Source organism: Streptomyces sp. NPDC031418 (genome assembly GCF_055581605.1).
Window position 1 is genome coordinate 1 of sequence record NZ_JBVIJC010000028.1, and the last position, 111,655, is coordinate 111,655.

Here is a 111,655-nt window from a genome sequence, read left to right on the forward strand (position 1 = left end):
GGTGCCCGAAAGGATGTATCGGACATTTAGGACTACGGCCCCGGGTCGTAGGTGACCTGCGTCATGTGGGGTGCTTCACCGTCTCGCTCACGGCCCGCACGGAACCCGTCACCCTGCGGTCACCGTCTGGGACCCTCGAATGTGACCGCGGTCTCGAACGCGGCCCGCCGGGTGGCCCGGCGCAGCGCCCTCCCCCCACGGACCGAGCACCACGGTGAACACGACCGCGGCAAGGCCTGCACGACAGCCCTGCACCAACTGATCAAGTAGTCGGCCGCGGCCCAGCAGGCCCCCCTGCCCGGCCAGGGGGGATGAAGCCGTCGGTGCTGTCGTTGATGGCGACTGCGGACCATCAGCCCAGGTGCGCGGCCTGCTCCTCGTGACTCGCTCTGCTGCCACGGGGGAAGAGGCGGTTCTTCTTGGATTCGACGCCGCCGCAGCAGCGGCCGCGCTCCCGAAGGAGCACGGATCGCGCTTCGTCAGGTGTCCTGAGCGACTCGCGCACAGACACGTTCCGAGTGGCGGGCGCGGCGCCGTGCCCGCGGCTCCTCCAAGGTGCCTGTCGCCTCGACCACCAGACGGACGCAACACGAGAAGGCAGTGAGGAGTGCCGACGGCAGGAAAGCCCCGTCCCAGACGACGGTGCTCAGGACGAGGAGCGCCACCCCCCACACCGCAGCGGCGGCGGCTCCTGCCCGGCGGCGCATCGGAAACAGCAGCCATGGGACGACCGGAGCAACGAAGAACATGGCGAAACCTATGAGCAGTGCTGCGGCGGCCATGGTGGAAACCTCGCTCTTCTCTTACGCACGAAGGGGTCGGGCCCGCCCCGGTCGCGAGGGCCACCTTCATGTACGTCGCCGCACTGCGGCCACTGCGAACCCCACCGGCCGAAGTGCCGGAAGAAGTACACGAGCCGACCGGGTGCTGGATCCCCTCTATCGCCGACATGTGCGGTGGACGGGACGAAGCCGCTGCTACTTGGTCGTGTGCGTGGGGTAGACCTCGACGTCGGTGTAGGCGCCCTTGATCTGCCCCGCGCCCGCCGGCCACTTCAAGGTAACGGTGTGGGTCTCGTTCGGCGGCGTCACGAGGATGTCGGTCGGAGACGTGAGGCTCTTGCCGGTGGTGTCGATATCGTAGGCGAGGTCGAAGACAGCGGCGTCGCCGGGCTTCAGGATCGTGAGACGCGGCTGGGCGTGGCCGCGCTTGATGGGGCTCGAAGTGTGGTCGGCATCCTTGATGTCGACGCCCGCGAAGCCCGTCGCCGAGCAAGTGGTCGTCCCCCGGTTGGTCATGGTGATGTCGATCCTCCCGGAGGTCTTGTCGGGCGCGGCGTTCCTGGCAGCGATGGCCAGGTCTGCGGTCTTGCAGAAGGGGACTTTGCCGCCGGCCTCCTTCGCACCGCCCCCGGCGCCGGCCTCGGTGCCCTTGCCGGAGGCCGCCTGGCTGGAGCCGCCTTGTGCGTTGCTGGAGCCCGCCGTTGCCTTGCCAGCCGTCGAGCTGCCCGAGCCCGAACCGCCCTCGGCCTTCGAGTCGCTCTCCGACGACGAGGAGGCCGAGGAAGCCGAGGACCTCTTGGGCGACGAGTCCTTTCCGGAGCCGTCGCTGCCACAGGCGGTGAGCGAGAGGGCAGTGGCCACACCGATGGCGGCGAGAGCAGTGACGCGGGTGTACTTCACGGTGTTCCCCCAGGACTGGCACGGTTCATGCGGTCGAAGATATTTGTATCCCGCACCGAGTTACGAGCGGTCCACTGCGACGTCTTCGTTCTGTCACAGGCGTCGTGCACGGCGTCGCGGCGTCGGCGAGCTCCGGAACCCGGAAACCCTCACCGAATCCGAGCATCCCGAGCTCAAGGCCGTCCGGGCTCACTGCCCCGAACTCGACGCCCTGACCTGGCACGTCCGTTCCTTCGCGGCCATGGTCACCGGCCGCAAGGGCGAGCGCCTGAGGACTGGCTCCATGCCGTCCGTCAGGACGACCTACCCAGCCTCCACACGCTCGCCGCCGGCATCGACCGCGACCGCGACGCCGTCATCGCCGGACTCACGCTGCCCTGCAAGTCAGGCGTCGTCGAAGGTGATGTCAATCGGATCAAGATGCTCAAACGGCAGATGTTCGGCCGCGCGGGCTTTCCTCTGCTGCCGAAACGGGTTCTCCTCGCCTGACTTCCGGCGAGCTCATTCCGTACGTGTTCTACAGCGTGCGCCGGTAACGAACTTCGGTTACGGATACTCCGTCGTAGTCGTCAGCCTGGACAGCGCCGTCAGCCGCTGAAGCCGTCCGCATGAGCGTGCACGGCCTCGAGGAGCATACGGCCGATTCCGGACTCGACGAGTGAGGGCCAGCTGATGCGGCCGCCGGGACACCAGCTTCCGTCATAGCTCGTACAGTCAACATCTCGGCACCGTACGAGACTCGTGACCGCGACCGCCCGGCAATTACGACCGAGCAGCCGCAGCAAATACACAGAGTGGCCGCTGCACGGAAGCTGTGCCAGAACCCGAGTCGGGAGTGCTTCACCGCGCGGCGCAGCGCGCCCCGCCCACGAATCGAGCGCCACGGTCAGGACGGCCCTGCCAGGACCTGCGCGACAGGGCAGCACCAACTGATCCAGTAACCAGCAGCAGCCCAGCAGCCCCCCAGCTCGGCCGCCGCCTGCTATACGGACTGCCGTCCGCCCGGCCGGCACCAGGCCACCCCAGCAGGCAGGGAACCCACGCCGTCCCGCAGCACGCTGCCGGACGGCGAGCGGATCAGCAGCGCCCGCTGAGCCGCCCACCGAGGCTCCGCGCCGCTCCCGATCACCCCGGAGGCCTCCTCGTCGAGCCGACGGCGCCGGCCGCTGGCACGCAACTCGGCCAGCGTGGTTCGCTGCCGGCCGTTCCAGCCGACGTACTGCGCTCTGAAGAACCGGCTCATTCGACCTGGGCAACCTTGTAGGCGATCCCGCCTTCGATGAGGTAACCCACTCCGACGCAGACGATGTCGTTCAGCCATGCGTACTTCTGCGATCCGGTCTCGAAAAGCGGGTTGGTGCGGAAGTAGTACCGGGCCGGATCGATGTCGTACCTCTTGGCCGGATCGGCGATGTCGGCCCGCAATTCGGGCGGGGTGACCCAGCGGCCGCCGTAGCTCATGTACACCAGGGCGCCGTCGTGGGTGCGCAGGGTGAGGCGCACGTCCAGTGACAGCGTCCCGTCGGGGCGGAGCAGTGCCCAGTCGCCGCCGATCGGGAGCACGTCGCCGTGCAGGCGCGGTCCGTGGAAGGTGCCTCCCGTGTCGCCGAACAGGGTTCTGCGGCCGAGCGGGCCGGTGCCGAAGTCCAGTCGGGGGCTCAGGTCGATGACGAGGTCGAAGAGGTGGCACGTGGTGATCTCGCCGATGGTCTTCGTGCGGGGGTCGGGGGTCATGCGCTGCCTCCCAGCAGGGTGTGCCGGACCTGGTCGGTGGAGACGCCCGACTGGGCGCACAGCTCCGCGAGGTCGAGGAAGAACCGCTCGCCGGCGATCAGGCCGTCAGCGAAGGTGAACTGGAGGAACACCGGCAGTTCGGCGCGCCTGCCGTTGGGCGTCACGCCGAACCGGTCACCGGTCATGGTCATGCGTGCCGTGCCCCAGCAGGCCAGGGTGTCGTCGTTGCCGGCGTGCCCGTCGAGGGTGACCTCGTAGTCGGGAAAGGACGCGAAGAAGCGTGCCAGCGCCTTCTCGTTGTCGGGCAGGCCGCGGGCCTTGGTGCCGAAGGGTGGCGACTCCAGCAGTACGTCCTGGTGCAGGAGCCGGAGCGCCGCGGGCAGGTCCTGACGGCTCTTGGCGTGCGCCAACGCCTGGGCGAGCTCGAACATCTGATGGGTGTTCACGAAGAAAACGTACGGTCGTACGTACGTTTTTCGCAAGGGGGTGGCACAATGAGGCAGGTGAGCGAGGATGTGCAGGACGGGCGCCTGCTTCGAGGTCTGCGGTCGCGACGGACGATCGTGCGGCACGCCGTCGACACGGCGTCGTTGGAGGGGCTCGACGGGCTCAGCTTCGGTCGGCTCGCGACGGACCTGAACGTGGGCAAGAGCAGCGTCCAGACGCTCTTCTCCACGAAGGAGAAGCTCCAACTGGCCGTGATCGAGGCGGCACGCGAGGCCTTCGAGGAGGCCGTGATCCGCCCCGCGCTGACCCGACCCCAGGGCGCCGAGCGGCTGCGCGCCCTAGTCGAGCACTGGCTCGCCTACGCCGAGCAGCCGCTGTTCCCGGGCGGCTGCTTCTGGGCGGCGAACCTGCCCGAGTTCGACAGCCGGCCGGGCCCGGTGCGGGACATGCTGGCCGGCCAGCAACGGGCCTGGCGCGACCGCATCGCCGCCGAGCTGCGACACGCCATCGACGACGCGGGGACGAGTGCCGGCCTCGATGCCGACCTCACAGCGTTCCAGATCGACGCCGTCCTCACCGCCGCGAACACCGCGATGCGCCTGGGCGACGGCACTGCGGCCGCGAAGGTCCGCCGCGTCGTGGACAGCCTCCTCGCGCCGCTGACCGCGCCCGGCTGAGACTCGCGCCGCTGACCGCGCCCGGCCGAGAAGTGATCAATCATTCTTGAGATCGTCGGCGAGGCGGCGATGGCGAGCTGCTTCGGCCTCGATGGGACCGCCTGGTTCGATCTCCTCGCCGGCGAGGCGGGCGGCCACGAGCCGGATCATCACGTCCTTGCGCATCGCTTCGGCATGCGCGACGAACACCGCACTGTTGTGATCAACCCCTTCTTCGACCTCGCCGCCACCGCCATCACCCGTCATCACCGTCCGCCGACCACGGTGACGCGTACGTCGGCGGCCGCGGGAATCTCGGCCTGGAACAGGTGCGCGGTCACAGTCGGGGAGTGCTCGGCGGCGAACTTGGCCGCGGCTCGGAGTCGTTGGTCACGTCGGAACGGAGATCTTGCGGCCTTGGGCCTGCGTTGCGGCTTTCGCCGCGATGCAGATCGCATCGCGAGGAACGCCCTCGGAGGCACGAACAAGTTCGCCGAAGGCGGGATCGGACGAAACCCCGGCGCCGGCTTGGCGGGGTCAGGTGCCGGCGCTCAACGCGGGCTGCGCCGGCTCCGGTAGGCCGCGACGCTGGCCCGGTGTGCGCAGGTTCGGGTGCAGTACTGCTTCGAGCCGTTGCGCGAGAGGTCCACGAAAGTGGCCCGGCAGGTCGGCCCGGCACATACGCCGAGTCGATCGGGACCGAGTGTGGCGATCACAGAGGCAAGCGCGCTGAGCGTAGTTGCGGCAAGGTGCGCCGCGCAGTGGTCGGTGTCGGAGGTCACCTCGGTCCACCAGCGGTCGCCCTCGTGGCGCAGTACCGGGGTGGCGCGGCTGCGACGCAGACCAGCATTGATCAGAGCCGCAGCTTCGACCGCGTCCGTGTTGGCTCGTTCGAGCACCTGACGCACCGTCTCGCGCAACGCGCGGACTTCCGCCAGGTCGGAGTGGGTGAGATGCCGCGGACCGGTCCCTTGGTTCGCTGCCGAACTCAGCGGCTCGGCCGTGGGATGGGCGTCGAGGAAGTCCCGCAACTGCTCCACGGTCTCGAGCGCGTCCTCTCCCTTGACCGGCCTCAAGGTGTTGGCCAGGTCGACGGCCGTCTGGACCGCCCATGGACTGTGATACGCGTCCCGCATTTGACGTGTCTCCGCACTGCCTCGTAATGTTACACGCAAAGGAGCTTTAGCATGTCACAGCATACTCGGCAGGGGACGCCGCCGCAGACGATCCCGTCTGGAGGGGCCCCTGCACCGGAGCGATTCGACGCCCCGGACGGGCGTCGGCTGGGGCTGACTTTGGGGATGCTGGTGCTGCCGATGTACGTGGCACTGGGAGCGCCGTCGGTGGCCCTGCCGGCCATCGGCCGCGCACTCGCGGTGCCGTTCGGGGCCACCGCATGGATTCTCGCCGCCTGGTCCCTCACCTCCGCGCTCGCGATGCCGGTGGCGGGCCGGCTGATGGTCCGCTGGAGCCCCTTCCAGGTCCTCGTCGCCGGGGTGGTGACGCTCGCCGCGGGCTCCGCGCTCGCCGGAGCCGGGCCGACACTGTCCGTCGTGATCGTCGGCCGACTGATCGGCGGCGCCGGGGCGGGCGCGACCGTGATCGCCGTCTTTGCCGCGGCCACCGCCCTTCCCGGGCGGCAACGGATCCGCGCCCTGGGAATCATCGCGGCCGCCGGCGCGACGGCGTCGGGGTGCGGGACACTGTTGGGCGGAGCGGTGACCGCATGGCTCGGGTGGCGTGCCGTGCTCGCGATCCCGGCCCTCGCCCTACCCCTCCTGCCGGCCGCATTGCCGAGCAGGCGCGCGCTGGCGCGGAGCGGTAGCGGTAGCGGTAGCGGTAGCGGTAGCGGCGAGCGAAACGGCGCGACCGGGCGACTCGATGTCGTCGGCGCGGCCGTGCTGTCGGTACTCGCCGGCTCCTTGATCACGTTGCTGCAGGCACACTCGGTCGGCCTGCCCGCTCCGGTCACGCTCGTCGTGGCCGCCGCCGGGGTGCTCGCCGCCGTGGGACTGTGGTGGCGCGTGCGCAGCACGCCCGACGGGTTCGTGCCCCGACGGGTGATCGCATCCCGCGGCTTCCTGGCGGCCGGGCTCATCGGCGGGACCGTCTTCGCCGGCTACTACGGGGTGCTGTTCCGCGCCCCGTCCCTGATCGAGCAGGCCACGGGCGGCGGTCCCCTGGAAGCCGGCGTGCTCTTAATCCCGGCCGCCGCCTGCTCGGTGCTGGCCGGGCAGCTGGTCGGCACCTTGACCGACCGGTTCACCGGCTGGCAGGTGTCGGCCGGGCTTGCGGCACTCACCGTCATCGGCGTGCTCGTGGTCGCGGCCTTCACCGGGCCGATCCCGATCGTCCTCGGCACGGCCTTGGCCGTGTGCGGGTTCGCCGACGCCCAAGCCGTACTGGTGAGCCTCGCGCCGGACCTGGTCGCCGCGGACGACCGCGACACCGCACAGGGCCTGCTCAACTTCATGAACGCCCTGGGCGGCGGGATCGGTCCAGCCGCTGTCGCGGGTCTGTCCGGCATCGTGCCGGTGCCGGTGGCCCTCGCCGTGCTCTCGGCACTCCCCCTGTCCGGACTCGTCCTCAGCCTGACCCGGCGCCCCACCGCCGACCGCCGCCCCGCACCCGGTACGACGCGTGGGAGCCCGCGCTGACAGTCCACCTGCAACTGTTCCGGCAACGCCTCGACCAGCAAGGAGCCTTGCCATGCCCGCCGAGCCATTCGAGGTCAGCGTCACCGAAGCCGAGATCGCGGAACTGCGTGAACGACTGCGACGGACACGGTGGCCCGAGCGCGAGCCGGTGGACGACTGGTCACAGGGGCTGCCGCTGGCGTATGCACAGGAGCTGTGCCGCAGCTGGGCCGAGGACTACGACTTCGGGTTCGCCGAGCGGCTGAACGTTTTCCCGCAGTACCGCGACACCATCGACGGGCTGGGCATCCACTTCCTGCACGTCCGCTCGCCGGAGCCGGACGCCTTCCCGCTCGTGCTCACGCACGGGTGGCCGGGTTCGGTGCTCGAATTCCTGGAGGTCCTCGGCCCGCTGACCGACCCCCGCGCGCACGGCGGTGACCCGGCGGACGCGTTCCACGTGGTCGCGCCGTCGTTGCCCGGGTACGGCTGGAGTGACAAGCCGTCGACGACCGGGTGGGGCATCACTCGCATCGCGCGCGCCTGGGACACGTTGATGGTCTCGCTGGGTTACGAACGGTACGGCGCGCAGGGCGGTGACTGGGGTTCGGCGGTGTCCGGGGCGCTGGGCGAGGTGGCGCCCGAGCGGGTCGCCGGCGTCCACCTGAACCTGGGATCCGTGGCGGCGGGCACGTTCGACGACCCGACGCCCGCGGAGCTGGCGAATCTCGAGGCCGAGAAGGAGATGCAGCGCACCGGCCGGGGATACTCGGCGATCCAGGCGACCCGGCCGCAGACGCTCGGCTACGGCCTCACCGATTCCCCGGCCGGGCAGGCAGCCTGGATCGCCGAGATGTTCTGGGCGTGGACGGACAACGACGGCCATCCCGAGGACGCGTTGTCGCGGCAGACGATCCTCGACGAGATCTCGGTCTATTGGTTCACCGCGTCGGCCACGTCGTCGGCGCGCCTGTACTGGGAGAGCTTCGCCAACTTCCGGGACAAGGTGACCGCGCCATCCGGACTGTCGGTCTACCCGCGCGACATAACCCGCCCGTCGAGGCGGGAGGCCGAGCTGCGGTTCACCGACCTGCGCTGGTTCGAGGAGCTGCCGCACGGCGGCCACTTCGCCGCGCTGGAGCAGCCGGAGTCGCTGGTCAAGCAGGTGCGCGGATTCTTCCGTCTGTTCCGCTGACCGTCCGTCCCCCCTGGGAAGCCCGCGCCCGGGAGCTGCTCCTGTCCGTCCCCCGGCTCAACGGCAACACGACGACCGCGCACCGCGTTCCCCTGAATGACCGTGAAGCCCCAGCCGGTAGCCCGTGCCGCACCCGGAGCGGGAGATGCGCGACGAAGTACCCCACACCGCCCGCTTCACCCTCGTCCCCGCACTCCGCGAAGAACTCGCCAACCACCCCCTGACTGTAAGCACACCCGCTCCGAGTGCCGCCGAAAACACAGCCTGACGGATGGGGCTGCTCCAAGAGCCCGCGGATCGCGTGCGGCCGACAGGGGACCCAGCCCGGCGCCTGCCGTCGCAACGCGTCCAGCGCCGGCTGCCGAGTTCACTGGAGGGCACTACCCGCTGTTCACGACGGCACGTTCCCCGGCGCCCTTGCCCCCTGGTGTCGCTCGTCCTCACGGCCTTCGTCGTCGGCTGAAGGACGCCTGTGTCGGGCCGGGAGCCTGTGGTTCGGGCACATGGGAAGGGAGGGCGGCATCCCCCGGCGGTGGCCGGCCGGGGAGGGCTATTCGCCTGTCCACCTGTTGCCGTCATGCTCTAATCACCGGATGACGAAGATCGACTCAGAGCTGATACGACGCTGGGTGAACGGCTGGACCGTGGCCCGCTCCCTGCCCGAGGCCGAGCCGGTCGGGCCCGCCGGGGACGGCCTGCGGTCCGAGTGCGATCAACCCGGCCGCGAGGCCGAGGTCTTCGCACTCCGCGCGGACGAAAACCCTGAGTCCCTGGCACGGCTGGCAGCAGCCGTCGCCACCGCGAGCAAGACCACCTGGCTCACGGTACCCACGCTGCGCCCGGGCGCCGTCGAAGCCGCAGTCGGCACCGCCGGACTGGAGTTGCTGCACCGGTCGGAGTGGTTCATGACGACCGGTCTGGCCGAGCACCCGCAGCACGCGCCCGTCGCGCCGTACGAGCGCGAGGTCCGCGTGCAGGGACCAGTTACGGTCGTGACCCTCCACGACTCCTCCGGAGCGGTGGCGGCGCGCGGCACCATCGCCGTGGTCGGCGCCGATGCGATCGCCGATCGCATCGAGACGGACGCGGCGCACCGGCGACGAGGCCTGGGCCGCGCCATGATGAGCGCTCTGGCGGAAGCCGCCGTGGCCCAGGGCGCCCGTACCGGTCTGCTCATCGCCAGTGAGGAAGGCCAGCGCCTGTACTCCGCCCTCGGCTGGCGCCGCGAAGCCGACGTCCTGATCGCCCGGGGGCCGGTGGTGCCCTCCGACCGGTAGGAATGGCCACGCCGGCCGCCCTGTCCTTGTGCAGGGCACGTCGCGGCGGGCGATGCTTACGGTGCGTCTGCGGGGGCACACGAGTCACCGGAGAGAGGTGTGCTCCAATTCGGCTGGGGGTGCCACCTGTCGGGTGAGCGCTCACGGATATAGCGGGCCCTGGAAGTGGCCTGCCTGACGAGGGAGGGCGTCGCGGTGTTGCTGCCGGCGGAGAAGGAACTGCGTGCGGTATTGGCTCGATTCGCGGCGGCCCGCCTCAACCATGAACGGCAGCCCACCGGCTCCATGAGCCGGGAACTGGAAGATGCCTCCTACACCTTGTGCGTCATCACCGGCACCCGGTCCGTGGACCAGGCGCTCTTGGCGGCCGACGCCCTCCTGCAACAGCTGCGAGTGAACCGCTCTACGACCGCCACAACGCCCCAGGTCTTGGCCGCCTGACGCCACCCCCGGGGGTGCCCCGGCCGTCGACGCGCACAGGGGCTCCGGCCGGGATGAGACCGGCTTCGTGGACTTGGCCGAACTCGCCGGCGCCCACGGAGTCGAGGAGCTGAAACATCTCGCCGGCTGAACCACCGCCGCTATGCCGACACCGTGCGGATCCCGCTGCCGTCGTCGCCGCCCGGAGGAATGAAGGCGGCCTCGCGGGCGGCCGGGTCGCGGTGGTGCCCGAGGTACGCGCGGTCACCGTTGACACGTGTGTGACTTCGATCTTCTCGGGCAGCAGATCCTGTGCGGGGTGTTCACATTCGCCCCAGAGATCGCTTCAGCAAAACGTGTGGTCGTGGAAGAGGGTGGCAAGGTGGCCGAGACCGTACCCGACACAATGGGCGAAGCCGGGCCGGCAAGGTTGCAGAAGCCGGTGGAGTTGCCCGGGCAGGTCCGCGACGAGCTCGTGCACCGACTCCGACGGAACAAGCGGGCTTTCCACGCCGATGACGTGCAGGTCGTCGAGCCGGCACTGCTGCGGCGGGCGGTCGGCGCGTCGGCGCTCGGCAACTGCATGGAGTGGTTCGATTTCGGCGTCTACAGCTATCTGGCCGCGGTCATCGGCAAGGTCTTCTTCCCCGGCGCGTCCCCCAGCGCCCAGGTGATCTCGTCGTTCGCCACCTTCGCGGCGGCCTTCGTGGTCCGCCCGCTCGGGGGGCTTGTCTTCGGGCCACTCGGCGACCGCGTCGGCCGGCAGAAGGTGCTGGCCACCACCATGATCATGATGGCCGTGGGCACGTTCGCCATCGGTCTCATCCCCAGCTACGCGACGATCGGCATCGCCGCCCCGATCCTGCTCCTGCTGGCCCGAATGGTGCAGGGATTCTCCACCGGTGGGGAATACGGCGGGGCCACCACGTTCGTCGCCGAGTACTCACCGGACCGGCGCCGCGGCTTCCTCTCCAGCTGGCTCGACTTCGGCACCTTCGTCGGCTACGCACTCGGCTCCGCGCTCGTCACCACCCTGCATCTGCTGCTTACCGACCACCAGATGCTCACGTGGGGATGGCGTCTGCCGTTCCTGATCGCCGGGCCGCTCGGTGTGATCGGCCTGTACATGCGGCTCAAGCTGGAAGAATCGCCGGCGTTCCAGCAGCAACTGGACGGACACAAAAAGACCGTCGCCCAGCAGTCCGCGGGCAGCGAGTTCAGGACCATCGTCACGCGGCACTGGCGCCCACTGCTCGTCTGCATGGGTCTGGTGCTGCTCTACAACGTCACCAACTACATGGTCACCGGGTTCTTGCCGACGTACCAGACGGAGACCCTCCGCCGGTCCAGTGGCTCGGCCGACCTCCTCGTGCTGATCGGCATGGTGTGGATCGCTCTGCTGATCACCTTCGTCGGACGGCTCAGTGACCGGGTCGGACGGCGGCCCGTCTACGGGATCTCGTCGGCTGCCATGATCGTGCTCGCCGTACCGTCCTTCCAGCTGGTCAAGGCACACGGCATCTGGCTGCCGGTCCTCGGCGTACTGATCCTCTCCTCGTTGTTGGCCTGCTTCGCCGCACCGAGCGCGGCCACGCTGCCGGCGCTGTTCCCCACGGCCGTTCGCTATGCCGCGATGGGCATCGGTTTCAACATCGCGGTCGCGGCTTTCGGCGGTACCACGCCGCTGGTGACCGAAGCGCTGATCAGCGCCTCGGGGGACGACCTCATGCCCGCCTACTACCTCATACTGGCCGGTGTGATCGGCCTGGTCACCGTACGGTTTCTGCCGGAGACCGCACAGGTGCCGCTCAACGGGTCGCGGCCCATGGTCGGTTCGGGCAAGGAGCAACGCGAGCTGATCAGCGTGTCCAAGGTGCTGTACCGGGCGGCTGCGCCGCTTCCGGGGAACGGCGGACGCCCGACGTCGTCCACGCACTCGTCGCCGTCCTGATGGCGCACGTCGTGGGGGTGTGAGGGCGTCAGGGCGGGCGCATCGACTCGATCTGAACGATCTCGAGTCAGATCTGGTTCCGCACGGTGTCGTGGAGAGTGGCGGTCACCGGCACGTTCGGCGCCCCAGGCGCCGCCGCGCCGGCCAACGCCCGTCCCCCTTCGCGAACTTCAGCGCGCCTGCCTGCTTCCGAGCAGAGCGGGCATACGGCGGTGAGCCAGAGGACGACCTCCGGCGGAAGATTCCGCGAGATGTTGATCAGGGGGTACGGATGCCGACCGCTGTATCGGGGACACCTGCCGAGTTACCCGGAGAAAGACCTGAGCACCACCCCTGCGTCGCCAGGAGCGGCCACTCCGCAGTGCCGCACGGAATCGGCTGGTCCGCTGCATGGATCGGCGCACTGACCGCCTGTCAGGCGGCGTTGATGGTGGGCATCGGCCTGCTCATCACCGGACCCGCCCACGGTCTATGGCCTCTGACGGTCGAGGACAAGGTCAATGAGGCATTCGAACGGATGCGCACAGGCTCTTTCACCGCGCTGTCCTCGGTCGCGTCGAAGGCCGGCAACACCCCGACGGTGATCGCCGTGACTCTGTTGAGCTGCCTGGGCCTGATCCTGATCCCCAGGCTGCCGATGTGGCGGCAGACAGCCTTCCTCGCTGTCGCCGTGTCGTTGCAGTCGCTGGTCTTCCTGGTCATCACGGTGGCGGTCGACCGTCACCGTCCGGACGTGCACCGTCTCGACGGTTCGTTGCCCACCTCCAGTTACACCTCCGGTCACACGGGTGCGGCCACGGCGCTCTATGGCGGCCTGGCGGTGCTGGTGCTGTCCCGGTTGCACGGTCCTTGGCGGAGAGTCGTGGCCGGCCTGCTGTTCCTCATCCCCGTCGCGGTGGGCCTCGCCCGGCTGTACCGGGGCATGCACCACCCCACCGATGTCGTGGGCGGGCTCGTGAACGGCGGCCTGTCCCTGCTGATCGTCGGACGCGCCCTGCTCACGGACGGACTCGTCACTGCTCCGCCCGCCGCCTCCCCGCTCCCCGCCGTCTCCGACCGCGCGGGGCGGCCGCCCGGTCACGCCGCCGTGATCTTCAATCCCACCGTCACCGACCGGACCGCCCGTGACGCCCTGAGCCGGGTCCTGGAACGACACGGCTATGACGCACCGGTATTCATGGAGACCTCCGCCGACGACCCAGGGGGCGGCCAGACGGCCGACGCTGTCCGCCGAGGTGCCGTGCTCGTGGTGGTCTGCGGCGGCGACGGCACATTTCGGGCTGCTGCCGACGCCCTGGCGGGCAGCGAGGTCCCTGTCGTCCTGGTGCCCTGCGGGACCGGCAACCTCCTCGCCCGCAACCTCGGCCTGCCGCTGTCCCCCGCCGACGCCCTCGATGCCGCGCTGCCCGGTACGACGCGCCGCGTCGACCTCGGCCGCATCGAGGGCGACGGCCTGGCCGCCACCCACTTCGCCGCCATGTGCGGGGCCGGCCTCGACGCCGCGATGCTGGAGCGCGCCAATCACAGCACCCGCACCAAATCCGTGCTGGGCTGGCCCGCCTACGCCGTGGCGGTTCTCCGCGTGCTGCGCACCCCTCGGATGGGGGTGAGCATCCGCCTCGACGACGCGCCGGCCCTGCGCCGTACGGCTCGTATGGTGCTTCTCGGCAATATCAGCGCCGTACAGGGCGGTATGACGCTGCTGCCGGGTGCCCGCCCCGACGACGGACGGCTCAACCTGCTGATCCTGGACCCTCGAGGGGCGAGCGGCTGGATGCGCGCCATATGGACGCTGGTGCGAGGCAGAACCGTGGAACCACCGTCAGCCGCGGCCACGGTTCCCGCTCAGAACGGCCGCACGGACGGCGCATCCGTGGAGTTCTTCGCCTTCCGGCGTGCCGAGATCACCTTCGACGACGCTCAGCCCCGCGAACTCGACGGCGATCCCATCGCATGCGGCCGCCGCCTGACCGCAGAGGTCAGGCCGGGCGCCCTGACCATGCTGCTGCCGACGCGGGGGGAATGAATGGGTACCGCCACCAAGGTCCCGGAGACACGGGACATGAGCGGAGAAGAACTGTCCGCCGACGAGGCCTGGGCCGCACTGCGCCGTTACGGCGGCTGGTCGCTGTTGCGCGATGCCTTCCTACGCTTCCGCTACGCCGACGGCTTCACTCACGCCCGGGCTCTCGCCCTACAGACGGTACTCGCGGTGATCCCCCTGGTCATCGCCTTCGTCGGTCTGTCCACCACTCTCCACACCGAGAAGGCCGGCATGCTCGCCGAACTGACGATCCACCGAATGGCACAGGGTCCCAGCGCCGGCGTCGTCGACAACGCGCTCGACGGCAGTCGCCGCACGCCGGGCGCCGGCGCAGAGGTCGCCCTCTGGTTCGGCGCCGCGTTCTCCCTGGTCAACGTCACCACCGCCATGGCCCAGATCGAACGTGGCGCCAACCGGATCTACGGCAACGAACGCGATCGCGTCTTCCACCACAAGTACCTGCGCGGTCTGGTCATGTCCGTCAGCGCCGGTCTTCCGCTCGGCCTCGGGTTCGTCGCCCTGGTCGCCGGTGACGACCTGGCCTCGGCGGCGGTCACGGTCTACCACCTCGGCGGCAGCGCCCAGAAGGCCTGGGACATCCTGCGCTGGCCGTTCGGACTGCTGCTGGCGTTGATCTCCGCGAGCGCCGTCTTCCGCCGCTCCCCACGCCGCAGGCAGCCCGGCTACACCTGGCTCGCCTTCGGTGCGGCCGTGTACCTGGTGCTGTGGATGACACTGACCTGGCTGTTGAGCCTCTACCTCAACCTCAGCGGCTCCTTCGACACCGTCTACGGCCCACTGAGCGCCTTCATGTCGCTGCTGCTGTGGGCCTACCTGACCTCGATCGCCCTGTTCCTCGGACTGTCCTTCGCCGCCCAGCTGGAAGCGGCACGCGGTCGTCGTCCCGGCCCCGTCCAAGAAGATCCAGGAGTCTGAATGGGCACGCTGACCGCCCTACGGCAGCTCAGTGAACGTCGCCGACAGGCCGACCGTAGGTTCGGCGCACGGCTGCTGGCCTCCACAGCCGTCGCCGCTGCGGCCGCGGTTCCCTTCGCATTGATCCTCGTACTGGTCGAGGCGCAGTGGACACCCTTGCGGCGCATCGACATCGGCGCCGCACAACGCCTGCACGACATCGCCGTCCGCCACCCGTCCTGGACCGCCGTCCTGCACCTGCTGTCCGACCGGGTCTGGGACCCCGTCACTCTCCGCCTGGCCGTCGCGGCCCTGACCGCCTGGCTGCTGCACCGCAGGGCGTGGCGCCTGGCCGCCTGGGCGGCGGCGACCGCCGTGGCCGGCGGCCTGATCGGCGTGCTGGTCAAGGCGGTGGTGGAACGTGCCCGCCCGGCTCTGCGGGACCCGGTGGCGCACGCTCCGGGCTACTCCTTCCCCTCCGGCCACGCCCTGACGGCCACGACCTCCTTCGCCATCTTCATCCTGGTGCTCCTGCCCCTGGTACCGAAGGTCTGGCGGACTGCCTGCCGGGGCGTCGCCGTGTTCAGCGTGCTCGGCGTCGGCTTCACCAGAGTCGCCCTCGGTGTGCACTGGTTCAGCGACGTGCTGGGCGGCTGGCTTCTCGGCCTGGCCGTCGTCGCCGTCACCACCTGGGCCTTCGAAGCGTGGCGTATCGAGGCCGGTCTGGGGCACATCCCGGTGAGCGAGGGCCTGGAACCCGAACTCACAGAAGCCACGCCTGAGCCGGGTCGGTCACGCTGGTAGGACTCGGGCGGTCCGGATGCGCCGGTGCGGGGAAGACGTACTCGTCCAGCAGGACGCCGCTGGCAACGCAGCCGGTACGGCGACCAGAGCACCGATGATGCCCCGCACAGCACCGCCGACGAGCCCCGGGTACCTCGTGCCGCGCCATTCGCTGCCCGCGTAGCCGCTCTGATCACCCTCGGCCGTACAGGGCGCCATGCGCATGCTTACCGGGGAGGAGGGCAAAAGGGAACGCACGAGGCGGGGCTGCTCACCATCCGTGTTGGGGAGGGGCGTGACGTGCGTATCTGGCAGGAAAGCATCGAGGTAGGCCCGCGACCGGGACAGATGTCGCCCTTGGGCGCGACCTTCGACGGTGCCGGGACGAACTTCGCCGTGTTCTCCGAAGTAGCGGAGCGCGTGGAGCTGTGCCTCTTCGACGAGGACGGCGCCGAGGAGCGCATCGCGCTGAAGGAAGTGGACGGCTTCGTCCACCACGTCTACTTGCCGGACGTCGGCCCGGGCCGGCGCTACGGGTTCCGCGTCCACGGCCCGTACCGGCCCGAGTGGGGTCAGCGCTGCAACCCGAGCAAGCTGCTGCTGGACCCTTACGCCAGAGCGATCGAGGGCGGGGTCGAGTGGAACGAGGCGCTGTTCCCCTACCACTTCGACGATCCCGGCCGACGCAACAACCTCGACTCGGCGCCGTACGCGCCGAAGTCGGTGGTGGTGAACCCCTTCTTCGACTGGGGCAACGACCACCCACCGCACACCCCGTATCACGAGACCGTCATCTACGAGGCCCATGTGAAGGGCATGACGCGGACGCACCCGGCGATACCGGAGGCGATGCGCGGCACGTACGCCGCACTGGCGCACCCGGCCATGCTCGACTACTTCGTCAAGCTGGGTGTCACCGCGGTGGAGTTGATGCCGGTCCACCAGTTCGTCCAGGACCACGCACTGGTGGAGCGGGGACTGTCCAACTACTGGGGGTACAACACCATCGGCTTCTTCGCCCCGCACAACGCCTACTGCTCGTCCGGGCAGCGGGGCGAACAGGTGCAGGAGTTCCGCTCGATGGTCAAGGCCCTGCACGAAGCGGGGATCGAAGTCATCCTCGACGTCGTCTACAACCACACGGCCGAGGGCAACCACCTCGGGCCCGTTCTGTCCCTGCGGGGACTGGACAACGCGGCGTACTACCGCCTGTCCCCGGAGGATCCCCGCTTCTACTGGGACACCACCGGTACGGGCAACAGCCTGCGGATGAACCACCCGCACACCCTGCAACTGATCATGGATTCGCTTCGCTACTGGGTGACCGAGATGCACGTCGACGGCTTCCGCTTCGACCTGGCCGCCACCCTGGCCCGCCAGTTCCACGAGGTGGACCGGCTGTCGTCGTTCTTCGACCTCGTCCAGCAGGACCCGGTCATCTCCCGGGTGAAGCTCATCGCCGAGCCCTGGGACGTCGGCGACGGCGGCTATCAGGTCGGGAACTTCCCGCCGCTGTGGACCGAGTGGAACGGCAAGTACCGCGACACCGTACGCGACTTCTGGCGCGGCGAGGGCGGCACGCTCGGTGAATTCGCCTCCCGTCTCACCGGCTCCTCCGACCTGTATCAGAACGACGGCCGCCGGCCCTACGCCTCGGTCAACTTCGTCACCGCGCACGACGGCTTCACCCTGCGCGACCTCGTCTCGTACAACGGCAAGCACAACGAGGCCAACGGCGAGGGCAACCGCGACGGCGAGGACCACAACCGCTCGTGGAACTGCGGCACGGAAGGCCTCACCCACGATCGCGGCATTCTCGCCCTCCGCGCCCGCCAGCAGCGCAACCTCCTCGCCACCCTGCTGCTCTCCCAGGGCGTCCCCATGCTGCTGCACGGGGACGAACTCGGCCGCACCCAGCGCGGCAACAACAACGCCTACTGCCAGGACAACGAACTGACCTGGATCGACTGGGCACAGGTCACCGAAGGCAGCGAGCTGCTCGACTTCACCCGCAAACTGATCTCCCTGCGCCGCGAGCACCCGGTCTTCCGACGGCGACGGTTCTTCAGGGGACGGGCGGCCCAGCCATCCGGCGAGGCGGTGCAGGACATCACCTGGTTCACCCCTGCCGGGCGGGAGATGACCGACACCGACTGGGACACCGGCTTCGCCAGGTCCCTGATGGTCCATCTCAACGGCAGTGCCATCACGGAACCGGACCTGCGGGGCCTGCGGGTGGAGGACGACTCGTTCCTCCTCCTCTTCAACGCCCACAGCCAGGCTCTAGGCTTCACCGTTCCCGAGGAGCTCGATCCGTGGTGGGCAGTGGAGGTGGACACCGCCCTCCCGTACACCGAGTTCCGGCCACTGATCAAGGGCGGCAGCGAGGTAGAGGTCGAGGGCCGGTCCATGCTCGTCCTCCGAGCTCACCAGGAGGGTTGATCTCGACTCACGTGGACCCGCCAGGTTCATGAAGGGGCCGAGGCCGGTCTTGGGTTCGCAGCGGCCGAAGACCTTCGCGCGGTGGACGTCGTAGGCGGCCTGGTAGGCCAGCGCGCCGCTGCGGCCGTACTCGTGGTCGACGCGCATCGCCCGGGCCTGGCCCGGGGCCAGGGTCGGGTGGTAGCGGCAGCGGGCTTGGGTGGAGGTCCTTTCGTCGCTGGAGGTGACGTACTCGTCCTCGCCCAGGGGGTTCGCCGCCGAAGGTGCGGGCGTACAGGTCCAGCACGCGGGGTGCCCGCTGCCGGGCCTGATGCGGCGTCTTGTGACCATAAGCCGCCTTCTTTAGCCGTTCCTTTTGGGGCAGTGGGGCTGGCCTGTAGATGCCACCGACCGGTGGGTTCGGGGTCGGTGGCCTGCGGTGGTCGGTGAGGGCGTTTCAGGTTTCGGGATGGGCCAGACGGCCGAGCAGGGCTACCGCGTCGTCGACGGACACCGGTTGGAAGAACCGCGCGTCGGCGCTCTCAACAGCGGCGATCGCGCGTGGCGCCAGGTCGGCGCCGGTGTCGGTGACGCGCAGTCGTTTGGCGCGGGTGTCGGCCGGGTCGACTTCACGCTCGATGAGTCCTTTGTTTTCCAGGGTGCGTAGTACCTGGGAGGTCATCTTGACGTCGGTGCCGGCTTGGCGGGCGAGGGCCAGCTGGTTGGGATGCTCGCCCTGGGTGTTGAGCCACCAGGTGCAGGAGAGCAGCACGAACTGCACGTGCGTGAGATCGAACGGGGCCAGAGCTGCGGCGATGTCGCGCTGCCAGCGCAGGGTGGCGTGCCACAGCAGGAATCCGGGGCTGTCGCCGGGGCTGAGGGGCATCAGCGCAGCGCCAGCTCGGCCAGCGAGGCCATTGTCTCGGGCCAGTCGGCGGTGATGCCCGGGCCGATCTGCGGGCCGACCTCGTCGGCGCCGGTGCCGGTGATCTCCATCTGGTACGCCACGCGGATCCGGTCCTGGTCGATCCGGTCGATCCGGTGCATGGTGCGCAGCAGCAGGCCGTTGAAGCGCGCCTCGTCGACGAAGAGTTCGTCCTCGACCGCCTCGGCGATGCGCAGCAGTACCGGGTCGTCCCCGGGCGGCGTCATCGTGATCTGCGTGCCCGCCGCGAACGGGCCATCCATCTCGATCTTCTCGATCTCGGCGTTCCAGGTGCCCCAGTTCTCGACGTCGGCCCAGAGCCGCCAGATCGCCTCGGGGGTGGCGCTGGTCTCGATGCTGTGCTCGTACTCCCACATGGGTGGTCTCCTCGGCTAGATGATCTATCTGTAGATTATCTGCGCAGAGACTATCTGTCCAATGATGTACGGCGGAAGTGACCGTGGGGAACTCAGCAGCTCAGACCAGAGCCGGTCCCCTTCGCAGATCACTCCAGGGCCCAGGCAGCTGCCTGGGCCCTTCGCCGTACCGGCGCCCATGTCTGGTGGACCGCTGGGGACCACCGCCATTGGGGACAAGCCGCTCAGGCGCCGTGGTCGTCCTGAAGGAGACGGTCAGCCGGGAGGCTGTGGGTCGGCGACGCCGAGGCAGTGATCGCTTTCGACCGATGCAGGGTGGGTTTCGTCAGCTCCACGTTGAACTGCGCGCCGATCAGGAGGGCCAGGTTGGACAGCCACAGCCAGATGAGGAAGACCACCACGCCGGCCAGTGAGCCGTACAGACGGTGGTAGGTGCTCACGTGCGAGGCATAGAGGGTGAAGCCGAGGGACACGGTCAGCAGAAGCACGATCGCCAGACCACCACCCGGCGCCATTTTCCGCACCGGCCGCGAAGAAGCAGGACCCGACCGATAGAGCACCAGGACCAGGGCAACCGCCACCGCGGCCAAAACGGGCCAGCGCAGCGCGTCCCACGCGGTCTGAGGCACGGTGCCCAGATTGAACGCCCGGCCCAGGCGCCTGGCCAGGGTCCCGCTCACCAACAGCGCGAGAGTCGTGGTCAGCAGCAGGCTGATCAGTACGATCGCGGTGACGACGATGCGGGGAGCGGTGCGCCACACCGGCCGGTGCGCGTCGACGTGGTGGATCGCGTGCAGGGCCCTGCGGAAGACACTCAGATAGCTGCATCCCGACCACAACGCCCCCACGGCACCGAAGAAGACCAGCACCCATGCGGCGGACGACTGTTGGGCCATCTGCACAAGAGCGCTGCGCAGCAGCCCGCGGGATGTGGCCGGGACGGCCTGCGTCACCCGGTCGATCACCTTGGGGGTCGCCGTGGGCATGGCCAGTCCCAGAACCGAGAGGATCACCAGCAAGACGGGGAACAGCGCGAGGACGGCGTAGTAGGTCAGAGCGGCGGCCCAGTCGGTGACGTCGTCGTTCCAGACGGCCAGCGGTGTGCGGCACAGTGCCGCCCACCACCCCTGCTTTCGACCGTCAGCATCATCCATGATGGCCTACTTCCCACAGGAATGACCAGGCACTCTCACAGCCGCCGCGCCGTTCCGCTGCCGCGCGACCGCGCTGTCGAACCGTGGGCTGCGCGCGGAAGGCGGGCCGCAGCCGGATGAGGCCCTGGCCCGCCTTCGTCAGGAATGCGACTCAGTCCCTGAAGAGGTCCTTCGCCGCATCCTTGGCCTTCTCGCCGGCCTGTTTGACGTCGCCTTCGACCTGGTCGGCCTTGCCTTCCGCTTCCAGGCGCTCGTTGCCGACCGCCTTGCCGACCGCTTCCTTCGCCTTGCCCTTGATCTTGTCGCTGGCGTTGCCGGCCTTGTCCGCAGTGCTCATCGAAACCGTCCTCCTCAGCCCGCGCTCGTCGCGGTCCCTGCCCCTCTACCCCCGCCGCCTCAGGTGATGTCCGCTCCGCGCCCGGACCACCCATGCGGCCCCCACCGACGACACGCCGGTGGCAGAGGCGCTCCCTGCCGCGGCCCGATGCTGTCCGCTGACAGGCCAAGATCAAGATCTACAGCTGGTACTAGGTTCACCATGAGATCGGGTACAGGCTTCATGGCACTGCCCTTCCGCGGAGCCCTAGCGTCGATCCCATGAAACGCAATCGCCGTATCAGCGCCGTCGCGGTGCTGGCGCTCGCCGCCCTCGTCACCGGAACCGGCGCCGGGTTCGCCGCCACGACCACGCCGTCGGCCACACCGCTGGCGACACACGCGTTGGACACCGCACTGGCCACAGCTACGGCAACCGCGCCCCGGCGGTCCTTCCACGGCACGCTCCCCGCGCCGACCGGCCCCTACGCCGCCGGCGAGGACGTCATCCACCTCACCGACGCCAGCCGTCCCGACCCGTGGGTGCCGTCATCCGGCCCCCGCCAACTGACCGTCACGATGGTCTACCCGGCCGTCCCCGGGACCGGGACTCCGGCCCCTTATATGACCCTCGCCGAGGCGGCCGGACACATCCAGCACGGGAAGATACCGGCGAGCTCCGGCATCACCCCAGAGAACCTTTCCAGCGTCACCACTCACGCCTTCGACGGTGGGCGGCCGCAGAGGGGCAAGTACCCGCTGGTGGTCCTCTCACCAGGGTTCGGGGACCCGCGCATGGTGCTCACCTCGCTCGCGACCGACCTGGCCAGTCACGGCTACGTCGTCGCGCTCGTCGGCCACACCCACGAGGACAGCGGCGAGACGCTGGCGAACGGCCAGACGCCGCCGTGCGCCATCTGCGACGACCCGAACCTCAACATGGACACGGTCACCGCCGGCCGCGCGCTGGACGTGTCCTTCGTGATCGACCAGTTGACACATGGCAATACCGCGTGGCCCCTGGCACACCTCATCGGCAAGCACGAGATCGGCATGGCCGGACACTCCATCGGCGGAGCGGCGGCCGCCACCACGATGATCGCCGACCCGCGAGTACGGGCCGGGGTGAACATGGACGGCACGTTCAGTCCGGCCCCGATGCCCGGCCAGCTCAACCGGCCGTTCCTCATGCTGGGTGCGGCCGCCTACCACTCGGCCGGCGGTGGCGACAACTGGGGGCAGGCCTGGCCTGCCCTCGGCGGCTACAAGAAGTGGCTGGCGGTCACCGGCGCCAACCACCCCAGCTTCACCGACGTGGACCTGCTCGAGGAGCAGGCCGGGTTCCCGGCGCCGCCCCTCGACCCCGAACGTGGAATCGTGATCACACGTGAGTACGTGACGGCGTTCTTCGACCGGACGCTGAAGGGGATCCACAGTCCGCTGCTGGACGGCCCCTCGCCGAACGATCCGGAAGTACTCTTCCAGCCGGGGAGTTACACCAACGACCGTACAGTCTCTCCTCCTGCGGTGCCCTAGCGTCGTGCCATGACGATTCCAACTGGGCCGAGACGCACGGTCCTCCGGGCGCAGCGGGACACCGGCTTTCTTGCCGCTGGCGTGCTGCCGCATCTGGCGCTGGTGCCCGTGTGGTCCTGGGCGGCGACGACTACCGCCAGGACGGGAAACTGGCTCCTTACGGTTTCCCTGTCGGCCGCCCTGGTCCTGCTCGGCACCCCGGCGCTGACGGCCGCTCAGCGGGCTCGCTACCGGGTGCTCATCGGTGTGGACGTCCCCCGGCTCACCCCCACCACGCCGGAACATTGGACGTGGGCCTCGACCGCCCGGTGGCTCGCGGCGACGCGGCCCTGGCGCACGATCGGCTACCACCTCCTGCTGGGCCCGCTGCTCGCGCTGCTCGAGCTGCTGGTGCTCGCGGTGGCAGCGGCGGGCCTGGCGAGCGTCATCGCCTACGCCTGGGCATGGGCGCTGCCCACCGGAATCCGCCAGGACTGGTTCGGCAACCTGACCCAGCTGCCGGCTTGCACAGCGGCTGGACTCCTCATCCTGTGCGCCCTGCCGTGGACCACGCGGGCAGTGTCCCGCGCCGAGGCGCGGCTGGCGTTGGGTCTGCTCGGGCCCAGCCGGGCGCAGCGGCTCCAGGCGCGGGTCGATCAGCTGGCCGTGAGCCGGACCGACTTGATCGAGGCTGTCGACGCGGAGCGCCGCCGGATCGAGCGCGACCTGCACGACGGCACCCAGCAGCGGTTGGTGTCTCTCGCGGTCAACCTGGGTCTGGCCCTTGCCACCCGCCCGGACCTGCCGAGCGATGCCCGCGAGGAGATCGCGAGAGCACACCGGGAGGCGAAGGAGGCGATATCCGAACTCAATGACCTGGTGCGGGGGCTGCACCCGGCCGTGCTCGAAGACCGAGGTCTGGACGCGGCCTTGTCCGGGTTGGCCGCTCGCACGCCCCTGCCGGTGCGGCTACGGGTCAATCTGGAGGAGCGGGTGGCGCCCAACGTGGAGTCAGTCGCGTACTTCGTGATCTCTGAGGCGCTGACCAATGCGACGAAGCACGCCGACGCGAAGCGTGCAGAAGTGATAGTCCGTCAGGTCGGCGAGGTGCTGCGCGTGCGCGTCACCGACGACGGGCTGGGCGGTGCCGACGCCGCCGGCGCGGGGCTGACCGGGCTGGCCAAGCGGGTCGGCTCCCTCGACGGGACCTTCCACATCAGCAGCCCCGTTGGGGGGCCCACCACCATCACCGCGGAGCTGCCGTGCGCGCGGTGATCGCCGAGGATTCGGTGTTGTTGCGGGTCGGCCTGATCAGGGTGCTGGAGATGGGCGGGTTCCAGGTCGCCGCGGAAGTCGGCGACGCAGAGGGGCTGTTGGCGGCAGTGGCGGAGCACCGGCCCGAGCTTGCCCTGATCGACGTCCGGATGCCTCCCGGCTTCACCGACGAGGGGGTGCGGGCGGCGATGGAGATCCGTCGGCGCTGGCCGGGGACGCCGGTGGTGCTGCTTTCGCAGTACGTGGAGGAGCGGTACGCGGCTGACCTGCTGTCTGCGAACACCAGCGGTGTGGGCTACCTGCTCAAGCAGCGGGTCGCCGATGTCGCCGACTTCGTGGCGGCGGTCCGGCGCGTGGCGGACGGGGGCACGGCCCTGGACCCGCAGGTCGTCGCCCAGTTGCTGCTGCGGCGCGACAGCGACCCGCTCGTGCGGCTGACCCCCCGCGAACGGGAGGTGCTCGGCCTGATGGCCGAGGGGCGCTCCAATGCCGGCATCGCGCAGGCGCTGGTGGTCAGCGAGAGCGCCGTGGCGAAGCACATCAACAGCATCTTCGCCAAGCTTGACCTGCCCGTGGTCGAGGCGGACCACCGCCGCGTCCTGGCCGTACTGCGGTTCCTCGGAGCGTCCCGCGCCTGACCTTCCCGTCCGTCATCACCAGCTCCTGGCCAGCCGCCCCCCTGCCGTTCGCCACGGTCACGGGCCTCACGTCGCCCTCAACCTCAGCTCCGGAAGCGGACCGAGCATCGGCGTTTCGGCCAACTCGCCTGCACGCGCGTTCTCTTGCTTGGCAAGGGTCGGTGCACTGCACACCTTCCCACACCCGCGGAATACCACTGCGCGAAAGCCGTCCGAAAGAACACGTGCTCGAAGCCAGGGCTGCCTCGTTGAGCACGCTGACGCCACCACCACATCTCCGGGAGGGAACACATTGACGTACGTCGAACCGGGCAGCGACACGACCGCGGCGTCGCTGAAGGCCGCCGCGGCGGCCCCGGCCGGGATCCCGGACGCTGACCGCGAGACGGCGAGCTGACCCCGCCAAGGCGTCCTCCACAGCCCACGCCCCTACGTCGAAGGTGAGACGACACTCGTGCCTCCCAGCTCCTCCTCGATCCGTAAGACCGTCGAGGCGTACCTTGGCCGCCACCCTGACGAGCGTGATGCCCTGACCGGGCTGCTCACCGCCCTGGACCGGCCCGTCGACGTGACCGCCCGCACGACGCTGCCCGGCCATATCACGTGCAGTGCCGTCGTCGTGGACCGCCGGTGCCGGGTCCTGCACATCCGGCACCGGGCCACCGGCGGCCTGATGCTCACCCCCGGCGGTCACGTCGGGCCCGAGGACCGCACGCTGCTCGCCGCGGCGCTGCGCGAGGTGGCGGAGGAGGCAGGGATCGCACCGGGGGCCTTGTGCCTGACCCGGCAGACGCTCGGCTCACCGGTCGACATCGACGTCCACGACATCGACGCCAGCCCTTCGAAGGGCGAACCGGCCCACCGGCACTACGACTTCCGCTACGTGTTCTACCTCGCCGCCGACGAGCCGCCGGCGATCACCCTCCAGAACGAGGAGGTGTCCGGCTCACGGTGGCTCGCCATGCCGGAGGTCACCTCGCTCACGTTGCGCACGAAGCTCCTGCGCGCCCAGTTGGACGGCCGGCCGGAGCCGGTGAACGCGTCCGCACTGATCCACGACGGGCAGGGCCGGTACCTCCTCCATCTGCGCGATCACAAGCCTGGAATCTGGCAGCCGGGGGCGTTCGACCTGCTCGGCGGCGGCCGCACGCACGACGACCCGGGCCTTGAGGGCACCTTGCTGCGGGAGCTGTCCGAGGAGGTCCCCGACCTCCGCCTGGAGGAGCTGGAGCCGTACGCCGTGGAGACGGCGACCAGTGTCGACGGGCTCAGCGTCCCGATCCAGGTGTTCACGGGCCGGTGGCGCGGCAACCCTGATCGCCTCCGACTGCGCGAGGGCGTGCTGCTGCGGTGGTTCACCACCGACGCACTGGACCGGCTCCGCCTGAGTGCGGGGACGCGCGACCTCATCCGCCGGCACGCGGCCGAGAACCCTCCGAGCGGCACGCCCGGCGCCGCCCCTGTGCTGGGGGACGCGGGCGGCCGGCCCGTGCTCAACGGCATCGGCGTCCACCTCCACCTCCACCTGGAGGACGACGCCGGGCGGGTGCTCCTGGGCCTGCGCCACCCCAATTCGCGTTTCGCGGGGAACACGTGGCACTACCTGGCCGGCAAGTGCGAACAGGAGTCCGCGGTCGCGTGCCTGGTGCGGGAGGCACGGGAGGAGGCCGGGCTGGTCATCGACCCCGCGGACGTGGATCTCGCGCACCTCGTGCACGTCGTCGACACCTCGGGCGGACCGCCGTTGATGCACCTTGTGTTCCGCGCGCGCCGCTGGGAAGGGGAGCCGAGGGTCCTGGAGACCGACAAGTGCCTGGCCTGGCGGTGGTGGCCGCCGCACGAGCTGCCGGAGCGGCTCGTCTCCTACACCCGGACGGCCCTGGCCGGCATCGTCGAAGGCCGCGTCTACTCCCAGATGGGCTGGTGAACGGCGTGCGCACACCCGCCGGGAGCGGGCCCGAGCCGCAGCACGCCACAGTGCTGACATCCGCCGTGCCCGCCCCAGCTGAGGCCCACGAGTGCGACGGGTGCAGTGACACCGCCATGTCCGCCGCGCCCTTCCTGCCGCCGCAGTCCTCCGCCGACACGCCCGGGGCCGCGGACGCCCGGGCGGCGATGGTCGCCCGGCTCGAGTCGAGCGGAGAGCTGCGGCCCGGGCCGGTGCGCGAGGCCCTGCTCGCGCTGCCGCGCCAGGTCCTGATGCCCCAGGCGTATGTGCGGCGCAGCGCTCCGGACGAGACCCCGCCGCGCTGGGATCTGCTGGACTGGACCCGCCCGGCCGACCAAGGGGAGCTGCTGGAGCGGCTGCACAGCGGTGACAGTGTCGCGATCCAGCACGACGGGGAGCCGATCCTCGGCCGTACTGCCGGGTCGCGCCGCGGGGGCGTGATGACCGCGATGTCGAGCACGATGGGCATGACCGCGGATCTGCTCCAGCTCCTGGACCTGCGGCCCGGGCAGCGCGTGCTGGACGTCGGGACCGGTGCCGGGGTGACCGCGGCGGTGGCGTGCTTCGTGTGCGGTGACGCAGGCGTCGTCACCCTCGACATCGACCCGCACGTCACCGCGGCCGCCCGCGAGCGCCTGTCCGCACTCGGCTACCAGCCGGCCGCGGTGACCGGGGACGGCACCGCAGGCTGGCCCAACGCAGGCCCGTACGAGAGGGTCTTCGTCTCCTTCGCCGTCCGCCGCGTACCGACAGCCCTGGTGGAGCAGCTGGCGCCGGGCGGGCGCGCCCTGATGACGCTCGGGACGTCGTCGCCGTCGTGGCCGGGCCTGGCCGTGATCGACAAACGGCCGGACGGGAGCGTGGAGGCGGAACTGCGCGCGGTCGAGTTCGGGCACCGCGCCGGTGCCGGCTTCGACCGGCTGTTCCTGTCCTCCTCCTTCCGTCATACGATCGCCACGGCCGACGGGTGGACGCAGCGCACCCGGCTCGCGCCGCCGGCGGACACGGCGCGCGGCATGTGGCTGGCCCTGGACGCCCTGTATCCGGGACTGGTGCGCCACTTCGGGGCCGAGGACCTGACGATCGGCGCGCCCGAGTGCGGGTCGTGGATGCGCGTGCGAGCCGCCGGCCACCGCCGGTGGGACGTGACGACGTGCGGGCCACGGGACATCTGGGCGGAGCTCCAGGACGTCGCCGCCCGCTGGCGGGCGGCCGGTGAACCGGCCGCCTACCGGCTCCACCTCGACACCGCCGACGTCCAGCGGGTCACCAGCCCGAACGGCGCCCTGACCTGGCAGCTTCCCCACCCTCCTGGAGATGCACGATGACCCGCCCCGACCAGCCGGCCTCGGACGACGCCCTGTTCGGGTTCGAGGCCGACGACTGCGCCCGTTCCCGTCCCGGCACGAGTGAAGGCGTGTCCCGCCCGGAGGTCCTGGCCATGGTGGACCGGGTGGCCGCGCCGTACGCCGTGGTGGTGATCACGGGAGACGGCAGCCTGGGGACCCACGAACCGGAATGGACCGCCGCCCTTCGGGGACTGATCCAGACCTACCTCGGAGACGACCGGCGCGCGGGCGCCCGCAGCACGTACACCGGAACCGACCGCTCCCACGAAGACGGCCTCGCCGACTCGGCGTTCAGCAACATGACCGCGCACCACTCCCCCGTTTCCCGCGCATGGACACCCGCAGACGTCCTCGGCTACCTGCGCCCCACCAGCTTCGCCCGCCCCGCATTCTTGGCCGTCCCGCACCACGAGGTCGAGGCCGCGGCGGTCCGCCTCCTCCGGGGCTATGCCTGCGGCGGCTTCCTGAAGGGGCACGCAGAGTTCACGGTGCTCGCCCACCGCCCCGGTGGTGACGCGTGACCGGCACGCAGCGGCACACCGAGCCGCTCGACGTTCACCTCATCGCCCTGCGCGACGGCCCGGCCGGACCGGAGGTGCTGCTGTCCCGGCGGGCCGGCGACGTGTACGCGGCGGGATGCTGGCACCTGGTCAGCGGGCACCTGGACGGTCCGTGGGAGGACGTGGTCACGGCCCTGGTGCGCGAAACCCGGGAAGAGACCGGCATCGTCGTCGATCCGACCGACGTCCGCGCAGCCGTCACCGTGCACCACCGCTCCCCCGCCGGGGCTGCCCGACTTGGGGTGTTCTTAGAGGTGAGGCGCTGGGACGGCACCCCAAAGGTCATGGAACCCCAGGTGTGCGACGCGATGGGCTGGTTCGCGCTCGACAAGCTTCCGGAGCCCATGGTCGCGTACTGCCGGGCCGGGCTGGACGCCTACCGGGCCGGTGCGCGGATGGCCGTGCACTTCCAGGAGCCCGGCGACCCGATCGCCTACACTCCGGCCGCCGACCGGCTGACCCTCGTCCCCCAACCCGGCAGCCTCGGGGCGGTCCCGCACGAGGTGCGCGCCTTCGCCGAGCGGGCGGTGGGCCGGATCACCGACTGGGCGGACGTGTCCTGGGCGCGCGAGGAGAGCCGCGTATGGCGGGCGAGCGGCGCCGAGGGCGGCGCGTGGTACGTCAAGATCCATCAGAACGACCGCTTCCACCAGCGGGAAGTCGCCGCGCTCCGCGGCTGGGTGCCGGCTCTCGGCCCGGCCGCGCCCCGCCTGGTGGCCGCCGACACGCAGCTGCGGGCCGTGGTGCTCACCGTGGTGGGAGGCCGGTCCCTGCACGGCGCCACGTACTCGCCCGAGCAGCAGCGCCACATCTTCCACCGTATCGGGCAGCTCGCAGCCGCCATCCACACCAGCGCCCCACCGCGCCCGGCCGCAGGCGCACCGCCCCTGGGGAAGCTGGAGCGGCACCTGCACGGAGCCCGGCCCCACCTCGCGCCCGGGGACGAAGAGTTCATCCGCACCACCACCGAGAAGGCTGCCCACCTGCCCGCCCTGGAGGCGGTCCCCACACACGGCGACTTCCAGCTGCGCAATCTGCGGTGGGACGAAGACGCCGATGTCCTGTACGTGATCGATTTCGAGCGGTCGGAGGAAGGCCCGGCGATCAGGGATTTCGTCCGGCTGGCCGATGCCTGGCACGGCCGCGCCGACCTTCGGCAGGCTGTGCTGGACGGCTACGGCCGCGCCTTCACCCGGGAGGAAGAGGCCCGGTTCACGGTCCTGTCCGCCCTGGATTCGGTCTCCGGCATCTCCTACGGCGCCGCCCACGGCGATCCCGAGCTCGTCGAGCGCGGCCGACGCACGCTGGCCCGGCTCCGCGCCGCACCACGCCCCTGACCCCACCGCATCTACCCACGAGGAGCAGCACATTGACGTACACCGTCCGCGATCAGTGGGAGCAGCACTTCCGCGACGGCAAGGGGTTCCGGCGGGTCGGTGAGCGGGAGCGGGAGCTCCTCGCCGAACACACCCCCGCCCCGGACGACGGTGGCCGGGCGCTCGACGTGGGTTGCGGCACCGGCGAGCTGACCGCCTGCCTCGCCTCCCTCGGCTACACCGTGGACGCCGTCGACTTCACCGAGAGCGCGCTCGCCCGGGCCCGGGAGGAACACAGCGACGTCGAGGGCGTGCGCTGGCTGCAACTGGACATCGAGCGCGACGACCCCGTCCCGCTGCACGAGGAGGGGTACGACCTGGTCGCCATGCGCCTGATGTACCCGTTCCTGAAGGACCGTGGTCGGGTCCTTCACGGGCTGGGTGGGCGGCTCCGGGACGGCGGCGCTCTCGTCGTCATCACCCCGGTGGCGGCGAACACACCCGAGGAGCGGCGAGGCATCGCCTTGGACGAGGACGAGATCGCCGTGCTCGCCGCCGGATGGGAGACGCTGGAGCGGCTGGACGCGGACGGTCTGGCCTTCCTGGTCCTGCGCGGCCCCTGTCACTCCGGCACCCGGGCCGTCGAGAAGCGGCCGACCACCGCCCATGCCCTGACCGGCGCCCTCGCTGTCGTCACCGACGGCGCCGGCCGGGTCCTGCTCGGCCGGTCCCGCCGCGGCATGTTCGAGCTTCCCGGCGGCAAGACCCGCGGCCCAGAAGGCTTCGCCGCCGCGGCGGTCCGCGAGCTCGCCGAGGAGACGGGCCTGGTCGCCGACCCGGCGGATGCGTACGTGGTGACGATGCTGGTCGACGACAGCCACGGCATTCCACGCCTCACCGCCGTCGTCCGCATCACCGCGTGGACGGGCACCCTGACCAACCCGGAGGAGGACAAGTTCGACCGCTGGGAGTTCTTCGACCTGCACGCTCTCGCCTGTGTCGGAGACATCTTCGTCCCCGCCGCATCCGCGTTGGATGCCGTATGGCCCGGCGTCATCCCGGACCTGCCGCCCGTGATCTCCTACCCGCTCGCCGCCGACCGGCCGCCGGTGCCGGGTGAGCCGGCCGAGGCCGTCCGGCTGCGGCAGGCGATGGCCCAGATGGTGATCGACGGCGGCTGGGCCCCGTCCGAGCCGGTGCGTGACGCGCTGCGGACCGTGCCCCGACACCGCTTCGCCCCGGAAGCGCATCTGGCGGCCGCGTACGACGGCGGCGACCGCGCCCTCGTCACCCGCCGCGACGAGACCGGGACGGCGATCAGCTCGGTGTCCGCGGCCTGGCTCCAGGCCGACATGCTCGAAGGCCTGTGCCTGAAACCGGGCGCGATCGTGTTCGAGGCGGGCTCCGGTGGCTACGACGCCGAGCTGATCGCTCACGTCGCCGGGCCCGAGGGGCGAGTGGTGACCGTCGACATCGACCCGTGGGTCGTACGCCGCACCCGCGCCTTCCTCACGGAGGCCGGCAGTGGACGCGTCACCGCCGTCGAGGCCGACGCAGCGCTCGGCGCCCCGGCCCACCTCGCGCCCCGCGCCGGCTTCGACGGCAGCGTGATCACGTACAACTGCTGGGACGTCGCGCCGGCCTGGCGCGAGCAGCTGGCCGAAGGCGGGCACCTCGTCCTGCCGCTGGAGCTGGGCGGCTACACCCGGACGATCGCGTTCGAGCGGCGCGGCGAGGTGCTGCATGCCCGCCGCTTCACCTACTGCGGCTTCGTCCGCGACCAGGGGCAGCAGGCCCATGCCGTCCCGGTCGTCCCTCTCCTCGGCGGCGGGCTGACCCTTCGCTTCGACGACGGCGCCGCCGCCGACACGGAGGGCCTGGAGGAGGCGCTGCGCGGACGGCGGCACGAGGTCGCGACCGGCGTGACCATGGGAGCGGGCACCTATTTCGGCTCCCTTCAGCTGTACGCGGCCACCACCCTGCCCGCCTTCTGCCGCCTGGTTGCCCACCAGGACCCGGGAGATGGGGTGACCGGCGTCGCGGTGGACCGGGACGCACCCGCCATCGTCGGCGACGCCTCGCTCGCCTATCTGATCCACATCCAGACGAAGGACGGTGACCGCCCGGAGGACAAGGAGTGGGAGTGGGTCGTGCACGCCTTCGGCGCGGGGGGCCCGCAGCTCGCCGATCAGCTCGCGGCCACGGTCCGGGCCTGGGACCGCCATGTCCGCGCCGAGGACAACGACCAGCACGCCGATCCCGTGCTGACGGTCCACCCGGCCGGCACGCCCGACCATCTGCTGCCCGCCGGGGACGTCTTGGACAAGGAGCACTCCCGGCTGGTGTTCCGGTGGCCGGGGCCGGGACGGACACCTCCCGGCCCCGGCCCGGGGCGCCGACACGGTCACGGCGACCATGGGAGAAGCCTGATCGTCTGGCTGAACGGCCCCTTCGGCGGCGGCAAGACCACCCTCGCCGCCGGGCTATGCCGCACCGTGCCCGGCGCGACGGTCGCCGCCCCGGAGACCGTCGGCGACCTGCTGCGCAGCACGCTCGCCGGACACGCCCTGCGGCCCAGGGACTACCAGGACCTGCCGGTGTGGCGGCAACTGACCGGCGCCTTCGTCGCCGGCCTGGCCCGGCACACAGGCGGCCACGCCATCGACACCAGCTCCCTCACCCCCGAGCAGACCCTCCACACCGACCCGTCCACGCCGGTCGGCGCCCGTCCACGACCTTCCGGGCCGAGCGCGCGGAGCGGGGTCGTGAGCCCGGCGGCCGGTTCCCCCTCCGCGGCGGTGTTCGTGCCACCGCACGCCCCCGACGACCAGGTCCGCCCTGGCATGCGGCATGGCGGCGCTTGCGTGAGCCTCTGAGCGCGCCCGCGCCCGGCCGCCACAAGCGCCGCCCGTCCGGAGCGTTCAGTTGCCGGCGCGCGTGTAGGTGAGGAACACTGCGCCGCTCTTGAGGACGGTGTGGTCCGCGAGTGTCCAGGTACGCGGGTCGAAGGCAGCCTTGCGGGAGAACAGCGGGATGCCGTCGCCGATGGTCAGCGGGCCGACTTTGAGGATGAGCGTGTCGATCTCGGCGTACAGGGAGCCCGCGAGCTCGGCGCCGCCCAGCAGCCAGATGTCCTTGCCTTCCTGCTGCTTGAGTTCGCGCACGGTCGCCACCGGGTCGTCGGCGACCAGTTCGACGGCCGAGTCCGGGCTCTCGGTCAGGGTCCGGGAGAACACCAGGTGGCGCAGGTGGGGGTAGGCGTCGGGGACGCCGGCCGCAAGGCCGATCTCGTAGCTGCGCCGCCCCTCCAGCACGGTGTCGAAGTGCGTGCCCTCAGCCGTGACGGACAGTGCCTGCCGGGCCTGGACGGGCAGTGTCTCCGGGTACTCGGCCACGAGGTGCTGTATGTAGTCCTCCGTTATGGGCCAGAAGCCGTTGGGACCGGTGGGGTCCCCGCCGTCCGGGCCCGCGATGAAGCCATCGAGCGTGGTGGCGATGTAGTGGACGAGTTTGCGCATGCCGGGTCCCTCCGTTGGTCACGCTGTCGCGTTGCGGCCCGGCACTGCCGGGTGGCGTGCCAAGATGCGAGGCCGCTGCATGATCATGGCACCCGTCCAGCCGACGCGAGCACCGTGCCGTCAATCTCGTGAGCATTCGTCCGTGTGCTCGGGTAGCTTTGCCCACTGCAAGTGACAGCGTCTGGTGGCCATTTGGGCAGTAGTCGAACCCTGGTGCGGTCGGGGGCTTCGTGCTTCCTGGAGCCGCTTCACCGCCGACCTCCATCGCCCACAACATCCTCACCGGCGGGCTGTTGGAGTCGCTGTGTGCGAGGAGGACACGGTGGGCGAACACCTACCTCATCGCGCGCTCCCGGCACCAGCGAAGGGAACCTGGGCCGCGGGGGCCGCCTGCTGGCCCTGCGGGTGCCTCCACAGGCCCTGTGTCCGGAGCTTCGGCAGTACGCCCTCGCCGAACCAGTACGCCTCCTCCAGGTGCGGATACCCGGAGAAGATGAACTCCTCGATCCCCAAGGCGGCGTACTCCTTGATCCGCTCGGCGACCTCGGTGTGGCTGCCGACCAGGGCGGTCCCCGCCCCTCCGCGCACCAGTCCGATGCCCGCCCAGAGATTGGGGTGAATCTCCAGCCCGTCCCGGCTCCCGCCCCCGTGCAGGGCCAGCATCCGCTGCTGGCCCTCGGACTCGCTGCGGGCGAGCCCCGCCTGCACCTGCCGTACGGTCTCCGCGTCGAAGCCCGCCAGCAGCCGCTCCGCCTCGGCCCAGGCCTGCTCGGAGGTGTCGCGGGTGATGACGTGCAGCCGGATTCCGAAGCGGAGGCTGCGGCCCTGCTGCGCGGCCAGCTTCCTGATCCGGGCGATCTTCTCGGCGACCTGTGCGGGCGGCTCGCCCCAGGTCAGGTAGACGTCGGCGTGGCGCGCGGCGATCTCTCCGGCGATCGGCGAGGAGCCGCCGAAGTACACCTCCGGGACCGGGTCGGGCAGCCGCGCCAGCCTGGCGTCCTCGACCCGGAGATGCTCGCCGTGCAGGTCGACGGTCTTGCCCGCCCACAACTCCCGTACGATCTCAAGAAATTCGCCGGTACGGCGGTAGCGGGCGTCCTTGTCGAGGAAGTCGCCGTAGGCCCGCTGCTCGTGGCTCTCGCCGCCGGTGACGACGTTCAGCAGCAGCCGTCCGCCGCTCTGCCGCTGGAAGGTGGAGGCCATCTGGGCCGCCAGCGTGGGCGAGACGAAGCCGGGGCGGAAGGCGACCAGGAACTTCAGCCGCTCGGTGTGCCGGCTGACCATCGCGGTGGTCAGCCACGCGTCCTCGCACCAGGCGCCGGTCGGGGTGAGCACGCCGACGAAGCCCAGGTCCTCGGCGGCGCCGGCGATCCGGCTGAGATGGGCGACCGTCGGTGGCCGGTCCTGTCCGGAGGCGGTGGCGGGGGTGCCGTGACCGCCGCCGACGACATGGCGGCTGTCACCGTTGGTGGGCAGGAACCAGTGGAAGGTGAGGGTCACGCGGGGACTCCGATCGGCCGGTTGTGGGGGTGCGTCACAGAAGGTGGTGGCGGGGCGGCCCTGAGGCAGCGTCGCCCAGGACCGCCGCGCCACTCAGCCGGTGGCCGCCAGCAGCGTCGTACGACCGCCCAGCGCGGCCGAGAACTGGTCGGTGACCTGGAACAGCGCCTCGGCCGAGCCCGGCGCGACGGTCACCGTGCCGTTGTCGCCCACGGTGATGTCCTTGTCGAGGGTGAACCAGCCGGGGGTGATGTGGGCGGGGCCCATGGAGGCGAGGACCGGGCGCAGGGCGTAGTCGATGGCCAGGACGTGGGCGGTGCTGCCGCCGGTGGCCAGCGGCAGGACGGTCTTGCCGACGAGCGCGTACTGCGGCAGCAGGTCCAGCAGCGCCTTCAGCAGCCCGGAGTAGGCGGCCTTGTAGACGGGGGTGCCGATCACGACGCCCTCCGCCTGCTCGAACAGGGCCGCGGCCCGGACTATCGCGGGATGGCCGAAGTCGGCGTGCAGCAGGGCCTCCGGCGGGAGGGTGCGCACGTCCAGCGGGATCACCTCGTGTCCCTGGGCGGTGAGCCGCTGGTCGAGGTGGCGGAGCAGCCGTCCGGTGCGGGAGGTCGGGGAGGGGCTTCCGGAGACGGACAGGATGGTGGCCATGACGGGACCTTTCGGTTGGTCGGGGGGAACGTCCTCGGGACGGGCGTGGGCATCAGCTCGGCGGCTGGGACGAGTGACCCCTTCGGCGCCATTCCTCCGCGAGGAGTTCGTACGAGCGGACCCGGTCCTTGTGGTCGTGGGTGATCGTCGTGATGAGCAACTCGTCGGCGCCCGTGGCCTCCTGGAGCTGTTCCAGCCGGTCGGCCACCCGGCCCGGGGAGCCGACGAACTGGGTGTCGAGACGGTCCTGGACGAGGGCCTGGTCCTCGTCGGTCCAGGTGCGGGCGCGCGCCTCCTGCGGGGTGGGGAACTCGATGGCACCCTCGGCGGTGCGGATGCTGCGCACCCACGGGCCGTAGCCGGTGGCGAGTTCGCGGGCGGTGGCGTCATCGTCGGCCACGACGACGTCGGCCGAGACGCTGACGTAGGGCTTGTCGAGCACCTCGGAGGGCTGGAAGTAGGCCCGGTAGCCCTCCACCGCCTCCAGGACCGTGGCGGGGCTGACGTGGTAGTTCGCCGCGAACCGCAGACCGTTGCGGCCCGCGACGGACGCGCTCTCGCCGCCGCTGCTGCCCAGGATCCACACCTGGAGATCGGCGCCCTCTCCGGGCACGACATGCGCTTCGACACCCTCCGGGGAGCGGTAGGTGCCGGCGAGCAGGGCCAGGATGTCGTCGATCTGCTCGCCGTAGTCCTGCGATTCGGCGCCCGGCAGCAGGAGCAGCCTGCGCTGGAGGGCGATGCGGGGGGAGCCGAGCAGCTGCGCGAAGGAGAAGGGGGGCGGGATCAGCAGGCCGTTCGGGGCGCGGCCGTCGACGACCGGGGTGGTCGTGGGCGGCGGTGTGTCCGACGGTCCGGGCGGGCGGCCCCCGGAGCGGCCCAGGCCCAGATCGAAGCGGCCCGGGTGCAGCGCGTCGAGCAGACCGAACTCCTCGACGGTGGACAGCGCGGTGCGGTGACCGAGCTGTACGGCTCCGGAGCCGAGCCGGATGGTCGAGGTGGCGGAGGCGGTGAGGGCCAGGACGACGGCGGGTGAGGTGCCGGCCACGCCGGGGTTGAGGTGGTGCTCGGCGAACCAGTAGCGGGCGTATCCCAGGCGCTCGGCCTGCTGCGCGAGGTCGATCGAGTTGCGCAGGGCATCGGCCGCCGTCGAGCCGGACGGGATGGGTACCAGGTCGAGGACGCCGAGGGCGATGTCAGACATGGACGGACTCCTGGGTGAGTGGTTGCGTCGGAAGCACGGGGCCCCACGCGAAGGGTGGGTCGGGGATCTCGCGCCGCAGCACCGGGGCGACGTCGGACTGGAACAGCTCGAGGGAGGCGCGATGCGCGGCGTCGGACAGTCCGCCGGCGTCGGCGTGGAGATGGAGCACCGTGTGCCCGAACTCCTCGTGGTAGCGCCGCACCTTCTCGATGACCTGCTGCGGGCTTCCGATCAGGGCGGAGCTGCGGGTGACGAAGTCCTCCAGGGTCTCGAAGACCACCGGCAGGCCCGCCTGCTTGGCGTAGGCCAGGTTGGCCTCGAAGACCGGCCGGTAGGCGGCGAGGGCCTGCTGGGAGGTCGGGGCGATGTGGACACCGGCCGTGCCGGCACCGACCGCGATCCGCGCCGGGTCGTGACCGTAGTGCTCCCAGCGTTCCCGGTAGTGGCGGATCAGCTCGGCGTAGGGCTCGATGGGGTGGGTGACGTTCGCCGAGAACAGCGGGTCGCCGTAGCGGGCGGCCAGGTCGACCGACTCCTTGCTGGTGGCGCTGCCGTGCCAGACCCGGATCGGCTGCTGGTACGGCCGCGGCCACACCTCGGCGTCCGTCAGCGGGGGGCGGAACCGGGTGTCGGCGGTGACCTTGTCCTGCCGCCAGATCTTGCGGAACACCTCGTAGCTCTCGGCGTTGCGCTCCCACTGGTCCTCGGGCGTGACCTGGAACAGTTCGCGCTGGGCGGTGCCGTTGCCCTTGCCGATGATCAGGTCGAGGCGTCCGTCGGAGAGGTGGTCGAGGGTGGCGTAGTCCTCGTACGCCCGGACCGGGTCGAGCAGGCTGAGCGTCGTGACGGCCGTGAACAGGCGGATGCGCCTGGTCAGGGCGGCCACATGGCTGAGTACGACGGTCGGGGACGAGGAGATGAAGGGCCGCTCGTGCCGCTCCCCCACGCCGAAGCCGTCGAAGCCCAGCTCCTCGGCCAGGACCGCGTTGTCGAGCACCTCGCGGAAGCGGTCGTGGGTGGACTTCTGCACCCCGGTGACCGGGTCCGGGCGGTGGGTGATGAGGGTGATGGCGAGGAACTTCACGACGCCACCCGGTCCTCGACGGCGTCGGGGTGCGCGAGCCCCAGGTGGTGGCGGAGGGTGGGGCCCTCGTACTCGGTGCGGAAGACGCCCTGTTCCTGAAGGAGCGGGACCACCTTGTCGGCGAAGTCGTCGAGGCCGGTGGGGGTGATGTGCGGCACGAGGATGAAGCCGTCGCTGGCGTCGGCCTGGACGTGGTCGTTGATGCTCTTGGCGATGGTCGCCGGGGAACCGACGAAGGTCTGCCGGTTGCCGGTGTTGATGACCAGGTCGCGGATGGACCAGTTGTTGGCGGCGGCCAGCTCTCGCCACTCACGGGCGGTGGCCAGCGGGTCGCGGTACATGCGCACCTGGGCACGGCCCTTGGAGATGTGGTTGTCGCTGACGTCCGGGTCGATGTCGGGCAGCGGCCCTTCGGGGTCGTAGGAGGACAGGTCCCGGTTCCAGACGAACTCCAGGTGCTTGATGGCGGTGGCGCCGCTGACCTGCTGACGGCGCACCTCCCGGGCGAGTTCCTCGGCCTCGGCGTCGGTGTCGGCGAGGGCGAAGGAGGCGGCGGGCAGGATCAGCAGCTGGTCGTGGCGGCGGCCGTACTTGGCGAGGCGGTTCTTGACGTCCGTGTAGAAGGCCTGCCCTGCCTCCAGGGTGGCGTGCCGGCTGAAGATGGCGTCGGCGCTGGAGGCGGCGAACTCGCGGCCCTCCTCAGAGTCGCCGGCCTGGAAGATCACCGGGCGGCCCTGTGGGGAGCGCGGGACGTTGAACTGGCCGTGGATGTCGAAGTGTTGACCGGTGTGCGTGAAGGAGCCGGCCTTCGCGTCACGCAGGAAGACGCCGGTGGCCTGGTCGGCGACGATCTCGTCGCCGTGCCAGGAGTCGAAGAGCTCGTGCGCGGTGGCGAGGAACTCCTTGGCGCGGGAGTAGCGCTGGTCCTGGGGGAGGAAGCCACCGCGGCGGAAGTTCTCGCCGGTGAAGGCGTCCCAGGAGGTGACGACGTTCCAGGCGGCCCGGCCGCCGGAGAGGTGGTCGAGGCTGGCGAACTGGCGGGCCACCTCGTAGGGCTCGTTGAACGTCGAGTTGATGGTGCCGGTCAGGCCGAGGTGGTCGGTGACGGCGGCGAGCGCGGCCAGCACGGTGAAGGTGTCGGGGCGGCCGACGACGTCCAGGTCGTAGATCTTTCCGCCCTGTTCGCGCAGGCGCAGTCCCTCGGCGAGGAACAGGAAGTCGAATTTGGCGCGTTCGGCGGTACGGGCGAAGTGGGCGAAGGAGCTGAACTCGATGTGGCTGCCGGCCTTCGGGTCGCTCCACACGGTGGTGTTGTTGACGCCGGGGAAGTGGGCGGCCAGGTGGATCTGCTTCAGCGGTTTGCTGGTCATGTCGGTGCGGGGTCCTTCCGGCTCAGGCGGCGGCGTAGCGGTTGGCGGGGCGGTCGAGGCCCAGCAGACCGCGCAGGGTGTCGGCTTCGTAGGCGGTGCGGAAGACACCCCGGCGCTGGAGTTCGGGGACCAGGCCGCGGGTGATGGCCGGCAGGTCGTGTCCGGCGACGGCGGGCCGCAGCCGGAACCCGCTCAGGCCTTCCTCCGCCAACTCCTGCAACACGTCGGCGAGTTGTTCGGGGGTGCCGGCGAAGACGCGGGCGTCGCTGGTGTACGGCTCACCGGCGAGGGCGTCGAGCCGTGCTCGGCGGTCCTCCGCGGCGGTGACCTGGTCGTCCAGGAAGACGACCAGGTCACCGAAGATGTGCAGGGGTTCACCGGCCCGCCCGGCGGCCTCCTGCTCGGCCCGGATCTCGGCGACGATCGCCCGGGCGTGCGCGGTGTCCTGCGGGGTGACATAGCCGACGTCGGCCTGGCGGGCCACCAGCCGGTAGGGAAGGGTCCGGTGGGCGAGGGCGGTGACCAGGGGCTGGCCCTGGGGCGGCCGCGGGGTGATGGAGGGCCCCTTGACGCTGAAGTGCTTGCCCTGGAAGTCGATGTAGTGCAGCTTGTCGCGGTCGATGAAGCGTCCGGTGGCGGCGTCCCGGATCTCCGCGTCGTCCTCCCAGCTGTCCCAGAGCCGGCGCACGACCTCGACGTAGTCCGCGGCCTCGTCGAAGAGTTCGGTGAGGCGTTCCTGCCCGGCCGGGCTGTCCAGTTCGCTCAGCTCGATCGGCGGGAAGGTACGGCGGCCGAAGTGGTCGAACTCGTGCGGCCGGGCGGAGACCTGGACGCGCAGGCCCGCGCGGCCGGTGCTCACGTAGTCGAGGGTGGCGATCGCCTTGGAGATGTGGAACGGCTCGGTGTGGGTGGCGATCACGGTCGGCACCAGGCCGATGTGCCGGGTCAGGGGTGCGATCCGGGCGGCGGTCAGTACGGCGTCCAGCCGGCCGCGGACCTGGTCGGTGCGGCCGTCGAGTTCGCGGTAGTGGGAGGACTGCAGGCCGAGGCCGTCCTCGAAGGTGACGAAGTCGAGCAGTCCGCGCTCGGCCTCGGCGACGAGGTCCGCCCAGTGTCCGGCGGTGAACAGGTCGCGGGGGCGGGCGACTTGCTCGCGCCAGGAGGCGGGGTGCCAGCCGGTTCCGTCGAGGGCGACGGCAAGGCGCAGAGGAGAAACGGGAGTTGAGGACACGAGAGTGCCTTCCTGGAGGTCCGTACGAGATCGCCGGCCCGCGGAGGTCTGGGCGCACGGCGGCTGGGGAAACGGGGTCAGGAGCTACAGAGGGAGCCGGCCACGCGCTGGAGGTCGATGTGGGGCCGGGAGTGCAGGAAGACGGCACGCAGTACACGTGTCATGTCCCGCACCTCCGTCGACGTGGGCCGCGCACTCACCCTCGACAAGGACAACGCCACGGCTATGCCGTTTCTTCCGGCGCGGCGGCCCCGATGTGCCGGACGAGCGAGAAGACCGTGCGGCTGCGCAGGGTGAAGCCGATCGACTCGTACAGCCGGATCGCGTTCGCGTTGGTGGCCGCGGCGTGCAGGAAGGGCTGTTCCCCGCGCTCCTTGATGCCTGCGGCGACGGCACGGACCAGACGGGTGGCCAGCCCCCGGCCCCGGTGGTCGGGGTCGGTGCACACGGCGCTGATCTCCGTCCAGCCGGGCGGGCGCAGCCGCTCGCCGGCCAGGGCGATCAGCCGGCCGCGGTGGCGGATGCCGAGGTAGGTGCCCATCTCGACGGTACGGCGCCGGTAGGGGCCGGGTTCGGTGCGGGCGACCAGGTCGAGGATCTGGGGTACGTCGTCGGGGCCGAGGCGTACGGCCTCGGGGTCGGGCTCGGCGCGCAGGGAGGTGTCCACGAGCTGGACGCCCTGTCCGAGGCTGACGACCTCCCAGCCGTCCGGCGCCTCGGTGACACCTCGTACCGCGGCGGTGCCGCCGGGGCCGACGAGGCGGGCCAGGTCGGCCCAGGCGCGCGGGTCGTCCTCGTCGGAGAGGGCGTGGAAGGGGGACACGTCCTGGTGGTAGCGGGCGGCGTGGCCGATGCGTTCGGCGAAGTGGGCGTGGGGTCCGGTGAGGGCGCCCCAGGCGGGGTTGTCCAGGACGTGCGAGGACGTGGCGTCGACGGTGGTGACGGACATGGCGTGGCGGTCTCCGGGGTACGGCTCGGGGTGTCCGGCGTGCCGGGGACCCCACCGCGAGGTGGGTGGTGGGGTCCCCGGTGCGCGGTGGTCAGGAGTTGTCGAGCGGGAGTCCGGGCGGGTTGACCTGGGACGTGGCGACGGCCTCGTTGGAGAGGTTGTAGGCCTTGAGCCACTCGGCGTACTGACCGTTCTTGATCAGGTGGTTGATGGCGTCGGCGAGCGGCTTGGCCAGGCCGCTGTCCTTCTTGGCGGTGGCCGCGATCAGGCCCTGGAGGCTCGCTCCGGCGCCCGAGTAGGTGCCCGCGGTGCGGGTGGCGTTGGGCGTGTTCGCGGTCTGCCTGTTGTGGTAGGCGATGCCGGGGTTGGGGCCGAAGTACGCATCGATCTTGCCGCCGGACAGGGCCAGGTAGACGCTGTTGCTGTCCTGGAAGTACTTGACGGTGAGCTTCTTGCCCTCCTTGGCGAGCTTCGCCTTCCACTCCAGGAGGATCTTCTCCTGGTTGGTCCCCGCGCTCACGGAGACGGTCTTGCCGGCGAGGTTCTCGTAGGTGCCGCCGAAGTTCCAGGTGCTCTTCTTCGGCACGGTGAAGGCGAGGTTGTCCTGCCGGTAGGAGGCGAACTCGTACTTCTTCTTGCGTTCTTCGGTGTCGGTGACGTTGGAGAAGGCCACGTCGACCTTGCCGCTGTCGATGCCGACGAAGAGGTTCTCCCACGTGGAGTTCTTCACCTCGGGCTTGAGGCCGAGGACCGCGGCGACCAGGCGGCCGAAGTCGGGCTCCGCGCCGGTGAGGGTCTTCTGGTCGCTGCCCACGTAGGCGAGCGGCGGGAAGCCGGCGGGCAGGGCGCCGATGCCGATCTCCAGCTTGCCGCTCTTCCTGAGGGCGGCGGGCAGTTCGGCGCTGATGGACTTGACCTCGGAGACCTTGATGGTGGTCTGCTGGGCGGCGCCGTTGGAGGCCTGGCCGATGACGACCTCGCCGGACCGGGCGGCGGTGTCGGTGGTGGCCGCGTCGCTGTTGCCACCGCAGGCGGCGAGCCCGGTGGCCAGGGAGGCGACGGCGGTCGCCGCGGTGATGCCGCGTATCAGGCTGCGTCGGGTGACGTGGGTGCGCATGGCCGTTCCTTGTCGCTCAGGGGCGGTGATGAGGGTGGTGGCGTGGGGGGAGGTCGTGGGGGCGGCGGGTCACAGGACCTTGCTGAGGAAGTCCCTGGTCCGCTCGTGCCGTGGTGTGTCGAGGACCTCGGAGGGCGGCCCCTGCTCGACGATCTTGCCGCCGTCGATGAAGACGACCCGGTCGGCGATCTCGCGGGCGAAGCCGATCTCGTGGGTGACGATGACGAGGGTGGTGCCGCTGGAGGCCAGGTCCCGGATGACGGCGAGGACTTCGCCGACCAGTTCGGGGTCCAGGGCGGAGGTGGGCTCGTCGAAGAGGATGACGCCGGGGCGCAGCGCCAGGGCGCGGGCGATGGCGACGCGCTGCTGCTGGCCGCCGGAGAGCTGGCGCGGGTAGGCGCCGGTCTTGTCGGCGAGGCCGACCCGGCCGAGGAGGTCGCGGGCCAGTTCCTGGGCTTCGGCCCTGCCGAGCCGGCCGGTGGCGACGGGGGCCGCGGCCACGTTGTCCAGGACGGTCAGGTGCGGGAAGAGGTTGAAGTTCTGGAAGACGAACCCGATCCGTCCGCGCTGGGTGAGGATGGCCCGCTCGCTCAGCTCCTTGAGCCGGTTGCCCTGCCGCTTCACGCCGATCAGCTCGCCGTTGATGCTGACGTGGCCGATCTCGGGCTTCTCCAGGTGGTTGATGACCCGCAGCAGGGTGGACTTGCCGGAGCCGGAGGGGCCGAGGATCACGGTGACCTCCCCCGGACGGACCGTCAGGTCGACGCCGTCCAGGACGCGGTGGGTGCCGTACCACTTGTGCACGTCGTGGACCTCGACGGTGGCGGCTTCGACGTCCGCCAGGGTGTCGGCGGTCTTGGCGGTCATACGGCGGCCTCCCGGCGTATGCGGGCCCGCAGCTCGGTGAGACCGGTGCGGAGCTTCTGGAGGGGCGTGGGCGGCAGGCTGCGGGTGGCGCCGCGGGCGTAGTACCGCTCGACGTAGAACTGGATGACGGAGACGACGCTGGTCAGGATCAGGTACCAGGCGGTGACGACCAGCAGCAGCGGCACGATGTCGCCGGGGTAGGTGGAGCCCATGGTCTGCGCGGAGCCGAACAGGTCCAGCAGGGAGACGTAGAAGACCAGCGAGGTGCCCTTGATCAGGCCGATGAGCTGGTTGACGTAGTTGGGGACGATGGAGCGCAGCGCCTGCGGAAGGACGACTCTGCGGAACTGGTAGCCCTTGGGCAGGCCGAGGGCGGCGGCCGCCTCGTGCTGGCCCTGGTCGACGGAGAGGATGCCGCCGCGCACCACCTCGGCCGCGTAGGCGGCCTCGTTGAGGCTGAGGCCGACGACGGCGACGACCATGTCGGTGGCGAGCTTCGACTCGTCGAAGGAGAAGAAGGCCGGCCCGAAGGGGATGCCGACGCTCAACGTCTTGTACAGAGCGCTGAAGTTGTAGAGGAAGATCAGGACCACGATGAGCGGGATGGAGCGGAACGCCCAGACGTAGGTCCAGCTGACCGCGCGCAGCACCGGGCTCTTCGACAGCCGGGCCAGGGCGAGCAGGACACCGCCGACAAGGCCCAGCACGGCGCTGTAGGCGGTGACTTCGAGGGTGATGAGCAGGCCGTCGAGGATGGTCGGCCGCAGGAACCAGTAGCTCCAGCGGTCCCACTGGTAGAAGGGGTTGGTCACCAGCCCGTGTGCGAACTGGGCCACCAGGACCAGGACGACCGCGGTGGCGATCCAGCGTCCCGGCCGGCGCAACGGCAGTACGCGCTGGGCGGTGAGGGCCTTGGGCGGTTCGGTGGCGGTAGGCGCCTCGGGCAACGTGACGGTGGCGCCAGGGGGTTCGCTCATGGTGGGCTCCGGCTGGGTGGGAACACCCCGGCACCACGCCGGTGTGCGGGGACGCACGGGTCGGCGGGAGACCGGGAGTGGGAAGGGCGACGGCACACCGCGCGGGCGGTGTCGGTCAGGGAGTGCGGGGGCTGGGGGGAGGCGTCAGCCCCGACACCGGGCACGGCCCGGTGCGGTACACAGTGCGCTGTTGACGCGGAGCAGATCGACGGCGCGGTCGGCGACGAGCAGACTCGTGTACGTCCGTACGCAGCCCGGGGAACGGCGTGCGGCCGTTCTGGGAGCTGCGTACATGGCGTCACCGTCACTGTTCCGGCCCTGTGGGCCTCGCGCTTACCGATGTGTCATCGGCCGGGTCGTCACCTGGGGCACCCCACCGCGGTGCGAGGGTTGCCGGTCAGCCAGCCAGGGCTTGTCGCTGACACTCGTGACCGTTCTGGGCCGTAGTTAAGACAATGGCCCGAACGTATGTCAACGCCGTTCCACCAGGTGGAACGGCTAACGGGCCGAGTGTGCCGCCCAGTCGAGGATCTGGACGGCCGATCCGGCGGCCTCCAGCCCGCGGCACCGGGCGTGGTGGCGGCGGTCGATCCCGTCGAGGTCGAGATGGGCACCGAAGGCCGGGTGGGCGGTCACACGGCGGGCGTAGGACCACAGCGCCGGGTGGCCGGCGATGCGCTGGACCGCGGCGGCGTCGAGATGGTGCCGGTGCACGGTGTCGAGCCGGACCAGGGCGACCCACAACTCGACGTCGGCGGCGGTGACTTCGTCGCGGATCAGGTAGGGGCGGCCGACCAGCCAGCGGTCCAGGGCGCCGAGTGTCTCCAGCAGTGTGGCCAGTGCCATGTCACGTTCCGCCGCGTCCGCTCCCACGGCTCCGGCCCGCTGCGCCGCCCCCTCGATTCCCTGCCTGCACATCTGCTCCACGGCCTCGATCTCCGACTCCGCGCCGCACGGGTAGAGCGAGGGGGCGCAGGTGTCGAAGCGGTGGGCGAGGTCGCGCATGATGTCCCGGTCGTGGGTGCTGACGATCCGCCCGGACCAGCCGTCACTGAGCACCGGCGCCGCGGCCGGACCGGAGTAGCGGTGCGCGCTCGCCTCGTACAGCGGACGCAGGGCCGAGTAGCCGCCCTCGGGACAGTCGGGGACGGCGGGCAGGAAGGTGACCGGACAGATGTCGTCCAGGCCGAGCAGGGTGTGGGTGACGGCGATGCGCAGGCCGTCGGGACACGCGGTCGACAGATGGAGCCGGTAGCGGCCTGGCACCGGGTAGTGGCCGCTGCGTGCGTCCCTGCCGATACGGCCGAGGAAGGCGGGCGCGGGGCGGACGGAAACGTGGGCGGCGGGCGTGGTGACGGTCATGACTCTCCCCGAAAGCGGGCGCGGACGTCCGCGCGGCGGATGCGACATCGGGCCGGGCCCCGTGGCCGGATCCCCCTCCTTCGCCCGGAGGGCGGGCCCGGCACTCGGTGCCGGGCCCGCCGGGGCTACGGGGATGCGACGACGGAACCCTGAGCGGGGCTCACCTGGGCACGCCGAACGGCACGATGTGCCGTGGGGGGGCGTCGGCGTGGAAGCTGCGCAGGTCAGCCCATGCGGCCGAGCGCGCTGCACACGCGGAGCAGGTCGATGTGACGTCGGGAAGTCAGCAGAGGCGAACGGCTCACTCGGACGGTGACCGGAGCAAGGCGCCTCATGTTTCCCTACCTGTTCGCTAGGATTCCTTACCGAGTGTCGATGCACCGGCCACGGACGTCAAGGGGTCCGTCCCGCATGGCGGACATCCCGATGGACGGCGGCACGCCCGCCGTGGCCGCCCGGTCGGGTGCGGTCGCTCCGGGAGGGGGTCAGGCATGGGCACTCGCCGGTGCGCTCATGAGGTGACCTTGAGCTTGGAGCTGTCGTAACCGGCGGGGAGAAGGTTGTCAGTGATCGACTCGACGTCGACCTTCTTGGTGATCTGGCCCGCGTCCAGGAAGGCGTCGGCGAGATGCTGCTCCAGTGCGATGTCCGGCTGCTCCACCGGGGTGACCCGGTTCGAGTAGGCGGCCAGGGAGGCCTTGGCGTCGGCGAGCGGGATGCTCTGCTCCTTCGCCAGCGCCTGCGCGTACTTCTCCGGGTTCTTGACGCCCCAGGCGAACTCCCGCGACAGCCTCTTCAGGACGTCCGTGAGGGCCGCACGCTTGGCCTCGTCCTTCAGCGAGGAGTCACTGGCGACGTAGTAACTGCTCGTCTGGTCGATCGGCGGAAGCCCCTTCACCAGGATCCGGGCACCGTTCTTGACCGCGATCGCGGACTGCGGGTTCCAGATCGACCAGGCGTCCACCTTGCCGGTGTTGAACGCGGTCGCGCCGGCCGCCGGGTCGAGGAAGACCAGCTTCACGTCCTTGGGGGTGAGGCCGACGCTCTTCAGGGCGTTGAGGGCCAGACCGTGGGCCGAACTGCCCTGCGGGACGGCGATCTTCTTGCCCTTGAGGTCCGCGGCCGTCCTCAGCTCGGAGCCCTTGGGCACGATGATGTTCTCCACCGCCTGGTCGGGCGTGAGTGAACGGTTCACGGCGACGATCTTGAAGCCGTACTCCTTCGCGGCACCGGTGATCGGCGGTACGTCGCCGACGCTGCCGAGGTCGATGTCGCCGGAGGCGGCGGCCTGGATGAGCGGCGGGCCGTAGGTGAAGCGGGCGAACTTCACCTTGTAGGGGGCGTTGTCGAACACGCCGGTGACCTTGGCCAGTTCCTGGCTGCCGTCCCCGCCGTTGTCGCCGATGGTGAAGGTGTACTTGCTCCACTCGGGGTGCTTGGCATCGCGTGCGTCGGCGGCGTTGCTCAGCGGCGCGGGCGTGTCCGACGACGGCGATCCGCAGGCGACGAGGGTGCCCGCCAGGGTGAGCGAGCCGAGGATGGCGATGAGTCCGGTGGTTCTTCTGCGCATGGTCGTCGTTCTTTCTGTGCCGGGTGAGGGTGTTCGCTGAGGTCAGTGGCGGCCGGCGAGGCCGAGGTCTTCCAGGAGCCGGGCGCGGAGCTCCTCGCGGGCGACGCTCGCTTCGCGGTCGGCGGCGGGGAGCCGGACCTCGTGCGAGGTGCCGATGCGGCCGTTGCTCATGACGATGATGCGGTCCGCCAGGGCGATGGCCTCGTCGACGTCGTGGGTGACGAGCAGCATGGCGGCCTGGTGCCTGGTGCGCAGCGCGCGGACGAGGTCGTGCATGCGCAGCCTGGTGATGGCGTCGAGCGCCGCGAACGGTTCGTCGAGCAGGACGAGTTCGGGCTCCGAGACCAATGCCCGGGCGAGGGAGACCCGCCCGGCCTCGCCGCCGGAGAGTTCCTTCGGCCACGCCTTCTCGCGGCCCGCGAGTCCGACCTCGGCGAGCACGGCGCGGGCCCGCTGTTCGGCGTCGGGCCCGTGCAGGCCGAGCGTGACGTTGCGCAGCACCCGCTGCCACGGCAGCAGCCGGTCGGCCTGGAAGACGATCGCGCGCCGGGCCGGGACCTCCACCCGCCCGCCGTCGGGCCGGTCGAGTCCGGCGAGCAGACGCAGCAGGGTGCTCTTGCCGCAGCCCGACGGGCCGAGCAGGATCACCAACTCCCCGTCGGCGATGGTGAGATCGAGGCCGTCGAGCACCGTCCGGTCGCCGAAGCGGCGGACCACCTGCTCGACGACGACTCCGGTCCGCCGGCGGAACTCCGTTGCGGTCGTGCTGCTCATGACGCCTCATAACCGGGGCGCCACCGCAGCAGCACCCGCTCCAGAGCCCGTACGAACTGGTCGGCGAGCAGTCCGAGGAGCGAGTAGATCACCAGCCCCACGAAGACCTGGTTGGTCTGCAAATACGTCTGTCCCTGGGTGATGAGGAAGCCGAGTCCCTGGTCGGCGTTGACCGTCTCCGCCGCGACGAGGCCCAGGACGCTGTACGCGAGGGAGAACCGCAGGCCGACCAGGAACCCCGGCAGGGCGCCGGGCACCAGCACCCGCGTCACCAGGCGCCAGGTGCCCGCTCCCGTCGTGCGTGCCATCTCGATGAGCCGCTGGTCGACGCCCCGGATGGCGGCGAACAGGTTGAGGTACATCGGCACGCCGGCGCCGAAGGAGATCAGCAGCACCTTGGTGAGTTCGTCGATGCCGAACCACACGATCATCAGCGGCAGCACGGCGAGGAGGGGGATCGTGTTGAGCACCTGCACGAGCCCGTTGAACAGGTACTCGCCGCTGCGCAGCAGGCCGCCGAGCACGCCGGTGACGATGCCCGCCGTCAGGCCGATGGCGAGACCGATACCGGCCCGCTGGAGCGAGATGGCCAGGTCGGGTCCGAGAACGCCCTGCTGCCACAGGTCGACGGCCGACCGCACGACCGAGGTCGGCGCAGGAGCGTACGTCTTCGACACCACCCCGGCCCGGGCGAGTGCCTCCCAGGCGACGAGGACCGCGACCGGGGTGGTGTAGATGCCCAGAGGCCAGCGCAGGCGCTCGCGCAGTCTGCTGAGCGGCGTCCGGCGGCGGGCGCCGCGTGGCAGGAAGACCTCCCGTGACCGCGCGCTCGTCGCCCCGGCGGCCGGGCGCTCGGTGGCGGCCGGCGCCTTCAGGCCCAGCTCGGTCATGCCGCCACCGCCAGCACACCGCTGTAGTGCGAGGAGTCGCCGACGAGCTGCTCGCTGCGGCGGCCGTCGACACCGGTCGGCACCTCACCGGCGACCGTCACCCGGTTGAGGCGGCGCGGATGGTCGTCGTAGTTGTCGACCCCGTAGTGCTGGGTGATGCGGTTGTCGAAGATCAGCAGCTGGTTCGGGGACCACCTCCAGCGCAGGATGTTCTCCGGCCGCGTCACGTACGACTGAAGGACGCGCAGCACATCGGCCGACTCGCCGCTCGACAGGCCGACGATCCGCTTGGCGAACCCGCCGATGAACAGGCCGCGTTCGCCCGTCAGGGGATGCACCCGTACGACCGGGTGCTCCGCCTCGTACGGCGTCGAGACGAAGACGCGGTCGTACTCCTGCTGTTCGGCGGTCGCGGACGGGGGTCGCGCGTAGTCGTACTGGTTGGTGTGCACGACGCGCAGCGAGTCCGCCAGGGTGCGCAGCGCCTCGGGCAGATCGCGGTACGCCGCGGCGGCGTTGGCGATGAGCGTCTCGCCGCCGTACGGCGGGACCACCACGGACCGCAGTGTGGTGAGCTGCGGCGGGTTGACGACGAAGGTGACGTCCGTGTGCCATTCGTTGGCCTTGGAGGTCGCGCTGTCGACGGCGAGCACGTTGGTCGTGCCGTCCGCGGCGGGCACGTTGGGATGAGCGGTCGTCAGCTCGCCGAACCAGCCGGCCACGCGTTCCTGGCCGGCGTTGTCGAGGCGCACGTCGTCGAACACGATCGCCTTGTGCTCGTTGAGGGCGTCTCGGAGCGTGGTGATCGTCGCGAAGTCCGGCGACGCCGTGAGGTCGACGCCCTCCACGACTGCGCCGATACGGCCGGTGAGCTTGCGGATGGACACAGACATGAGAGGTCCCTCTCGGTCGGACGGGCACACCACGGTGTGCCGGACGTCTTGGTGAGCGCTGACGGTGCGCAGGGCTGATCGACCGGCACGCGGAGTCGTCCGGGCCGGTCAGGAAGGTGTGGGTGGTCGCGGGACCGCTAAGGCCGCTGTCCCGGCGACCGGGCCGGCGTACGCGGACGGCCTCCCCGCTCGTACGGCGCGAAGAGCTACCAGCGGACGGCTGGGCCGGTCCCGTGGGAAGGCAACGCGGGAGAGGCGGATTCACCCGCCTCGGGCCGCGGCGCGCCGACTACGCGCCCGCGCCGCTGCCGGCGACCACTCGCCGGGTCAGCGACAACAAAACGCGCTGGAGACGTGCGCCAGATCGATGTGGCGCCGCCGAGTGAGGTCCACGCGCGGGTTCATGGCAGGGGAGTTCAGCAGAAGCCCACCTGGTCGGTCAATGCCTGCCCGGACGGGTCTTGCATTGCGGACACGCGGTGCCGCACACATCCCGGCCGGAGAGGTGACTCCGCTGTGTCCGACCTTGACACTCGCCGGGGCAGGCGACGTACGTTGAAAGGGAGATCCCTGACATCCGGAGGCTTTGATGCACGTACAGGGCGCGGTACCGCGCGGTGCGTGCACCGGTGCGCGGCTCATCACCCGGCGGCATGTCGACTTCTGCCGTACCTCCTCCGCGGTCTGTCCTTCCGCACACATCTGACACCGGCGGCCGACCCGCCGGCCGTCCTCTCGTGGCCCTGTCGCCGCGAGTCCTCGTGTGTGCCCCGGGTCGTCCCGGAGCCACAGGAACGCGGGTCTACCGCACCGAGTACACCGGCACCCACCGGCACGACCACCTCGGCCTGCGCGCGCCCCTCGGCACAGGAGCACGACACATGGTCGACAAGAAACTGTCACACGCGGACCGGAATGCGGCTGCGTCCGGCGCCCGTTCTGGACTGACATGACTGTTGGAGTAGCGCTCAACGCGGCCGACGCGCCCAACCAGATCGACGCCACCGTTCAACTGGCCCGGGAGGCGGCGGAGTTCGGACTCACGTCGGCCTGGTTCGGGCAGACCCTCGGCGCGGACTCACCCCAGCTCGCGGCCCTCGTCGGACGCGAAGTGCCCGGGCTACAGGTCGGCACCTCGGCGATCCCCGTCTTCGGCCGGCACCCGCTGCTGGTCTCCAGCCAGGCCCAGACCGCCCAGGCCGCAACCCACGGCCGCTACCACCTCGGGCTGGCCCTGGGCACGAAGCTGCTGACGGAGACCAGCTTCGGCCTGCCCTTCGAACGGCCCATCGCCCGGCTTCGTGAATTCCTCACCGTCCTGCGGCAGTTGACCGAGACCGGCACGGCAAACTTCCACGGCGAGCTGCTGACGGCCACCACCCCGACCCCCGCACGGGTCCCGGGCGCGGAGGGCGGTGTGCCCCTGCTGGTCGCCGCGATGGGGCCGCAGGCGCTGCGGGTCAGCGGCGAGCTGGCGGACGGGATCCTGCCCTACCTGGCGGGACCGCGCGCCCTGGCGGACCACATCGTGCCCGCCCTGCACGCGGCCGCCGAGGCCGCGGGCCGCCCGGCGCCCCGGGTCGTGGCGCTGGTGCCCGGTGTCGTCACGGACGACGTGGACGCGGTGCGGGCCAGGACCACCGAGAAGCTCGCGTTCTACGAGCAGTTCCCGTCCTACGCACGCGCCATCGAGCTGTCGGGCGGGCGGCGGGCCGCCGACCTGGCGGTGATCGGTGACGAGAAGACCGTCGAGGCCGAGGTACGGCGCTACCGCGACGCCGGCGCCACGGAGGTCGTGTTCTCGTTCACCGAGATCGCCGGAGAGGCGGACCGCCGACGCACCTGGCGGCTTCTCGGCCAACTGGTTCGCTGAGCAGGCCTGTCGGTCCCCTCGCACCCGACAGCCGCCTCGACGAACGCACCCCGACGCGACTGACGCCCCTGCACCGAAGCACAGCCCGACACGAAGGAGACCCCCCATGACCACCGAGGCCACCCCCACGGACCTCCATGTCTTCACCGAGACATGGCTGGAGTGGTATCGCGCCCAGGAGGCCCGCCTCGCCGACCCGCACGGCTTCCTGGCGGTCACCGGCCTGCACTGGCTCGACGACCGGCCGCAGCGGTTCCCGGACGCGCCCGGCGCCTGGCACACCGGCCCCGAGGGGGTCGTCGTATCCCTGGACGACGGCGAGGAACTGGTCGTCGACGGAACCCCGGTGCACGGCGAGCACCGCTTCGGTGTGATCCCCGAGCGCGGCGGCGTCAACGCCGTCTGGGGAGACGCCGTGATCGAGGTCGCCCGGCGCGGCGGACAGGACATCGTGCGCCCCCGACACCCGGACGCACCGCTGCGCACGGGCTTCACCGGAACCCCCGCCTACGCCCCCGACCCTCGCTGGGCGGTCACCGGCCGCTACGTCCCCTTCGACACACCGCGGCCGACCACCGTCGGCGCCGCGGTCGAAGGGCTGGAGCACGTCTACGACGCGCCGGGCAGGATCGAGTTCGAGCTGGACGGACGGCAGTTGTCGCTGACGGCGTTCCCGGGCTCCGGTGAGGGCCGGCTCCTGGTGCTGTTCACCGACGCGACCTCCGGCGTCACCACGTACGCGGCCAACCGGGCCCTGACCGTGGAACCGCCCGCCGCCGACGGCACGGTCGTCCTGGACTTCAACCGGGCCTCGAACCTGCCGTGCGCCTACACCGACCTGGCCACCTGCCCGCTGCCCCCGGCCGAGAACCGGTTGCCGGTGGCGATCGAGGCCGGGCAGAAGATCCCCCGGGAGCGCGGCGGTTCCTGAGCCGCCCCGGCCACCGGTCGCGTCACGGCGCCTGCGGGTGTCCAGGCCTTCGGTCACGCCCCGTCGATCGGCACGAACGATGCGCGCCGCGCTGGGTACCCGCACCTCCCCGGCCTCAACCCTCGCCGGTAGGGGCCAGAAGTCGGGGTACGCGTGACGGAACGGTTCGACCGAGCGAAGGGATGAGCGAGTGCGTCAGCAGCTGATGTGGATGCTGGTACTGCGGGGTACGGCGGCCTTGTTGTTCGGGATCGCCGCACTGGTGTGGCCGGGGGTGACGGTGCTGGCGCTGGCGCTGCTGTTCGGCGCCTACGCGCTCGTCGACGGCGTGACGCTGCTGGTGAGCGCCTTGCGCAAGGAAGGGGACAAACTCCACCGCCTGGCGCATGCGGTCGGCGGTGTCCTGAGCATCGCGGCCGGCGTGATCACTATCGCCTGGCCCGGACTGACCGCGCTGGCCCTGGTCGCCCTCGTCGGCGCCTGGGCCGTGATCACCGGCATCGCCGAGATCTGGGCAGCGGTGCACTTCCGCCGGGAGCTGCACCATGAGTGGTTGCTGTTCCTGGCCGGTGCCGCCTCCGTGATCGCCGGGGTGCTGATCTGGGCCCGGCCGGACGTGGGCGCGATCACCGTTGCACAGATCATCGGGCTCTACGCGCTGATCTCCGGCGCGCTGGTACTGGGTACGGCCTGGCGGCTGCACGCCACCACCGCCCCAGCGCATACGGCCCGCCACGCCCGGCACGCCTAGCGATCCACGCGCCCGCTGCGGTCGGGCCCGCGAAGAAACAGGAGGGCCCGACCACCGACTGGACTGGCGCCACGGCTACCCCTGCGCGCTCGCCGTCATGGCACTCGGCGGCGGGCGGCGGCAGCGAACGTTCCGTCGCAACGGCTCGCTGTGACGAGGCCGCCCGCCGCCCCGGCGGCCTTCCTGATCCGCCCCGCATCGGCATAGGTACCCCCGACCGGTGGCACCTGCACTGGCATGCAGGTGATACGAGCAGTGGTGCATGGCGTACGGCGCCCGGGGCAGGCGGTGAGGCGGGCGTACGCGGGGCCGTGCCGCGAGCGGGACCTGGCCGTGCAGGCGGGAAAGGCGGCGCTGGCCGCGTGGATCGCCTGGGCGCTGGCAGGCTGGTGGCTCAAGGCCCCCATGGCCTTCGTCGCACCCTGGGTGGCGATCGCGCTGGTGGAGTCGACCGTCTTCCGGTCCGTCGCGCATGGACTACAGCAGCTGGCCTCGATCGCCACGGGCACCATCGTGGCCACCGCGGCCGCGCTGCTGCTGCACAACACGATGCTGACGATGGCCCTGGTACTGCCCACGGTGGTGCTGCTGGGCCAGTGGCAGCGCCTTGGCAGCCAGGGCATCTACGCGGCCACCGGCGCTCTGTTCGTGCTCACCAGCGGTTCCGTCAGCATCGCGACCGCCACCGCCCGCATCACCGAGTCCGCCTTCGGGGCCGTCGTCGGCATCACCGTCAACGCGCTGATCCGTCCCCCGCTCTACCTGGGGGACGCCCGGGCCGCCTTGCAGGACGCCACCCGCGAGGCACACGACATCCTTCAGGCGGTGGCCGAAGGCCTGGCCGAGCAACGGTGGAACGCCGACGAGGCCGGCACCTGGCACGAGCGCGCCCTGCGGCTGCAACGCCTGGTCGAACAGGCCCGTACCACCCTTGGCCACAGCCGGGAGAGCCAGCGCATCAACCTCCGCCGCCGCATCGGCGTCAAGTCCGCTCCCGGCGAGGACTACGGCGACGTGGTGCTCGTCCTGGAATACGCCGCGGTCCACACCACCGGTGTCACCCGTACCGTGCTGGAGGCCACCGCCGAAGACCGCCCCGCCGCCCGGCCCCGCCCCACCCTCGCCCGCCACTACGCCGACTTCCTGCGCCGGACCGCTCACGCCCTCCACCTCTACAGCCACTGCCGCTTCGGCCATCGAAGCGACCGCGAGCTGCGTGAGGCCGTCGCCGAGCTGCACACGACGCTCGACGCGCTGCGCCGCCACGTGACCCACTCCGGACCGAACCACCCCGACGAAGTCGCCACCTACGGCGCCCTGCTGTCCCAGGCCCACCGCCTCGCCGACCAGCTCGTCACCTCACCGTCGTGACCCCGGCCGGCGTGGCACCGAACCGGCGTCGCCACGCCTGTGTCTCTGCCCCCGAGACCTCAGAGACCGGTCTCCCGCAGCAGCAGCGCGGCAATGGCGGTGGCCGTCCCCTTCGGGGTGGTGAGGTCGATGCCGGTGCGCTCCGTGGTCCTGGCGAGGCGGTTGTCGACCGTGTTGGGGTGCAGCCCGAGGGCGACGGCCGTGGCCCGGCGGTCCTGGCCGTGGGCCAGGTGGACGCGGAGGGTCTCCAGCAGTTCGGGGCGGTCCGCGACCGGGTCGAGGAGCGCGGCGATCCGGCGGCCGCTCTCGCCGGGCCGGGACAAGTGGTACTCCAGGAGCACGTCGTCCAGCCGGTGCAGTCCCGGAGGCAGACCGCAGGCCCGCGCCACACGCAGGATCTCCCCGGCGGTGCGGGCCGCCCCGGGCACGTCGGCGGGGGTCGGGGCCGGTGCGACGGCGAGTCGCAACGGGCCGCCCGCCGCCCTGGCCAGCCGCCGGACCAGGTCCTCCGGCAGCTCCACCGCCCCCGGCACGATCGCACGGCCGCTGTCCGCCCCGGCGTCGAGGAGGGCGGGCACCTCGCCCCCGAAGGCCTGGTCAAGCGCAGTCTGGAGTCGGCGCAGCCGGCGGCGGACGGCGACGGCGCCTTCGCCCGGCCCTGCCGTGGGCGCGGTGATCCCACCGACCGCGAGGACGAGGCACGGGCCGTCGAGGCCGAGCTGTTCGATCAGGACGTGGCTGGGAGGCAGCGTCCCGTCGAGGAGGCCGCGCACCAGCGAGCGGCGGTGAGCGTGCCGCTCGGCGTCGATCGCGGAGCGCTCGTCGAGATATGTCTCGGCGACGGCGCCCACGAGGCCGTGGTGGGAGCCGAGCAGCACGTCGGTGAGTTCCACGAGGGCGGCCTCGTCCCCGGGGCCCGCCGCTTCCCGCAGCGCCTGCCACAGCACGTACACGCCGAGCGCGTGGGTGCGCAGAAGCAGGTGGAGCGGCATGCCCTCCTCGGCGCGCTGGGCGGCGCGCTCGAGGAACAGCCCGTGGTCGCGGGTCGCCGCCGTGTCCGGCTCCAGGACGCGGCGCAGGAAGAGCCGGACGCCGTGCCGTATGGTCGCCGCGATCTCCAGGTCCTTCATCTCGGCGGGCAGCTCCGCGTACCCGGGGAGCGTTTCGAAGGAGTCACGGGTCATCCTACGGGCGAGCTCGTTGACCCTGGGCTCGCAGCGCAGGGCGAGGGCACGGGCCGCCTCGGACATCTCGTGCACGGTCGCTCCTCCCGGGACGTCGCGAGGTTGTGACGGGTCACAGTACTCACCGCTCGGGGCTGTGACGCGAAGGGGTGCCGCGGCCGACGTGGGCAGCCGAGACTTGTCGTCCTGGCATGGCGCCACACCTCACCGAAGGAGCAGCTGGTATGACCGAGCACAGGGCGACCGGCGGTCCCGAGCCGATGGACTACCTGTCCTACGCCGACCGCGTGTGGCGGGGCGAGGAGACCCTGCTGCCCCACCTGACCGGCACGTTCACCTCGGACCAGCTGATCCCGATCGGCGAACGCACCGGCTTCTTCCCCGCCTTCGCGAACGTGGCCGTGTTCGACACCGGAGCGGGGCTCGTCCTGGTCGACTCCGGCGACGTCCGGACCGCGACACAGCTGCACACCGCGGTACGGGCCTTCAGCCCCGACCCGGTGCGCGCCGTGGTCTACACACACGGCCACGTCGATCACGTCTTCGGGGTCGCCCCCTTCGATGCCGAGCGGATACGTCCGGAGGTGATCGCCCACGAGGGCGTCGTCGACCGCTTCGACCGCTATGCGGCGACCGCCGGCTACAACTCCTGGATCAACCGGCGCCAGTTCGGCGTCCCCGGTCTGGAGTGGCCGACTTCGTACCGGTATCCCGACACGACCTACCGCGACCGGCTGACGGTGCGTCACGGTGACATGACGTTCGAGCTGTTCCACGCTCGCGGGGAGACGGACGACCACACCTATGTGTGGGTGCCGGAACTCCGCACGCTCTGCACGGGTGACCTCTTCATATGGAACTCGCCCAACGCCGGCAATCCGCAGAAGGTGCAGCGCTACCCGGAGGAGTGGGCTCGAGCCCTGCGGGCCATGGGCGCGCTGGGCGCCGAGGTGCTGCTGCCGGGGCACGGCATCCCCATCGTGGGCGCGGACCGGGTCACGCAGGCCCTGGACGACACCGCGCGCCTGCTGGAGTCGTTGTGCGCGCAGACCCGCGAGCTGATGAACGCGGGGCTGCGCCTGGACGCCGTCATCCACGGGGTGAAGGTGCCCGAGGAGTTGCTCGCGAAGCCGTACCTGCACCCTGCCTACGACGAGCCTGAGTTCGTCGTGCGGAACCTGTGGCGGCTGTGGGGCGGCTGGTACGACCAGAATCCGGCGAACCTCAAGCCGGCGCCGGAGGCTGCGGTCGCCGCGGAGCTCGCGGACGCGGCCGGCGGAGCGCTCGTCCTGGCGGAGCGCGCGGTGCGCCTCCTGGCGGAGGGAAAGCTGCGGCTCGCGTCGCACCTGGCGGAGACGGCCGCCCTCGCGGCACCCGAAAACACCGCGGTGGCCGGGATCCGGGCACAGCTGTACGCGACCCGGGCCGAGCGGGAGACATCGACGATGGCCCGGGGGGTGTTCCACTGGGCGGCGGCGGAGTCGGCGGCGGTCGTCGAGGGGACGGACGTGGCCACCGAACTGACGCGCTCGGCCGAAGGCCGGGCCCGGGCCGCGGGGGCGATCAGCGTGGGTGTGGTCGCCTCTCCGGCCGGTAGCGGCCCCACGGACACGTGCTGCTGACGGGCGCGACGGCAAAAGGCAGCCTGGGCAGACGACTTGACCACTACTGCCCGAAGCCAAGCTGCCGATGCCGTGGGCAGCTGCCGGTCTCGGCAACCTCATCGTCACCCGGTCCTGCTGGACGCGGCCGGGACCCCTGTCGGAACGGCCGGCTCCACGACGCCCTGCACCATGGCGATCAAGGCGCGGTGGTGTTCCCGACCGGCCACGGTCTGGTCAGCCACCGATGGTGGTCAGACCGGCGATGCCGACGGCGTACAGGACCAGGACGGCGATGCTGTCGACACCCATCCGCAGATACTGCCGCCGTGGCCGGAAGATCAGCCCGGCGATGTAGACGGTGGTCAGGATGATCCCGAGCGCGGTGAGATAGATGTCGGTGTGATGCGCCGCGGGAAGCATCGGCTTGCCGGAGATCACGGTGGCGAGCAGGAACAGCACCGGAAGGAAGGCGTTGCCGCCGAAGATGTCGCTGATGGCGAGCTGGTAGTCGCCCAGCTTCGTCGAGGTCAGCCCGGTGCTGATCTCCGGCAGCGAGGTGGCGGTGGCCAGCACCGTGGCACCGAAGAGCACGCCGCCCAGGCCCTGCCGGGCGAAGAACTCCTCACCGCTTCGCTCGATCACCACACCGGCGACCAGCGTCGCCACCGCGGCGGCGGTGAAGACCAGCACCGCTCGCCCGGTGCTCACCCCCTTGCCGGTGGCGGCCTTCTCCTTCTTGCCCTTGGAGTGACCCCGCGGCTCCGGCTGGGCGCCGGGCGCGTCCCCGCCCTCGCGCCACGGCAGCCCCTTGCCGGCCCGGTCCAGCAGCAGACCGACGACCCAGAACACGGCGATGGCCAGGTCTGCCGGGCTGAGCCGGGCGAAGGCCAGGCCACCGGGCAACTGCGTGCCCATGACCACCACGCCGAGCACGGCGATGACCAGCGCGCCCTCCAGAACCAGGACCAGGCTGGCGGCCATACGGGTCAGCGGGGCACGCGGCCGTCCCCCGGCCGCGTCCAGGACGACCAGCACCACCGTCTGGACGGCGATTCCGCCCAGGATGTTGCCCACCGCCACACCGAGCTGACCGGCCACGGCCGCGCTGGCCGTGATGGCGAGCTCGGGCAGGTTCGTGGCGATCGCCAGAAGGATCAAGCCGCCCAATGCACTGCCGAGGTGGAGGCGTTCGGAGAGCACGTCGGTGTTGTCCGACAGCTTGATCCCGGCGTACCAGATCACGGCCGCGCTGGCCAAGAACAGCACCAGCAGTACAGGTGAGCTCGGAGATCCCATGAGTCGCCGGGTACCCGAGGCGAGGGGAAGTATCGATCTTCGGCCCCGTGGCCACGCCGAAGAGGCCCAGGGCAGCCCTTGGTTCACACGTTCACATGGTGTTGGAGCCGCCGCTGGTGGGGCGCTGTCCGGTACGGCTGCCGTGCCAGTCGAGGACCATCGCGGTGGCATCGTCAGGCAGAGATCCTGCGCAGGCCTCATGGACCGCCCCCGTCAGGGTTCGCACCACTTCGCGGGGGTGTTCGTCGCGGGTGGCGTGGAGCAGGGCGGGAAGGTCGACCCTGGCGGCTGCGCGTTCCCTCATACCGTCGGTGGTCAGGACCAGGCGGTCGCCGGGCTCCAGACGCAGCCGCTGAGTCTGGTAGGCGACCGGGGCGGGCACGCCGAACGGCATGTTCACTGCGAGGGTCAGCTCCTCCACATCGTTGCCGCGCAGGCGCAGCGGCCAGGGATGGCCGGCGTTGACCAGTTCGCAGGTGCCGGTTTCCAGCCGGATGCGCAGCAGTTGGCCGGTGGTCATGCCGTGGCCGTGGCTGGTGATCGCCTGGTGGGCGGCATGGGCCTGGCCGAGAAGGCTGTGCCCTGCGCGGCGGGCGCCGCGCAGCGCGTTCACGGTCAGTGTGGCCAGCAGCGCGGAGGCGGTGTCGTGGCCCATCGCGTCGGTGATCGACAGGTAAAGGGCGTCTTGGTCGAGGGCGTAGTCGTAGGTGTCGCCGCCAATGTCGTCAGCCGGTACCAGACCACCCACGAGGGTGAACTGCGCGGCCTCGCAGCAGGACGCCGTCGGCAGCAACTGGTGCTGGATCTCCGCGGCCAGGCTCATCGTGGTGGTGCGCCGGCCCCGGTGGTAGAGGTCGGTGAAGCGGCGGTCGGTGACCACGATGTACGCCAGCGCGTGTGCGGCCTGCGTCACCCCCTCCCGCACCGCGTCGTCGGCTTCGGGTACGACCATGTCCAGGACGCCGATACAGTCGCCGCGGTTGGTCACCGGGGCCAGCAGCCGACAGCCGCCCTCTTCGTCCCGCTCCTGGTGCAGGCGCTGGGAGCGCAGCACCCGGTCGTAGACGCTGCCCACGAGCCTGAGTCTCTCCGCCGTGCCCCGCTCCTGCGCAGCCGTGCCGGCTCTGGGCAGCCGTACGGCGTCCTGCCCGATCATGTCCACGAGCCAGAACGACACCTCGTTCGCCGAGAACCTCTTCTCCAGGTGGCGGGCCACGACGTCGACCGACTCCACCGGCGCGCCGTCCTCGGCCGCCCGCAGCACCTCATCCAGACCCAACCCCTCGCCATCCAGCACAGGCACCTCCCAGTCCACCATCCCGAATTCCCGGCAGACCGGCCCGGGATGCCGACCATCCACCCGCAGGCTCCTGCCGGCCCGCCGTGACGGGCTACAACTTCGTCGGCCGCCTGCCGGCCGGTGCCGGCGACTCCACCAGGCGAGGCCGACCCGCGCGGGGGCCGGACTCGGCGCGGATCCGGTCCATGACTTCCGGCTTTCGGCCTCTCCCCCGGCCACCGCAGCGTGCGCCGGGAACAGCGGGAGGAAGGAGTTGCCGGACCTGTTCCTCGTTCAGGCGCGGCGCCAACCACCAGTTCCAACAGCACGCCGGTGAAGCCCTGATACGAACCCCCGGGCGTGGTGGGCCTTGGAAATCACCGGGTGAGATCGTCACCCCTCTGCGAGGTCCGACACTCGTTCCGGTGACTGCCCAGCGCGACACGCTGATGATCGGTGGGATCCGGTGGTCGATGCCGTAGTAATCAACGAAAGGCTGGGCATCCGTCCGCTCGCTGGCAGTCGTCCGCGCCGAGGCGGCGGGCGGGTCACCGAGCGGCGGCTGCACGAGCGCGCCGTCGCCGCAGCCCTTCCTCTTCATCTCCGCACCGATCGAAGGATCTCTCCTGTGAAGCGTCCGACCGCCGTTCTGGCCGCTGCGCTGCTTGCCGCCGGGGCTCTTGCTACTGCCCCTGCCCCCGCCTCAGCCACATCAGCCGCCGTCTGCCCCGCCGGGAACTTCTGCGTGTGGACCGGACCGGACTTCACCGGCCAACGGTTCGTCTTCAGCGGCGACGATGAAGAGTGGGAAGACGCCATGTCGCAGAAGGACGCCTCCTGGGCTAACCACGGCCAGTCCAGCCCCGGAGTCAAGGACCACGTCAAGGTCTACAGCGGGCGCGACTACACAGGCGACGTCACTCTCTGCCTCGCGCCCGGCCAGGAAGTCTCCAACAACAGCGCGGCTGCCGGTCGGGGAGCGTCCAGCGAATGGACGACGTCCTGCTGACCCACGTCCGACCACAACGCCAGGACAGACCCCGGCAGACCGCCCCGGACACACCAGCCTGCTCGGCTCGGACAGCACGTCGACCGAGCAGGCCGCCGCAGCCACCATGCGCCACGTACGGGATCTTGAGGCCGCAAGTAGTCCATGGCAGGCTCATGCCGCATGATCGATGAATTCGCCAAGGACAGCCTGCACGGGAGACTGCGGCGGGACCGCAAGGCGCTGCTCTGGAAGCTCGACGGCTTGTCAGAATACGACGCCCGCCGGCCATTGACAGCGACCGGGACCAACCTCCTCGGCCTGGTCAAACACATGGCCAGCGTCGAGGCCAGGTACTTCGGCGAGGTCTTCGACCGCCCTTCCCCGGAACCGCTGCCTCGGTGGCAGGACCATGACGGCAGCGATCTGTGGGCGACTACGGACGAGACCCGCGATCAGATCGTCGAGTTCTACCGGCGCACGTGGGAACACTCAGACGCGACGATCAATGAGCTTCCCCTCGAGGCCCCCGGCCACGTGCCGTGGTGGCCGGATCCTTATCCCAACGCGAACCTGTTCGCCATCCTGGTTCACGTCCTCGCCGAGACCAACCGGCATGCCGGGCACGCCGACATCCTGCGTGAAGGCGTCGATGGCCGAACCGGGATGCGGCCCGAACACGAGATGACGATCGATGAGGAAGCCCGCGCCGCCTACTGCGCGAAGATCGAGCAGGCCGCCAGATCGGCCGCATCGGTCAAGGCATAGAAGGCTGTGCCACGTGACGTGATGTCCGAGCGGCATGGTGCCGACCGTGAGTGCTGATCTGTCGAAGCGGCTGGTTCCTGATGACCTCTGGGAGCTGGTCGCCCCGTTACTGCCGACGTTCACGGCTCGAACCGCAAGGTGGCGGGTCCGCTCCGCGTGACGAGCGGGCCGTGTTCACTGCGGTGGTGTACGTGCTGACCAGCGGCTGTGCCTGGCGTCATCTGCCGCAGATGTTCGGCACATCCTCCGCCACCGCGCATCGCCGCTTCACGGTATGGACCGGGTCGGCCTGTGGCGCCGGCTGCCTCGGGCGGTGCTGGACGAACTCGGAACCCCGGCATCCCCGCGGTCCGGTCGCCCGCCAGCCTTTACCTCAGGCAGCGGCCATTACCTGCGAGGTAATCGCCCTCCTTCCTCGCCCCCGTCTACGTTCTGGTCGGGGCCCCGCCCTAGGACGAACGGAACGAAGGAGCCCGACCATGTCCGCTTATGGCTTCGCCCATCTCCGTAGCCGCCGCCATCACGCCGACATCTTCGAGTATCTGGAGCGCATCCAGGCCACCCTCGACCCCTTCGCAGGCCGCTTCCTCATCCACGGGCCGCCGGCCGAGGTGGTGGAGGGCACATGGCCCGGCACCATGGTGCTGATCGAGTTCCCCAGCCTGACCGAGGCCCGTGCCTGGTACGACTCGCCCGCCTACCGAGACATCCTGCGACTGCGTACCGATCACATCGAGGGCGATCTGCTGCTGATCGAAGGCGTCGGACCGGACTACCACCCGGCCGAGCGGGCCGCCAAGCTACGCGCCGAGGCCGAGCAGACGGGGCAGCCAACCGCATAGTCACAGGGCCCCTCTCCGCCCGCCGGCTGCTGGCGTACCTGCCGCGTGCGCGGTGAGCGACGGCCGCACTCAGGCCAGGAAGGCAGGTCGACGGCTAGGTCGCAGGACGACGCCTTCGCCGAGGTCAAAGAGTACGAGGGGAGCGCGTTCGACGCGGCCCACCGTCTCAACCCGGCGCGCCGGCCACGCTATGTCGCCGGTCCGGCAGGAGGAACCCTGGGATCCGTGGCCTGACAACCGATCTTGCGGGGTGCCGGGCGAACGCGCGACCTGGGGTTCACCGGTGGCGGCTGTCCGCCTCCGCCTGGATCAGCATCCGCTTGAGCAGGGCGCTCAGTGCGTCCTGCTCCGCCGGGTCGAGCGGGGCGACCATCGAGTCCTCCGCCTGCCCGCGCAGCTCCATCGCGGCCAGCCAGCGGGCGCGCCCCGCCTCGGTGAGCTCCACGTCCACCCTGCGTCGGTCCTGACTGCTGCGCACACGCCGTACCAGCCCTGACTGTTCCAGGGTGTCCAGACGGCCTGTCATGCCGGCAGGAGACAGCATGAGTTCAGCCGCCAACTCGGAGGGGGTGGCCCGCCCCGGGGCCTCGCGCGCGACGAGCCGGTGCAGCGTGGCGAACTCGAACTCTTGCAGGCCGACCTCGGCCAGGGCGCGGTCTTTGGCTTGGCCGACATGCTTGGCCAGGAGCTGAATGCGGGTGATGATCCCCTCCACCCGCGCGTCGAACGGGGCCTTGCCGCGCCAGCGTGCAAGGTGCACGTCGACGGAGTCGTCCCCTCCTGCGGGTTCTGCGGGCCGCTCCCGGCCCCGACTCTCGGTGTCCATGCCCTCAGTATGCTACGCCAACTTATATTTCGTTGCCAAATGATTAGCTGGCGAAATACTATCCACGCATGACGCAACCCATGCGCCGACTGCTGGTCGGCCGTACCTGCGCGGCGCTGGCCACCGCGCTGATACCCACCACGCTCACGCTCGCGCTGCTTCGAGGACACGCCGCAGGCTCGACGGGTTCGGCAGGGGATCTGGGCCTGGTGCTGGCATGCGAACTGCTGCCCATGCTGGTGCTGCTGCCGGTCGCCGGCGTGCTGGCGGACCGCTTCCCGCCCCAGCGGGTCGTGCTCGCTGCCGATCTGCTCAGGGGCGCGGCACAGATCGCGATCGGCGCGGAGCTGCTCAGCGGCCTGGTCCGGGTGCCCGACCTCGCCGTGCTCGCCGCGGTCACCGGCGCCGCGGTCGCCTTCGGCACCCCAGCGGTCCGCACCCTGGTCGCGGCGACCGTCGACGCCGACCAACGGCTGCGGCTGAACTCGCGGCTGGACGTCGCCACCGGCCTGGCCCAGACCGCCGGCCCCGCTACGGCGGGCGGCATGATGCTGATGCTCGGCGCCGGCTGGTCCTCGCTCCTGACCGGAGCGCTCTTCATCGGCTCTGCGACCACCCTGGGCGGCCTGCACACCCGCCGGGCCACCAGGCCGGCCGACGGCGGACACGCGGGGTTCGGGGCGCAGTTGCGCGAAGGCTGGACCGAGACCCGGCGCCACCGCTGGTTCCTCACCAATGTGCTGGGCCATGGAGTATGGCATCTGGCGGCCGGCTTCCTGCTCACCCTGGGACCGCTGATCGCCGTCCGGAGCATGGGAGGTGACGGCGCGTGGGTCCTGGTGGCCCAGCTGGGGACCGTCGGCATGCTGGTCGGTGCCTTTGCCGCAGGACGGTTGCCGATCCGCCGCCCGCTGGTCGGCGTGGCCGTGGGCGCGGCCGTCTTCGCGCTGCCACTGGCGGCCTTCGGGCTGGAACTGGCGCTGCCCTGGGCGGCGTCTGCGTACTTCGTGGCGATGTTCGGCCTAGGAGTGCTCAGCCCGCTGTGGGAGACCGCCATCCAACGCCGCATCCCGCAGGAGGTGCTCGGGCGGGTGGGCTCCTTCGACTCGCTGATCTCGTTTGCCGCCCGCCCGTTGGGCCTGGCCGTGGCTGTTCCGGTTGCCACCCTCGTCGGCACCTCGGCGCCACTGCTGGCAGGTGCGGTGCTCGTGGCAGCGGCGAACCTGGCCGTGCTGCTGCTGCCCGAGGCATGGGAAGACCCGGAGCCGGTCACGGCTCGGGGTGACGCCGGGCGCGAACCTGTGGCCGCGGCGGGCCAGGGTCAGTCGGAGGCCGGCTCCAGGGCAGCGGACAGCAGGTAGCCGGAGGAATGCAGACCCGGTGTCGGCCCGTGCCGTTGCTGACTGGCTGCCGTCGTGCCCATCGTGAGGGCCACGCCGGGGCGCCGATGAGGGTGATTGGGCAACTGCCGTACACAGAACAGGGCGTCTTGGTAGCTGGAAGGGTGTCTACGCCAACAAGCCGTCCAGCGTGGACACTCACGAGGTGGACTGACCACGAAGGTGCACTTGGCGGTCGAGCACCGACTGAAGCAGCTGTCCGTCCTGATCACGGCCGGCCATCGGCACGACAGTCCCCAGTTCCAGCCGGAGGTTCCCGAGCCAGCCGCGGCTACCTGCGCAGACGCAGCATCCGCTGCACGATCCCGGAGAAGTCCGACCAGATCTGTAACCGCAGGAAGCCAGGCGCTCGCGGCGGTCGCCCGCTGAGGTTCGACAAGGCCGACTACCGCGAGCGGCACGCAGTCGAGGGCGGGATCAACCGCCTCAAGCGCCACCGGGCGGTGGCCACGAGGTACGACAAGCTGGCCGTCCGCTACGAGGCCACAGTCACCATCGCCGTCATCAACGAGTGGCTGTGATCGCTACAGCGGTCCGCCACTTGCTGGGCCGGAGGGCGACCCTCCGACCCAGAAGGTCAGCGCCTTCCGTCCACCTCCCAGCGACCGCCGCATCACATTGACCAGTCGCACCTGCGCCTGAGCCACCTCCGCGCTGGCCCCCCGGAACTCCTCCTCGCCGAGTGGCGTACGGACCGGATCGACCTCCCGCGCGACGCGGTCCAAGAAGCGGTCGACCGACTGCCCAAAGCTGTCGACCTCTCCCGCAACCTCTGCGGGAGCGATCAAGCTGACCCGCGTCAGTACGGCGCTCCACTCGGCCCAGTCGTAGTCCCAGCCGCGACGGTCGGCGTGTGCTCGCTTGATCACCATGGTGAACTTGGCGTAGTGGCTCAGGAGTTCTTGGTAAGCCACCAGCTGCTGATCCCGCGACCACTGATGGTCCTGGCCCCGTCTGGTGACGATCCCGCCTACCAGCACTCCGACGGTCGCCGAGGCCGCTCCAGTAACGGTCGTGATCAGCGCTTCCAGCAATGCCACCCCAGCCCCCGTGCCCAGCAACCTGCGTTCGATCCCCGGTCGGAACGTAACACGGGTGCATCTTGGCGCGTCAGAGCATGCGATGGCCTCGTAGCGGGCGATCATCGGCGGCCGGCCGACGCTTTGGAAACATGCTGATTCTGATGCGAAGCCGCCGCCTCGTGCGCGGCTTCGACCAACCAGCCCCGGGCCACCAGCCGCTACGGATGACGGCCCAGAACGTGTCGCTCGCTTGGTTGCGGGCTCAATCAGCTGGACCTGTCTGGCCTGACAACCAGCTGATCTGTGGTGTCGGTGCCATGTCGGAGCCGTGTCGGCGGGCTGTCGGTCGGATATCGGTGGCTCGTCGGCGGGGGCTGGCACCTTTCCAGAGGCGGCCGGCCGGAGCTCACCGGGTGGCCCGATCCGGAAGGAACCACCATGCACACAGCAGTCACGATCATCGGCGCCGGACTCGGCGGACTCACGCTGGCCCGCGTCCTGCACGTCCACGGGATCCCGGTCACGGTCTACGAGGCGGAGTCCTCCCCCTCGGCACGCGCGCAGGGCGGACTGCTCGACATCCACGACTACAACGGGCAGCTCGCACTCAAGGCAGCCGGGTTGATGGACGAGTTCCACGCCATCGTTCTCGAGGGCCGTCAGGCTCTGCGGGTCCTCGACCGGGACGGGACCGTCCTGTTCGACCAACCAGACGACGGCACGGGCGGACGCCCTGAGGTGCAGCGCGGCGACCTGCGACAGATCCTGCTCGACTCGCTCCCGGCAGGCACCGTGCAGTGGGGGCACAAGGTCAGCCGGATCCGTGCGCTCGGCGAAGGGCGCCACGAGGTCACGTTCGCCGCCGGCGGCACCGTCGTCACCAGCCTTCTGGTCGGCGCGGACGGCGCGTGGTCACGGGTCCGGCCGCTGCTGTCGAGTGCCGTACCCGAGTACATCGGGAAGTCGGTCGTCGAGACCTACCTGTACGACGCTGGTACACGGCACCCGGCTGTCGCGAAAGCGGTCGGCGGCGGGATGCTGATCGCTCCTTCGCCGGGCAGGGAGATCTTCGCTCACCGGGAAAAGGACGACACCCTGCACGGCTACGTGGGGCTGTCCAAGCCTCAGGACTGGTTCGCCGCCATCGATTTCGCCGATGCCGCCACGGCCACCGCACGGATCGCGCAGGAATTCGACGGCTGGGCGCCGGAGCTCACCGCGCTGATCACCGACAGCGACGTCGCGCCGGTCCTTCGTCCCCTCTATGCTCTGCCGGCCGCGCACCGGTGGGACCGGGTGCCAGGGGTGACCCTGCTCGGCGACGCCGCCCACCTCTCGGCTCCCAACGGCGAGGGCGCCAACCTGGCCATGCTCGACGGCGCCGAACTCGGCACGGCCCTCGCCGCGCATCCCGACGAGATCGAGACGGCGCTCACGGAGTACGAGCAGGCCATGTTCCGCCGCAGCGCCGAGACCAACACCGACGAGATGCCCGGGATCGACTCAGCCCAGGACCTGATCAAAATTTTCGCCGAGAAGGGCCAATGAGCCACTCCGGCCGGGACCGTGGAATACCCGTCGCTTTCTGAGGATCGCCCTGCGAGGCCGTACGGTCCGCAGGGCGGTCCTCGGTCCCTTCAAGGACCGGCGTCATCCAACAACTCCGGGCCACCGTAGGCCGGGTCGTGGACGTGCTGCCCGACCGCACCTCCGAGACGTTCAAGGCCTGGCTCAAGGACCATCCTGGCGCGGAGATCATCAGTAGGCTGCACACCGACTATCAGATCGTGTTGCCACGACAAGGGCGGGGGTTCCGTGTCGGATGCAGTGCTGAATGTCGTGATCGGGCTGATCACGAGCGTGGTCAGCGGCGGGTCCGTCTGGGCCTGGAAGCGTGTGAGCGCCGCTCGCATCCTGCACCAGAAGCAGGCACTCCTTGGCCTGCGGCCCGGCGTACCGTGCGTCATCATCCTGAACAGCCACTGGCAGATGCCCACCGTTACCGAGCATGGTGACGTCTACGCGATCATCGAACTTGCCATGCTCGCCGAGGAGTCAGGGTGTGCGTTCTCTCTCGTTGCCGCAGAAGCACCGGAGCTCAATGGGGATCGCACCGAACTGAGTATCGGTGGCCTGGGGTCGAACCGACGCAACGTCGAGTACCTGGCGAGGCATCTGCCCGGTGTGAAGGTCAATCGACGTGGTGACTTCACCGTCGGTGATGAGCGCTTCCTCCACAAGTACGGTCGAACGGACCATGCGCTGGTCGCGAAGTTCACCCCTTCCCAGTCCGCACAGCCGGTGCTCATGATCATGGGGCAGTCGGCGATCGCCAACCGTGCGGCGGTACACCTGCTCAAGCACGACTACAAGCGTCTCACCAGGGAGATCGACTCCCTCGATCGATTCTGTCTCATGCTGCGCGTCGACGCCGCGGATACCTACGGGTACCAGGCCGTCGAAGTCGCCGGCGACCTGTCGGCTGTCGCGTTCTAGCGCAGCCGCGCCCCTGCGGAGGCCGGCCGGCTCCGGAGAACCTTCTCGGCCATCGGTAACGTGACCGCCGTGATGGTGGGCAGCGAAGACACCCGGCTGGTCGTTCTGCGCGGCAACAGCGCCTCGGGGAAGTCGTCCGTTGCCGCCGGTCTGCGCGAGCGGTTCGGCCGCGGCCTGGCCCTGGTCGCCCAGGACAACCTCCGCCGCGTCGTGCTCCGCGAACGCGACCGGCCCGGCGCCGCGAACATCGGCCTGATCGACCTGACCGCCCGCTACACCCTGGACGCCGGATTCCACGTCGTGATCGAAGGCATCCTCTACTCCGACCGCTACGGCGACATGCTCGCCCGACTGCGCGCCGACCACCGCGGCTCCAGCCACGGCTACTACCTGGACGTGCCGTTCACCGAAACCCTCACCCGGCACGCCACCAAGCCGATCGCCGACGACGTCAACGAGACCCAGCTGCGCGAATGGTACCGGGAGCGCGATCTCCTGCCCGGCGGCATCGAGACCGTCATCGGAGCCGACAGCGCTCTCCACGAGACCGTCGACCGCATCATGAACGACACCGGCCTGGTCCACCTGCCCGCCGTGGACCGCTGACCCGGTATCTGCGACAGAGGCGCCCCTGCGTGTCGTAACGGCCATGTCTGGCTATGGCGGGAAGGCCTGCTGCGCCGTCTTCGAGCGGTGTGTGGATCTGTGTGGGAAACGGAACTTCGCCGCGACCCAGACGATCCTGGAGGCGTCAGGTCAGGGCCGGCCGACCCAGCTGCCGCAGCAGCAGCTGCACCCGGTCGACCCGCATGTTCCGGTGAAGGGAAGAGACGTCATGAGGGAGGTCTCTGAAGGGACTTGCGGACGTCATCGATGCCGTAGGTGTTCCGCCGCCCCTGGCTGTCGCGACCCGTGAGCATTCGACACACCTTCCGCGCCGAGCGATCCAGCGGGAGCGGACTCCTGAATTCCGGCACGAGGAACTTCCGACGGACTCGCAGGCTCACCGCGCGCGGCCGTTCACCGGCGCCGGTGAACGCCGGGGCACCCTGGCCTGCCCTGCCTGACCCCCGTCGCCGCACAGTAGCGCTCCGGCGGAGCCCTCCCGCACCCCCGCCGCCTCCACCTCGCCGGCCCACCTCCCACGGACGCCGGACCGGAGCGCGCCCCGCCGTCACACACCCGAGCGCCGTACGCCTCACCGCCGTACACATCACCGCCGCACACATCACCGCCGTACACATCACCGTCATGCGCGCCACTGTGGCTCCCCGGCGCCACCAGCCGCGCCCGCCTGCCGCGCGACCGGACCGCCCGGCAGGCGCTCCGGTCACCCCTGCACCGCTCCCCCGCTCCCCCGCCACGGCAACGCCCGGCAGGCCGCGCCCTACTACTCCGCCGCGTTCGGCATGCGGCTGGTCGCCTACCGTGGCCCGGAGACCGGCTGCCCCCAGACGGCGTCCTACGTCCTGGTCTCCGGAGGCATCCGCTTCGTCGCACCGGTCGGCGCACCGACGCCGAGCCCGGCGAGCGTCAGTGCCGAGCTGCTGCCGCTCTGCCGCCCGCTCGACCGGGTGCGCCGTTACGGCAATACCGCCGACCGTCGGCGCCGCTACGACCGGTGCCGTCGGTGGCCGGACGGCTTCGCGGTGCTGGGGGACGCCGTCGCCCACACCAACCCCGCGTACGGGCACGGCCTGTCCGTCGCGGCGGCCGGCGTGCTGGCGCTCGCCCGCGAGCTCGAACGCCGCGGCCCGGACGCCGGAGGTCTCGCCGGCCACGTCCAGCGGGCCGTCTTCCACGGCACCCGGGCCGCCTGGTCCGTGGCCACCAGCGAGGACGTGCGGTACCCGGACAACACCGGAGCCCGGCCCAGTCGGGCGGACGCGCTGCGCGCTCGGCGCCCTCGTCCGCCTGGGCACCCTGGAAGGGCGGCCGACCGAACTCGCCCGTCCGTGCGCGCTGCGCGCACTGCTGCGCGGCCCGGCGCCGGCGCCCGTCACGACCCCCGAACCTCCGCTCAGCACCAGCGAGTCGGCGGCCCTCGGGCACCGGCCGCGCCCCCTCCGGCACACCCCTCGGGCCCGGGCGCTCCACCCCGCACGAACTGGAGGTCCGTTGATCCCCGCCTCCCGGGCTCTTGTCCAACACGGCGCGGTGCGGGCTGTATCACCGGTGGCGGCCAGGGCGGTACCGGTCGAGTACCGGCTTGAGCCCTTCCGCCACAGCCGATCGGACCACACCGCCGGGTCTGTTCCGGCTGCGGCCCGCGCCGAAGAGCACGAAGTGCGAGCTCCAGTCGGCATCGAAGTACACCGCGCCCTTCAACGTGAGGTCGGCTGGAGGTTCGCGGTCTGGATAGGGCGGCAGGGCGGGTGGTGACCAGGCACCCCCCGCCTGCCCCGGCCGCGCTGTGTCGTGCCGGCCTCGCGCCGCCGCCTGGGCCCGGAACGTCTCGTACTCGTCACGACCGGGGACAAGGAGAACGAGTCGTTCGCCGGGCAGCAGCCGTGTCGCCTCCCTGAACTCCCACAGCAGTCCGGGACCCAGCCCCACAGCCATCACCACCAGCCGCGCTCGCCCCATCAAGTCCCGGACGGTGTCCTGCCAGTCGTCGATCGGCAGATACAACCGCCGGGCACCGACCAGAGGAAGCCGCTCCCCCGGCCGGCCCACGGCCACCATCGGTGCCACCAGCTTCAGTGCCTGTGCCAGTTGCTCCTCCTCGGTCCGCGCAGACAGCGGCAGGTCCGACAGCACCGCGCCCGGCCCGGGGGCCGGATGCCGGTTCTCCTCCAGGGCCGTACGCCCGACGTCGTCCTCGAAGGACCTCAGGTAGAGGGTGAACGAGTCCCTGGGGAGTTCTCCCGGGGACCGGATGATCGCCGCGAGGTGCTGCCGTCCGAGCACGGCGAGACGACGCGCGCCGAACAACAGGGTCTGGGCGCACACCACCACGAGGGGAACGAGGAGGTCGAGATCCCACCAGGGCACCAGCGAGTCGCTCCCCAACCCGTAGACCGCGTCGAACGCCATGACCGGCAGGAAGAGCCGCAGACGACTGAAACCCTGGACGCTCGGAGGACGTCGCAGCACCACAGCGCGTACGGCCCCGAGCGCCACGGCCCCGGCCACGATCACCCCCGCGGCTACGACGGTCGTGTACCACCAGGGAGCACGCAGCCAGACCGCATAGGCGGCCAGCCTGGACGGGAACCGGGCGGCCTGCCAGTGGTTGAACGCGGCCAGGGCAAACCCCAATCCCACAAGGCCCGTCAGCCAAGCAGCGGCCAGGAGCAGCACACCCCGGACGCGGGACTGCCTCGGTACGGCGGACCGTAAGCCCCCGCTTCCCGCTTCGTCCGCTGCCGTCTCGGCGCGTTCCCCCCGCTTCTTCCTCACTGCCTCGCCTCTCCTCCCGAATGACTGCCCGCCAGCTCCCACGGGCTGCCGACACCGCTGTGCATGGTGCCCGACCGGCGGGACGAACGCACTCGGCTTCGGACACCCGACGCACCGGACTTCCTCCAGCGATCCGCATCTTCCCGCCTTGAGCTTCACGTGAAGCTGTACTGAGGACGCAGGCCGAAGGCGCCCACGCGCACCGGAGCCGGCGACGTACGGAGTGAGCGCTGCGCCCCCCGAGTAGCGAGGGATGCTCCTGGACGCATGCGGGCACCTAGCGTCCTGGTGTGCTGGTTACCGGCCAGCAGCAGCTCGGAGGCGTCGCGGGGCGTCGGGATCTGGATCTCGGTCATGCCCGTAGCCCAGGACTCGGCGCCAGCGGTCGACGCGGCACCTGGCCCCTGCGTAAGCCTCCGCCATGAGGCGTCCCACACGTCCCATGGCACCGCCACGCGAGCGGGCTCGGCGGGCGCGGGGCCCGGACCTTCCGTAGATTGAGGAGCGAGCGATTGGCAGGAAAAGTGCGCGTGATGCCGGAGATCGACTATCCGGGGGTGTTCGCCGCCCTTCCGAGCCCGTGCCTGGTACTCGGCACGGACCTGGTGATCGCGGCTGCCAACCAGGCATTTTGCGAGGTCACCGGGCGAAGCCTGGTCGAGCTGCTCGGGCAGTACCTTTTCGACGCCTTCCCGGACGACCCCGCCGACCCGGAGGCGGACGGGGTGGACACGCTGAAAGCCTCACTGCACCGGGTCCTGCTCTCCGGCGAGACGGATCACATGGCGTTGCAGAAGTACGACATCTCGGTCGCCGGAAATCCCGAGGTGTTCAAGGAGCGGTGGTGGACGGCGATCAACGTGCCGGTCCTGGGCCCGGACGGAAAGGTCACCTGGATCATCCACCGGTCGGAGGACATGACCGACGTCGTCCGTGCCCACCGCACGGCACATCCGCCGTCGGTCAGTCCCGGGCGGGAAGCGGCCATGGAGGCCGAGCTGTATGTCCGGGCGCGGCAGCTACAGCAGCTGAACGAGGAACTGCGGCAGGCCCACGCCCGTGAACGGCGGGTCGCCGTCGCCCTGCAAGAGGCCATGCTTCACTCCCCCGACCTGGCCCGGCATCCGGATATCGCCGTGCGCTACCTGCCCGCGACCGGCTCCCTGAACGTGTGCGGAGACTGGTACGACGCGGTGGACCTGCCCGGGGACCGTTTCACCGTCGCAGTCGGTGACGTGGTCGGCCACGGGCTGTCGGCCGCCACCGTCATGGGCCGGCTCCGCAGCGCGCTGAGCGCCGCCACCCGCGCCGTCCACGGCCCCGCCCAGGCCCTGGAGGTGCTGGGACTCTACGCCCGCTCGGTGGAGGGGGCCCTGGCCGCCACCGCCGTACAGGTCCTCGTCGACTGCCACAGCCAGCTCCTCGTCTACAGCAGCGCCGGCCACCCCCCACCCGTCCTGCTCCACCCCGACGGCTCCTGCGAGCTGCTCGACCAGGCCACCGACCCACCGCTGGGCGCCCGCCCCGAACACGTCCCCCGCCCCCAGGCCAACGTGACCTACGCCCCCGGCGACACCCTCGTCCTCTACACCGACGGCCTGATCGAACGCCGCGGTGAGGACATCGACACCGGCCTGACCCGCCTGACCTCCGCACTCGCCACCTGCGCCGACTTCGGCGCGGAACACCTCGCCGACGCCCTCCTCGCCCGCCTGGGCCTCACCAGCGGCGCAGACGACGACATCGCCATCGTCGTGGTCCGGCTGGAACGAATGACCCGTCCATACTGATATAGCCGCGTGTGATCATCATCGTCTCAATCGCTTGCGCTTGCGCGGGGCCCGAGCACAATCGGCGCGTGCAGATCTTGTCCTTCCCGGAAGCAGCCACCCCCGCCGACCTGCGGGTCCAGGTGAGAGAGATCCAAGACCAGGCATGGCCGTCCCAGTCCGGGCCGGACGCTCCGGTGGACGCCCCGATCCACGATCCTGCACTGCGCCCGTCGTCGCTGCTGCTCGTGGACGAGGGGACCGTGCTCGCCGCGCTGGACATCCTGTTCAAAGAGATCGTCCATGCCGGTCAGTGCCTTTCGGCTGGTGGGCTGAGCACGGTGGTGACGAGCAAGCGGGCGCGTGGTCGTGGGTACGGCCGGCATCTGGTGACAGCGGCGCGCGAGAGGATGATCACCCAGGGCCTGGACGTGGGCCTCTTCACGTGTGATCGCCCACTACGGCCGTTCTACGAGAGCGCCGGTTGGCGTGTGCTTCCGGGAGCCGTACTCATCGGAGGAACACCGCAGGCTCCCCTTCCCAGCGATCAGCCCGGCTTCGACAAGGTCACGATGGCAGACTTCTTCTCGGCTGCGGGCCGTCAGGCGCTGGCGTCGTTCCCTCACTCCCGCATCGAGCTGTATCCAGGGGAGATCGACAAGCTTTGGTGATGGGCGCCAACCGGAGCATGCAGCCGACTGGCCGTCAGTCTGCCGTGTCTGTCGGGCGGGGAAGGCGCAAGGCCGCCGCGAGGCCGAGCAGGGCCACTGCGGTGCCGACCGTCCAGACGGTCCGATAGCCGGTGAGGTTGTCGCCCTGTGCGGCCAGGACCGCCGCGGTGGTGGCCGAGCCGACGGCGATGCCCAGGCTGACCAGCAGTTCGAACAGGCCCTCGGCGGCGGTCTCCTCGACGCGCACGCCGTCGATCACCAGGACCCGGGTCGCGCCCGTGATCAGCCCCAGCCCGGCGCCCGCGAGGACGAGCGCCGCCTCGACCCCGACCACGGTGGAGGGTGGCAGCAGCATGCCCACCGTGCCCGCGACCAGCAGTCCCGCGCCGGTCACGGTGACCCGCCGGAAGCCGGCGACCCGCCCGAACCGGCTGGTCAGCGCACTGAACGCGGCCATCGCGCAGAGGGCCGGCAGCAGTACCGGCCCAGCGGCGGCGGGTTTCAGTCCGAGCCCGGCACGGTCCGTCAGATAGGCGGCGTAGGAAACCTGTCCGCCGATGACGACGAAGTTCACGCAGCAGCCGACCGCGAACACCGGTAGCAGGCTCGGCCGGAACAGCCGGCGTACGTCGATCAACGGTGCGGAGGAGCGCAGTTGGAGCGCCGTCCAGGCGGCGAGCAGCAGCAGGCCGGTGCCGAGGCAGGCGAGCGTTGCGGGGGCCGTCCAGCCCCAGACCGCCCCCGGGTGCAGTGCGAGCACCGCCAGCACGAGGCCGGCCGACAGCAGTGCCGACCCGGCCCAGTCGGCGCCGCCTGCCGCGGACACGTCGCCGGACGGCTCGTCGCGGGGCACCGTCCCCAGCAGGGCGAGCCCCGCGAGTGTGCCGACGGCGGGTACCCACAGCGCCGGCACGGGACCGGCCGCGTGCAGCAGCAGTGAGGTGCTCACGCTGCCGAGCAGTAGGCCCGGCATCAGCGCCCCGGGACAGGTGGGCGACGCCCCGCCGGGTGTCCTCGATCGTGTGCCGGAGCCGGACGAGGCCGAACATCAGCGGCAGGAACCCGGCGAGGGCGCCCTGAAGCGCCCGCCCCACCAGCAGGGCTCCGAAGCCCGACGCGAGGGCGATCAGCACCGCTCCGGTCGCGACCGCCGCCACCGTCGCACGCAGCACCCGCAGGTGGCCGTGGCGGTCCCCGAGCGCGGTCAGCAGCGGGGTGGCCACCATCGATGCGAGGGCGGGCCCGGTCACCGTCCAGGCCAGGGCGGTCACACCGACATGGAACCGCTGGCCCACGGCCGGCAGCAGCGGAGTGAAGTAGCTCTGCTGGAATCCACTGAACAGTTCGACCGGCAGAAGGGCCGTCAGCGTCCGGCGCAGGCCCGGTCCCGCGGCGGCGGACCGCCCGGCCGCACCGGTACGGCCGCCCGTCGGGGCCGCTCTCACCGGGCCTCGGCCTTCGTGGACGTCCCGACCGCCCACCGCTCGGCCTGGGCGAGGCGCCGCAGCGCCAGTTCCGCGAACAGGGCCGCACCGTCGGCCAGTACGGAGTCGTCGAACACCGCCTGCGGTGAGTGGTTCTGGGCGGCGGTGGAGAAGTCGCGGTCCGGCGGGCAGGCGCCCAGCATCAGGTAGGCGCCGGGGATCTGGTCCAGGACGAACGCCATGTCCTCCCCGCCGGGCGTGCGCGTCTGCGCGTCGAGGTAGCGCGGCGCGCCGAACAGGTCGGTGACGGCACCCGCGGCCAGCGCCGACTCGGCCGGATCGTTGACCAGCGCCGGGTACCCGTCCTCGTACTCCACCTCGGCGGTAAGGCCGTGAGCTGCGGCGATACCGGTGAGCAGGGTGTGAGTGCCCTCCCGCATCAGCTTCCGGGCCTCGCGGGAGAAAGTCCGCACGGTCGCCTCGAAGAAGCCGTGCTCGGGGATCACGTTGCGCTTGGTGCCGGCGTGGATGGTGCCCACGGTGAGCACCACCGGGTCCTGGGCGTCGAAGCGGCGGGTGACGAAGGTCTGCAAGGCCATCACCATCTCGCACAGCACCGGCACCGGGTCGGCGGACGCATGCGGTGCGGAGCCGTGACCGCCCTTGCCCCGCACGGTCACCGCCAGCCCGTCGGAGGCGGCCCCCGCCGTCCCGGCCCGGCCGGCGAACAGGCCGCGCGGCAGCCGGTTCGAGGCCACGTGCAGCGCGTACGCCGCCACCGGACGCTGCCCGGATGCCTCCAGCACGCCCTCCTCGAGCATCGGCACGGCGCCGCCGCCGTCCGTGCCCTCCTCGTCCGGCTGGAACATGAACACCACCGAACCGGCCAGCTCCCGCTGTCGTCCGGCCAGCAGCCGCGCCGCACCCACCAGCATCGCGGTGTGCAGGTCGTGGCCGCAGGCGTGCATCGCTCCCGGCACCTTCGAGGCGTACGGCAGTCCGGTGTCCTCGGTGATCGGCAGCGCGTCCATGTCGGCGCGCAGCAGGACAGTCGGACCCGGCCGGCCACCGCGCAGCACGGCGGTCACCGAGGACAGCTCACGGCCGGTGGTGATCTCCAGCGGCAGCCCGTCCAGCGCGGCCAGCACCCGCTGCTGGGTGCGGGGCAGCTGACGGCCGAGTTCGGGGTCGGCGTGGATCTCACGTCGTAGGGCGACCAGATCGTCGGCCAGAGCGTGGGCGGCCTCGCGCACGGACATGGCAGCGCTCCTCGAGGTGGGGCGGAAGGACTCACCTAGGATGAGCAGCAAGCTGCCGATGAGCCCTGATGCGCAGGATTTCGGCGTCAATCGTGTCTTCGTAGCGAGGATCCTGGGGAAGGGCGGCTGTGAAGGGGGATCGATGCAGGAACTCGTCGACGAGCTCGACCTGGAGCTGGTGCACGCGCTGCAACTCGACGCCCGGGCGTCGTGGACGGTGGTGGCCCGTGCGCTGGGCGTGGATCCGGTCACCGCGGCCCGGCGCTGGGACCGCCTCCAGCGGGCCGGGCTGGCCTGGACTTCCTGCGTCCCCGGCCCGGTCACCCGCAGCGGGCTGCTACGGCTGCTCCATGTCGAGCTGGAGTGCCTCCCGGGAGACACCGATGCCGTCGTGGAGCAACTGCTGCCTCAGCCGCACGTCATCTACCTGCACCACCTGACCGGCACCCGCTCGCTGCTGGCCACGGTGGCCGTGGCCGACCTGGCCTCCTCCTCCGCCTATCTGCGACGGGACCTGGACGTGGTGCCGGGCGTACGCGCCCACCACGCCGAACTGCTGGTCACCACGTACGGCGAGGCCAGCCGCTGGCGCCTGGGCACCCTCGAACCGGCCCAGCGCGAAACGGTGATCGGTGACACCCCGGCCCGCGACGAGCCGGTCCGCCCCCTGGACGAACTCGACGAACAGCTGATCCGCACGCTGACGACCGACGCGCGCCTGCCGAACACCGAGCTCGCCACGCGCCTCGGGGTGAGCGAACCGACCGCACGGCGCCGTCTGGGGCGGCTGTTGTCCGAGGGGCGGATGCGGATGCGCTGCGAGATCGCCCAGTCGGTCTCCGGCTGGCCGGTGACGGCCGTGCTCCGGTGCCGCGTGCCGGCGGCGCGCCTGGACAGCGTGGCCCGCTCCGTGGCGGCGCTCCCGGAGATCAGGCTCAGCGTCGGCCTGACCGGACCGGAGAACCTGCACCTGATCGCCTGGCTGCGCGACGCCTCCGGGCTCCCCGCGCTGGAAGCGTCCCTGGCCACCCGCTTCCCCGAACTCGCCGTGGTCCGCAGCGCGGTGTCACTGCGCACCCTCAAGCACATGGGCCGACTCCTCGACGAGCGCGGCCTCGCCGTCGGCTCGACGCCGATGGACATCTGGCGGCCTCCGGCGGCAACACGTCAGGACTGACCGGGTCCGGTCCCGCAGGGAAGTGTCCGGCTGGGATCTCGCCAGTGGCGGCCTCGGGCTCGACCCGGGTGTGAACCAGGTCGATGGCCTGCTCGTCAGGGGGTGCCGCAGGCGCTCATGCCGCAGCACGCGTCGGCGGCGGTGTCGGCCTTCTCCAGCGTGTCGGCGTCGGCCTTGACCACGTACACCTCCCAGGGCTCCTTGCCGGGGCCGGTGACCCACACCTTGTCCTGGAGGGCGTAGCAGCAGGAGGTGTCGCTCTCCTCGAAGGTGGCCAGGCCGGCGTCCTCGAGCCTGGTGGTGGCGGCGTTGACGTCCTCGGTGGTGGCTACCTCGACGCCAAGGTGGTCGAGGCGGGTGTCCTCGCCGGTCCCGCCCTCGATGAGGACGAGCTTGAGCGGGGGCTCGGTGATGGCGAAGTTGGCGTAGCCCTCGCGGCGCTTGGCCGGCTCGATGCCGAACAGCTTGGAGTAGAAGGCGATGGAGGCTTCGAGGTCGGCGACGCGCAGGGCGAGCTGAACACGGGACATGGCGGTCTCCCCACGACTTGTTTCGACATCTGTCGATACAACTGACCTTGCCGCCTGAATCGACAGCTGTCAATATTGAGGAATGTCGAAACAAGCTGGTCTTCCGGTGCTCGGACAGGACGATGCGGTGTGCTGCGCGCCGATGGTCCGCGAGCCGCTGGGCGAGGACGCCGCGGCCGAGCTGTCGCGGATGTTCAAGGCACTGTCGGACCCGATCCGGCTGCGGGTGCTGTCGCTGATCGCCTCCCACGAAGGCGGCGAGGCGTGTGTGTGCGACCTCATCGGCCCGTTCGACGTCTCCCAGCCCACGATCTCCCACCACCTGAAGGTGCTGCGCGAGGCCGGGCTGGTCGGCTCCGAGCGGCGTGGGACCTGGGTGTACTACTGGGTTCTCCCCGAAGCCCTGGCGAAGCTGTCCGCTCTGCTCCAGATCCCGGCCGTGTCCGCGAAGGCCTCGGTGTGAGCGCGCCGGCCCCGCTGCTGCGGCGGGCGGCGGTCGAGGGGCTGGGGACGGCGGCGCTGGTCGCGGTGGTGGTCGGCTCCGGGATCCAGGCCACCGAGCTGACCCGTGATGTCGGGGTGCAGCTGCTGGCGAACTCCCTGGCCACCGTCTTCGGTCTCGGCGTGCTGATCGCCCTGCTCGGCTCGGTGTCGGGGGCGCACTTCAACCCCGCGGTCACCCTCGCCGCCTGGTTCACCGGCCGCCGTACCGGCGATGGCCCCACTGCGCGGGACGTCGCCGCGTACGTGCCTGCCCAGGTCGCCGGGGCGATCGCCGGGTCCGTGCTGGGCGACGCCATGTTCGGGAAACCGCTGGTGCGCTTCTCCACCCACGACCGGTGGGCCGGACACCTGTGGCTGGCGGAGGTCGTGGCCACCGCCGGGCTCGTCTGGGTTGTCTTCGGCCTGGCCCGGGCCGGCCGCCCGCACCTGGCGCCGCTGCTGGTCGCCTCCTACATCGGAGCCGCGTACTGGTTCACGTCCTCTACCAGCTTCGCCAACCCGGCCGTCACGATCGGCCGCGCATTCACCGACACCTTCGCCGGCATCGCCCCCACCTCCGTGCTGCCCTTCCTCGCCGCCCAGCTGATCGGCGCGGCCGCCGGGCTCGGCCTGGTGGTCGTCTGCTTCGGCCGGCCGGCCGCCGTGCGCGAGGATGGGGTCATCGTCCCCCACGGCGGGCCGCAGCCCTCCGCTCCCGCCCGTTCCCTCGAAGAAAGCGCACCAGCCTAATGAGCTCCGCCGTTCCTTCCGTGCTGTTCGTCTGCGTGCACAACGCCGGCCGGTCCCAGATGGCCGCCGCCTTCCTCACCCACCTCGGCGCAGGCCGGGTCGAGGTCCGCTCGGCCGGGTCCGCCCCCGCCGACACCGTGAACCCGGCCGTGGCCGAGGCCATGGCCGAGGTGGGCATCGACCTCTCGGCCGAGACGCCCAAGATCCTCACCACAGAGGCGGTGCGGTCGTCAGACGTGGTGATCACGATGGGCTGCGGCGACGCCTGCCCGTACTTCCCCGGCAAGCGGTACCTGGACTGGCAGCTCGACGACCCGGCCGGCCAGGGCGTCACCGCCGTGCGCCCGATTCGCGACGAGATCGAGCGGCGCGTTCGCGGCCTGCTCACGGAACTCGGCATCGGGCCCGCAGCATGACACGGCAGGGCCAACTAAGGGACGTCATCGAGGCCGTCCGCCGGCGGTACCGACCGGCTACTCCTCGGGCTCCCAGGCGATCAGATGCTCGAACACCTGCGGGTCGCCCTCGATCTTCAGGTCGCTCATCGTGAGGCGGCCCCAGACGAAGAGGAGCAGCTGCTCGGCCGTGCCCGTGGCCGAAGCGGAGGCGGGCGGGGCGTCGTCCGTCAGGGGTGCGGGCCAGGCGCCGCTGCCGTCCAGCGCGAGGAGCCAGGAGCGGCCCTCGGCGGCGTGGTAGTGGATGATGGCGGGCTCGTGCGGCCAGGCCGCCGGGGTGGAGTTGCAGGTGTCGAGAAACTCGGCCACGCCGTCGAGCGCGACGTCCGCCGGCATGGGCTGCACGGCGCCTGCGGCGAGCTGGGCGTCGTACGTGTGCACCAGCACCTCGTGCACCCGGCGCCGGGCGACGCCCCACGCATTCGCCGGCGACACACCGGCGCTCCACCACGTCCAGCACCCGCGCTCCGGGCCGGCCTCGCGCAGCGCGGTCAGCAGCAGTTCGTTCGACTCGGCGTACCAGGCCAGCAGCGCATCGAGCTCGCGCGGTGCCTCCGCGGCATCCTTGGCCGGCGGAGCCTCGGCCGGGCCCGCGGCGACGATCGCGGCCCACCAGCGCTGGCCCGTACCCAGGTGCTGCACCAGATCGAACACCGTCCACTCGGGGCAGGACGGCACCGGCGCGTCAAGGCTGGGCGCGGCGGCAACCGCACTCCGGAACGCGGCCGACCGCTCGTCGATCAGTTGCAGCAGGGCGGAAAACTCAAGACTCTCTGTCACATCGCTTACCTATCACCCCGGCTCTGCCGACCACACCCTAATTTCCAGGCCGTCAGCTCAGCGGGCCCGCGTGTCAGGCCTGCGGAGGCGCGGTCGGCCGGGATCCGCCGCGCGGGTCCGCAGGGCGATGGGCACGGTGGCGAGGGCTGCGCACAGGGCCGCGGCGCCGCCGACGGCGTAGGCCGGGGCGCTGGCGTCTTCGGCGAACGGAGTCGTGACGAGGATGCCGCACAGGACGGCGGCGTTGACGCCGGCGGTGAAGGCGCCGAAGGCGCGGGCGGCCTGCGCCGGGCCGGTCATGCGGTAGATGGCGGCGCGCAGGGTGGTGTTGAAGACGGCGTTGGCGATGCCGCCGATGACGAAGGCGGTCAGCAGGACGGTGGCGGTAGGGGCGAGCCCGCAGACGAGGTAGACGGTGCCGATGACCGAGCCGGAGAGGGCGAGGCGGGCAACGGGTGGTGTGGAGGCGAGGCGGCCGGCCAGGGCGCTGCCGGCGAGGATGCCGACGGCCCACGCGGCGGTGGCGAATCCGAACACGGTGACGGCGGAGCCGGGCGCGTGCTCGCGGACGAGAAAGACGAACGCCACGTCGGTTCCTGCCGTGGCGGCGATGACCACGAACACCAGGCCGAGGGCGAGGAGTGAGCCGCCGGTGAGTCCCCCGCGTTCGGACGCGGAGTCGGATTCGGTGTCGTCCGGAATCAGTTCTACGGTGCGCACCGCCACGCCGTACGCCGTTACCGTCAGGAACGTCGCTGCGTCGGCCAGCAGGGCTCCGCGGATGCCGAGGGTCGCGAACAGGGCCGAGCCCGCCAGCGGGCCCAGCACCATGGCCAGTGAGCCGGCCGACTGTGCCAGACCGTAGGCCTTCTCGGCTACGTCGGTGCCCGCCAGCACCGGCAGAGCCGCGTTCAGCGCCGTGACGCTGACGGTGTTCACCGCCGCCAGCAGGGCCACGCCCGCGACGGTGCCGTCCGGCGGCAGACCGGACGACAGTACGACGGTGATGGCCGCCTGGGCGGCGGACGCCAGGGCCAGCACCGGTCCCGGGCGGCGTCCCACCAGCGCCCTGCCCACGGGCCGTCCCAGGAGCACCCCCGGCAGGAGACCGGCGATCTGGAGGGTCCCGACGAAGTAGGCGCCGGAGGGGGCCAGATGGAAGGTGAGGGCGAAGACGGCGACCTCGTCGCCTCCGGAGGAAGCGAGCAGGACGGCGAAGAGCAGGGCCGCGCGCAGGCGGGTGCGAGGGGGGCTAACGGGCATCCCTGTCCAGGACGTCGATCGCGCGCCACGAGCGCAGCCGGTAGAGGACGGCGTCGACGATATCAGCGAAGTCCCCTGCCACACCGGGACGTTCACGTGCCAGGTCCGCCGGGGTGGCGATCTCCCCGCTGTTGAGCCGGTCGAGGACGGCGGGCAGCGCGGGGTGGTCGGGCAGGCGGGCGAGGTGGCCGTTGGCCGATACCAGCAGGCGCCCCTTGGACCGCTGGTGGACCACCGGGAAGCGGTGCAGCCGCACGGGCAGGTCGTGGTCGACCGGCATGACCTCGAGCGGGTCGGGGACGTGGCCGAAGCCGCGGGCGCTGAGCTTGCGCAGCCAGGTGGCCAGCAGCCGGTCGGCGATGTCGGCCCGGTCGATGCGAGCGAGGGCGTGGTCGAGCAGGTCGGCCACCGTCTCGGGCAGCTCCGTGCCGTTCGGGCGCACGAGTTGGTCGTACGGCGGGCGGGGCGTGCCGGCGAGTGCCGCGGCCACGGCGGCGGTGGCGGTGTCGAGCGGGTCGCCGTCGAAGAAGAGGGCGATGTTGAAGGTGGCGGACGAGGCGTCCGGGGAGGATCCGACGTGCCAGAAGCGGGAGGGGAAGTAGCCCATGTCGGTGGTACTGGCACGCAGTGTCTGCCCGGTGTGGCGTACGCAGGACCAGTCGCTGCGGTGCAGGGGCAGCCACGCGCCGTCGGAGGGCGGCCAGACGATGAGCTCCTTCGGGCCGGCGACGCCGAACATGAAGTTGGCGGCGTTGTCGCAGTGGATGCCGCCGCGTGTGCCGGCGTACCGGCCGAGGAAGATGTCGGTGTCGGCGTAGCCGGAGGGGAAGCCGCCGAGTGCGCTCCACAGCTCCTCGGTGAAGACTGCGGCCCGCTCCCACAGCTCGAAGCTGGTGCGGTGCAGCCTGCTCAGCCCGATGCTCCACTCCGCTCCCCCGGTCTCGTCGTCCATGCGGGCGAGGAACCCGGCGACGGAGCCGTCCTCGGCGCGGGGCAGGTAGCGGGCCCGGTCGGCGTGCGGGCTCCTGCCGGCGACCGACAGCCGCAGCAGCGGTCCCTCACCCTTTTCACCCGCGGCGGCCGCCGCGACGACGGCCTGGAAGAACCAGTCGCCGCCCAGGTCGAGGTCGACCGGCAGGGGGCCGACGATGCCCGCCTCGCGTTCCCAGTACCGCTTCAGGAAGGCATGCCAGTACGCGAGCCGGTTGCCGTTGCCGACGGTCTGCATGGTTGTCATGCGCCTTCCCGTTCCGTTTCCTGGCCGGATCCGGCTTCCGTCGTCACCGGGTCGTCTGCGCGGTACGCCTGGAGGAGTTCGACTCTGATCATGTCGGCCACCGCGTGCCAGTCGGCCACGGCGGGTTGCCCGCCCTCGGCGTGGTCGAGCCACAACAGGAAGGCGTGAACGTTGAGTTCCACTTCGCGTCCGGTCACCAGGCTGGTCATCCGCGCCCGGCCGGTGTCTGGGTCGACGGAGTGGCGCCAGCCGGGCGCGGTCCTGACCCGCAGTCCGGGGGTGGGCCCGGCGCGGAGGGGTGTGGCGTGGCGCCAGGGGTCCGCGAGGAACCCGAACGTCCAGAGCGTGCAGAGCACTTCCAGAACGTCGTCCTCGTACCGTCCGCCGTCCCGTTCGCCGGGCCGGACGCCTTCGTCCAGGTCGGACAGGAGTCCGGCGTACCGGCTGGGCAGGCGCAGGATGCTGTCGGCTCCGGCGGCGTACAGCCCGACCGTCCTGGCATCGGCCGACACCCGCCAGGTCACCCCGTCCGCCAGGCGGAGCGGGTCGCCGGGCGCCGGCGTGAACACGGTGGCTGCGGCGAGGGGACGCCCGGGCGGTACGCCGGTGTCGAGGACGCAGCGCAGGAAGGCGTACTCCTCCGACTCGCCGATCAGGCCGCGGTGCTGCAAGGGCGCTGTGCGGCCGGTGTCGGGCAGGGCGTCCGCCTCCGCGGCCAGCGCCGCGGCCTCGGTCCCGGTCAGCCCGGACGCGCTCACGTAGTCCGCGCTCAGCGCCAGGTCCTCGTCCGGGCCGGGGTGCAGCACCTTGATGCCGAACCGCTCCGGGTGTTCGCCGACCGGTGAGAGCAGGTCCAGCACGAACGGCCCGTTGACACTGGTCGAGTACGGCAGGCCGAAGTCCTCCTTGGAACGGCGCAGGGTGTGTTCCACGAAATCGGCGGTGCGGCGGGCCTCCTCGGCCGTCTCTCCGGGGAAGCCGGTGATGCAGAACAGGTGCACGGGCACGCCCGCGCGCAGCAGTGCCTCGACGCCGGGCTGGATGTGCTCGATGCGGGTGCCCTTGCGCATGAGGTCGAGTACCCGCTGGTTGTACGACTCCAGGCCGAGGTCGAGTCTGCGGCAGCCGGACTGGTAGAGCGTGGCCGCCAGGGCATCGTCCAGTCCGGCGGAGAAGCGGGTTTCGCCGTACCAGTGCAGACCGGCCTCGCGGCGTACCAGTTCGGCGCCGACCTCGCGCAGCGTCCGCTGGGTCATGATCTCGTCGACGAACATGAACGACGTCGAGCCGTACCGCCGCGCCAGGTGTTGCATCTCGTCCACGACGGTGGTGGCGTCCCGGTGGCGGTAGCGGTTGCTGGCGAAGGGGATCGAGCAGAACGCGCAGTTCCAGGCACAGCTGCGGGAGGCCAGCACGGGCAGCACGGGGCCGGGGGCCAGGTAGGAGTCGAGGTCGTAGTCGTCGAAGTCGGGGGCGGGCAGCGTGGCCAGGTCGACGTCGCGGGCAGGGGCGAATTCCAGTCGCCCGTCGGAGGTGAGCGAGCTGCGGCCGGGCACCGGACGGGAACCGCCCTCGAAGAGGTTCTCGCACAGCGCGACGATCGCGTCCTCGCCCTCGTAGAGCACGAAGTCGTCGACCAGGTCGAAGAAGGGGTGCCGGTCCCGCCAGCGTCCGGCGATGCGGGTGATGTAGTTGCCGCCCATGACGATCCTCAGGTCCGGGCGGTGTTCCCGGACGAGCGCGGCCACCGTCATGGCGGGGATGAGCTGGGTGTCGGCCGACACCGAGATGCCCACCAGGCCCAGTTGGGGGTCGGCGAGCCGGGGCGGGAGCAGGGTCTCGAACGCCCAGCGGTACGGGTTGCGGTCCGGGTCGCGGGTGGCGGCGAGCACCGACGCGCTCGAGCGCTCGCTGTAGTGCTGGCGGTTGGAGCGCAGGTCGCAGTGGAATCCGGCGAAGGCCGCCGAGTGGCACACGAGGGCGTTGCCGAGGGTGCGGGCAGCCCGGGTGAACGCGGCGTGGTCGCGCAGACTGGCGGGATCGTGCACGGCGGCCCAGGCGGCCTCGACGTCGTCGCACACCGAGGGCAGCAGCAGCCGGGCCTCGTCCACGGCGGCCGGGTCGAGGCCCAGCTCGTCCGCGCGGTCGTAGCGTGCGCAGAGGCCGGCCACCGTCCGGGCCGTCAGCATCCACCGCAGGTGGACGGCGCCGAGGTCGAGAGCGGTGACCGGCCAACCGTGGTTGCGCAGCGAGGCGGTGAGCAGTGGCACCGCCAGATGCGGCGCGTAGACGTTCCACAGCGGTGGGTTCACCAGCAGCGTACGAGGACGACCTGCCATGGAACCTCCGCGTGCCTGGGGCGAAAGGGAACTACCGTGCCCGGCGTGTCGTCGACCGCGCCGGGCGCCCGTCAGCTCAGGACTCGTCCTCCAGCGCGGACATGTCCTTGGGCTCGGGGAACAGCGCGTACTTGGAGGTCCGGACCTGGGGGTCCATCGTGGAGACCTCGGGGCGCTCGTTGTCCTCGGCGGCGATCGCCTTGAGCTTTTCGATGTCGATGTGTTTGCTCATCGGTTCTTCACCTCCTTCCCTGCCGGAGTGTTCCCGGCGTCGGTGCTCGCGTGGATGAGGTTCTTCCGCTCCAGGTCTTCGATGCAGCCCATGGTGGAGGCGAGGACGTCGTCGCGGTCGGGCATGACCTCCGCGATCGTCTCGGCGATCTCCTCGAGTGTGCGGCCGTCGCACAACTCCAGGACCAGCCACGAATGGGAATTCAGCCAGTGCAGAGCAGGTTTGTCCGGTGTGTAGGCCATCACCGCATGCCAGGGTTCGAACGGCCGCAGCCGCAGCCGGGAATTCTGCGTATACACGGTGCGTGCCGGGGATTCGGTCGTCACGGGTCACACCCCTGACATGGTCGGCGGTGCACCGAAGGGGAGATCGACAATCCGGCCGGGAAGGCGGGTCAGGTCGGTGCCGTTGTTCATGTGGGTGCAGTACGGGTCCGGTGCGTCCCAGGATCCTCCGAAGGCGTATGCGGTCGACCGGCAGCCACCGGAGCGGTTGCGGTCGTTCGCCGCGCATTCGGGACACGCGTTCACCGCGCTGGCGGCGCGCACCTGTTTGTAGATCGGATTGCGCCAGGTCTCCATGAACGATGTCTGCCGGATATTGCCGTAGTTGGCGAAGTCTCGCAGGTACGGGCAGCCGATGCTGTTGCCGTATGCGTCGACGGCCGCCATCTGCCAGCAGCAGTTCGGGTCGTTGGGGTGCCAGGACTGCATCAGCTGCACCCCGTCGGGCACCCTGATCGCCTTGAGCGCGGCCATCTGCCGGGGCAGCGGCACCGAGAGCCGGGACCAGTTGGCGCGGGCCCGGCCCAGTGGGTAGAGCCTGAGGACCCCGAGTTTCTCCGCGCCGGTGGCGGCCGTCAGGTCGGCCAGTGCCTGCAACTGGTCGATGTTGTGGCTGGTCAGGATGGTGGTGATGAAGGTGGTGACGCCGGCGTCGACCAGGTGCCGGACCCCCTCGACCGCTCGGTCGAACGCGCCGGGCAGACCGACGAGCGTGTCGTGGGTGGCCGCGTCACCGCCCTCGATGTCCACGCACACGACACCCACGCTCGCCGCCTTGAGGCTGCGGGCCGTTTCGGCCGTCACCAGGGTTCCGTTGGTCCGCACCATGGTGAAGGCGTTGGGTGTGGCGTATTCGACCATGTCGAGGAAGTCATCACGCAGGAAGGGTTCGCCGCCCTCGAAGAAGACGCTGATGACGTTCTGGTCGAACATCTCCTGCATCGACCCGGTGACTTCTTCGAAGGTGAGTTCGGTTTCGGCCGGATCGTGCACGTCGTAGGCCATTATGCTGTCGAGATTCGTGCGTTTCGTGGGTTGCACCCAAAAGCTGAACGGCGCGGGCATTTGAATGACCATCTGATTGCTCCCGCGATTTCGGTCCGGGATCCGCCGGCTCGAGTCCGGCTCACATTCGCCGTACGAGTAGCAATACGGCATCCTAGGTGCTCTGTTGGCAACTGGCAACGGTGCTTGCTAAGTTGGCGACTCGCTATCGTGAAATGCCAGGGCACGACCGAGGGAGAGCGGTGACGCTTCGCGTAACGCTGCTGAATGATCGCAAACTGGTCGCTCTGACGCCCGAGGACGGGCCCGCGCTACAGGACCTGCTGGAGAGGTGCGACGATTACTCTCAGCTCAATTTCGGTATTCCGACCGGAGCGGCGGACGCGCAGAGCCAGTTCCTCGAAGGTCTTCAGCACGTACCGGCAGACCTCAAGCACCTGATGGGATGCCGGGTCGACGGCCGTCTGGTCGCCGCGGCCGATCTGCTGGAGGGCTACCCCGACGCCCGGACGGCGGCGCTGGGCCTGCTGGTGGTCGACCCGGAGTGGCGTGGCCGCGGCCTCGGCACAGGCATCCTGCTGGGGTTGAGCACGGCACTGGCCGGGCGCGGTGTGCAGCGGCTGCGGGTGGACTGCCACGTGGCCGAGAACACCCGGGCTGTGCCGCTGCTGCGGCGACTGGGGTTCACCGAGGCCTCGCGCGAAGAGATCGCCGTGGCAGCAGGGCAGAGCCGCACCCGGGTGCTGTGGACGGCCGACATGCCGTTGCTCCCGCGCCGGGAGGCGCCTGTGGCGGCGCGATCCGACTACAGCCGCGCCGGGACACCGGTGCCGCAGCCCGTCCCGCCGCTGGACCGGTTCTTCGAGCTGCCCGGCGTCAGCGTCCAGGTCGAGCCGTACTACTTCGACGCCCCGCTCTTCGACGACTACGAGCGCGACGTGGAGCGCCGCACCGGCGAAACCGACTGGGACCTCGCCGGCCTGGCCTCCGCCGTGGGCGAGGGGGCACGGGTGCTGGAGGTGGGCTGCGGGACGGGACGCGCCCTGGTCCACTTGGCCACCGCCACGAAAGCGTCCCTGCTGGTGGGCATCGACACCTCCGAGCCCGCGCTCCAGCGCGCCCGGGCGCGGGCCACGGCCGCCGGTGCCGACCGGGTGGAGTTCGTGACGGGCGACTTCCTGGCCTACCGCCCGGACACCGCCTTCGACACGATGCTGCTGGCCGACTGCACCCTCAACGGCTTCACGGAGCCGTCGGTCGTGGTCGGGCTGCTCACCCACGCCCGGTCCCTGCTGGCCCCCGGTGGGCGTATCGCGGTGAGCGTCTTCGACGACGGCGCACCGGCCACGATGTCCCATCTGGACGGCCGCATGGTCGTGGACTCGTTCACAGACCGCGAGGGGATCAATCACATCGTCATCTGGTCCATGCGGTTCGACGCTGCCACCGGGCTACTGCACCGCACGGCGGCCGTACCGCGCACCGCTACGGCACCGGGCGAGCCGGTGCGGTGCGTGATCGCGGACATGAACGACCGCATCTGGACGCCGTCGACCCTCTCGCCGCTGTTCGCGGCAGCCGGTCTGTCGGTCACCGGCAAGGAGACGGCCAGGTTGAACTCCGGCGCCGCGGACGGCGCCCCGATGGCCACGCTCATTCTCACCCGGGCCTGAGCGCGGGAAAGCGGTCGGCTCGCTGTTCACAGGCCGCCGATGATCGCGCTCTTCAGGCGAAGGGCGGCGGCATCCGGGCGGGTGCCGCCGCTCTGTGTTGACGCCGGGGACGCCGGGGTCATGGCGGGAGCCGCCGGCGATCCTATGGCACGGGCGCCGCGCACGAGGGGGGGGCGGCGCCCGGTCGAACCGGCGCCGGCCTCCCCCACGCGGTGTGGCGGCGCCAGGGGGTCAGAGAGTCGTGCCGCCGGGCGTACCACCCGTGGTGCCCCCAGGCATACCGCCGGTGGTGCCGCCGGGAATGCCGCCCGGGGTGCCGCCGGTGGCACCGGGCGCGATGCGGCCGCGCCACGCGCCGGACTCGGCGCCGCGCTCCTCGATGTACTTCTTGAAGCGCTTCATGTCGCCCTTGACGCGGCGGTCGATGGTGCCGACGAGATCCCCCACCTTCTCGACCGCGCCGCTGGGCTCGACGTCCATCACGAGCTCCACGCGCGTGTGCGTGTCGTCCACCCGCTGGAAGCGGACACTGCCCCTCTGCTGGGTGTCACCGCTGGTGGTGCGCCACGTGATGCGCTCGTCGGGAAGCTGGTCGACGATCTCCGTGTCGAACTCCCGCTTGACGCCGCCGACCTTCATGGTCCAGTGGTTGTGGCGGGCGTCCACCTGCCTGACCTCCTCGACGCCCTCCATGAACTGCGGGAACTCCTCGAACTGCGTCCACTGGTTGTAGGCGGTGTGGATCGGGACGTCGACCTCGACCGTTTCCTTGACCGTGCTCATCTGTGTTCCTCCGTGGTCCCGGGGTGACGGTTCGGTACGCGGTGACGGGTACCCGCCTCGGCGCCGGTTCCACGTGGTGACTCCGTCGTCCTCCGGACACCCCGCGTGACGGCTCCCTCGTCTCCGGCGCGCGCCAGGACCCGTCCGGCCCGGCCGCCCGGGCACGGCCCTCCGCCGAAACCGCACCGTCTCCCCGCAGGGGCGGCAGGGAGGCGGCCACGACGATCACGTTCTACGCCGCGTGCGTGTTGTCCCCGTCCAGCGCCGCGCGCAGCCAGGTGTCCGCGGAGCCCGGGGTCGGCTCCGGCCGGCCGCCCGGGGGCGTGAGCACGGCGGCGGTCAGCTCCCAGTAGCGGTCCAGGCGGGGCTCGGCGGCGAGCAGGTGCGCCAGCCGGCGGCGGAAGTCGCGGGTGTCCCGGGTGCCGTACGCGCTCGCGTAGGCGGCCACATAGGCGTCCAGCGCCTCTCCCGGCCGCGGGGTGCGCTCCCGGCGCAGGTGCGGGCCCGCCAGGTCGTACGCCTCGGCGAGCCCCGCGTACAGCGCGGCCGAGCCGCCGGAACCGGCCACCTGATGCACCTCCGGCCGGGGCTGCCGGCCGCCCGGGCAGGGCCGGCTGATCAGGGCATTCAGCCGGGCGAAGGCGAGCACCTGCGCCGGATGCGGTTCGGCGGGCGGCTGCGGAACCGCCAGCTCCAGGAAGGCGGACGTCGCCGGGGCCGGCATCCGCGCGGGCAGCCAGGCACGCCAGAACCGGGCCAGCGGGGCGGTGCTCGGCGGGGTGTCCAGCGCGCCCAGCAGTCCGAGCCGGTCGGCCCGCTCCCCGGGCGGGGAGTCCCGCACCAGGCGCAGGGCCGCCTCCCGCCAGCGCAGCGCCCGCAGCTCGGAGCCGAGCGCCCGCAGCCGCCCGGCCACGGCGTCCTCCAGAACCCGCCCCGCCCCGTCGTCCTCGTCCAGCACCCGGCGCACCTCGGGCAGCGGCAGGTCGAGGCCGCGCAGGGAGCGGATCAGCCGTAGGCGCTCCAGCGCGTCGGGGGCGTACCGGCGATGGCCGCCGCCGCTGCGGGATGCCTCCGGCAGCAGGCCCTGGTCGGAATAGAAGCGGACGGTCTTGACGGTGACGGCCGCTCGCTCGGCGAGCTCACCGATGCTCCACAGCACCTCGTGCGACACGGGCAGTTGAACCTCCCTCTGGGGGAGTTTCTACGGTACCGGCGCACGGGCCGGGAGACCGGCCCGTGGACGACGGCGCACGCGACAGGCGCGGCGCCGCCCGAGGGAGGAGAGGGCCATGACCGTCTTCATCATGGTCGCGGGCGCGTTCACCGGCGCCCACGTGTGGGAGGAGACCGCCGCGTGGCTGGTCGAGGCGGGCAGCGAGGCGTACGCCGTCCCGCTCACCGGGCTCGACCCGGACCGCCCCGCCGAGGGGACCCGTGTCGGCCTGGAGACGCACATCGCGGACGTGATCGCGGCGATCGACGCGGTCGACCCGGCGTCCGGCCGGCACATCGTGCTGGTCGGACACGACTACGGCATCCACCCCGTGCTGGGGGCCGCCGACCGCAGGGCCGAGCGCATCGACCGCGTGGTGTACCTGGACACCGGGATGCCGCAGAACGGTGTGCCCGCCCTGGCCGCCGTACCCGACCAGGAGCTGCGCGCGCGGCTGGCCGAGCGGGCCCGGCGGGGAGAGGGGGACGGGGAGCTGGCGCCGCCCGTCACGCGGGAGCAGTGGCAGCGCTGGGGCAGCACCGCCGGTGTCACCGACGCGGCGCTGGACCGGCTCGCGGCCCTGGCCGCGCCGCAGCCGCTGGCCACCCTGCTGGAGCCGCTGCGGCTGGCCGGACCGGTGGCCGCGGTGCCCACCACGGGCATCCTGTGCCTCGCCAACGGGGTGAGTGTCGAACTGGTGCAACGGCTCGTCGACTTCGGCGACCCGGCCCTGGAGCGCCTGACCGATCCCCGGGTCACGTTCTTCGAACTGCCCACCGGGCACTGGCCGATGCTGTCCACCCCCGCGGAGCTGGCCGAGTCCCTGCTGCTGGCGGCGGCGGGCGAGGGACGCCGCCTGCGGCCGGCCGGCACCTGCGAACCACCCGCCCACCTGCGACCGTTCCCGCTGGACGTCCCGGAAGTGCCCCGCGAGCGCCACGGACACGTCGACCTGTACGTCCCCGACGCCGAGGGCCCGCGGCCGGCCGTGGTGTTCGTGCACGGCGGCCCGTTGCCCGCCGGGGCCCGGCCCACCCCGCGCGAGTGGCCCACTCTCGTCGGGTACGCCCGTCACGCCGCCGCCGAGGGCCTGGTCGGTGTGACCCTCGACCACCGGCTGCACGACGTCGGCGACTACGAGCGGGCCGCCGCCGACGTCACCGCCGCGGTGGAGATCGTACGGGCCGATCCACGGGTGGACGCCGACCGGATCGCCCTGTGGGTCTTCTCCGGCGGCGGCCTGCTCACCGCCCCGTGGCTGTCGGCGCCGCCGCCGTGGCTGCGCTGCGTGGCCGCGAGCTACCCGATCCTGGCCCCGCTGCCCAACTGGGGCCTGTCGGACGCCCGGTTCCATCCCCTACGCGCGCTCGCGCACGCGGGTGACCTGCCCGTCGTACTTCTTCGGGCCGGACGGGAGTCACCGGAGATCGCGGCCACCGTCGAGGAGTTCGTGAAGGCCGCCAAGGACTACGGGGCGCGCCTGGAACTGGTCGACGTGCCTGGCGGCCGCCACGGCTTCGAAACCCTGGACCCGCCCGAGGAGGTCAGTACGGCGCTGCGGCAGGCGATGCGGTCGGTGGTGGGCCACCTGACCGGCTGACCGGCTGACCGCCGCGGCTGGCCGCCGTCTCACGGCTCGCGCCGCTCCGGCCGTTCGTGGAGCAGGACGCACTCCAGACGCTGTACGACGTGCTACCCGCCGGCGCCTCCGCCCCGGAGAAGTTCCGCGATGCGCGCGTCAACCTGACGACGGTCGTAGCCCCGAAGAGCGACCCGGAACGCCGGGAGGGACTGCGGCGAGTCTCCCTGGGCCAGGGCCTTGAGGTAGCCGTCCACTTGACGGCGGTCGTAACCCCGCAACACCACGTCGAAGCCACGGAACTCAGATGAAGTCGACACTGCCGAGCCACTCCAACCTTTGGGAATCACCGATCGTACTCATCATCATGGAACAACGTGGCCGACCTCGGCACGGTGGCCGCCCCTCTCACACCGGCCCAACGGACGAGCGCGCGGCCACAGCGTCGACCGCGACACCACGCCGGAGGCGGACACCGACCTCGCCCTGGCACCCGCCCTGTGGGGAATCGCCGGGGATGCGGCCGAGGTCGTCCCGGTGCTGTCCTTAATGTTCGACATCTGCGAGACCCGTCAGTGGTTCCACTGGACGGCCGCCCGTGCCGCCCGCGGGATCGCCGTACTCGGCCCGGCCGGGCGCCCGCTGACCGCCCGGCTCGAAGCGCTCCTCGACGACCCGGCGCAGGCACCCTCGGCCGTCCTCGGGCTGCTCGCCGTCGCTGGTCCGGCCGGTCCCGACCGCGCCCGGCTCGCCAAGGCGGCGCTGCCTGCCACCACGCACCGTCCCCCTCCACCGCACACCATCCAGCAGTCGCCGGCCCGGCGACTGTGCCACCGAACTCTTCGGCCGATTCCCTGACCTGACAGTGCGGCGGCACGGCCTGCGCGCGGGCCCGAGCCGGGGGCCCGACGACGCGCATCCGGGGGTTTACCCCACCGTGCAACCGGTGGACAGCGGGCTGCTCAGCACCGGTCCGGCTCTTCGATACTCGGTCGCAGGCAGAAGCCGTCACCCACTGATCCCAGAGGAGTACTTCCGTGTCCCAGCGTGCACATGCAGTGGACGGTCCGCATCTCCCCCGCCGGGAGGAGCCCCGGAGGCCGGGAGCGATGCCTGCCGCCCGGGCCGGCGAGGGGTCGGGCGGGCGCCCGAGGCACGCGGTGCGCAGGGCGCGGAGACTGCGGCTCGGGGCCGCCGGGATGCTGGCGGCGGCGGTCATGGCGACCGGTGCGGCGATGCCGGTCCAGGCGGCCCGGGCCACGGAGGCCGCGGATGGTCACCGCGCCATTCAGGAGGCCCTCGACGGGGTGGTGCGGGACGGGGCTCCCGGTGGTGTCGCGGTCGCCGAGGACCGGCACGGGACGTGGGCGGGCCGCTCCGGCACCGCCGACCTGCGGACGGGGAGGTCACCGCGGGTCGAGGACCGGTTCCGGGCGGGCTCCATCACCAAGACCTTCGTGGCCACGGTGATGCTCCAACTGGAGGGCGAAGGGAGACTGAGTCTGGACGACACGGTGGACCACTGGCTCCCGGGGCTGGTCGAGGGACACGGACACGACGGCCGGCAGATCACCCTGCGCCAACTCCTCAACCACACCAGCGGCGTCTACAGCTACACGGAGGACGAGGATTTCAAGCGGCGCGAGTTCGGCACCGCCTTTCTCCGCCACCGCTACGACACCTGGACGCCGGAGCAGATCGTCCGGCTCGCCATGACACATCGGCCCACCTCCGCGCCCGGCGACAAGTGGAGTTACTCGGACACCAACTACGTCCTCGCGGGCATGGTGATCCGGAAGGTCACGGGCCGCTCGTACGCTGACGAGATCGAACGGCGCATCCTGCGTCCCCTGCACCTGAACTCCACCGTCCTGCCGGGAACTCGGTCCTCCATGCCCGGGCCTGCGGGCAGGGCCTATTCCAAACTGACCGGTGAACTCGCAGGCCCCGGTGAGCCGGGCGGCAGGACGTACGACGTCACCGTGCTCAACCCGTCCCTGGCGGGCGCTGCCGGTGAGATCGTCACCACCGCGCCCGATCTCAACCGGTTCTACCGGGCACTGCTCACCGGAAGGCTCCTCAAAACACGCCAGTTGACGGAGATGACCACCACCGTGCAGGTCCCCGAGGCGCCGGGCTTCTCGTACGGCCTCGGCATCATGAAGCTGAAGCTGTCCTGCGGTGTCGAGGTGTGGGGTCACAGCGGCGGAATCCAGGGCTCGATATCGGAGGCGCTGGCCACCGCGGACGGCAGGCACGCCCTGGCGCTCAACTTCAACGGGGACTGGAACGTGCACGAGCAGCGGGTCGTCGACGCCGAGTTCTGCGACACGCGACCGTAGTCCACCGCCCGTCGGTGGCTTCGAGTGAAGTGCTGGTCGCGGCCACTCGTGGATGGCTGCGACCAGCACGGTCGCTTCGTAGCGGACGCCGAGCCGGTCGTACCCGGTCGGCAGCAGCCCTGGTGTCAGGTCGTCGGATCGGACGGGCCGTTCAGTCGGTGTCGGTCGGGCCTGCCGCGATGACGGTGTCGAGCATGCGTTGCGATGTCTGGAGGGCCGTGATCGCGTCGGTGATGCGTTCGCGCTCGCGGCGCAGTTGTGCCACCAGGTCGGAGCACACCGGCGCGAGGGTTGTCCCGTTGTCACGGATGCACGGCAGGACTTGGGCGATGGTGGCGGTCGGCAGGCCGGCGGCGAGCAGGGTGCGGATGCGTCGGACGGTGTCCACGTCCGCATCGCTGTAGACGCGGTAACCGCTGGGCAACCTCGTGGGCGTCAGCAAGCCCTGCTCTTCGTAGTAGCGCAGCAGCCGCTCGCTGACCCCGGTCCGGCGGACCATCTCCCCGATGCGCACGTGATCTGCACCTCACCGCGTTGACTCTGACACTGATGTGAGACTCTAGCGTCGCGGTCATGACCACCAGCACCGCACCCCCGGTGACAGAGATCCCCTGCCCACCCGTATGGCGCCGCCGCGCTGCTCTGGCGGTACTGACCTCGTGTGTGTTCGTCGTGGGCACCGCCGAGTGGGTCATGGTCGGGCTGCTGCCGCGGCTGTCGGCCGACTGGCACCGTCCGCTGCCGGCGGTCGGTTCCCTGGTGACCTGGTACGCCCTGGTGGTCACCGTCGCCGGGCCGCTGGTGACGGTGGGGATGCTGCGGCTGGCGCGGCGCCGGGCGCTGCTGGTGCTGCTGGGTGTGTTCGTCGTCGGCAACCTCGCCGCAGCCCTGGTGGGCAGCTTCAACGCCCTGATGGCGGCCCGGATGCTGACCGCGCTCACGCACAGCACGGCCTTCGCAACGGCGATGGTGATCGCGGTGGGTATGGTGCCGGCGGCCCGCCGCGGCCGTGCCGTCGCCGTCGTGACGGCCGGCTGGAATCTGGCCACGGTCCTCGGCGCACCGCTGGGCACCTGGATCGGCGACCACTACGGCTGGCGTACGACCTTCTGGGCCATCGCGGCTCTCGCCACTGTCGTGCTGTGCGGCGTGGCCGCCCTCGTCCGGACGCCGGTGCCGTACGAGACCGCTCGTCCGGGGGGCGAGGTGCGGGGTCTGCTCCGGCCCAGGGTGGCCCTGGTGCTGGCGATCATCGTGGTGGCACAGGGCGGTCTGTTCACCGCCTACACCTACATCGCGCCCTTGTTGCAGCAGATCAGCGGCTTCACCCCGGCCGCGGTCACCACCCTGTTCGCCCTGTTCGGGCTGGGTGCGGTCGGCGGCAACATCCTCGGCGGCCGGCTGACCGACCACACCCCGTGGGCCGGGCTGTGTTCCCTGCTGCTCGGCCTGGCCGGTGTCCTCGCCGCGTTCAGCCTGACCAGCCGGATCCGGTGGACGGCCGCCGTCACCGTACTGGTCCTCGGTGTGATCGCGGCCGCCCTCATCCCGTTGTTGCAGGACCGGGCACTGGCCGCCGCCCCGGACGCGCCCACCCTGGTCACCGCGATCAGCGCCTCCGCATTCAACCTCGGCGTCGCCGGGGGCTCCCATCTCGGCGGCCGCGCCCTCACCGCCGGCCTCGGCCTGACCGATCTGCCCTGGATCGGCGCTCTGCTCGTCGGCGGCGCCGTACTCATCGCCGCCGCAACCGTCCACCACCACCGCACCAGCCGGCAGTGATCACGCACTGCCGGAAGCCAAGGAGAAGAAACGACCATGTCCCCTGCTCTGCCAACCTCCCGCCTCGGCCGCATCGTGCGCGGCACCGGCCCCGGCCTGCTCCTGGCCCACGGTGCCGGCGGCGGCATCGACGCCAACTACGGCCCCATCATGGACGCCCTGACCGCCCAGCACACCGTGATCGGCCCCGACTATCCGGGCACCGGCCGCACCGAACGCGCCGAGGCGCCGCTCACCCTCGACGGCCTCGCCGATGCCCTGGTCGCCACCGCCGTCGAAGAGGGCCAGGACACCTTCGCCATCGCCGGGTACTCGCTCGGCAGCCCGGTCGCCATCAGGGCCGCCACCCGCCACCCCGACCGGGTCACGGCCCTCGTCCTGACCGCCGGCTTCGCCCACCCCAACCCGCGTCTCCTCCTCGCCGCCACACTGTGGCGCGACCTGCTGGGCGCCGGGGACCTGGAGCAGTTGGCCGCCTTCCTCTCGTTGCTCGGACTCAGCGCACCGGCCCTGGACGCCCTCGGCCAGGACGACCTGCACACCGCCCTGAAGACCACCGCGGCCACCATCCCACCCGGCACACCTGAGCACCTCGACCTGCTCAACCACGTCGACGTCCGGGCCGACCTCGCCGCGCTGACCGTGCCGACCCTCGTCATCTCCACCACGCTCGATCAGCTCGTGACCCCGCACCACCACCGGCAACTCGCCGAAGCCATCCCCGGAGCGCGCTACGCCGAACTCGCCACCGGGCACCTCCCGTTCGTCGAGCAGCCCGAACAATGGGCCACCCTCATCTGCGACTTCCTGCGCGACAGCCACATCTGACGGCCGTTGACCGGCTGCCGGCGACCTCCACCGGGGCGTCGCCGGCAGCCGGTCCTGCCTTCAACGGATCCTTTGCACACAGCACAGCGACGCGTCCGGCCTCTTGGCGGCGCGTCCGCGTCGGCGCCTACGGACGCAGGTGACTGAGGCCGTCGAGGATCAGGCCGAGTCCGAACTCGAACTCGTCGGCGAAGTTGAACCCTGTCTTCGCCAGCTCCGTGACCACCTCGGCGAGGTAGGGGTAGTCGTCGATCTCTGACGGTTGCCGGTCGGCGATGGCTTTCCGTCGTCGCGCCGCCTCGGCCGGGATGTCGCCGGCGAGGGTCTTCTCCTGAAGGGCGAACCCGTAGATGTAGGCGTCCATCAGGTTGTAGGCGTGCACGGCCACGGGGAACGGGAAGCCCGCGTCGCGGCGGAGGCACCGCATCACGGCGTTGTGGTGGCACAGGTTCGCCGGCCCTGGAGTGCCAGTCTCCATCCGGCCGACCGCCCACGGGTGACGGAGCAGCGCCTGCCGCATCGACGAGGCGCGTGTACGCAGAGCGGTACGCCAGTCGGCGTCCTCGGGCATCTCGACCTCGGCGAAGACCAGGTCGACCATGCCGTCGAGCAGCTCATGCTTGTCCGCCACGTGCTTGTAGAGCGCCATGGGTACGACGCCGAGCCGGGCCGCCAGCCTGCGCATGGTGAGCGCGTCGAAGCCGCCCTCATCCGCCAACTCGGCGGCCGCACGCAACACCTTGGCGCGGTTGAGCCGCTCCCGGCCGACGGCTGCGGCGCTGTCCTGCATCTGGGTCCTCTTCGGCCTGACCGATCTCCAGCCTTGACAGGTGTACACGGTACACCTAATTTGGCCGCAGCAAAGGTGTACGTCGTACACCTCATGGAGGAGGCACAGCATGAGCTCGACGCCAGGACGCATCGGGACGAAGCAGCCCCTGATGACCATCACCACTGCGAGGCTCATGCGGGCCGCTGGAATCTCTGCCGCGATCGCCGGACTGCTGTTCATCGGCGTGCAGGTCAACCACCCACCGATGGATGTCTCTTCGGTCACCACCACCGACTGGGCCGTTCGCAGTGCCGCAAAGGCGCTCATGGCCGCACTGGCGCTTGCCGGCATCACCGGCATGTACCTGCGTCAGGTCCGGCAGACAGGGATCCTCGGCTTCATCGGCTACTCGCTGTTCGCCGCCGGCTATCTGCTCATGCTGAGCGTCGAGGTCGTCGCGGCCGCGGTTCTCCCCTCGCTGGCGCACACCTCGCCCCACTACGTCCACGACGTCCTTGCCGTCGCCTTCGGCGGCACCGCGACCCATGGCATCGGAGCCATGCAGACGGTCTTCGTCCTCAGCTCCATCGGCTACCTTGCGGGCGGCTGCCTGTTCGGCATCGCGCTGTTCCGGGCGCGCGTACTCGCACGGTGGGCCGCGGCCCTCCTCTCCGTCGGCACCGTCGCCACCGTCGCGCTCGCGGTACTTCCGGAGTCGTTCAACCGGCCGTTGGCCGTTCCGACCGGAGTGGCCTTGATCGGCCTGGGCATCTCGCTGTGGCGCAACCAGCGGACCAGCGTCGGCGACAACCAACAGCCTCCCCGCGTCGATTACGCTGCCGCGTGATGCGTGTCCAGCAGTTGAGGACTCAGCGACGAGCCCAGCGGAGCTGGCTCGCCTCAGCGGCCCTGATCCCCCTCAACGCCATCCCATGATCGTCGGACCGGCCGTCGGCGAGGTGGAAAAAGGCTCCTTCGATCACGCCGGCCCGGCACTACACATCGTGGACCGCGAGCAGTTCGACCGCTGCTCCAGACGATTCCAGCAGCGGTGCCGCGGCAGAACGTCTGGGGTCCGCCCGGTAGGCAGCAAGACCCTCGCTGTTGGGAAAGGTGATGACGTGGGCCTCGACCCGATCGTCCGGAGTGCGCGGTCGTCGCTCAAGGCGTCCTCCGTACTCGGCCAGGAGTGGCAGAACGGCGCTTTCATAAGCGTCGAAGGCGCCCAAGCCTCGTTCAGGTAGCCGCGCGAGCATCAAGGAGGTGACGGCCATGGTCCCTCACAGCGTTTTGAAGACAGCGATCTTCGGAGCCTAGTGCTGCTCCGCAGAAGTTCGTGGAGGGGCGTTGACCAGGCGGCCTTGAGCGGGGTGCCTTCGTAAGTCCATCGGTAGGGCTTGGCGGTCTCGTTGTGCCCGATGACGTATGACGCCAGCTTCTCGATCAGGACGTCGCGGCGGGCGAAGTCGCCATGCCGCACGACCCGGCGGGTCAGGGTGGAGAAGAACAGTTCGACCTGGTTGAGCCTGGAGGCGTGCGGCGGGGTCCAGCGGACGTGCCAGCGCGGGCGGGCGGCCAGCCACGCTTTGGTGTACATGGCGGTGCGGGAGGAGCCGTTGTCGAGCACGACACACTGCAGTACGAAATCCTGCGTCCGGACGGCGGCAAGGAGGTCGCCGAGCAGCGGGCGGGGTCCGGCTGGCAGTGGTCGCCGACGCCGGACCAGGCGCCGAAGCGCCAGCCCGGTCGGCCAGGGCGGCGTGGGGGCGGATCGGACGGCCGTGCCGACGTCATCGGCATGGTCAGAGGAACGTGCGGGCGCCGAGTGGATGTTGTTGGTCGAAGCCGGGGAGGATCAGGAAAGTTGCGCTGGCGGTGGTGGTGGTGAATTGCAGCAGCGCGTCGGAGTCATCCATATGGGTGAGGGTGCTGGTGAATGTGTGTATGTCGTTCTGGAAGCTGATGAAGAGCAGGCCGGGGGCGGGTTGGTCGGTGTTGTAGGAGCGGCGGAGCATGAGACCGACGCCGACCGCGTTGGGGTTGGCCCGGCGGACGTGGGCGTCCGCGGGGATAAGGTAGCGCCCGTCGGGGGTTTTGGCGCCGAGGTTCGGGTCTGAGGCTATGGTGCCGCCGGAGAGGGGCACGCCGGTGGCTCTGCGTCGGCCGAAGACCGCCTCCTGGTCGGCGACGGAGAGCGCGGCGAATCGCGGCAGGTCGAGTTCCATGCGCCGTACTACGGCAAGGGTGCCGCCGGCGACGGGGGCCGGGCTGGTCAGCCACAGGTGGCGTTGCTGTTCGGCCGTCGTGTGCGGGCCCACGATGCCGTCGGTGAAACCGAGCGGGTTGCGTGGCGCGGAAAGGCCCTGGCTGACGGGGGTGGTCGGACCACGGCGTCCGGACTGCCGCCAGCGTTCGCGTATCCGGTCACCGGCCTGCGCCAGGAGCGCGGCGACGACGACCGGTAACAGCAGGGGGTCGCTGGCGCAGACCTGTATCAACAGGTCGCCGCCGCGCGCATCCGGGGCGATCTGCTCGCGGGAGAAGCGGGGGAGTTCCGTCGCGCCGGGCAGGGTGGGATCGGCCATGCGCACCAGGCGGGGGCCCACCCCGATCGTCACGGTGAGATCGCCCGGGGGCAGGCCCAGCAGTCGGGGATCGGTTCCCGCGGTGAGCGTGCGGATGGCATCGCCGAGTTCGGCCAGCAGCGGGCCGGCCGCCGCGGCGTCAGCGAGGTCGGCGACCACCGCCAGCAGGTTCGGCTGGGCCGGTTGCGGGAGTGTGATGCCTGCCTGGTGGCGGCCGGTTGGCGGCACCGGTGGAGTCGACGCGGGAGAGGGGGGCTTGCCCGGCTCAGCTGCACGCGATTCGCACCCGGCGGTGAGCCCGGTGGCCGCCACGGCCCCGGTGGCACCGATGAACGCGCGGCGTGACGGATGGGAATCGGCTCGACTCACGGCGTGAAGAATGCCATATCCGTTTCGTTGACGGCGAGTTGATGGCTCTCCGTGCCGGCATGACTTCATGCCAGGATGAGGCCATGTTTCGTCTCTGTCCTCGGGTGATGCTCGCGTTATTGATCACACTGACATGCGTCCTGGCGGGCTGCGGGTCCGGCGATGGCGGATCGAGTCACGGCCGGCGACCGTCCGGTGAGCACGTGACGATCAGAGTGCCGGATGACGCGCCGACGATCTCGGATGCGGTGTCTCTCGCTCACCCCGGTGACCTGGTGTTGGCCGCTCCGGGCGTGTACCACGAGTCGGTCAAGATCGACACGGCGCACCTCACTCTTCGTGGTGAGTTGCGGGACAAGGTCGTCATCGACGGGCGGTTGCAGCAGCCGAACGGCATCGTCGTCACCGCGCCCGGGGTGGCCGTGGAGAACCTGACCGTGGAGAACAACACGCAGAACGGGGTCCTGGTCACCGGTTCGGCAAAGGCGGCCGCCGGGCTGCCGGGGCAGAGCGGCGGCTACGACACCGGCGATGAGCCGGTGACCTTCCTGAAGTCGTTCCTGGTCTCGTACGTGACCGCGACTCGCAACGGTCTGTACGGCATCTATGCGTTCTCCGCGCAGAACGGTGTCATCGAGCACTCGTACGCCTCGGGCGGGGCGGACTCGGGGATCTATGTCGGACAGTGCAAGCCCTGTCACGTCGTGGTGCGGGACAATGTCGCCGAGCTCAACGCGGTCGGTTACGAAGGCACCAACGCCAGTGGGGACATGTACGTGGTCGGCAACCGTCTGGTCGGCAACCGGGTCGGCCTGACCACCGACTCCGACCACCAGGAGAAGCTGCTTCCGCAGCAGGGTGCCGTCGTGGCGGGCAACCTGATCGCTGCCAACCAGCAGAAGGCGACCCCCGAACAGGCCGACGGCGGATGGGGCATCGGCATCGGCATCGACGGTGGCAGCGACAACCAGTTCATCCGCAACCGCATCGCCGGCAACGGCAACGCCGGGCTGGTGATCACTGCGACGGCCGGCATCCCGACGAACGGCAACCGCGTCCTGGACAACACCTTCACCGCCAACGGAGTAGACGTCGGCTGGACGTTTCCCACCGCCACGCGGGGGCGGGGCAACTGCCTGCGCGGCAATGACCTGCGAACGACGGTGCCCGCCCGGCTCGCGACGACCGCGTCCTGCCCGCTTCCGGCCAAGTCGCCCTCGCCGTACGGCAGGTGGGCGGCGCCGACGGCACCCGGCGGCATCCCCTTCACCGAGGTCGCGGCGCCTGGTCCACAACCGCAGTTCCCCCACGCCGGCACTACCGGCGCGACCGCTGTCCCGGCCGTTCCGGCCATGCCGGATGCGGCGAGGATCCCGCTGCCGTCGGCGTCCCTGCTCTCCGCGGGCGCGCGGGTGCAGACGTCGTGAGCGTCCTGGGCAGCGGCTACCGGGTCGGGGAGACTCCCGGTACCGGCTCGACCGGGACGTACTTCTGGGTGTCGAAATCGACGACCACAGGCTGCGACTCGGATGCCACGCCGGCGCGGACCCGGTACATGGTGCCGTCCGAACCGATCCAGTAGCGCACGTTGCCTGCCGTGCCGGAGCGGTCACGGGAGGACGGCCCGGTCATGACCTCCACCCGATGCCCGTCCACCTGGTCCCGTCCCCACCAGGCGGCGCCGTTCTGCGGCAGCAGTTGGGCGTTGTCCGGCCGGTCGCTGCCGAGACCGAGCGCGATGGCCAGCGAGCTGTCCAGTGAGCTGCCGGACGGCTGTAGCGGACGGCTGTACCAGCCCGACCGGGGCGGCGACACGGGTGCGTGCGCCGGGGCGTGCGCCATCGGGTGGACGAACACGGCGGTGGCCGTCCACTCGATCAGTCCGTCGCTGGACGTGTCGCGCCCGGTGCCGTGCACCACGCCGTAGCCGAGCTTGCCCCGGTAGTCGACGGACCCGGTGACGGTCAGTCCGGCGGCGGTGCCCGGCACGGTGATGGTCACGGCGCGGCCGTGTGCCTCGTAGTTACGGAACCGCGTGATCGCCAGCCGGTTCGCCTCATCCGCGGTCAGTGCGCGCGGACCGCTGGAGCCGGAGTCGCGGCCCGCGAGCAGGAACGCGGCACCCACTGCGACGGCGGCTGTGCAGATGATGGCTGCCGCCCAGCGTGGTCGCAGCCATCGGCGCCGGGCAGCCGCACTGCCCGGTAGAGCTTGCTGGATTCTCCCGCTCCGCACTCGGCTCGACGCTGACACTCTTCTGATTCACCCTCTCAGGGCACCACGCTGCTCGGCCGCCGTGCGGTCGCGGCGGCATTCGGCACTCCGGTGACAGACGACGCCAGGGCCGGCCCTTGTGGGCCGGTCGAGACGTGATCTACCCGACCGCGCCATCCGGGCCGCGGGCGGGCAGATCACTGTAGTTCGGTTCGATTCAGTGTTTCTGGACGTGACGCTTCCGGCTCATGAACGCAATGGCCACGCCCACGCCCACCAGCAGACCGACGAGGGCGATCATCCCTGGCAGCCCCGTCATACCGGTGTGCGCCAGCGAACCCGTGTCCCCGCCTTCGGGGCCCTGGTTGTTGGCAGGCGGCCCGGGTGACGGCGGCGTAGAAGCCGGCGGCGAGGACGGTGGCGAGCTCGGGGTCGAACTCGAAGTCGGGGTCGGGGTCGGCGTCGGGGTCGGGGTTGCCTTCGGGATGTAGACCCCGGCATCGATCGTGTGATCGACCCCACCCGGCTTGTCCGGCGCCGTGACGGGCGCGTAGCCCTTGCACAACTCCCCGCTCGTCGGCGGGGTCACATTGGAGTCATGCGCCCGGTTGGCACCGGCTCGCGGGAGCGTGAACCGCAGCTCGCTTGCCGGCGGCTGGCTTGGCACCTTGCTGGTGTCCGCGGTGCACACGTCGAACTGCACCGTGTATTTGGCACCGGGTGTGAGCTGGTAAGCGGCGCCGACTCCACCGAAGTAGTACTCGCCGGCGGCGTCGGTTTTGGTCGTGGCGACCTGCTTGCCGCTCGCGTCCAGCAGGTTGATCGAGGCTCCGGGCAGCAGCGGTTCCGCCGGGTCCTGGGTCCCGTTGTGGTCGCCGTCGAACCAGACGAGGTTGCCGATCTGGATCGGCGCGTTCGCTGCCGCGTACGCGATGTCACCGAGCCCTCCGGCCTTGCCGAAGCCGTTCTGTTCCTGGCCGATGAACTGGTACGCGTTGGCGTTGGGAGCGTTGCCCGGGCCCTGACCGGTCGTGATGTCGTAGTAACCGGTCCCGCTGGTTTCGATGTTGGTGGTCGGGTCGAACTCCGTGCTGACGACCCACTGCTGCTGCGGGATATAGGCCACCGACCCCAGTGCCGTCTCCTGGTGCCCGCCACCGAAGAAGTCGCCGGGGAAGTACTCGACGACACCGTTGTCCTCGCCGTGGTCGTTGGCGGGGGTCGCGTGGTTGGGGCAGTTGCCGGTGCCTTCCCACGCGTACCCACCGGCTGGGTCGGCGCAGGCCATGTTGATGTCACCACCGGACATGCCGAGTTCCGACGTGTTGTCCCCCGGGCGAGGGTCCAGCCCCTTGGCACTGAGGACGTCCATGAACCGGTCGCGGAAACCCAGGATCATCGAACCGTCGCGGGCGAAGGCCAGGGAGGCGAGCTCCGGCTGCGGATCGATGAAGGCACCGCCCGCCTTCCTCTGGTCCCACGTGGCCAGGCTGGTGTTCCACGGGTTCCAGTGGGTGGCCTGGGCGATGTCGCCGGCACCGGTGAAGACGGTGCCGCGCTTGTCGGTGAGCGTATGGGTCAGCACCGTGGTGAACCGCTTGCCGTCGTAGGCGTAGACGACGGCCTTCAGGTCCGGGCGCTTCTGTGTGCTCTCCGCGCTGCACACGCCGCCGACGTACAGCGTGTTGTCGTGCGTGGCCAAGCCGAACGGCCGCCAGTCGCCGGAGCTGGCGCATCCCGGGTCCGGGATCGACACCATCGCCTCGGGCGCCGAGGCGGTGGCCCTTGTCGCGTTGAAGCTGATCAGGCTGCGGGTCAGCAGGTTCACCGCGTACAGCGTGGAGCCGTCCTCCGAGAGGGCCAGGCCGCCGATGCTCTCCTTGCCCGGGGCGTTGGTGAACCCGGGATCCTTGATCATGTTGGCGGTGTCGTGCGGTGTCACCGCGGCACCCGGCACTTGCGCGAACAGCACCGGCGCGCCCCCGCCGTTGACCGGCACCGTGTAGATCGCGCCGGCGCCCTTCGGCCCGTAGGGGGCGTACCGGCGGGCGAACGCGCTCTGGAACAGCCGGCTGCGGTATTTGTCGTAGGCCAGCCCGAACGTCGTGCCCACCTGGGCCTGCGTGGCCAGCGTGTCCGGGCACGGCACATTGGTAGGACACGTGCCTCGGGTCTTCGTCCCGAACGCCACCAATGCCCGGGTGTCGGTTCCGTTGGCGCCGTTCTGGACCGGCACGAAGTACCGCGAGTCCGGCAGCGCGTAGTCGGCCGGATCCCACACCCCCGTCACCACCGAGGCGTTCTTTCCCTCCGACACGTCCACGAACGACGTAAAGCTGTCGAAGTGGTTCTCCGTCGTCGACGCGGGCGCCGCCTGTAGATAGTCGCTGTACGGTGCCGGGATGCTGACGTCGACGCGGTACTGGCCGCCGCTCAGCACCGTCGAGCCTGGCACCACGACCTTTCCGGTGGCATCCGTGACGCCGGTGAGATGGCGCCCGGCGGGGTCGGAGATCTCCACCTTCATACCCCGCTGGGGCACATCCATGGTCGCGTTGATCACGCCGGTGCCGAAGAAGTCGCGCAGCACCTCGACCGTCAGCGTGCCGTCGGCGGCCGAAGCGGCAGCCGGTACAGCCGCCGCTCCCATGGCACCACCTGCCATGAGAAGAACAGATAATCCGATGCGCGCCAGCGGCCCCCCGGCCGTCCGGCGCGAGTCTCTGCCGACTCGGTTCATGGCATCACACTCCACACTTCCCTTGTTGTGGAAATAGCGCCCGCTTCTCGCTGCACGCCCACTCCGCGGGTTCCCTGGCGAGGGCGCCGGCCCCGAGCGCCACGGAAAAACGAAAAGGGGCCTACTGCTGGTTGTGGGCTGCTCTGCGGTGATCGCATGAAGATATTGTGGTCGATTCGTAAGCATCGCAGGCCAGGAAAAACAAACACGTGTTCACAGACTCGGGCAGGAGAGCCTTGGGTTGCGTGTTCCTGCAGCTTCACCACGATGCCTCCCCCCACCGCCGACCACATCGACCGCCATCGCGACCAGCGCGCGCCGTACTCTATCCGCTGGTGACTCGCCTTCACCAGCCGAAGCCTGGCATTCATGCGCGGCTGACCCGCACGTTCTCGAGCGCCCGGAAAATGGGGGCCGGAAGAAGGCACGGGAGCGAAGTAATGGCCGAAACAGGTCTCTTCAACCTCCGGTTGGGCCCCGGAATGAAGCAACCCAGCCCAGTGGATGGGTGGGGGCGCTCACCAGTCCGCAGTACCTGCTGAGACTGAGCACTTCGCCTGAGGGGATTTACGGGAATACCTCGACGGCGAGTTCGGCCTCTCGCTCCTCCACAGCGGTGGTCAAGTCGACGATGCGCTGTTCCAGCCGGGTGATCGTCTGCTGGAGTTCCTCGGCGCTGGCCGGGCTGCCCAGACCGGACTCGTGCCATGTCTGGTTCCCGAAATACGGGGAGACGCACGAACCTCACCGCCGCGGAGGTCCGTGCCTTCCGATACCCCTCCCCGAACTTCCGCGGAGCAGCACTGGTACTCCTGCCGTAGATCGTTATGTGCCCTGCCCTTGGGACTGTCTGCCACGGACGGAAACTCAGGTGGCTTCGGCGAACCATCCGGGTAGAGTCGGGCAATGCCCGAGCTGAAGCGGCTGCATGCCGACCACGCCCCGGCGGTCCTGGCCTTCGAGCTGGCGAATCGCAGCTACTTCGCTGCCTCCGTCTCCGACCGCGGCGACGACTTCTTCGACCGGTTTGCCGACCGGTACAAGGCCTCGCTGGCCGAACAGGAGGCCGGCATCTGCGCCTTCCATGTTCTCGTTACCGAAGAGGGCTCCGTGCTCGGCAGGTTCAACCTGTACGACGTGGAGGACAGCACTGCGGGACTCGGCTACCGCGTCGCGCAGCAGGTCGCCGGCCGCGGCGTAGCGACCGCGGCCGTCCAGGAGCTTTGCCGGCTGGCGGCGGCGCGGTACGGGCTGCGCACACTGCGGGCGGCCACCTCCCACGACAACGTTGCGTCCCAGAAGGTGTTGACCAAGGCCGGGTTCGTCCCGGTCGGCCCGGCCGCCCCTTCCGATCTCGGCGGCACGTCAGGGACCTGGTACCAGCGCGACCTTCAGCCGTAGCGATGACCAGCGGTGGTGAGCCAGGGCGTGTGTCGAAGGCGCGGACGGGCCGGGCGGGGGGATGCCCCCGTCCGGCCTGTCCACTCCCTGCTAAAGGTCGAGGCTAAAGGTCGAGCTGATACTGGTGTGTCGTGTGTGTGGGTGTGTAGCCGAGACCGTCGTTGATCCGTCTCATGTGTGTGTTGCTGGCGGCGGTGTCGGTCAGAAGGCCACCGAGGTCCGGATAGTCACGGTGGGCCTGTCGGATCGACTCGGCCTTCATCCATCGGCCCAGTCCGTGTCCACGGTGCTCGGGCAGCACGCCGGTGCCGTAGTGCTGGCCGTCACCTGCGCCGTTGCCGGGGATGACGAGTTCGGTGAACCCGGCGATCGAGCCGTTGGAGGCGTCGATGGCGACGACGGTGTGCAGGTGGTCGCCGCGCTGTTCGACGGCCTTCGCCGCGGCCCGCACGCGGTCCACGTCCCAGGTCACGGTGCCGAAGTCGGTGTCGTCCATGGGCATGTCGTCCATGGCGCGGCGTGAGGCGGCGAACGTCTGGGCGAGGTCGTCGGGGACGGTTCCCTGCCATGACATCAGCCGGTAGCCGGGATGCGGACGCTCGATGATCTCGGCGAGGACGGCGGTATCCACGTCAGCCAGTGGCAAGCGGGTGAACCTCAAGCTGAGGACCTTCCGGAATCCGCGCGCTGCCAGGAAGTGGTCGCCGGGCGATCCGGCTTCCGCCTGCGCGACAACGCAACGTCGGGCGTTGTCCCGGGCGGCGGCCACGGCGCTGTCGAGGAGCCGGGAGCCGACGCCCTTGCGGCGCTCCGCGGGATGAACGCGGAGGTCCAGCTCGGCCAGGTGCTCTTGTCCGCCATCGAACAGGCGCAGAAAGGCCGTCCCGGCAGGAATGGAGTCCGCGTCCGATGCCAACCAGGCAAGACGCCGGCCGTGCGGCCCGTGAGCGGGGTCGGTCAGTGGGGTGATGCGAAGGGACAAGGTGTCTCCGTCGTGAGGAGGCGGCTAGGGTCAGTACGCGAACTCAACTCCTGGGCACTCCTGCGCATGTGCTCCACACCTCCTGGTCAACAGCACCGACCTGCACTGATGCAGGCGCCTGGGCGAACCTAGCTGGCCGATTGACTCCTGGGCAAAGGGTTATCGTCCAGACCGGGTCACCCACCGTGATCGCTCCATCGCAGGCGGTCAGACGGGTGTCGCCGTACTTCTATCGCGGGCAGACGGCGCCGGCCTCGGACGCCTGGGTGCGGCACCGGACCGCGAGTCCGGCCCTGTTTGTCAGACGCCGTCGCAGGCGTCGATCAACAGTCACGGCCGAAAATGAGCTCCCGTACGTCGTACAGGCCGCTGGAGCCGCCTCCGCCGCCGCCCGCGGCCAAACGTCAGGTCATGCCGACCGCTCTGAACTCCCCGGCTCTGGGTACTCGCGTCCGCAACGGATGGTCGGGCGCATGTCGCAGTCCGGCCTGCGGGAACTCAGACGGACGGGAGGTGGCCACGGTGTCGAGCACGCAGCCGCACCATGCCGGGTCCGGCCAGGGCGCGGACCGCGTGGGCCAGGAGCCGGTGGGCGAGCTGGTGCAGCGGGCCTCGCAGCAGCTGACCGAGCTGGTGCGCGGCGAACTGCGCCTGGCGCAGGCGGAGATGAAGGAGAAGGGCAAGCGCTACGGCAAGGGCGGCGGTCTGTTCGGCGGCGCCGGCATGGTCGGCTTCCTGATGGCGCAGGCGCTGGTCGCGACCGTGATCGCCGCGCTGGCGGTGGCGCTGCCGGTGTGGGCAGCCGGGCTGATCGTCACAGCCGCGCTGGGTGTGATCGCCGCGGTGCTGGCCATGAGTGGAATGAAGCAGGTCGACCGAGCCGCGCCGCCCATGCCCGCGCAGACGGTCGAGAACGTGAAGGCCGACATGGCCGAGATCAAGGAGAGCGCACACCGATGACCCAGCCGCCGCACGACGAACCCACCGCTTCCAGCCCCGAGGAACTGCGCGAGCAGGTCGAGCAGACCCGGGCCGAGCTCGGCGAGACGGTCGAGGCGCTCGCAGCGAAGACCGATGTCAAGGCGCGCGCCCAGGAGAAGGCCGCCGAGGTCAAGGAACAGGCAGCAGTCAAGGCCAGCGAACTGAAGGAGCAGGCAGCGGCGAAAGCCGACGAGTTGAAGGAGCAGGCCGCCCTGAAGGCCGGGGAAGTGAAGGCGAAGGCTGCCGACCTGGCCCACCAGGCACAGGAACGGCTGCCCGACCCGGTCAGGGACAAGGCCGCCCAGGCCGCCGGGCAGGCCCGGGCCAAGGCCGCCGAGGCCGGCCGGCTGTGGCAGGACAAGACGCCCGAGCCGGTGCGCCGTACGACCGCTCAGGGGGCGCGGCTGGCGCGTGGCAACCGCGGGGTGCTGCTGGCCGCAGCGGGTGTGACCGTGGTGGTGTGGCTGGCCTGCCGCCGAAAGGGGTGAGCCGGGTGAAGGCGTCGAAGATCGCTTACAAGCCGGTCGGTCTTGCGCTCGGCGCCGTCAGCGGCATGGCCGCGGGAGCGCTGTTCAAGCAGACGTGGAAGATGCTCGGCCATGACGAGGACGCCCCGGACGCCACCGACGAAGAGCGCTCCTGGTACGAGGTGCTGCTCGCCGCCACGCTCCAGGGCGCGATCTTCGCCGGAGTCAAAGCGGCCGTCGACCGCGCCGGCGCCACCGCCGTCCGCCGCCTGACCGGAACCTGGCCCGGCTGACGCGTATGAGGAGTCGGGAGGGCTGGTGGAACACCACCACCGGCCCTCCCATCCCCCCGTCCAGGACCCGTACGAAGGGCCTCGCACAGTCATGTCAGATCATCATGCGGCTGCCGCGCTGACCGCCGCAGCAGTCACCGCCGCGATCCTGGTCGCCCGGGCAGTCGTCCTCCACCAGGGCGACCGGAGGTGGAACGGGCGCGTATCCGATCTCATGCGCCCTCGCATCGCACCTCGCTCCGCGAAGGCCACGCCACCTGCGGACGCGCTCTCGGACCCCGCCTCCTGCGCCGTGCGAGAGGCTGAAGCGCACATCCAGCACTGTTGGCAGCAACTCCACACCCGCGCCGACCCGTCCGAGTGACCCACGCAGGGGGCCCGATTCAAGGACGGCTGGCACCGCTGACTACCTTCAGGCCCGTCGTAGACGAATCACCGACACGCACGCCCGGTCCGCCGCAGAGGATGCGGCGGACCGGGCGGCGGCCGGACGGCGCGGGCACCGCGGGCGCCGCGGGCGGCCTCAGCTCACCAGGGCCATCCAGGTGTTCGGGCCGACGACGCCGTCCGGGGTCAGTCGCCTGGACTTCTGGAAGGTGATCACGGCGTCCCGGGTTGCGGTCCCGAACCGGCCGTCCGCGGTGAGGGACGCGCCGTGGGCCTTCAGCTCTTCCTGGACCGCCTTCACTGCCGTACCGCTGTCGCCCTGCCGCACGGTGACGACCAGGCGTTGCCAGGTGTTCGGTCCGACGATGCCGTCGGCGGTCAGCTGCTGGCTCCTCTGGAACGAGACCACGGCGGCCCGGGTCCCCGCACCGAACTGCCCGTCCGCCGCGAGGGAAGCCCCGTGCGCGTCGAGCAGGTACTGCACGGTGACCACTTGGCGGCCTGTCTGGCCCTGCTGTACAAGAGGCCAGCTCGGGGCGGGCGGCGGAGGCGTGTAGTCGCCCAGGGCGAAGGTCTTCAGGTCCTTCAGGGTGCCGTTGAAGACGTCCTGGTCCCCCGGGAAGGGGCCGGAGTCGGCGGTCTGCCAGACGGTGTAGGTGTTCCAGCCGGCGGCCAGCGGGGTGGGCGTACCGGACTGGTTGACGATCCACAGCGGGACGGTGCGGCCGAACCCCCGGTAGTTGCCGGTGCAGGATGCCCACCAGCCGGCGGAGGTGTAGATCACCGGCTGGCGGCCCGCCCGTGCGCGGTACTCCTTCACGAAGGCCGCGATCCAGTTGGTCATGGCGCTGCGGCTGAGCCCCCAGCAGGCGTCGCCGTGCCCGTTGGCCTCGATGTCCAGGGCGCCGGGAAGGGTCTTGCCGTCGCGCTTCCACATGCCGCCGTGGGCCAGGAAGTAGTCGGCCTGTGCGCGTCCCCCGGAGGCGTCCGGGCGGGCGAAGTGGTAGGCACCGCGGATGAGTCCGGCGCCGGCCGCCCCTTTGTACTGCTGCGGGAAGTAGCTGTTGGTGTAGGTGATCCCTT

Annotated in this window: 107 protein-coding genes, 3 pseudogenes and 1 riboswitch (1 of these 111 cut by a window edge); of the genes and pseudogenes, 53 read left to right on the top strand and 57 right to left on the bottom strand. The window is 70.7% G+C overall.

Annotation, left to right across the window (positions count from 1 at the left end):
* Positions 1–141: 141 nt before the first annotated feature.
* Positions 142–270: a hypothetical protein gene (locus tag ACZ5CZ_RS32615; protein ID WP_468947963.1), complete on the top strand. Its 129-nt coding sequence runs from the start codon at positions 142–144 to the stop codon at positions 268–270.
* Positions 271–479: 209 nt separating this feature from the next.
* Here ACZ5CZ_RS32615 and ACZ5CZ_RS32620 read toward each other — a convergent pair whose 3' ends face one another.
* The 5 genes from ACZ5CZ_RS32620 to ACZ5CZ_RS32640 all read right to left on the bottom strand — a co-directional run bounded on the left by ACZ5CZ_RS32620 (position 480) and on the right by ACZ5CZ_RS32640 (position 3,862).
* Positions 480–782 carry a hypothetical protein gene (locus ACZ5CZ_RS32620; RefSeq protein WP_468947965.1) on the bottom strand — a complete coding sequence of 101 codons (303 nt, stop codon included), beginning with the start codon at positions 780–782 and terminating at the stop codon, positions 480–482.
* 195 nt (positions 783–977) lie between these two features.
* Complete coding sequence (locus tag ACZ5CZ_RS32625; protein WP_468947966.1) at positions 978–1,682, bottom strand: DUF4232 domain-containing protein; 705 nt, start codon at positions 1,680–1,682, stop codon at positions 978–980.
* 982 nt (positions 1,683–2,664) lie between these two features.
* Positions 2,665–2,925 carry a hypothetical protein gene (locus ACZ5CZ_RS32630; protein WP_468947968.1) on the bottom strand — a complete coding sequence of 87 codons (261 nt, stop codon included), beginning with the start codon at positions 2,923–2,925 and terminating at the stop codon, positions 2,665–2,667.
* Positions 2,922–3,416: a DUF3237 domain-containing protein gene (locus ACZ5CZ_RS32635; RefSeq protein WP_468947970.1), complete on the bottom strand. Its 495-nt coding sequence runs from the start codon at positions 3,414–3,416 to the stop codon at positions 2,922–2,924. The genes ACZ5CZ_RS32630 and ACZ5CZ_RS32635 overlap by 4 nt, the downstream gene beginning before the upstream one ends.
* Complete coding sequence (locus ACZ5CZ_RS32640; RefSeq protein ID WP_230921778.1) at positions 3,413–3,862, bottom strand: ester cyclase; 450 nt, start codon at positions 3,860–3,862, stop codon at positions 3,413–3,415. Before ACZ5CZ_RS32640 ends, ACZ5CZ_RS32635 begins: the two co-directional genes overlap by 4 nt.
* 57 nt (positions 3,863–3,919) lie before the next feature.
* Between ACZ5CZ_RS32640 and ACZ5CZ_RS32645 the strand changes: the two genes are divergently transcribed.
* A complete protein-coding gene (locus tag ACZ5CZ_RS32645) occupies positions 3,920–4,540 on the top strand; it encodes a TetR family transcriptional regulator C-terminal domain-containing protein (protein ID WP_468947972.1) in 621 nt (206 codons plus the stop codon).
* Between the two features lie 36 nt (positions 4,541–4,576).
* On the opposite strand, the gene ACZ5CZ_RS32650 is transcribed toward ACZ5CZ_RS32645, so the two are convergent.
* Together ACZ5CZ_RS32650 and ACZ5CZ_RS32655 are read right to left on the bottom strand one after the other, a co-directional pair.
* Complete coding sequence (locus ACZ5CZ_RS32650) at positions 4,577–4,786, bottom strand: hypothetical protein (protein ID WP_468947974.1); 210 nt, start codon at positions 4,784–4,786, stop codon at positions 4,577–4,579.
* Between the two features lie 284 nt (positions 4,787–5,070).
* The gene (locus tag ACZ5CZ_RS32655; protein WP_468947976.1) at positions 5,071–5,655 is read right to left on the bottom strand and encodes a CGNR zinc finger domain-containing protein; all 585 of its coding nucleotides are present in this window, start codon (positions 5,653–5,655) and stop codon (positions 5,071–5,073) included.
* 165 nt (positions 5,656–5,820) lie between these two features.
* Here ACZ5CZ_RS32655 and ACZ5CZ_RS32660 point away from each other — a divergent pair, with 165 nt between their 5' ends.
* The 9 genes from ACZ5CZ_RS32660 to glgX all read left to right on the top strand — a co-directional run bounded on the left by ACZ5CZ_RS32660 (position 5,821) and on the right by glgX (position 18,182).
* Positions 5,821–7,176 (top strand): MFS transporter, encoded by a 1,356-nt coding sequence (locus tag ACZ5CZ_RS32660; protein WP_468947977.1) that lies wholly within the window; start codon positions 5,821–5,823, stop codon positions 7,174–7,176.
* A gap of 52 nt (positions 7,177–7,228) precedes the next feature.
* Positions 7,229–8,350, top strand: a complete 1,122-nt coding sequence (locus ACZ5CZ_RS32665) for an epoxide hydrolase family protein (protein WP_468947979.1) — start codon at positions 7,229–7,231, stop codon at positions 8,348–8,350.
* A 593-nt stretch (positions 8,351–8,943) separates the two neighbouring features.
* The gene (locus ACZ5CZ_RS32670) at positions 8,944–9,627 is read left to right on the top strand and encodes a GNAT family N-acetyltransferase (RefSeq protein ID WP_468947980.1); all 684 of its coding nucleotides are present in this window, start codon (positions 8,944–8,946) and stop codon (positions 9,625–9,627) included.
* Between the two features lie 195 nt (positions 9,628–9,822).
* Positions 9,823–10,068: a DUF5133 domain-containing protein gene (locus tag ACZ5CZ_RS32675; RefSeq protein ID WP_468947981.1), complete on the top strand. Its 246-nt coding sequence runs from the start codon at positions 9,823–9,825 to the stop codon at positions 10,066–10,068.
* 385 nt (positions 10,069–10,453) lie between these two features.
* Complete coding sequence (locus tag ACZ5CZ_RS32680; protein ID WP_468948142.1) at positions 10,454–11,998, top strand: MFS transporter; 1,545 nt, start codon at positions 10,454–10,456, stop codon at positions 11,996–11,998.
* A 271-nt stretch (positions 11,999–12,269) separates the two neighbouring features.
* Positions 12,270–14,024, top strand: a complete 1,755-nt coding sequence (locus tag ACZ5CZ_RS32685) for a bifunctional phosphatase PAP2/diacylglycerol kinase family protein (RefSeq protein ID WP_468947983.1) — start codon at positions 12,270–12,272, stop codon at positions 14,022–14,024.
* On the top strand, positions 14,025–14,978 hold the full coding sequence (locus ACZ5CZ_RS32690) for a YihY/virulence factor BrkB family protein (protein ID WP_468947985.1): 954 nt from the start codon (positions 14,025–14,027) through the stop codon (positions 14,976–14,978). It begins immediately after the preceding gene.
* Positions 14,979–15,761 (top strand): phosphatase PAP2 family protein, encoded by a 783-nt coding sequence (locus ACZ5CZ_RS32695; protein WP_385845438.1) that lies wholly within the window; start codon positions 14,979–14,981, stop codon positions 15,759–15,761.
* Between the two features lie 327 nt (positions 15,762–16,088).
* A complete protein-coding gene (gene glgX, locus ACZ5CZ_RS32700) occupies positions 16,089–18,182 on the top strand; it encodes a glycogen debranching protein GlgX (RefSeq protein ID WP_468947987.1) in 2,094 nt (697 codons plus the stop codon).
* A gap of 436 nt (positions 18,183–18,618) precedes the next feature.
* On the opposite strand, the gene ACZ5CZ_RS32705 is transcribed toward glgX, so the two are convergent.
* The 4 genes from ACZ5CZ_RS32705 to ACZ5CZ_RS32720 all read right to left on the bottom strand — a co-directional run bounded on the left by ACZ5CZ_RS32705 (position 18,619) and on the right by ACZ5CZ_RS32720 (position 20,954).
* Positions 18,619–19,047: a MarR family winged helix-turn-helix transcriptional regulator gene (locus tag ACZ5CZ_RS32705; RefSeq protein ID WP_468947989.1), complete on the bottom strand. Its 429-nt coding sequence runs from the start codon at positions 19,045–19,047 to the stop codon at positions 18,619–18,621.
* Positions 19,047–19,463 carry an SRPBCC family protein gene (locus tag ACZ5CZ_RS32710; protein ID WP_468947991.1) on the bottom strand — a complete coding sequence of 139 codons (417 nt, stop codon included), beginning with the start codon at positions 19,461–19,463 and terminating at the stop codon, positions 19,047–19,049. Before ACZ5CZ_RS32710 ends, ACZ5CZ_RS32705 begins: the two co-directional genes overlap by 1 nt.
* Positions 19,464–19,687: 224 nt before the next feature.
* Complete coding sequence (locus ACZ5CZ_RS32715) at positions 19,688–20,617, bottom strand: YihY/virulence factor BrkB family protein (protein ID WP_468947993.1); 930 nt, start codon at positions 20,615–20,617, stop codon at positions 19,688–19,690.
* A 151-nt stretch (positions 20,618–20,768) separates the two neighbouring features.
* Complete coding sequence (locus ACZ5CZ_RS32720) at positions 20,769–20,954, bottom strand: CsbD family protein (RefSeq protein WP_468947994.1); 186 nt, start codon at positions 20,952–20,954, stop codon at positions 20,769–20,771.
* Positions 20,955–21,214: 260 nt separating this feature from the next.
* On the opposite strand from ACZ5CZ_RS32720, the gene ACZ5CZ_RS32725 reads away from it, so the two are divergent.
* From ACZ5CZ_RS32725 to fxlM, 8 genes are all read left to right on the top strand, one after another.
* On the top strand, positions 21,215–22,468 hold the full coding sequence (locus ACZ5CZ_RS32725; RefSeq protein ID WP_468947996.1) for an alpha/beta hydrolase family protein: 1,254 nt from the start codon (positions 21,215–21,217) through the stop codon (positions 22,466–22,468).
* A 9-nt stretch (positions 22,469–22,477) separates the two neighbouring features.
* Positions 22,478–23,722, top strand: a complete 1,245-nt coding sequence (locus tag ACZ5CZ_RS32730) for a sensor histidine kinase (protein ID WP_468947998.1) — start codon at positions 22,478–22,480, stop codon at positions 23,720–23,722.
* Positions 23,710–24,360 carry a response regulator gene (locus ACZ5CZ_RS32735; RefSeq protein WP_468947999.1) on the top strand — a complete coding sequence of 217 codons (651 nt, stop codon included), beginning with the start codon at positions 23,710–23,712 and terminating at the stop codon, positions 24,358–24,360. Before ACZ5CZ_RS32730 ends, ACZ5CZ_RS32735 begins: the two co-directional genes overlap by 13 nt.
* A gap of 454 nt (positions 24,361–24,814) precedes the next feature.
* Positions 24,815–26,287, top strand: a complete 1,473-nt coding sequence (locus ACZ5CZ_RS32740) for an NUDIX hydrolase (protein ID WP_468948001.1) — start codon at positions 24,815–24,817, stop codon at positions 26,285–26,287.
* A 116-nt stretch (positions 26,288–26,403) separates the two neighbouring features.
* Complete coding sequence (locus tag ACZ5CZ_RS32745; protein WP_468948003.1) at positions 26,404–27,636, top strand: protein-L-isoaspartate O-methyltransferase family protein; 1,233 nt, start codon at positions 26,404–26,406, stop codon at positions 27,634–27,636.
* Positions 27,633–28,178: a hypothetical protein gene (locus tag ACZ5CZ_RS32750; RefSeq protein WP_468948005.1), complete on the top strand. Its 546-nt coding sequence runs from the start codon at positions 27,633–27,635 to the stop codon at positions 28,176–28,178. Before ACZ5CZ_RS32745 ends, ACZ5CZ_RS32750 begins: the two co-directional genes overlap by 4 nt.
* A complete protein-coding gene (locus ACZ5CZ_RS32755; RefSeq protein ID WP_468948006.1) occupies positions 28,175–29,554 on the top strand; it encodes a phosphotransferase in 1,380 nt (459 codons plus the stop codon). Before ACZ5CZ_RS32750 ends, ACZ5CZ_RS32755 begins: the two co-directional genes overlap by 4 nt.
* 32 nt (positions 29,555–29,586) lie before the next feature.
* The gene (fxlM, locus tag ACZ5CZ_RS32760; protein ID WP_468948007.1) at positions 29,587–32,409 is read left to right on the top strand and encodes a methyltransferase, FxLD system; all 2,823 of its coding nucleotides are present in this window, start codon (positions 29,587–29,589) and stop codon (positions 32,407–32,409) included.
* Between the two features lie 45 nt (positions 32,410–32,454).
* Here the strand turns inward: fxlM and ACZ5CZ_RS32765 are convergent, their stop codons facing one another.
* The 18 genes from ACZ5CZ_RS32765 to ACZ5CZ_RS32850 all read right to left on the bottom strand — a co-directional run bounded on the left by ACZ5CZ_RS32765 (position 32,455) and on the right by ACZ5CZ_RS32850 (position 49,490).
* Entirely contained in the window at positions 32,455–33,051 is a 597-nt protein-coding gene (locus ACZ5CZ_RS32765; protein WP_468948009.1) for a dihydrofolate reductase family protein, read from the bottom strand.
* Positions 33,052–33,390: 339 nt separating this feature from the next.
* The gene (locus tag ACZ5CZ_RS32770) at positions 33,391–34,551 is read right to left on the bottom strand and encodes an LLM class flavin-dependent oxidoreductase (protein WP_468948011.1); all 1,161 of its coding nucleotides are present in this window, start codon (positions 34,549–34,551) and stop codon (positions 33,391–33,393) included.
* 93 nt (positions 34,552–34,644) lie between these two features.
* On the bottom strand, positions 34,645–35,202 hold the full coding sequence (ssuE, locus tag ACZ5CZ_RS32775) for an NADPH-dependent FMN reductase (RefSeq protein WP_385846896.1): 558 nt from the start codon (positions 35,200–35,202) through the stop codon (positions 34,645–34,647).
* Between the two features lie 52 nt (positions 35,203–35,254).
* On the bottom strand, positions 35,255–36,406 hold the full coding sequence (locus ACZ5CZ_RS32780) for an LLM class flavin-dependent oxidoreductase (protein WP_385846897.1): 1,152 nt from the start codon (positions 36,404–36,406) through the stop codon (positions 35,255–35,257).
* The gene (locus ACZ5CZ_RS32785; RefSeq protein ID WP_468948014.1) at positions 36,399–37,490 is read right to left on the bottom strand and encodes an LLM class flavin-dependent oxidoreductase; all 1,092 of its coding nucleotides are present in this window, start codon (positions 37,488–37,490) and stop codon (positions 36,399–36,401) included. The genes ACZ5CZ_RS32780 and ACZ5CZ_RS32785 overlap by 8 nt, the downstream gene beginning before the upstream one ends.
* Positions 37,487–38,860 (bottom strand): NtaA/DmoA family FMN-dependent monooxygenase, encoded by a 1,374-nt coding sequence (locus ACZ5CZ_RS32790; protein WP_385846899.1) that lies wholly within the window; start codon positions 38,858–38,860, stop codon positions 37,487–37,489. Before ACZ5CZ_RS32790 ends, ACZ5CZ_RS32785 begins: the two co-directional genes overlap by 4 nt.
* A gap of 22 nt (positions 38,861–38,882) precedes the next feature.
* Positions 38,883–40,091, bottom strand: coding sequence for an LLM class flavin-dependent oxidoreductase (locus ACZ5CZ_RS32795; protein ID WP_385846900.1), 1,209 nt, complete (start codon positions 40,089–40,091; stop codon positions 38,883–38,885).
* Between the two features lie 77 nt (positions 40,092–40,168).
* A complete protein-coding gene (locus ACZ5CZ_RS32800; RefSeq protein ID WP_385846984.1) occupies positions 40,169–40,255 on the bottom strand; it encodes a putative leader peptide in 87 nt (28 codons plus the stop codon).
* A gap of 59 nt (positions 40,256–40,314) precedes the next feature.
* Positions 40,315–41,040 carry a GNAT family N-acetyltransferase gene (locus ACZ5CZ_RS32805; protein WP_385846902.1) on the bottom strand — a complete coding sequence of 242 codons (726 nt, stop codon included), beginning with the start codon at positions 41,038–41,040 and terminating at the stop codon, positions 40,315–40,317.
* A gap of 91 nt (positions 41,041–41,131) precedes the next feature.
* A complete protein-coding gene (locus tag ACZ5CZ_RS32810; protein WP_468948017.1) occupies positions 41,132–42,157 on the bottom strand; it encodes an ABC transporter substrate-binding protein in 1,026 nt (341 codons plus the stop codon).
* Positions 42,158–42,226: 69 nt separating this feature from the next.
* Positions 42,227–43,024 carry an amino acid ABC transporter ATP-binding protein gene (locus ACZ5CZ_RS32815; protein WP_468948019.1) on the bottom strand — a complete coding sequence of 266 codons (798 nt, stop codon included), beginning with the start codon at positions 43,022–43,024 and terminating at the stop codon, positions 42,227–42,229.
* The gene (locus ACZ5CZ_RS32820) at positions 43,021–44,001 is read right to left on the bottom strand and encodes an amino acid ABC transporter permease (protein ID WP_468948021.1); all 981 of its coding nucleotides are present in this window, start codon (positions 43,999–44,001) and stop codon (positions 43,021–43,023) included. Before ACZ5CZ_RS32820 ends, ACZ5CZ_RS32815 begins: the two co-directional genes overlap by 4 nt.
* Positions 44,002–44,325: 324 nt before the next feature.
* Positions 44,326–44,434: riboswitch (SAM riboswitch) on the bottom strand.
* A 65-nt stretch (positions 44,435–44,499) separates the two neighbouring features.
* A complete protein-coding gene (locus ACZ5CZ_RS32825; protein ID WP_468948023.1) occupies positions 44,500–45,363 on the bottom strand; it encodes a glutathione S-transferase C-terminal domain-containing protein in 864 nt (287 codons plus the stop codon).
* Positions 45,364–45,587: 224 nt separating this feature from the next.
* Positions 45,588–45,698 carry a putative leader peptide gene (locus ACZ5CZ_RS32830; protein ID WP_385846909.1) on the bottom strand — a complete coding sequence of 37 codons (111 nt, stop codon included), beginning with the start codon at positions 45,696–45,698 and terminating at the stop codon, positions 45,588–45,590.
* A gap of 176 nt (positions 45,699–45,874) precedes the next feature.
* Complete coding sequence (locus ACZ5CZ_RS32835; protein WP_468948026.1) at positions 45,875–46,933, bottom strand: aliphatic sulfonate ABC transporter substrate-binding protein; 1,059 nt, start codon at positions 46,931–46,933, stop codon at positions 45,875–45,877.
* Positions 46,934–46,975: 42 nt separating this feature from the next.
* Positions 46,976–47,707 carry an ABC transporter ATP-binding protein gene (locus ACZ5CZ_RS32840; protein ID WP_468948028.1) on the bottom strand — a complete coding sequence of 244 codons (732 nt, stop codon included), beginning with the start codon at positions 47,705–47,707 and terminating at the stop codon, positions 46,976–46,978.
* Positions 47,704–48,597 carry an ABC transporter permease gene (locus ACZ5CZ_RS32845; protein ID WP_468948030.1) on the bottom strand — a complete coding sequence of 298 codons (894 nt, stop codon included), beginning with the start codon at positions 48,595–48,597 and terminating at the stop codon, positions 47,704–47,706. Before ACZ5CZ_RS32845 ends, ACZ5CZ_RS32840 begins: the two co-directional genes overlap by 4 nt.
* Positions 48,594–49,490 (bottom strand): TauD/TfdA dioxygenase family protein, encoded by an 897-nt coding sequence (locus ACZ5CZ_RS32850; protein ID WP_468948032.1) that lies wholly within the window; start codon positions 49,488–49,490, stop codon positions 48,594–48,596. The genes ACZ5CZ_RS32845 and ACZ5CZ_RS32850 overlap by 4 nt, the downstream gene beginning before the upstream one ends.
* 949 nt (positions 49,491–50,439) lie before the next feature.
* On the opposite strand from ACZ5CZ_RS32850, the gene ACZ5CZ_RS32855 reads away from it, so the two are divergent.
* From ACZ5CZ_RS32855 to ACZ5CZ_RS32870, 4 genes are all read left to right on the top strand, one after another.
* Positions 50,440–51,363 (top strand): LLM class F420-dependent oxidoreductase, encoded by a 924-nt coding sequence (locus ACZ5CZ_RS32855; RefSeq protein WP_468948034.1) that lies wholly within the window; start codon positions 50,440–50,442, stop codon positions 51,361–51,363.
* A 106-nt stretch (positions 51,364–51,469) separates the two neighbouring features.
* Complete coding sequence (locus ACZ5CZ_RS32860) at positions 51,470–52,294, top strand: DUF1684 domain-containing protein (RefSeq protein WP_385846917.1); 825 nt, start codon at positions 51,470–51,472, stop codon at positions 52,292–52,294.
* 190 nt (positions 52,295–52,484) lie between these two features.
* On the top strand, positions 52,485–53,045 hold the full coding sequence (locus ACZ5CZ_RS32865) for an HdeD family acid-resistance protein (protein ID WP_385846919.1): 561 nt from the start codon (positions 52,485–52,487) through the stop codon (positions 53,043–53,045).
* A gap of 237 nt (positions 53,046–53,282) precedes the next feature.
* A complete protein-coding gene (locus tag ACZ5CZ_RS32870) occupies positions 53,283–54,416 on the top strand; it encodes an FUSC family protein (RefSeq protein WP_468948037.1) in 1,134 nt (377 codons plus the stop codon).
* A gap of 59 nt (positions 54,417–54,475) precedes the next feature.
* Here ACZ5CZ_RS32870 and ACZ5CZ_RS32875 read toward each other — a convergent pair whose 3' ends face one another.
* On the bottom strand, positions 54,476–55,666 hold the full coding sequence (locus ACZ5CZ_RS32875) for a PucR family transcriptional regulator (protein ID WP_468948144.1): 1,191 nt from the start codon (positions 55,664–55,666) through the stop codon (positions 54,476–54,478).
* 158 nt (positions 55,667–55,824) lie between these two features.
* Here ACZ5CZ_RS32875 and ACZ5CZ_RS32880 point away from each other — a divergent pair, with 158 nt between their 5' ends.
* Positions 55,825–57,222: an alkyl sulfatase dimerization domain-containing protein gene (locus ACZ5CZ_RS32880; protein ID WP_468948039.1), complete on the top strand. Its 1,398-nt coding sequence runs from the start codon at positions 55,825–55,827 to the stop codon at positions 57,220–57,222.
* A gap of 216 nt (positions 57,223–57,438) precedes the next feature.
* Here ACZ5CZ_RS32880 and ACZ5CZ_RS32885 read toward each other — a convergent pair whose 3' ends face one another.
* Complete coding sequence (locus ACZ5CZ_RS32885; RefSeq protein WP_468948041.1) at positions 57,439–58,500, bottom strand: sodium:calcium antiporter; 1,062 nt, start codon at positions 58,498–58,500, stop codon at positions 57,439–57,441.
* A 91-nt stretch (positions 58,501–58,591) separates the two neighbouring features.
* Positions 58,592–59,794, bottom strand: a complete 1,203-nt coding sequence (locus tag ACZ5CZ_RS32890; RefSeq protein WP_468948146.1) for a PP2C family protein-serine/threonine phosphatase — start codon at positions 59,792–59,794, stop codon at positions 58,592–58,594.
* Positions 59,795–60,407: 613 nt separating this feature from the next.
* On the opposite strand from ACZ5CZ_RS32890, the gene ACZ5CZ_RS32895 reads away from it, so the two are divergent.
* The 4 genes and pseudogenes from ACZ5CZ_RS32895 to ACZ5CZ_RS32910 all read left to right on the top strand — a co-directional run bounded on the left by ACZ5CZ_RS32895 (position 60,408) and on the right by ACZ5CZ_RS32910 (position 62,377).
* On the top strand, positions 60,408–60,788 hold the full coding sequence (locus ACZ5CZ_RS32895) for a peptidase inhibitor family I36 protein (RefSeq protein WP_385846925.1): 381 nt from the start codon (positions 60,408–60,410) through the stop codon (positions 60,786–60,788).
* A 162-nt stretch (positions 60,789–60,950) separates the two neighbouring features.
* Complete coding sequence (locus tag ACZ5CZ_RS32900) at positions 60,951–61,535, top strand: DinB family protein (RefSeq protein WP_385846926.1); 585 nt, start codon at positions 60,951–60,953, stop codon at positions 61,533–61,535.
* A gap of 80 nt (positions 61,536–61,615) precedes the next feature.
* Positions 61,616–61,807, top strand: a pseudogene (locus ACZ5CZ_RS32905) (transposase); the annotation flags it as partial.
* 207 nt (positions 61,808–62,014) lie between these two features.
* Positions 62,015–62,377, top strand: a complete 363-nt coding sequence (locus ACZ5CZ_RS32910) for a DUF1330 domain-containing protein (RefSeq protein WP_385846989.1) — start codon at positions 62,015–62,017, stop codon at positions 62,375–62,377.
* Positions 62,378–62,654: 277 nt separating this feature from the next.
* Here the strand turns inward: ACZ5CZ_RS32910 and ACZ5CZ_RS32915 are convergent, their stop codons facing one another.
* Complete coding sequence (locus ACZ5CZ_RS32915; protein WP_468948044.1) at positions 62,655–63,203, bottom strand: MarR family winged helix-turn-helix transcriptional regulator; 549 nt, start codon at positions 63,201–63,203, stop codon at positions 62,655–62,657.
* A gap of 68 nt (positions 63,204–63,271) precedes the next feature.
* On the opposite strand from ACZ5CZ_RS32915, the gene ACZ5CZ_RS32920 reads away from it, so the two are divergent.
* Positions 63,272–64,564: an MFS transporter gene (locus ACZ5CZ_RS32920; RefSeq protein WP_385846928.1), complete on the top strand. Its 1,293-nt coding sequence runs from the start codon at positions 63,272–63,274 to the stop codon at positions 64,562–64,564.
* 171 nt (positions 64,565–64,735) lie between these two features.
* Positions 64,736–65,124 (top strand): annotated as a pseudogene (locus ACZ5CZ_RS32925) (transposase family protein); the annotation flags it as partial.
* A gap of 3 nt (positions 65,125–65,127) precedes the next feature.
* Here ACZ5CZ_RS32925 and ACZ5CZ_RS32930 read toward each other — a convergent pair.
* Entirely contained in the window at positions 65,128–65,643 is a 516-nt protein-coding gene (locus ACZ5CZ_RS32930) for a hypothetical protein (RefSeq protein WP_385846929.1), read from the bottom strand.
* A gap of 420 nt (positions 65,644–66,063) precedes the next feature.
* Between ACZ5CZ_RS32930 and ACZ5CZ_RS32935 the strand changes: the two genes are divergently transcribed.
* The 3 genes from ACZ5CZ_RS32935 to ACZ5CZ_RS32945 all read left to right on the top strand — a co-directional run bounded on the left by ACZ5CZ_RS32935 (position 66,064) and on the right by ACZ5CZ_RS32945 (position 68,727).
* Positions 66,064–67,173, top strand: coding sequence for an FAD-dependent oxidoreductase (locus ACZ5CZ_RS32935; RefSeq protein ID WP_468948047.1), 1,110 nt, complete (start codon positions 66,064–66,066; stop codon positions 67,171–67,173).
* 267 nt (positions 67,174–67,440) lie between these two features.
* Entirely contained in the window at positions 67,441–68,121 is a 681-nt protein-coding gene (locus ACZ5CZ_RS32940; protein ID WP_385846932.1) for a hypothetical protein, read from the top strand.
* A gap of 72 nt (positions 68,122–68,193) precedes the next feature.
* Positions 68,194–68,727 (top strand): P-loop NTPase family protein, encoded by a 534-nt coding sequence (locus ACZ5CZ_RS32945; RefSeq protein WP_468948049.1) that lies wholly within the window; start codon positions 68,194–68,196, stop codon positions 68,725–68,727.
* A 1,563-nt stretch (positions 68,728–70,290) separates the two neighbouring features.
* Here ACZ5CZ_RS32945 and ACZ5CZ_RS32950 read toward each other — a convergent pair.
* Positions 70,291–71,424 carry a hypothetical protein gene (locus tag ACZ5CZ_RS32950; RefSeq protein WP_468948051.1) on the bottom strand — a complete coding sequence of 378 codons (1,134 nt, stop codon included), beginning with the start codon at positions 71,422–71,424 and terminating at the stop codon, positions 70,291–70,293.
* 254 nt (positions 71,425–71,678) lie between these two features.
* Positions 71,679–71,879 carry a hypothetical protein gene (locus ACZ5CZ_RS32955; protein WP_468948053.1) on the bottom strand — a complete coding sequence of 67 codons (201 nt, stop codon included), beginning with the start codon at positions 71,877–71,879 and terminating at the stop codon, positions 71,679–71,681.
* 174 nt (positions 71,880–72,053) lie between these two features.
* On the opposite strand from ACZ5CZ_RS32955, the gene ACZ5CZ_RS32960 reads away from it, so the two are divergent.
* The gene (locus ACZ5CZ_RS32960) at positions 72,054–73,313 is read left to right on the top strand and encodes a SpoIIE family protein phosphatase (protein ID WP_468948147.1); all 1,260 of its coding nucleotides are present in this window, start codon (positions 72,054–72,056) and stop codon (positions 73,311–73,313) included.
* A gap of 68 nt (positions 73,314–73,381) precedes the next feature.
* Positions 73,382–73,963 (top strand): GNAT family N-acetyltransferase, encoded by a 582-nt coding sequence (locus tag ACZ5CZ_RS32965; protein WP_468948055.1) that lies wholly within the window; start codon positions 73,382–73,384, stop codon positions 73,961–73,963.
* 34 nt (positions 73,964–73,997) lie between these two features.
* Here ACZ5CZ_RS32965 and ACZ5CZ_RS32970 read toward each other — a convergent pair whose 3' ends face one another.
* The 3 genes and pseudogenes from ACZ5CZ_RS32970 to ACZ5CZ_RS32980 form a co-directional block, all read right to left on the bottom strand.
* A complete protein-coding gene (locus ACZ5CZ_RS32970) occupies positions 73,998–74,912 on the bottom strand; it encodes an MFS transporter (RefSeq protein ID WP_468948057.1) in 915 nt (304 codons plus the stop codon).
* Positions 74,913–74,967: 55 nt separating this feature from the next.
* A pseudogene (locus tag ACZ5CZ_RS32975) lies at positions 74,968–75,444 on the bottom strand (MFS transporter); the annotation flags it as partial.
* Positions 75,405–76,646, bottom strand: coding sequence for a M20 metallopeptidase family protein (locus ACZ5CZ_RS32980; protein ID WP_468948059.1), 1,242 nt, complete (start codon positions 76,644–76,646; stop codon positions 75,405–75,407). The pseudogene ACZ5CZ_RS32975 and the gene ACZ5CZ_RS32980, both read right to left, overlap by 40 nt.
* 142 nt (positions 76,647–76,788) lie before the next feature.
* Here ACZ5CZ_RS32980 and ACZ5CZ_RS32985 point away from each other — a divergent pair, with 142 nt between their 5' ends.
* The gene (locus ACZ5CZ_RS32985) at positions 76,789–77,823 is read left to right on the top strand and encodes an Lrp/AsnC family transcriptional regulator (RefSeq protein ID WP_468948061.1); all 1,035 of its coding nucleotides are present in this window, start codon (positions 76,789–76,791) and stop codon (positions 77,821–77,823) included.
* A 95-nt stretch (positions 77,824–77,918) separates the two neighbouring features.
* On the opposite strand, the gene ACZ5CZ_RS32990 is transcribed toward ACZ5CZ_RS32985, so the two are convergent.
* Positions 77,919–78,353 carry an ArsI/CadI family heavy metal resistance metalloenzyme gene (locus ACZ5CZ_RS32990; protein WP_385846943.1) on the bottom strand — a complete coding sequence of 145 codons (435 nt, stop codon included), beginning with the start codon at positions 78,351–78,353 and terminating at the stop codon, positions 77,919–77,921.
* Between the two features lie 82 nt (positions 78,354–78,435).
* Here ACZ5CZ_RS32990 and ACZ5CZ_RS32995 point away from each other — a divergent pair, with 82 nt between their 5' ends.
* Genes ACZ5CZ_RS32995 through ACZ5CZ_RS33005 form a run of 3 tightly spaced genes read left to right on the top strand, consistent with a single transcriptional unit; the run spans position 78,436 to position 80,002 of the window.
* Positions 78,436–78,816 carry an ArsR/SmtB family transcription factor gene (locus ACZ5CZ_RS32995; protein WP_468948064.1) on the top strand — a complete coding sequence of 127 codons (381 nt, stop codon included), beginning with the start codon at positions 78,436–78,438 and terminating at the stop codon, positions 78,814–78,816.
* A complete protein-coding gene (locus ACZ5CZ_RS33000; protein WP_468948066.1) occupies positions 78,813–79,586 on the top strand; it encodes an aquaporin in 774 nt (257 codons plus the stop codon). The genes ACZ5CZ_RS32995 and ACZ5CZ_RS33000 overlap by 4 nt, the downstream gene beginning before the upstream one ends.
* The gene (locus tag ACZ5CZ_RS33005) at positions 79,586–80,002 is read left to right on the top strand and encodes an arsenate reductase ArsC (RefSeq protein ID WP_468948068.1); all 417 of its coding nucleotides are present in this window, start codon (positions 79,586–79,588) and stop codon (positions 80,000–80,002) included. The genes ACZ5CZ_RS33000 and ACZ5CZ_RS33005 overlap by 1 nt, the downstream gene beginning before the upstream one ends.
* A 57-nt stretch (positions 80,003–80,059) precedes the next feature.
* Here ACZ5CZ_RS33005 and ACZ5CZ_RS33010 read toward each other — a convergent pair whose 3' ends face one another.
* From ACZ5CZ_RS33010 to ACZ5CZ_RS33040, 7 genes are all read right to left on the bottom strand, one after another.
* Entirely contained in the window at positions 80,060–80,821 is a 762-nt protein-coding gene (locus ACZ5CZ_RS33010) for a maleylpyruvate isomerase family mycothiol-dependent enzyme (protein WP_468948070.1), read from the bottom strand.
* 57 nt (positions 80,822–80,878) lie between these two features.
* Positions 80,879–82,084, bottom strand: coding sequence for an MFS transporter (locus ACZ5CZ_RS33015; RefSeq protein ID WP_468948072.1), 1,206 nt, complete (start codon positions 82,082–82,084; stop codon positions 80,879–80,881).
* Positions 82,074–83,321, bottom strand: coding sequence for a hypothetical protein (locus tag ACZ5CZ_RS33020; RefSeq protein WP_468948074.1), 1,248 nt, complete (start codon positions 83,319–83,321; stop codon positions 82,074–82,076). Before ACZ5CZ_RS33020 ends, ACZ5CZ_RS33015 begins: the two co-directional genes overlap by 11 nt.
* Positions 83,318–85,660, bottom strand: a complete 2,343-nt coding sequence (locus ACZ5CZ_RS33025) for a B12-binding domain-containing radical SAM protein (protein WP_468948076.1) — start codon at positions 85,658–85,660, stop codon at positions 83,318–83,320. Before ACZ5CZ_RS33025 ends, ACZ5CZ_RS33020 begins: the two co-directional genes overlap by 4 nt.
* A 76-nt stretch (positions 85,661–85,736) precedes the next feature.
* A complete protein-coding gene (locus ACZ5CZ_RS33030; RefSeq protein WP_385846952.1) occupies positions 85,737–85,892 on the bottom strand; it encodes a hypothetical protein in 156 nt (51 codons plus the stop codon).
* Positions 85,889–86,218 carry a PqqD family protein gene (locus ACZ5CZ_RS33035; protein ID WP_468948079.1) on the bottom strand — a complete coding sequence of 110 codons (330 nt, stop codon included), beginning with the start codon at positions 86,216–86,218 and terminating at the stop codon, positions 85,889–85,891. Before ACZ5CZ_RS33035 ends, ACZ5CZ_RS33030 begins: the two co-directional genes overlap by 4 nt.
* Positions 86,219–86,221: 3 nt before the next feature.
* Entirely contained in the window at positions 86,222–87,253 is a 1,032-nt protein-coding gene (locus ACZ5CZ_RS33040) for a radical SAM protein (protein WP_468948081.1), read from the bottom strand.
* 170 nt (positions 87,254–87,423) lie between these two features.
* On the opposite strand from ACZ5CZ_RS33040, the gene ACZ5CZ_RS33045 reads away from it, so the two are divergent.
* Positions 87,424–88,854 carry a GNAT family N-acetyltransferase gene (locus ACZ5CZ_RS33045; RefSeq protein ID WP_468948083.1) on the top strand — a complete coding sequence of 477 codons (1,431 nt, stop codon included), beginning with the start codon at positions 87,424–87,426 and terminating at the stop codon, positions 88,852–88,854.
* A 231-nt stretch (positions 88,855–89,085) separates the two neighbouring features.
* On the opposite strand, the gene ACZ5CZ_RS33050 is transcribed toward ACZ5CZ_RS33045, so the two are convergent.
* Both ACZ5CZ_RS33050 and ACZ5CZ_RS33055 read right to left on the bottom strand, forming a co-directional pair.
* Entirely contained in the window at positions 89,086–89,637 is a 552-nt protein-coding gene (locus ACZ5CZ_RS33050; protein WP_385846958.1) for an SRPBCC family protein, read from the bottom strand.
* A 232-nt stretch (positions 89,638–89,869) separates the two neighbouring features.
* The gene (locus tag ACZ5CZ_RS33055) at positions 89,870–90,808 is read right to left on the bottom strand and encodes a helix-turn-helix domain-containing protein (protein WP_468948085.1); all 939 of its coding nucleotides are present in this window, start codon (positions 90,806–90,808) and stop codon (positions 89,870–89,872) included.
* A 118-nt stretch (positions 90,809–90,926) separates the two neighbouring features.
* Here ACZ5CZ_RS33055 and ACZ5CZ_RS33060 point away from each other — a divergent pair, with 118 nt between their 5' ends.
* The 4 genes from ACZ5CZ_RS33060 (at position 90,927) to ACZ5CZ_RS33075 (ending at position 94,771) form a co-directional block, all read left to right on the top strand.
* A complete protein-coding gene (locus ACZ5CZ_RS33060; RefSeq protein ID WP_468948087.1) occupies positions 90,927–92,450 on the top strand; it encodes a dienelactone hydrolase family protein in 1,524 nt (507 codons plus the stop codon).
* 56 nt (positions 92,451–92,506) lie between these two features.
* Positions 92,507–92,740, top strand: a complete 234-nt coding sequence (locus ACZ5CZ_RS33065; protein WP_468948089.1) for a hypothetical protein — start codon at positions 92,507–92,509, stop codon at positions 92,738–92,740.
* 226 nt (positions 92,741–92,966) lie between these two features.
* Positions 92,967–93,287, top strand: coding sequence for a hypothetical protein (locus tag ACZ5CZ_RS33070; RefSeq protein WP_468948091.1), 321 nt, complete (start codon positions 92,967–92,969; stop codon positions 93,285–93,287).
* Positions 93,288–93,538: 251 nt separating this feature from the next.
* Positions 93,539–94,771 (top strand): serine hydrolase domain-containing protein, encoded by a 1,233-nt coding sequence (locus ACZ5CZ_RS33075; protein WP_468948093.1) that lies wholly within the window; start codon positions 93,539–93,541, stop codon positions 94,769–94,771.
* A 151-nt stretch (positions 94,772–94,922) separates the two neighbouring features.
* On the opposite strand, the gene ACZ5CZ_RS33080 is transcribed toward ACZ5CZ_RS33075, so the two are convergent.
* Complete coding sequence (locus ACZ5CZ_RS33080) at positions 94,923–95,285, bottom strand: MerR family transcriptional regulator (RefSeq protein ID WP_385846964.1); 363 nt, start codon at positions 95,283–95,285, stop codon at positions 94,923–94,925.
* A gap of 59 nt (positions 95,286–95,344) precedes the next feature.
* Between ACZ5CZ_RS33080 and ACZ5CZ_RS33085 the strand changes: the two genes are divergently transcribed.
* Both ACZ5CZ_RS33085 and ACZ5CZ_RS33090 read left to right on the top strand, forming a co-directional pair.
* Positions 95,345–96,553 carry an MFS transporter gene (locus ACZ5CZ_RS33085; protein WP_468948095.1) on the top strand — a complete coding sequence of 403 codons (1,209 nt, stop codon included), beginning with the start codon at positions 95,345–95,347 and terminating at the stop codon, positions 96,551–96,553.
* A gap of 36 nt (positions 96,554–96,589) precedes the next feature.
* On the top strand, positions 96,590–97,381 hold the full coding sequence (locus ACZ5CZ_RS33090; RefSeq protein WP_468948097.1) for an alpha/beta fold hydrolase: 792 nt from the start codon (positions 96,590–96,592) through the stop codon (positions 97,379–97,381).
* A 127-nt stretch (positions 97,382–97,508) separates the two neighbouring features.
* Here ACZ5CZ_RS33090 and ACZ5CZ_RS33095 read toward each other — a convergent pair whose 3' ends face one another.
* Positions 97,509–98,171 carry a TetR/AcrR family transcriptional regulator gene (locus tag ACZ5CZ_RS33095; RefSeq protein WP_468948099.1) on the bottom strand — a complete coding sequence of 221 codons (663 nt, stop codon included), beginning with the start codon at positions 98,169–98,171 and terminating at the stop codon, positions 97,509–97,511.
* Between the two features lie 151 nt (positions 98,172–98,322).
* Here ACZ5CZ_RS33095 and ACZ5CZ_RS33100 point away from each other — a divergent pair, with 151 nt between their 5' ends.
* Together ACZ5CZ_RS33100 and ACZ5CZ_RS33105 are read left to right on the top strand one after the other, a co-directional pair.
* Positions 98,323–99,000: a hypothetical protein gene (locus ACZ5CZ_RS33100; RefSeq protein WP_468948101.1), complete on the top strand. Its 678-nt coding sequence runs from the start codon at positions 98,323–98,325 to the stop codon at positions 98,998–99,000.
* 85 nt (positions 99,001–99,085) lie between these two features.
* Complete coding sequence (locus ACZ5CZ_RS33105) at positions 99,086–99,397, top strand: hypothetical protein (RefSeq protein ID WP_468948103.1); 312 nt, start codon at positions 99,086–99,088, stop codon at positions 99,395–99,397.
* A gap of 11 nt (positions 99,398–99,408) precedes the next feature.
* Here ACZ5CZ_RS33105 and ACZ5CZ_RS33110 read toward each other — a convergent pair whose 3' ends face one another.
* Both ACZ5CZ_RS33110 and ACZ5CZ_RS33115 read right to left on the bottom strand, forming a co-directional pair.
* Positions 99,409–99,780: a hypothetical protein gene (locus ACZ5CZ_RS33110; RefSeq protein ID WP_468948105.1), complete on the bottom strand. Its 372-nt coding sequence runs from the start codon at positions 99,778–99,780 to the stop codon at positions 99,409–99,411.
* 175 nt (positions 99,781–99,955) lie between these two features.
* Positions 99,956–101,050, bottom strand: coding sequence for a Dyp-type peroxidase (locus ACZ5CZ_RS33115; RefSeq protein WP_468948107.1), 1,095 nt, complete (start codon positions 101,048–101,050; stop codon positions 99,956–99,958).
* Between the two features lie 272 nt (positions 101,051–101,322).
* Here ACZ5CZ_RS33115 and ACZ5CZ_RS33120 point away from each other — a divergent pair, with 272 nt between their 5' ends.
* Entirely contained in the window at positions 101,323–102,534 is a 1,212-nt protein-coding gene (locus ACZ5CZ_RS33120) for a right-handed parallel beta-helix repeat-containing protein (protein ID WP_468948149.1), read from the top strand.
* 16 nt (positions 102,535–102,550) lie between these two features.
* Here the strand turns inward: ACZ5CZ_RS33120 and ACZ5CZ_RS33125 are convergent, their stop codons facing one another.
* The gene (locus tag ACZ5CZ_RS33125; protein ID WP_468948109.1) at positions 102,551–103,234 is read right to left on the bottom strand and encodes a hypothetical protein; all 684 of its coding nucleotides are present in this window, start codon (positions 103,232–103,234) and stop codon (positions 102,551–102,553) included.
* Between the two features lie 304 nt (positions 103,235–103,538).
* Positions 103,539–105,971 carry an SdrD B-like domain-containing protein gene (locus ACZ5CZ_RS33130; RefSeq protein WP_468948151.1) on the bottom strand — a complete coding sequence of 811 codons (2,433 nt, stop codon included), beginning with the start codon at positions 105,969–105,971 and terminating at the stop codon, positions 103,539–103,541.
* A 996-nt stretch (positions 105,972–106,967) separates the two neighbouring features.
* Between ACZ5CZ_RS33130 and ACZ5CZ_RS33135 the strand changes: the two genes are divergently transcribed.
* Entirely contained in the window at positions 106,968–107,462 is a 495-nt protein-coding gene (locus ACZ5CZ_RS33135; RefSeq protein WP_468948111.1) for a GNAT family N-acetyltransferase, read from the top strand.
* A 103-nt stretch (positions 107,463–107,565) separates the two neighbouring features.
* Here ACZ5CZ_RS33135 and ACZ5CZ_RS33140 read toward each other — a convergent pair whose 3' ends face one another.
* The gene (locus ACZ5CZ_RS33140; RefSeq protein WP_468948113.1) at positions 107,566–108,444 is read right to left on the bottom strand and encodes a GNAT family N-acetyltransferase; all 879 of its coding nucleotides are present in this window, start codon (positions 108,442–108,444) and stop codon (positions 107,566–107,568) included.
* A gap of 588 nt (positions 108,445–109,032) precedes the next feature.
* Between ACZ5CZ_RS33140 and ACZ5CZ_RS33145 the strand changes: the two genes are divergently transcribed.
* Genes ACZ5CZ_RS33145 through ACZ5CZ_RS33155 form a run of 3 tightly spaced genes read left to right on the top strand, consistent with a single transcriptional unit; the run spans position 109,033 to position 110,185 of the window.
* Positions 109,033–109,404, top strand: coding sequence for a phage holin family protein (locus ACZ5CZ_RS33145; RefSeq protein WP_468948153.1), 372 nt, complete (start codon positions 109,033–109,035; stop codon positions 109,402–109,404).
* Entirely contained in the window at positions 109,401–109,913 is a 513-nt protein-coding gene (locus ACZ5CZ_RS33150; RefSeq protein WP_468948115.1) for a DUF3618 domain-containing protein, read from the top strand. The genes ACZ5CZ_RS33145 and ACZ5CZ_RS33150 overlap by 4 nt, the downstream gene beginning before the upstream one ends.
* 5 nt (positions 109,914–109,918) lie before the next feature.
* Positions 109,919–110,185, top strand: a complete 267-nt coding sequence (locus ACZ5CZ_RS33155) for a DUF4235 domain-containing protein (RefSeq protein ID WP_385846976.1) — start codon at positions 109,919–109,921, stop codon at positions 110,183–110,185.
* A gap of 523 nt (positions 110,186–110,708) precedes the next feature.
* Here ACZ5CZ_RS33155 and ACZ5CZ_RS33160 read toward each other — a convergent pair.
* Positions 110,709–111,655: the 3' portion of a GH25 family lysozyme gene (locus ACZ5CZ_RS33160; RefSeq protein WP_468948118.1), read on the bottom strand. It continues 256 nt past the right edge of the window; only the last 947 of its 1,203 coding nucleotides appear in the window; the start codon falls outside the window, past its right edge — the gene reads right to left on this strand; the stop codon is at positions 110,709–110,711.

Excerpts from the sequence above, each read along its gene's own strand:
- ACZ5CZ_RS32620 (WP_468947965.1), bottom strand. The coding sequence starts at position 782 with ATGGCCGCCGCAGCACTGCTCATAGGTTTCGCCATGTTCTTCGTTGCT.
- ACZ5CZ_RS32630 (WP_468947968.1), bottom strand. The coding sequence starts at position 2,925 with ATGAGCCGGTTCTTCAGAGCGCAGTACGTCGGCTGGAACGGCCGGCAG.
- ACZ5CZ_RS32635 (WP_468947970.1), bottom strand. The coding sequence starts at position 3,416 with ATGACCCCCGACCCCCGCACGAAGACCATCGGCGAGATCACCACGTGC.
- ACZ5CZ_RS32650 (WP_468947974.1), bottom strand. The coding sequence starts at position 4,786 with ATGACGGGTGATGGCGGTGGCGGCGAGGTCGAAGAAGGGGTTGATCAC.
- ACZ5CZ_RS32655 (WP_468947976.1), bottom strand. The coding sequence starts at position 5,655 with ATGCGGGACGCGTATCACAGTCCATGGGCGGTCCAGACGGCCGTCGAC.
- ACZ5CZ_RS32660 (WP_468947977.1), top strand. The coding sequence starts at position 5,821 with ATGCTGGTGCTGCCGATGTACGTGGCACTGGGAGCGCCGTCGGTGGCC.
- ACZ5CZ_RS32665 (WP_468947979.1), top strand. The coding sequence starts at position 7,229 with ATGCCCGCCGAGCCATTCGAGGTCAGCGTCACCGAAGCCGAGATCGCG.
- ACZ5CZ_RS32670 (WP_468947980.1), top strand. The coding sequence starts at position 8,944 with ATGACGAAGATCGACTCAGAGCTGATACGACGCTGGGTGAACGGCTGG.
- ACZ5CZ_RS32680 (WP_468948142.1), top strand. The coding sequence starts at position 10,454 with ATGGGCGAAGCCGGGCCGGCAAGGTTGCAGAAGCCGGTGGAGTTGCCC.
- ACZ5CZ_RS32685 (WP_468947983.1), top strand. The coding sequence starts at position 12,270 with ATGCCGACCGCTGTATCGGGGACACCTGCCGAGTTACCCGGAGAAAGA.
- ACZ5CZ_RS32690 (WP_468947985.1), top strand. The coding sequence starts at position 14,025 with ATGGGTACCGCCACCAAGGTCCCGGAGACACGGGACATGAGCGGAGAA.
- ACZ5CZ_RS32695 (WP_385845438.1), top strand. The coding sequence starts at position 14,979 with ATGGGCACGCTGACCGCCCTACGGCAGCTCAGTGAACGTCGCCGACAG.
- glgX (WP_468947987.1), top strand. The coding sequence starts at position 16,089 with ATGTCGCCCTTGGGCGCGACCTTCGACGGTGCCGGGACGAACTTCGCC.
- ACZ5CZ_RS32705 (WP_468947989.1), bottom strand. The coding sequence starts at position 19,047 with ATGCCCCTCAGCCCCGGCGACAGCCCCGGATTCCTGCTGTGGCACGCC.
- ACZ5CZ_RS32710 (WP_468947991.1), bottom strand. The coding sequence starts at position 19,463 with ATGTGGGAGTACGAGCACAGCATCGAGACCAGCGCCACCCCCGAGGCG.
- ACZ5CZ_RS32715 (WP_468947993.1), bottom strand. The coding sequence starts at position 20,617 with ATGGATGATGCTGACGGTCGAAAGCAGGGGTGGTGGGCGGCACTGTGC.
- ACZ5CZ_RS32720 (WP_468947994.1), bottom strand. The coding sequence starts at position 20,954 with ATGAGCACTGCGGACAAGGCCGGCAACGCCAGCGACAAGATCAAGGGC.
- ACZ5CZ_RS32725 (WP_468947996.1), top strand. The coding sequence starts at position 21,215 with ATGAAACGCAATCGCCGTATCAGCGCCGTCGCGGTGCTGGCGCTCGCC.
- ACZ5CZ_RS32730 (WP_468947998.1), top strand. The coding sequence starts at position 22,478 with ATGACGATTCCAACTGGGCCGAGACGCACGGTCCTCCGGGCGCAGCGG.
- ACZ5CZ_RS32745 (WP_468948003.1), top strand. The coding sequence starts at position 26,404 with ATGTCCGCCGCGCCCTTCCTGCCGCCGCAGTCCTCCGCCGACACGCCC.
- ACZ5CZ_RS32750 (WP_468948005.1), top strand. The coding sequence starts at position 27,633 with ATGACCCGCCCCGACCAGCCGGCCTCGGACGACGCCCTGTTCGGGTTC.
- ACZ5CZ_RS32765 (WP_468948009.1), bottom strand. The coding sequence starts at position 33,051 with ATGCGCAAACTCGTCCACTACATCGCCACCACGCTCGATGGCTTCATC.
- ssuE (WP_385846896.1), bottom strand. The coding sequence starts at position 35,202 with ATGGCCACCATCCTGTCCGTCTCCGGAAGCCCCTCCCCGACCTCCCGC.
- ACZ5CZ_RS32780 (WP_385846897.1), bottom strand. The coding sequence starts at position 36,406 with ATGTCTGACATCGCCCTCGGCGTCCTCGACCTGGTACCCATCCCGTCC.
- ACZ5CZ_RS32790 (WP_385846899.1), bottom strand. The coding sequence starts at position 38,860 with ATGACCAGCAAACCGCTGAAGCAGATCCACCTGGCCGCCCACTTCCCC.
- ACZ5CZ_RS32800 (WP_385846984.1), bottom strand. The coding sequence starts at position 40,255 with ATGACACGTGTACTGCGTGCCGTCTTCCTGCACTCCCGGCCCCACATC.
- ACZ5CZ_RS32805 (WP_385846902.1), bottom strand. The coding sequence starts at position 41,040 with ATGTCCGTCACCACCGTCGACGCCACGTCCTCGCACGTCCTGGACAAC.
- ACZ5CZ_RS32810 (WP_468948017.1), bottom strand. The coding sequence starts at position 42,157 with ATGCGCACCCACGTCACCCGACGCAGCCTGATACGCGGCATCACCGCG.
- ACZ5CZ_RS32815 (WP_468948019.1), bottom strand. The coding sequence starts at position 43,024 with ATGACCGCCAAGACCGCCGACACCCTGGCGGACGTCGAAGCCGCCACC.
- ACZ5CZ_RS32820 (WP_468948021.1), bottom strand. The coding sequence starts at position 44,001 with ATGAGCGAACCCCCTGGCGCCACCGTCACGTTGCCCGAGGCGCCTACC.
- ACZ5CZ_RS32825 (WP_468948023.1), bottom strand. The coding sequence starts at position 45,363 with ATGACCGTCACCACGCCCGCCGCCCACGTTTCCGTCCGCCCCGCGCCC.
- ACZ5CZ_RS32830 (WP_385846909.1), bottom strand. The coding sequence starts at position 45,698 with ATGAGGCGCCTTGCTCCGGTCACCGTCCGAGTGAGCCGTTCGCCTCTG.
- ACZ5CZ_RS32835 (WP_468948026.1), bottom strand. The coding sequence starts at position 46,933 with ATGCGCAGAAGAACCACCGGACTCATCGCCATCCTCGGCTCGCTCACC.
- ACZ5CZ_RS32840 (WP_468948028.1), bottom strand. The coding sequence starts at position 47,707 with ATGAGCAGCACGACCGCAACGGAGTTCCGCCGGCGGACCGGAGTCGTC.
- ACZ5CZ_RS32845 (WP_468948030.1), bottom strand. The coding sequence starts at position 48,597 with ATGACCGAGCTGGGCCTGAAGGCGCCGGCCGCCACCGAGCGCCCGGCC.
- ACZ5CZ_RS32850 (WP_468948032.1), bottom strand. The coding sequence starts at position 49,490 with ATGTCTGTGTCCATCCGCAAGCTCACCGGCCGTATCGGCGCAGTCGTG.
- ACZ5CZ_RS32855 (WP_468948034.1), top strand. The coding sequence starts at position 50,440 with ATGACTGTTGGAGTAGCGCTCAACGCGGCCGACGCGCCCAACCAGATC.
- ACZ5CZ_RS32860 (WP_385846917.1), top strand. The coding sequence starts at position 51,470 with ATGACCACCGAGGCCACCCCCACGGACCTCCATGTCTTCACCGAGACA.
- ACZ5CZ_RS32870 (WP_468948037.1), top strand. The coding sequence starts at position 53,283 with ATGCAGGTGATACGAGCAGTGGTGCATGGCGTACGGCGCCCGGGGCAG.
- ACZ5CZ_RS32875 (WP_468948144.1), bottom strand. The coding sequence starts at position 55,666 with ATGTCCGAGGCGGCCCGTGCCCTCGCCCTGCGCTGCGAGCCCAGGGTC.
- ACZ5CZ_RS32880 (WP_468948039.1), top strand. The coding sequence starts at position 55,825 with ATGACCGAGCACAGGGCGACCGGCGGTCCCGAGCCGATGGACTACCTG.
- ACZ5CZ_RS32885 (WP_468948041.1), bottom strand. The coding sequence starts at position 58,500 with ATGGGATCTCCGAGCTCACCTGTACTGCTGGTGCTGTTCTTGGCCAGC.
- ACZ5CZ_RS32900 (WP_385846926.1), top strand. The coding sequence starts at position 60,951 with ATGATCGATGAATTCGCCAAGGACAGCCTGCACGGGAGACTGCGGCGG.
- ACZ5CZ_RS32910 (WP_385846989.1), top strand. The coding sequence starts at position 62,015 with ATGTCCGCTTATGGCTTCGCCCATCTCCGTAGCCGCCGCCATCACGCC.
- ACZ5CZ_RS32915 (WP_468948044.1), bottom strand. The coding sequence starts at position 63,203 with ATGGACACCGAGAGTCGGGGCCGGGAGCGGCCCGCAGAACCCGCAGGA.
- ACZ5CZ_RS32920 (WP_385846928.1), top strand. The coding sequence starts at position 63,272 with ATGACGCAACCCATGCGCCGACTGCTGGTCGGCCGTACCTGCGCGGCG.
- ACZ5CZ_RS32935 (WP_468948047.1), top strand. The coding sequence starts at position 66,064 with ATGCACACAGCAGTCACGATCATCGGCGCCGGACTCGGCGGACTCACG.
- ACZ5CZ_RS32945 (WP_468948049.1), top strand. The coding sequence starts at position 68,194 with ATGGTGGGCAGCGAAGACACCCGGCTGGTCGTTCTGCGCGGCAACAGC.
- ACZ5CZ_RS32955 (WP_468948053.1), bottom strand. The coding sequence starts at position 71,879 with ATGACCGAGATCCAGATCCCGACGCCCCGCGACGCCTCCGAGCTGCTG.
- ACZ5CZ_RS32980 (WP_468948059.1), bottom strand. The coding sequence starts at position 76,646 with ATGTCCGTGCGCGAGGCCGCCCACGCTCTGGCCGACGATCTGGTCGCC.
- ACZ5CZ_RS32985 (WP_468948061.1), top strand. The coding sequence starts at position 76,789 with ATGCAGGAACTCGTCGACGAGCTCGACCTGGAGCTGGTGCACGCGCTG.
- ACZ5CZ_RS32990 (WP_385846943.1), bottom strand. The coding sequence starts at position 78,353 with ATGTCCCGTGTTCAGCTCGCCCTGCGCGTCGCCGACCTCGAAGCCTCC.
- ACZ5CZ_RS32995 (WP_468948064.1), top strand. The coding sequence starts at position 78,436 with ATGTCGAAACAAGCTGGTCTTCCGGTGCTCGGACAGGACGATGCGGTG.
- ACZ5CZ_RS33005 (WP_468948068.1), top strand. The coding sequence starts at position 79,586 with ATGAGCTCCGCCGTTCCTTCCGTGCTGTTCGTCTGCGTGCACAACGCC.
- ACZ5CZ_RS33015 (WP_468948072.1), bottom strand. The coding sequence starts at position 82,084 with ATGCCCGTTAGCCCCCCTCGCACCCGCCTGCGCGCGGCCCTGCTCTTC.
- ACZ5CZ_RS33020 (WP_468948074.1), bottom strand. The coding sequence starts at position 83,321 with ATGACAACCATGCAGACCGTCGGCAACGGCAACCGGCTCGCGTACTGG.
- ACZ5CZ_RS33025 (WP_468948076.1), bottom strand. The coding sequence starts at position 85,660 with ATGGCAGGTCGTCCTCGTACGCTGCTGGTGAACCCACCGCTGTGGAAC.
- ACZ5CZ_RS33030 (WP_385846952.1), bottom strand. The coding sequence starts at position 85,892 with ATGAGCAAACACATCGACATCGAAAAGCTCAAGGCGATCGCCGCCGAG.
- ACZ5CZ_RS33040 (WP_468948081.1), bottom strand. The coding sequence starts at position 87,253 with ATGGTCATTCAAATGCCCGCGCCGTTCAGCTTTTGGGTGCAACCCACG.
- ACZ5CZ_RS33050 (WP_385846958.1), bottom strand. The coding sequence starts at position 89,637 with ATGAGCACGGTCAAGGAAACGGTCGAGGTCGACGTCCCGATCCACACC.
- ACZ5CZ_RS33060 (WP_468948087.1), top strand. The coding sequence starts at position 90,927 with ATGACCGTCTTCATCATGGTCGCGGGCGCGTTCACCGGCGCCCACGTG.
- ACZ5CZ_RS33075 (WP_468948093.1), top strand. The coding sequence starts at position 93,539 with ATGCCTGCCGCCCGGGCCGGCGAGGGGTCGGGCGGGCGCCCGAGGCAC.
- ACZ5CZ_RS33085 (WP_468948095.1), top strand. The coding sequence starts at position 95,345 with ATGACCACCAGCACCGCACCCCCGGTGACAGAGATCCCCTGCCCACCC.
- ACZ5CZ_RS33090 (WP_468948097.1), top strand. The coding sequence starts at position 96,590 with ATGTCCCCTGCTCTGCCAACCTCCCGCCTCGGCCGCATCGTGCGCGGC.
- ACZ5CZ_RS33095 (WP_468948099.1), bottom strand. The coding sequence starts at position 98,171 with ATGCAGGACAGCGCCGCAGCCGTCGGCCGGGAGCGGCTCAACCGCGCC.
- ACZ5CZ_RS33100 (WP_468948101.1), top strand. The coding sequence starts at position 98,323 with ATGACCATCACCACTGCGAGGCTCATGCGGGCCGCTGGAATCTCTGCC.
- ACZ5CZ_RS33105 (WP_468948103.1), top strand. The coding sequence starts at position 99,086 with ATGATCGTCGGACCGGCCGTCGGCGAGGTGGAAAAAGGCTCCTTCGAT.
- ACZ5CZ_RS33130 (WP_468948151.1), bottom strand. The coding sequence starts at position 105,971 with ATGGGAGCGGCGGCTGTACCGGCTGCCGCTTCGGCCGCCGACGGCACG.
- ACZ5CZ_RS33135 (WP_468948111.1), top strand. The coding sequence starts at position 106,968 with ATGCCCGAGCTGAAGCGGCTGCATGCCGACCACGCCCCGGCGGTCCTG.
- ACZ5CZ_RS33150 (WP_468948115.1), top strand. The coding sequence starts at position 109,401 with ATGACCCAGCCGCCGCACGACGAACCCACCGCTTCCAGCCCCGAGGAA.